98 protein-coding genes (1 of these 98 running past the window's edge) are annotated in these 113,030 nt (G+C 68.8%); 32 read left to right on the forward strand and 66 right to left on the reverse strand.

Translation table 11 applies throughout. The annotated features are described in order from the left end of the window. The first annotated feature begins 162 nt into the window (after positions 1-162). Together CBM2588_RS16465 and CBM2588_RS16470 are read left to right on the forward strand one after the other, a co-directional pair. Positions 163-1,758 carry a 3'-5' exonuclease family protein gene (locus CBM2588_RS16465; protein ID WP_115681514.1) on the forward strand — a complete coding sequence of 532 codons (1,596 nt, stop codon included), beginning with the start codon at positions 163-165 and terminating at the stop codon, positions 1,756-1,758. A 127-nt stretch (positions 1,759-1,885) separates the two neighbouring features. Then, positions 1,886-2,338 carry a hypothetical protein gene (locus CBM2588_RS16470; RefSeq protein ID WP_115681515.1) on the forward strand — a complete coding sequence of 151 codons (453 nt, stop codon included), beginning with the start codon at positions 1,886-1,888 and terminating at the stop codon, positions 2,336-2,338. A 34-nt stretch (positions 2,339-2,372) separates the two neighbouring features. Here CBM2588_RS16470 and CBM2588_RS16475 read toward each other — a convergent pair whose 3' ends face one another. Both CBM2588_RS16475 and CBM2588_RS16480 read right to left on the reverse strand, forming a co-directional pair. After that, complete coding sequence (locus CBM2588_RS16475; RefSeq protein WP_115681516.1) at positions 2,373-3,347, reverse strand: pyridoxamine 5'-phosphate oxidase family protein; 975 nt, start codon at positions 3,345-3,347, stop codon at positions 2,373-2,375. Between the two features lie 50 nt (positions 3,348-3,397). Further along, positions 3,398-4,048 carry a glutathione S-transferase family protein gene (locus tag CBM2588_RS16480; RefSeq protein WP_115681517.1) on the reverse strand — a complete coding sequence of 217 codons (651 nt, stop codon included), beginning with the start codon at positions 4,046-4,048 and terminating at the stop codon, positions 3,398-3,400. 109 nt (positions 4,049-4,157) lie between these two features. On the opposite strand from CBM2588_RS16480, the gene CBM2588_RS16485 reads away from it, so the two are divergent. The 3 genes from CBM2588_RS16485 to CBM2588_RS16495 all read left to right on the forward strand — a co-directional run bounded on the left by CBM2588_RS16485 (position 4,158) and on the right by CBM2588_RS16495 (position 6,759). Next, positions 4,158-5,048: a LysR family transcriptional regulator gene (locus tag CBM2588_RS16485; protein WP_115681518.1), complete on the forward strand. Its 891-nt coding sequence runs from the start codon at positions 4,158-4,160 to the stop codon at positions 5,046-5,048. Positions 5,049-5,250: 202 nt separating this feature from the next. Beyond that, entirely contained in the window at positions 5,251-5,937 is a 687-nt protein-coding gene (locus CBM2588_RS16490) for a TetR/AcrR family transcriptional regulator (RefSeq protein ID WP_115683624.1), read from the forward strand. A 147-nt stretch (positions 5,938-6,084) separates the two neighbouring features. After that, positions 6,085-6,759, forward strand: coding sequence for a histidine phosphatase family protein (locus tag CBM2588_RS16495; RefSeq protein ID WP_115681519.1), 675 nt, complete (start codon positions 6,085-6,087; stop codon positions 6,757-6,759). A gap of 170 nt (positions 6,760-6,929) precedes the next feature. On the opposite strand, the gene CBM2588_RS16500 is transcribed toward CBM2588_RS16495, so the two are convergent. From CBM2588_RS16500 to CBM2588_RS16510, 3 genes are all read right to left on the reverse strand, one after another. Next, a complete protein-coding gene (locus CBM2588_RS16500) occupies positions 6,930-8,105 on the reverse strand; it encodes an acetyl-CoA C-acetyltransferase (RefSeq protein ID WP_115681520.1) in 1,176 nt (391 codons plus the stop codon). Positions 8,106-8,249: 144 nt separating this feature from the next. After that, the gene (locus CBM2588_RS16505) at positions 8,250-8,717 is read right to left on the reverse strand and encodes a PaaI family thioesterase (protein ID WP_115681521.1); all 468 of its coding nucleotides are present in this window, start codon (positions 8,715-8,717) and stop codon (positions 8,250-8,252) included. Positions 8,718-8,721: 4 nt separating this feature from the next. Further along, positions 8,722-9,693, reverse strand: a complete 972-nt coding sequence (locus CBM2588_RS16510) for an NAD(P)H-dependent flavin oxidoreductase (protein WP_115681522.1) — start codon at positions 9,691-9,693, stop codon at positions 8,722-8,724. Positions 9,694-9,926: 233 nt separating this feature from the next. On the opposite strand from CBM2588_RS16510, the gene CBM2588_RS16515 reads away from it, so the two are divergent. Further along, positions 9,927-10,802, forward strand: coding sequence for a crotonase/enoyl-CoA hydratase family protein (locus CBM2588_RS16515; protein ID WP_092311292.1), 876 nt, complete (start codon positions 9,927-9,929; stop codon positions 10,800-10,802). Positions 10,803-10,836: 34 nt separating this feature from the next. Beyond that, positions 10,837-11,508, forward strand: a complete 672-nt coding sequence (locus tag CBM2588_RS16520; RefSeq protein WP_115681523.1) for a nitroreductase — start codon at positions 10,837-10,839, stop codon at positions 11,506-11,508. Between the two features lie 21 nt (positions 11,509-11,529). Here CBM2588_RS16520 and CBM2588_RS16525 read toward each other — a convergent pair whose 3' ends face one another. Beyond that, positions 11,530-14,286, reverse strand: a complete 2,757-nt coding sequence (locus CBM2588_RS16525; RefSeq protein WP_115681524.1) for a LuxR C-terminal-related transcriptional regulator — start codon at positions 14,284-14,286, stop codon at positions 11,530-11,532. Between the two features lie 170 nt (positions 14,287-14,456). Beyond that, positions 14,457-16,004 carry an AMP-binding protein gene (locus CBM2588_RS16530; protein ID WP_115681525.1) on the reverse strand — a complete coding sequence of 516 codons (1,548 nt, stop codon included), beginning with the start codon at positions 16,002-16,004 and terminating at the stop codon, positions 14,457-14,459. A 262-nt stretch (positions 16,005-16,266) separates the two neighbouring features. On the opposite strand from CBM2588_RS16530, the gene CBM2588_RS16535 reads away from it, so the two are divergent. The 4 genes from CBM2588_RS16535 (at position 16,267) to CBM2588_RS16550 (ending at position 21,633) form a co-directional block, all read left to right on the forward strand. Then, the gene (locus CBM2588_RS16535; RefSeq protein WP_115681526.1) at positions 16,267-17,418 is read left to right on the forward strand and encodes an acyl-CoA dehydrogenase family protein; all 1,152 of its coding nucleotides are present in this window, start codon (positions 16,267-16,269) and stop codon (positions 17,416-17,418) included. 41 nt (positions 17,419-17,459) lie between these two features. Next, positions 17,460-18,695 (forward strand): acyl-CoA dehydrogenase family protein, encoded by a 1,236-nt coding sequence (locus tag CBM2588_RS16540; protein WP_115681527.1) that lies wholly within the window; start codon positions 17,460-17,462, stop codon positions 18,693-18,695. An 890-nt stretch (positions 18,696-19,585) separates the two neighbouring features. After that, positions 19,586-20,722, forward strand: coding sequence for an FAD-dependent monooxygenase (locus CBM2588_RS16545; RefSeq protein ID WP_115681528.1), 1,137 nt, complete (start codon positions 19,586-19,588; stop codon positions 20,720-20,722). Between the two features lie 71 nt (positions 20,723-20,793). Next, a complete protein-coding gene (locus CBM2588_RS16550) occupies positions 20,794-21,633 on the forward strand; it encodes an IclR family transcriptional regulator (RefSeq protein WP_115681529.1) in 840 nt (279 codons plus the stop codon). On the opposite strand, the gene CBM2588_RS16555 is transcribed toward CBM2588_RS16550, so the two are convergent. The 7 genes from CBM2588_RS16555 to CBM2588_RS16585 all read right to left on the reverse strand — a co-directional run bounded on the left by CBM2588_RS16555 (position 21,620) and on the right by CBM2588_RS16585 (position 29,056). After that, the gene (locus CBM2588_RS16555) at positions 21,620-22,633 is read right to left on the reverse strand and encodes a tripartite tricarboxylate transporter substrate binding protein (RefSeq protein WP_115681530.1); all 1,014 of its coding nucleotides are present in this window, start codon (positions 22,631-22,633) and stop codon (positions 21,620-21,622) included. The genes CBM2588_RS16550 and CBM2588_RS16555 overlap by 14 nt on opposite strands. 34 nt (positions 22,634-22,667) lie before the next feature. Beyond that, a complete protein-coding gene (locus CBM2588_RS16560; protein WP_115681531.1) occupies positions 22,668-23,519 on the reverse strand; it encodes an IclR family transcriptional regulator in 852 nt (283 codons plus the stop codon). A 102-nt stretch (positions 23,520-23,621) separates the two neighbouring features. Next, positions 23,622-24,371 carry a CoxG family protein gene (locus CBM2588_RS16565; RefSeq protein WP_115681532.1) on the reverse strand — a complete coding sequence of 250 codons (750 nt, stop codon included), beginning with the start codon at positions 24,369-24,371 and terminating at the stop codon, positions 23,622-23,624. Continuing rightward, a complete protein-coding gene (locus CBM2588_RS16570) occupies positions 24,361-24,837 on the reverse strand; it encodes a (2Fe-2S)-binding protein (RefSeq protein ID WP_115681533.1) in 477 nt (158 codons plus the stop codon). Before CBM2588_RS16570 ends, CBM2588_RS16565 begins: the two co-directional genes overlap by 11 nt. Positions 24,838-24,848: 11 nt before the next feature. Continuing rightward, on the reverse strand, positions 24,849-25,715 hold the full coding sequence (locus CBM2588_RS16575; protein ID WP_115681534.1) for an FAD binding domain-containing protein: 867 nt from the start codon (positions 25,713-25,715) through the stop codon (positions 24,849-24,851). Next, positions 25,708-27,999: a xanthine dehydrogenase family protein molybdopterin-binding subunit gene (locus CBM2588_RS16580; protein ID WP_115681535.1), complete on the reverse strand. Its 2,292-nt coding sequence runs from the start codon at positions 27,997-27,999 to the stop codon at positions 25,708-25,710. Before CBM2588_RS16580 ends, CBM2588_RS16575 begins: the two co-directional genes overlap by 8 nt. A 61-nt stretch (positions 28,000-28,060) precedes the next feature. Continuing rightward, positions 28,061-29,056, reverse strand: a complete 996-nt coding sequence (locus tag CBM2588_RS16585; protein ID WP_172583623.1) for a Bug family tripartite tricarboxylate transporter substrate binding protein — start codon at positions 29,054-29,056, stop codon at positions 28,061-28,063. A gap of 322 nt (positions 29,057-29,378) precedes the next feature. Between CBM2588_RS16585 and CBM2588_RS16590 the strand changes: the two genes are divergently transcribed. Both CBM2588_RS16590 and CBM2588_RS16595 read left to right on the forward strand, forming a co-directional pair. Next, positions 29,379-29,906 carry a MarR family winged helix-turn-helix transcriptional regulator gene (locus tag CBM2588_RS16590; protein WP_115681537.1) on the forward strand — a complete coding sequence of 176 codons (528 nt, stop codon included), beginning with the start codon at positions 29,379-29,381 and terminating at the stop codon, positions 29,904-29,906. Positions 29,907-30,128: 222 nt separating this feature from the next. After that, positions 30,129-31,370: an ABC transporter substrate-binding protein gene (locus tag CBM2588_RS16595; protein ID WP_115681538.1), complete on the forward strand. Its 1,242-nt coding sequence runs from the start codon at positions 30,129-30,131 to the stop codon at positions 31,368-31,370. Between the two features lie 73 nt (positions 31,371-31,443). Here CBM2588_RS16595 and CBM2588_RS16600 read toward each other — a convergent pair whose 3' ends face one another. From CBM2588_RS16600 to CBM2588_RS16660, 13 genes are all read right to left on the reverse strand, one after another. Continuing rightward, the gene (locus CBM2588_RS16600) at positions 31,444-32,865 is read right to left on the reverse strand and encodes an MFS transporter (protein WP_231942178.1); all 1,422 of its coding nucleotides are present in this window, start codon (positions 32,863-32,865) and stop codon (positions 31,444-31,446) included. A gap of 277 nt (positions 32,866-33,142) precedes the next feature. Further along, positions 33,143-34,099, reverse strand: coding sequence for a PDR/VanB family oxidoreductase (locus CBM2588_RS16605; RefSeq protein WP_115681539.1), 957 nt, complete (start codon positions 34,097-34,099; stop codon positions 33,143-33,145). Positions 34,100-34,213: 114 nt separating this feature from the next. Continuing rightward, on the reverse strand, positions 34,214-35,188 hold the full coding sequence (locus CBM2588_RS16610) for a VOC family protein (protein ID WP_115681540.1): 975 nt from the start codon (positions 35,186-35,188) through the stop codon (positions 34,214-34,216). 23 nt (positions 35,189-35,211) lie between these two features. Continuing rightward, positions 35,212-36,690, reverse strand: coding sequence for an aldehyde dehydrogenase (locus CBM2588_RS16615; protein WP_115681541.1), 1,479 nt, complete (start codon positions 36,688-36,690; stop codon positions 35,212-35,214). A gap of 40 nt (positions 36,691-36,730) precedes the next feature. Beyond that, positions 36,731-37,531 (reverse strand): aspartate dehydrogenase, encoded by an 801-nt coding sequence (locus CBM2588_RS16620; RefSeq protein WP_115681542.1) that lies wholly within the window; start codon positions 37,529-37,531, stop codon positions 36,731-36,733. 12 nt (positions 37,532-37,543) lie between these two features. Continuing rightward, a complete protein-coding gene (locus tag CBM2588_RS16625) occupies positions 37,544-39,259 on the reverse strand; it encodes a thiamine pyrophosphate-binding protein (RefSeq protein ID WP_115681543.1) in 1,716 nt (571 codons plus the stop codon). Then, the gene (locus CBM2588_RS16630; RefSeq protein WP_115681544.1) at positions 39,252-40,055 is read right to left on the reverse strand and encodes an SDR family oxidoreductase; all 804 of its coding nucleotides are present in this window, start codon (positions 40,053-40,055) and stop codon (positions 39,252-39,254) included. Before CBM2588_RS16630 ends, CBM2588_RS16625 begins: the two co-directional genes overlap by 8 nt. A 5-nt stretch (positions 40,056-40,060) precedes the next feature. Beyond that, a complete protein-coding gene (locus CBM2588_RS16635; RefSeq protein WP_115681545.1) occupies positions 40,061-40,912 on the reverse strand; it encodes an IclR family transcriptional regulator in 852 nt (283 codons plus the stop codon). Positions 40,913-40,943: 31 nt separating this feature from the next. Then, positions 40,944-41,480 (reverse strand): cupin domain-containing protein, encoded by a 537-nt coding sequence (locus CBM2588_RS16640; protein WP_111521839.1) that lies wholly within the window; start codon positions 41,478-41,480, stop codon positions 40,944-40,946. 162 nt (positions 41,481-41,642) lie between these two features. Then, positions 41,643-42,416 (reverse strand): SDR family oxidoreductase, encoded by a 774-nt coding sequence (locus tag CBM2588_RS16645; RefSeq protein WP_115681546.1) that lies wholly within the window; start codon positions 42,414-42,416, stop codon positions 41,643-41,645. Continuing rightward, positions 42,409-43,470 (reverse strand): aromatic ring-hydroxylating dioxygenase subunit alpha, encoded by a 1,062-nt coding sequence (locus tag CBM2588_RS16650; protein WP_115681547.1) that lies wholly within the window; start codon positions 43,468-43,470, stop codon positions 42,409-42,411. The genes CBM2588_RS16645 and CBM2588_RS16650 overlap by 8 nt, the downstream gene beginning before the upstream one ends. Positions 43,471-43,509: 39 nt before the next feature. Further along, positions 43,510-43,815, reverse strand: coding sequence for a recombinase-like helix-turn-helix domain-containing protein (locus CBM2588_RS16655; RefSeq protein ID WP_231942179.1), 306 nt, complete (start codon positions 43,813-43,815; stop codon positions 43,510-43,512). A 251-nt stretch (positions 43,816-44,066) separates the two neighbouring features. After that, positions 44,067-44,945, reverse strand: a complete 879-nt coding sequence (locus tag CBM2588_RS16660; RefSeq protein WP_115681549.1) for an alpha/beta fold hydrolase — start codon at positions 44,943-44,945, stop codon at positions 44,067-44,069. A gap of 323 nt (positions 44,946-45,268) precedes the next feature. Here CBM2588_RS16660 and CBM2588_RS16665 point away from each other — a divergent pair, with 323 nt between their 5' ends. The 3 genes from CBM2588_RS16665 to CBM2588_RS16675 all read left to right on the forward strand — a co-directional run bounded on the left by CBM2588_RS16665 (position 45,269) and on the right by CBM2588_RS16675 (position 48,109). Next, entirely contained in the window at positions 45,269-46,372 is a 1,104-nt protein-coding gene (locus tag CBM2588_RS16665; RefSeq protein WP_115681550.1) for a porin, read from the forward strand. A gap of 101 nt (positions 46,373-46,473) precedes the next feature. After that, positions 46,474-47,472 carry a Bug family tripartite tricarboxylate transporter substrate binding protein gene (locus CBM2588_RS16670; protein WP_115681551.1) on the forward strand — a complete coding sequence of 333 codons (999 nt, stop codon included), beginning with the start codon at positions 46,474-46,476 and terminating at the stop codon, positions 47,470-47,472. A gap of 145 nt (positions 47,473-47,617) precedes the next feature. Continuing rightward, positions 47,618-48,109 carry a DUF421 domain-containing protein gene (locus CBM2588_RS16675; RefSeq protein WP_115681552.1) on the forward strand — a complete coding sequence of 164 codons (492 nt, stop codon included), beginning with the start codon at positions 47,618-47,620 and terminating at the stop codon, positions 48,107-48,109. A 105-nt stretch (positions 48,110-48,214) separates the two neighbouring features. On the opposite strand, the gene CBM2588_RS16680 is transcribed toward CBM2588_RS16675, so the two are convergent. Further along, positions 48,215-49,798, reverse strand: coding sequence for a fatty acid--CoA ligase (locus tag CBM2588_RS16680; protein ID WP_115681553.1), 1,584 nt, complete (start codon positions 49,796-49,798; stop codon positions 48,215-48,217). 78 nt (positions 49,799-49,876) lie between these two features. Continuing rightward, positions 49,877-50,659 (reverse strand): SDR family NAD(P)-dependent oxidoreductase, encoded by a 783-nt coding sequence (locus tag CBM2588_RS16685; RefSeq protein WP_115681554.1) that lies wholly within the window; start codon positions 50,657-50,659, stop codon positions 49,877-49,879. A 281-nt stretch (positions 50,660-50,940) separates the two neighbouring features. Between CBM2588_RS16685 and CBM2588_RS16690 the strand changes: the two genes are divergently transcribed. Both CBM2588_RS16690 and CBM2588_RS16695 read left to right on the forward strand, forming a co-directional pair. Then, positions 50,941-53,235 (forward strand): mechanosensitive ion channel family protein, encoded by a 2,295-nt coding sequence (locus CBM2588_RS16690; RefSeq protein WP_115681555.1) that lies wholly within the window; start codon positions 50,941-50,943, stop codon positions 53,233-53,235. Positions 53,236-53,538: 303 nt separating this feature from the next. Further along, positions 53,539-54,699 carry a helix-turn-helix transcriptional regulator gene (locus CBM2588_RS16695; RefSeq protein ID WP_115681556.1) on the forward strand — a complete coding sequence of 387 codons (1,161 nt, stop codon included), beginning with the start codon at positions 53,539-53,541 and terminating at the stop codon, positions 54,697-54,699. Between the two features lie 17 nt (positions 54,700-54,716). On the opposite strand, the gene CBM2588_RS16700 is transcribed toward CBM2588_RS16695, so the two are convergent. Continuing rightward, on the reverse strand, positions 54,717-55,607 hold the full coding sequence (locus tag CBM2588_RS16700; RefSeq protein WP_115681557.1) for a LysR family transcriptional regulator: 891 nt from the start codon (positions 55,605-55,607) through the stop codon (positions 54,717-54,719). Positions 55,608-55,712: 105 nt separating this feature from the next. Between CBM2588_RS16700 and CBM2588_RS16705 the strand changes: the two genes are divergently transcribed. Genes CBM2588_RS16705 through CBM2588_RS16720 form a run of 4 tightly spaced genes read left to right on the forward strand, consistent with a single transcriptional unit; the run spans position 55,713 to position 59,659 of the window. After that, positions 55,713-56,936 (forward strand): CaiB/BaiF CoA transferase family protein, encoded by a 1,224-nt coding sequence (locus CBM2588_RS16705; RefSeq protein WP_115681558.1) that lies wholly within the window; start codon positions 55,713-55,715, stop codon positions 56,934-56,936. After that, positions 56,933-57,394 carry a MaoC family dehydratase gene (locus CBM2588_RS16710; protein ID WP_115681559.1) on the forward strand — a complete coding sequence of 154 codons (462 nt, stop codon included), beginning with the start codon at positions 56,933-56,935 and terminating at the stop codon, positions 57,392-57,394. The genes CBM2588_RS16705 and CBM2588_RS16710 overlap by 4 nt, the downstream gene beginning before the upstream one ends. Before the next feature lie 55 nt (positions 57,395-57,449). Then, positions 57,450-58,610 carry an acyl-CoA dehydrogenase family protein gene (locus CBM2588_RS16715; RefSeq protein WP_115681560.1) on the forward strand — a complete coding sequence of 387 codons (1,161 nt, stop codon included), beginning with the start codon at positions 57,450-57,452 and terminating at the stop codon, positions 58,608-58,610. Positions 58,611-58,648: 38 nt separating this feature from the next. After that, on the forward strand, positions 58,649-59,659 hold the full coding sequence (locus CBM2588_RS16720; RefSeq protein ID WP_115681561.1) for an acyl-CoA dehydrogenase family protein: 1,011 nt from the start codon (positions 58,649-58,651) through the stop codon (positions 59,657-59,659). A gap of 31 nt (positions 59,660-59,690) precedes the next feature. Here CBM2588_RS16720 and CBM2588_RS16725 read toward each other — a convergent pair whose 3' ends face one another. The 8 genes from CBM2588_RS16725 to CBM2588_RS16760 form a co-directional block, all read right to left on the reverse strand. After that, the gene (locus CBM2588_RS16725) at positions 59,691-61,244 is read right to left on the reverse strand and encodes a SpoVR family protein (RefSeq protein ID WP_115681562.1); all 1,554 of its coding nucleotides are present in this window, start codon (positions 61,242-61,244) and stop codon (positions 59,691-59,693) included. Between the two features lie 130 nt (positions 61,245-61,374). Next, entirely contained in the window at positions 61,375-62,637 is a 1,263-nt protein-coding gene (locus tag CBM2588_RS16730) for a YeaH/YhbH family protein (RefSeq protein ID WP_115681563.1), read from the reverse strand. 37 nt (positions 62,638-62,674) lie between these two features. Next, positions 62,675-64,597, reverse strand: a complete 1,923-nt coding sequence (locus CBM2588_RS16735) for a PrkA family serine protein kinase (protein ID WP_012355394.1) — start codon at positions 64,595-64,597, stop codon at positions 62,675-62,677. 478 nt (positions 64,598-65,075) lie between these two features. Next, positions 65,076-66,263 (reverse strand): acyl-CoA dehydrogenase family protein, encoded by a 1,188-nt coding sequence (locus tag CBM2588_RS16740; RefSeq protein WP_115681564.1) that lies wholly within the window; start codon positions 66,261-66,263, stop codon positions 65,076-65,078. A 139-nt stretch (positions 66,264-66,402) separates the two neighbouring features. Continuing rightward, positions 66,403-67,182 (reverse strand): enoyl-CoA hydratase/isomerase family protein, encoded by a 780-nt coding sequence (locus tag CBM2588_RS16745; protein ID WP_115681565.1) that lies wholly within the window; start codon positions 67,180-67,182, stop codon positions 66,403-66,405. Between the two features lie 23 nt (positions 67,183-67,205). Next, complete coding sequence (locus CBM2588_RS16750) at positions 67,206-68,189, reverse strand: Bug family tripartite tricarboxylate transporter substrate binding protein (protein WP_115683626.1); 984 nt, start codon at positions 68,187-68,189, stop codon at positions 67,206-67,208. A gap of 56 nt (positions 68,190-68,245) precedes the next feature. Further along, positions 68,246-69,970, reverse strand: coding sequence for a long-chain fatty acid--CoA ligase (locus CBM2588_RS16755; protein ID WP_115681566.1), 1,725 nt, complete (start codon positions 69,968-69,970; stop codon positions 68,246-68,248). Between the two features lie 52 nt (positions 69,971-70,022). Then, positions 70,023-71,054 (reverse strand): Bug family tripartite tricarboxylate transporter substrate binding protein, encoded by a 1,032-nt coding sequence (locus tag CBM2588_RS16760; RefSeq protein ID WP_115681567.1) that lies wholly within the window; start codon positions 71,052-71,054, stop codon positions 70,023-70,025. 304 nt (positions 71,055-71,358) lie between these two features. Here CBM2588_RS16760 and CBM2588_RS16765 point away from each other — a divergent pair, with 304 nt between their 5' ends. Continuing rightward, complete coding sequence (locus CBM2588_RS16765; protein WP_115681568.1) at positions 71,359-72,546, forward strand: AraC family transcriptional regulator; 1,188 nt, start codon at positions 71,359-71,361, stop codon at positions 72,544-72,546. 22 nt (positions 72,547-72,568) lie between these two features. Here CBM2588_RS16765 and CBM2588_RS16770 read toward each other — a convergent pair whose 3' ends face one another. From CBM2588_RS16770 to CBM2588_RS16780, 3 genes are all read right to left on the reverse strand, one after another. Continuing rightward, positions 72,569-72,775 carry a DUF6494 family protein gene (locus CBM2588_RS16770; protein ID WP_115681569.1) on the reverse strand — a complete coding sequence of 69 codons (207 nt, stop codon included), beginning with the start codon at positions 72,773-72,775 and terminating at the stop codon, positions 72,569-72,571. A 589-nt stretch (positions 72,776-73,364) separates the two neighbouring features. Next, on the reverse strand, positions 73,365-74,609 hold the full coding sequence (locus CBM2588_RS16775; RefSeq protein WP_115681570.1) for a CaiB/BaiF CoA transferase family protein: 1,245 nt from the start codon (positions 74,607-74,609) through the stop codon (positions 73,365-73,367). Next, positions 74,609-75,523: an SDR family NAD(P)-dependent oxidoreductase gene (locus CBM2588_RS16780; RefSeq protein WP_115681571.1), complete on the reverse strand. Its 915-nt coding sequence runs from the start codon at positions 75,521-75,523 to the stop codon at positions 74,609-74,611. Before CBM2588_RS16780 ends, CBM2588_RS16775 begins: the two co-directional genes overlap by 1 nt. Positions 75,524-75,726: 203 nt before the next feature. Here CBM2588_RS16780 and CBM2588_RS16785 point away from each other — a divergent pair, with 203 nt between their 5' ends. Then, on the forward strand, positions 75,727-76,629 hold the full coding sequence (locus CBM2588_RS16785; RefSeq protein WP_012355383.1) for a LysR substrate-binding domain-containing protein: 903 nt from the start codon (positions 75,727-75,729) through the stop codon (positions 76,627-76,629). Positions 76,630-76,650: 21 nt separating this feature from the next. Here CBM2588_RS16785 and CBM2588_RS16790 read toward each other — a convergent pair whose 3' ends face one another. Then, on the reverse strand, positions 76,651-77,157 hold the full coding sequence (locus CBM2588_RS16790; RefSeq protein ID WP_115683627.1) for a DUF2628 domain-containing protein: 507 nt from the start codon (positions 77,155-77,157) through the stop codon (positions 76,651-76,653). Positions 77,158-77,350: 193 nt separating this feature from the next. Beyond that, the gene (locus CBM2588_RS16795; protein WP_115681572.1) at positions 77,351-77,818 is read right to left on the reverse strand and encodes an MgtC/SapB family protein; all 468 of its coding nucleotides are present in this window, start codon (positions 77,816-77,818) and stop codon (positions 77,351-77,353) included. 495 nt (positions 77,819-78,313) lie between these two features. On the opposite strand from CBM2588_RS16795, the gene CBM2588_RS16800 reads away from it, so the two are divergent. From CBM2588_RS16800 to CBM2588_RS16820, 5 genes are all read left to right on the forward strand, one after another. After that, positions 78,314-79,483, forward strand: coding sequence for an acyl-CoA dehydrogenase family protein (locus CBM2588_RS16800; RefSeq protein ID WP_115681573.1), 1,170 nt, complete (start codon positions 78,314-78,316; stop codon positions 79,481-79,483). A 9-nt stretch (positions 79,484-79,492) separates the two neighbouring features. Further along, on the forward strand, positions 79,493-80,689 hold the full coding sequence (locus CBM2588_RS16805) for a CaiB/BaiF CoA transferase family protein (protein ID WP_115681574.1): 1,197 nt from the start codon (positions 79,493-79,495) through the stop codon (positions 80,687-80,689). 80 nt (positions 80,690-80,769) lie between these two features. Next, positions 80,770-82,152 carry an MmgE/PrpD family protein gene (locus tag CBM2588_RS16810; protein WP_115681575.1) on the forward strand — a complete coding sequence of 461 codons (1,383 nt, stop codon included), beginning with the start codon at positions 80,770-80,772 and terminating at the stop codon, positions 82,150-82,152. An 8-nt stretch (positions 82,153-82,160) separates the two neighbouring features. Then, on the forward strand, positions 82,161-82,985 hold the full coding sequence (locus CBM2588_RS16815; protein ID WP_115681576.1) for an HpcH/HpaI aldolase/citrate lyase family protein: 825 nt from the start codon (positions 82,161-82,163) through the stop codon (positions 82,983-82,985). A gap of 42 nt (positions 82,986-83,027) precedes the next feature. Then, on the forward strand, positions 83,028-83,894 hold the full coding sequence (locus CBM2588_RS16820) for an FAS1-like dehydratase domain-containing protein (RefSeq protein WP_115681577.1): 867 nt from the start codon (positions 83,028-83,030) through the stop codon (positions 83,892-83,894). An 89-nt stretch (positions 83,895-83,983) separates the two neighbouring features. Here the strand turns inward: CBM2588_RS16820 and CBM2588_RS16825 are convergent, their stop codons facing one another. The 4 genes from CBM2588_RS16825 to CBM2588_RS16840 all read right to left on the reverse strand — a co-directional run bounded on the left by CBM2588_RS16825 (position 83,984) and on the right by CBM2588_RS16840 (position 88,386). Beyond that, the gene (locus tag CBM2588_RS16825; protein WP_115681578.1) at positions 83,984-84,319 is read right to left on the reverse strand and encodes a helix-turn-helix domain-containing protein; all 336 of its coding nucleotides are present in this window, start codon (positions 84,317-84,319) and stop codon (positions 83,984-83,986) included. 78 nt (positions 84,320-84,397) lie between these two features. Further along, positions 84,398-84,748, reverse strand: coding sequence for a hypothetical protein (locus tag CBM2588_RS16830; protein ID WP_115681579.1), 351 nt, complete (start codon positions 84,746-84,748; stop codon positions 84,398-84,400). 1,093 nt (positions 84,749-85,841) lie between these two features. After that, a complete protein-coding gene (locus CBM2588_RS16835) occupies positions 85,842-86,813 on the reverse strand; it encodes a Bug family tripartite tricarboxylate transporter substrate binding protein (RefSeq protein ID WP_115681581.1) in 972 nt (323 codons plus the stop codon). A 52-nt stretch (positions 86,814-86,865) separates the two neighbouring features. Further along, a complete protein-coding gene (locus tag CBM2588_RS16840) occupies positions 86,866-88,386 on the reverse strand; it encodes a class I adenylate-forming enzyme family protein (RefSeq protein WP_115681582.1) in 1,521 nt (506 codons plus the stop codon). Positions 88,387-88,746: 360 nt separating this feature from the next. On the opposite strand from CBM2588_RS16840, the gene CBM2588_RS16845 reads away from it, so the two are divergent. The 3 genes from CBM2588_RS16845 (at position 88,747) to CBM2588_RS16855 (ending at position 92,643) form a co-directional block, all read left to right on the forward strand. Continuing rightward, positions 88,747-89,940, forward strand: a complete 1,194-nt coding sequence (locus tag CBM2588_RS16845) for an acyl-CoA dehydrogenase family protein (protein ID WP_115681583.1) — start codon at positions 88,747-88,749, stop codon at positions 89,938-89,940. A gap of 13 nt (positions 89,941-89,953) precedes the next feature. Beyond that, positions 89,954-91,081 (forward strand): acyl-CoA dehydrogenase family protein, encoded by a 1,128-nt coding sequence (locus tag CBM2588_RS16850; protein WP_115681584.1) that lies wholly within the window; start codon positions 89,954-89,956, stop codon positions 91,079-91,081. 182 nt (positions 91,082-91,263) lie between these two features. Further along, a complete protein-coding gene (locus tag CBM2588_RS16855; RefSeq protein ID WP_115681585.1) occupies positions 91,264-92,643 on the forward strand; it encodes a DUF1329 domain-containing protein in 1,380 nt (459 codons plus the stop codon). Positions 92,644-92,995: 352 nt separating this feature from the next. On the opposite strand, the gene CBM2588_RS16860 is transcribed toward CBM2588_RS16855, so the two are convergent. The 19 genes from CBM2588_RS16860 to CBM2588_RS16950 form a co-directional block, all read right to left on the reverse strand. Then, positions 92,996-93,787: an SDR family oxidoreductase gene (locus CBM2588_RS16860; protein ID WP_115681587.1), complete on the reverse strand. Its 792-nt coding sequence runs from the start codon at positions 93,785-93,787 to the stop codon at positions 92,996-92,998. A gap of 2 nt (positions 93,788-93,789) precedes the next feature. Continuing rightward, the gene (locus CBM2588_RS16865) at positions 93,790-94,866 is read right to left on the reverse strand and encodes a Rieske 2Fe-2S domain-containing protein (protein WP_115681588.1); all 1,077 of its coding nucleotides are present in this window, start codon (positions 94,864-94,866) and stop codon (positions 93,790-93,792) included. Positions 94,867-94,941: 75 nt separating this feature from the next. Further along, a complete protein-coding gene (locus CBM2588_RS16870) occupies positions 94,942-96,183 on the reverse strand; it encodes an NADH:flavin oxidoreductase (protein ID WP_115681589.1) in 1,242 nt (413 codons plus the stop codon). A 21-nt stretch (positions 96,184-96,204) separates the two neighbouring features. Continuing rightward, a complete protein-coding gene (locus tag CBM2588_RS16875; RefSeq protein WP_115681590.1) occupies positions 96,205-98,658 on the reverse strand; it encodes an efflux RND transporter permease subunit in 2,454 nt (817 codons plus the stop codon). Positions 98,659-98,686: 28 nt separating this feature from the next. Beyond that, positions 98,687-99,649: a WD40/YVTN/BNR-like repeat-containing protein gene (locus CBM2588_RS16880; protein ID WP_115681591.1), complete on the reverse strand. Its 963-nt coding sequence runs from the start codon at positions 99,647-99,649 to the stop codon at positions 98,687-98,689. 190 nt (positions 99,650-99,839) lie between these two features. Then, positions 99,840-101,045: an acetyl-CoA C-acyltransferase gene (locus CBM2588_RS16885; RefSeq protein WP_115681592.1), complete on the reverse strand. Its 1,206-nt coding sequence runs from the start codon at positions 101,043-101,045 to the stop codon at positions 99,840-99,842. A 13-nt stretch (positions 101,046-101,058) separates the two neighbouring features. Continuing rightward, positions 101,059-101,514, reverse strand: a complete 456-nt coding sequence (locus tag CBM2588_RS16890; RefSeq protein ID WP_115681593.1) for a MaoC family dehydratase — start codon at positions 101,512-101,514, stop codon at positions 101,059-101,061. A 140-nt stretch (positions 101,515-101,654) separates the two neighbouring features. Next, positions 101,655-102,458 (reverse strand): SDR family oxidoreductase, encoded by an 804-nt coding sequence (locus CBM2588_RS16895; RefSeq protein ID WP_115681594.1) that lies wholly within the window; start codon positions 102,456-102,458, stop codon positions 101,655-101,657. After that, entirely contained in the window at positions 102,455-103,666 is a 1,212-nt protein-coding gene (locus tag CBM2588_RS16900) for an acyl-CoA dehydrogenase family protein (RefSeq protein ID WP_115681595.1), read from the reverse strand. The genes CBM2588_RS16895 and CBM2588_RS16900 overlap by 4 nt, the downstream gene beginning before the upstream one ends. Then, positions 103,663-104,823: an acyl-CoA dehydrogenase family protein gene (locus CBM2588_RS16905; protein ID WP_115681596.1), complete on the reverse strand. Its 1,161-nt coding sequence runs from the start codon at positions 104,821-104,823 to the stop codon at positions 103,663-103,665. The genes CBM2588_RS16900 and CBM2588_RS16905 overlap by 4 nt, the downstream gene beginning before the upstream one ends. A gap of 11 nt (positions 104,824-104,834) precedes the next feature. Beyond that, a complete protein-coding gene (locus CBM2588_RS16910) occupies positions 104,835-105,710 on the reverse strand; it encodes an SDR family oxidoreductase (RefSeq protein WP_115681597.1) in 876 nt (291 codons plus the stop codon). A gap of 129 nt (positions 105,711-105,839) precedes the next feature. After that, a complete protein-coding gene (locus tag CBM2588_RS16915) occupies positions 105,840-106,991 on the reverse strand; it encodes an acetyl-CoA C-acetyltransferase (protein WP_115683628.1) in 1,152 nt (383 codons plus the stop codon). A gap of 29 nt (positions 106,992-107,020) precedes the next feature. Further along, positions 107,021-108,088 carry an acyl-CoA dehydrogenase family protein gene (locus CBM2588_RS16920; protein ID WP_115681598.1) on the reverse strand — a complete coding sequence of 356 codons (1,068 nt, stop codon included), beginning with the start codon at positions 108,086-108,088 and terminating at the stop codon, positions 107,021-107,023. A 19-nt stretch (positions 108,089-108,107) separates the two neighbouring features. Then, positions 108,108-109,274, reverse strand: coding sequence for an acyl-CoA dehydrogenase family protein (locus CBM2588_RS16925; RefSeq protein WP_115681599.1), 1,167 nt, complete (start codon positions 109,272-109,274; stop codon positions 108,108-108,110). After that, positions 109,264-110,061, reverse strand: coding sequence for an enoyl-CoA hydratase family protein (locus CBM2588_RS16930; RefSeq protein ID WP_115681600.1), 798 nt, complete (start codon positions 110,059-110,061; stop codon positions 109,264-109,266). Before CBM2588_RS16930 ends, CBM2588_RS16925 begins: the two co-directional genes overlap by 11 nt. A 102-nt stretch (positions 110,062-110,163) precedes the next feature. Continuing rightward, positions 110,164-111,228, reverse strand: coding sequence for an NAD(P)H-dependent flavin oxidoreductase (locus CBM2588_RS16935; RefSeq protein ID WP_115683629.1), 1,065 nt, complete (start codon positions 111,226-111,228; stop codon positions 110,164-110,166). Positions 111,229-111,236: 8 nt separating this feature from the next. After that, the gene (locus CBM2588_RS16940) at positions 111,237-112,127 is read right to left on the reverse strand and encodes an enoyl-CoA hydratase (RefSeq protein WP_115681601.1); all 891 of its coding nucleotides are present in this window, start codon (positions 112,125-112,127) and stop codon (positions 111,237-111,239) included. Positions 112,128-112,136: 9 nt separating this feature from the next. Further along, the gene (locus CBM2588_RS16945; RefSeq protein WP_115681602.1) at positions 112,137-112,937 is read right to left on the reverse strand and encodes a CoA-transferase subunit beta; all 801 of its coding nucleotides are present in this window, start codon (positions 112,935-112,937) and stop codon (positions 112,137-112,139) included. A 15-nt stretch (positions 112,938-112,952) separates the two neighbouring features. Continuing rightward, positions 112,953-113,030 carry the end of a CoA transferase subunit A gene (locus tag CBM2588_RS16950; RefSeq protein ID WP_115681603.1) on the reverse strand. Its footprint extends 813 nt past the window's final position, so the window shows 78 of its 891 coding nt (coding positions 814-891); its start codon lies beyond the right edge, outside the window — the gene reads right to left on this strand; the stop codon is at positions 112,953-112,955.

Raw genomic sequence — 113,030 nt, forward strand, 5'->3', positions numbered from 1 at the left:
CTGCGCCAACCTCCCGGTCGACCCCGCATCCCTTGCTGCGCCTGCCTTGCAGGTGCCGCGTCGTGTTGCGAGGGGGCGAATAGTAAGCGAGCCCGGCGGGGTTGGCAAGGGGTATTTGAAAACTTCTTCGTGCCGCCATCAGGGGCCCCTTAAAATCGGCAAATGCCCGACCTGCCTACCTATCAACCGTCGCGCCTGCCAGCGGACGGTACCCGCCTGCTGGACGCCCAGTCGCTGGCCGCCGCACTGTCGCGTCCTATAGTCTTTGTCGACCTGGAGACCACTGGCGCGGACGCCCAGCGTGACCGCATCACCGAGATCGGCGTGGTCGAAGTTGGCCCGGACGGTATTGTCGAATGGGAAACCCTGCTGGACCCCGGCATGTCGATCCCGCCGTTTATCCAGCGCATGACCGGTATCAGCGACGACATGGTGCGCGGTCAGCCGACCTTTGAGTCACTGGCCGAGTCGCTCGCCGAGCGCCTGCAGGGCCGCCTGTTCGTGGCCCATAACGCACGCTTCGACTACGGCTTCCTGAAGAACGCGTTCCGGCGCGCCGGTGTGACGTTCCGGGCCGACGTGCTGTGCACCGTCAGGCTCTCGCGCTCACTGTATCCGTCGGTCGAGCGCCATGGCCTGGACGCGCTGATCGCCCGCTTCGGCCTGACGCCCAAGGGCCGGCACCGCGCGCTGGCCGATGCCGAGCTGCTGTGGCAGTTCTGGCAGAAGATCCATGCCACATATTCGGTCGACCTGGTGGAAGCGGCGGTTCGCACGCTGGTGCGGCGCGCCAGCCTGCCGGCCGGACTCGAAGAGACCGCGCTCGAAGACGTGCCCGCAACCCCGGGCGTCTATATCTTCTATGGCGACCAGGACGTGCCACTCTATATCGGCAAGAGCGTGCACCTGCGCCAGCGCATCGGCGCGCATTTTTCCGGCGACTACCGCTATGGCAAGGATATGCGGCTGGCGCGGCTGGTGCGCCGGGTCGAATGGCGGGAAACCGGCGGCGAAACCGGCGCGCTGTTACTGGAAGCCCGGCTGGTCAAGGCCATGCAACCGGTGCACAACCAGATGCTGCGCCGGAATACGCGCCTCTACGCCTGGGAGCTGCCGCAGCAGTTGCCGGTGCCGCGCCTGCGCTCGGATCGCGACACGGACTTTTGCCGGCATCGCGACCTGTTCGGCGTCTTCGGCAGCCGTGGCGCGGCCGAGGCACGGTTGCGCGCGCTGGCCGAGGAGCATGGCCTGTGCATGGCCACACTGTCGCTGGAAAAGACCACGCGCCGTGGCAGCCCGTGCTTTGCGCGACAGGTCCACCGCTGCGCCGGCGTCTGCGTCGGCGTGGAGTCGTCGCGCGACCATCGTGCCCGTCTGGCCGCCGCGCTGGGGCCGATCGCCCTGGTGCCATGGCCGTTCGACGGCCCGGTGGCCTGGCGCGAGCAACACGGCGCGCGCGCCTGGTGGCATGTGGTTGACGAGTGGTGCTACCTGGGCTGCGCGGACACGCTGGAGGAAGCCGGCGCACTGGCCGCCGCGCCCGCGCATTTCGACCTCGACACCTACCAGATTTTGGCGCCGCGCCGGGAGCAATGGATGCCGGACGCGGTGCCGCTGTCGGTGCGGCGGGATTTCACGCTGACCGCGCCAGTGACGCTCACTGAAGCCCCGCGTCCCGCACGCGCGGTGCCGACGCATGCTGCACGCAAGTCCTCCGCCACTGCAGGGCAGCAAACCCTGGGCTTGTTTGCCGAGTAAGCCTGCGTGGCCGCGGGCCCCGGTAATCTGTACGCCAAGCCCCAAAAGCCCCTTGCAAACGATGTGACGGCTCCACTAGTCTCCACAGACCGGCCCTTGCCGCCGGCCGCGCCGATGTGGAGACCCCATGCCCGTCGATCCAGCCCGAGTTGCGCATGCCGCCCGAATCGTGGCGCGCAGGCATGCGCGCGTCGCGGTCCTGTGCGCGGCGACCTTGGGGGCCACTTTGGCGGCGGGCTGCGCAGGAATCGGGACGGGAGCGATGCAAGACGTCATCGATTCCTGGAAGAGCATTCCGGTCGATGAAGCAAAGCGGCAGTGGGGCCCGCCGCAGGCCGTGCAGACCCTTCCCGCCGGCACCGCCTATGTCTGGACCGATTCCGTGCCGGCCGCGCGGCCGCCGGGCAGCGGTCCGCGCGATGCCGGCATGGAGCGCACACCCGTGCCGGGGCAGTGCCAGCGCAAGCTGGTAGCGGACCCCCAGGGCATCGTGACCGGCGGCGAGTGGCGCGGCGATGCCTGCTGCCTCACCGCACTGGCCGGGCGCTGCGCAGCGCTCAAGTATCGGGCGCGCGGCTGAACGCAGCCGTCGCCCGGCACCCACCATACCTCGGTCAGCGTTCCGGCCACGCGCCGGTATCGGCCAGCACCGGCGAGAATTCCCGAAATGCGAAGCGCAGCGGCAGCACGCGCTCGCGCCGCACCACGCGCTCCACATGCATCCGCACCAGCCGCTCGGCGCCGGCGTAAGCGGCCAGTTCCTCGCCCTCCCAGATCACTTCGGCGCGCCCATTCACATGCAACAGCGAACCGTCGGCAAAATCCGGCACGACGATGCCCGCTCGCGGGTTGGCCAGCAGGTTTCCGACCGTGTTGAAGAAGTTATTGCCGTTGAAATCCGGAAACGTCAGGGTATGGGCGTCGTCCACGCGGATAAAGCCAGGCTTGCCGCCGCGGTGCGAGACGTCGACACCCCCAGTGTGCTCTCCCTCGTCTTGCGGCGTCACGCTATGGCTGGAGGCAATGAACAACGTATCCGCTCCGCTCAGGCGGGCACTGGCATGCGCGTCGAGCGCGTCGCCGTGCCACACCGCAGGCGCGGCGGCCGGCTCGGCAGCGGCTACGTCGCGCAGCTGGATGTAGCGCGGACAGTTGCCGAAGCTCTGCTCGACCTCGACCGTCAGCCCTGCCGCATCCCGCGCCACGATGATCCCGTTCATGCGGTTGCGCCGGCGCGTGGGCAGCTCGATGCCAAGCAGCCCGATGCGGGCGCCATGCTCCAGCGCCTCGGCCAGTGGATCGCCGGGCAACGGCACGGCGTCGATGCGCAGGTGCGTGGCGTCAGGCGTGTGCGCAAACCCCGGCGGCCCGACCAGCAGCGTCGCCCAGGGCATGCCCCCGCCATCGACCGCGCCGGCCAGCAGGAACGGCAGTTGCGCGAAGAACGTGCGGTGCTGTTCCGGCATCTCGCCGCGGATCACGCGCGGACCCGCCGCGGCCATGCGCTCGCGCTTGCCGGCGCGCTGCTGTGCCGCGAGTTCGCCGGCGTGGAATGGCAGGCCGGCATGCGGCCAGGTGGGCAGGTCCATGGTTTGCTCCTTCGCAAAGGGAATGGCTCGGCGCTCGCCGCAAGCAAGGGTTAGGCGGCCAGGCTGGGCTTCGATACCACCATCGGCACGAAGCCGGGCAATGCCTCGACGCGGCGCAGCCAGGCATTGAGCGCCGGGTACGGCGCCAGCGGCACGTTGCCTTCCTCGGCGCGCGCGATATAGCTGTAGGCGGCCACATCGGCAATGGTGGCGTGATCGGCGGCGAGGAACGCGCCCCCGGCCAGCACGGACTCCATCAGTGTGAACAGCCGCTGCGCGCGGGCGACGGCATCCTCCATCGGCACCGGCCGTCCGAACAGCACGCCCAGGCGCGCGGCAGCCGGGCCGAACGCAATCTCGCCGGCGGCCACGGACAACCAGCGCTGCACGCGCGCGGCGCCGACCGGATCGCGCGGCAGCCAGCGGCCATCGTCGTAGCGCGTGGCCAGGTAGACCAGGATCGCGTTGGAATCGCCCAGCACCACGCCGTCGTCGTCCAGCACCGGCACCTGGCCGAACGGATTCAGGCGCAGGAAGGCCTCGCTGTGCTGCTCGCCGCCGCGCAGGTCGACGTCCACCAGCCGGTAGGGCAGGCCCAGCAGCCCCAGCATCAGTTCGGCGCGATGCGCGTGGCCGGACAGCGGCGAACGGTACAACACCAGCGGCCTGGCGGGCACGGCGGGGGAATTGGTCTGTTGCATGGCACTCTCCTGAGCGGTTGGTATGGACGGATTCTCGGTGCCGGCGACACTGGAATAAATGGGCCCATTGATATTTGACTACTCCAGAAAACGGAGTAATGTTGGCGCCATGGACAAGCTACGTGCGATGCAGACCTTTGTGCGGATCGTCGACGAAGGCAGCCTGACGGCCGCCGCGGCGTCGCTGCATACCTCGTTGCCGGCGGTGGTGCGCACCCTGGCGGCGCTCGAATCCGAACTGCAGGTGCGGCTGCTCAACCGCACCACGCGGCGGCTGTCGCTGACCGCCGAGGGGCGCAGCTACCTGGACGGCTGCCGGCGCATCCTGGCCAATATCGACGAAGTCGAAGCCGGCCTGACCGAGAGCCATGTCGAGCCCAGCGGCCAGCTCACCCTGACCGCCTCGGTCCTGTTCGGGCAGATGTACGTGGCGCCGGCGGTGACGCGCTTCGTGCAGCGCTATCCGCGCGTGCGCTGCCGCATGGAATTCACCGACCGCGTGGTGAACCTGCTCGAGGAAGACCTGGACGTGGGCGTGCGCATCGGCCCGCTGGCCGACTCCACGCTGGTGGCGCAGTCCGTCGGCAGCATCCGCCGCGTGGTGGTCGCCACGCCGGCCTATCTCCGCAAGCACGGCGTGCCGCGCCATCCGGACCAGCTGGCCGGCGCCAACTGCTTGCGCTTCACCGGCAACCATGCGCACTGGTGGTCGTTCCGCGATGGCGAACGCGAGTTCCATGTGCCGGTGTCGGGCAACCTGGAATTCAACCAGACCGCGCCCGCCGTGGCCGCCTGTGCGGCGGGCGCCGGCTTCGGCCATTTCCTGTCGTACCAGGTCGCGCAGCTGGTGGAGGAGCGCAAGCTGCGCATCGTGCTGGAAGACTTCGAGCTGCCGGCGTGGCCGCTGTCGCTGATCTATCCCCACGCGCGGCTGCTGCCGGCGCGTACCCGCGCCTTCATCGACTGGATGCGCGACGAGCTGAGCCCGCGGTTCAGCTGAGGCCCGATCTCAGGCGCCCCGCATTCAGATTGTTCTGATTGATGGCCACCGCAAGGCGCAAGGCACGCGGCTCGCACCGTCGTGCACCGCACGGCATCCGTGCGGAACATTTGCAGGGCCAAACGACAAAACCTCTTGACGCGTTGCCGTGCGCACCGGTATTTTCAAATTCGAATCCGAATTCGAATACGGAAATATGACCATGTCAGCGACGCCTTCCAGCTTCCCCGCCAACGCTTCCTTCCCCCGTATCGACACCCCCTCGATCCTGCAGCCACCCCGCCAGCGCCGTGCGCGCGAGACCGAGCAGGCCTTGCTGGGCGCGGGCCGCGAACTGCTGGCGACGCGCGACTTCGCCGCGGTCTCGGTGGCGCAGATCGCAGCCTCGTGCCAGGTATCGGTGGGTGCCTTCTACGGGCGCTTCCGCGACAAGATGGCCTATTTCGAGGCGCTGCGCGCGCTGGTGATGGAAGAGACCTCGGCATCGATCGACCGCTACCTGGCGCAGGAACGCTGGGAAGATGTCGCCACCCCGGTGCTGCTGGAAAAGACCGCCAGGTTCATGGTGCTCGGCACGCTGGCCAACCGTGGCGTGATGCGCGCGTCGCTGCGCCATGCCTCCACGCGTCCCGAGGAATGGCTGCCCCACCGCCAGAACGGTGAAGCGATCGTCGAGCGCATGGTGCAACTGCTGGTGCCGCGCCTGCCGCTGCCCGCCGACACCGCAGAACTGCGCGTGCGCTTTGCCATGCAGGCCGTATTCAGCGTGCTGGTCAATGCCGTGCTCAATGATTCCGGCCCGCTGCACCTCGACGACGAACGGCTGATCACCGAGCTGAGCCGCCTGATGGCTGGCTACCTCGACGTCAAGCCGGCCGAGACCGCCTGAGCCTGCCTGGGTAATGCAGCCGGGCCATGGCTGCTATGAATTGCGCGGCGCTTGCTTGGCGATGACGCCGGCGCTCCCTAGAATGTGCCCACGCCCGGCCCCGCGCCGAGGCAGCCCTATCCGCCTCACTGCTTACCGGGACCGCTCATGGCCACGCTTTTCCTCGTCCGTCACGGACAAGCCTCGTTTGGCGCCGCCAACTACGACTGCCTGTCGGCCACCGGCCGGCAGCAGGCGCGCTGGCTTGGCGAGTATTTCGCTGAGCGCGGCGTCAGCTTCAGCCGGGTCGTGGCCGGCACGCTGGTGCGCCAGCAGGACACCGCCACGGAAATCCTGGCCGGCATGGGGCAACCACAGGCCGCGGTGATCTCGCATCCCGGCCTGAACGAATACGACGGCGAGGCGCTGTACCGCTGCCACACCGGCGGCGCCGACCACCGCGCCCACCAGAACGCCGACTACAACGACTACTGGCGCACCTTCCGCGCGGCCTACGCGGCCTGGACGCAGGACGGGCTCGCCGCAATGCCCGAGAGCTGGGCCGACTTCGGCGCGCGCATTGCCGGCGCGCTGGCGCAGGCCAGCGAGGGCACCACGCGCGAGGACGCCATCCTGGTGGTCAGCTCGGGCGGCGCCATCGGCCGCGCCACCGCCGACCTGCTGGGCGCGCCGGCGCAGGCCGCGATCGAGATGAACCTGCAGTTCCGCAATACCGCGTTCTGCGAAATCATTGTCGGCCGCGGCGTGCAGCGGCTGCTGAGCTTCAACAACGTGCCCCACCTCGAGCGTGCCGACCGGCGCAGCGCCGTGACCTTCGCCTGACGCGGATGGCGCGCTCCGCGCTATCCGCCCCTCGAATGACAATGGCCGCGATTTCGCGGCCATTCTTTATCTTTCTCCGGCTGCTGGCGCGGGCACTTTGACATGCCCGCGCCGCCGGTCCTTCTCCCTTTACTGCTCTTTGTCGTGCGCTGCGCGGCTGCGCCTCTGCTTTACAGGCGCTCGACGATGGTCACGTTGGCCAGCCCGCCGCCTTCGCACATGGTCTGCAGCCCGTAGCGCTTGCCATGCGTATGCAGCGCATGGATCAGCGTGGTCATCAGCTTGGCGCCGGAGCCGCCGAGCGGATGACCCAGCGCGATTGCGCCGCCATGCACGTTCAGGCGTTCCGGATCGGCGCCGGTGGCCTTGAGCCAGGCCAGCGGCACCGGCGCGAAGGCTTCGTTGACTTCGAACAGGTCGATATCGCCGATGCGCAGGCCGGCGCGCTTGAGCGCCACTTCGGTCGCTGGCAGCGGCGCTTCCAGCATCACCACCGGGTCATGGCCGATCACGGTCATGCTGTGCACGCGCGCCAGCGGCTTCACGCCCAGCTTTTTCAGTCCGGCCTCGTTGACCACCATCAGGCCGGCGGCGCCGTCGCAGATCTGGCTGGCGGTGGCGGCAGTGACGCGGCCGCCTTCGGCAATCAGCTTGACGCTGCCGATGCTTTCCAGCGTGGCGTCGTAGCGGATGCCTTCGTCGGTGGTGTGCATCTCGCCGTTGGCGCCGTCGGCGGTGCGCACCTCCACCGGCAGGATCTCGGCGCTGAAGCGGCCGGCCTTGGTGGCGGCGATGGCGCGCTGGTGGCTTTGCAGCGCGTAGGCGTCGAGCTGTTCGCGCGACAGCTCGTACTTGCGCGCGATCATCTCGGCGCCGGTGAACTGGTTGAACTGCACGCCGGGGTAGCGCGCCTCGACGCCCGGGCTCTTGGGCACGCCGAAGCCGTTCTTGGCCGGCAGCTGCGACGACAGGCCCATCGGCACGCGCGTCATGCTTTCCACGCCGGCGGCGATGACGATATCCATCGCACCCGACATCACCGCCTGCGCGGCAAAGTGCAGTGCCTGCTGGGATGAGCCGCACTGGCGGTCGACCGAGGTGCCCGGCACGCTTTCCGGCAGGCGCGAGGCCAGGATGGCATTGCGCGCGACGTTGCCGGCCTGCTCGCCGACCTGGCTCACGCAGCCCATGATGACGTCTTCGACCAGCGCCGGATCGGCACCGGTGCGCTCCACCAGCGCGTCGAGCACCTGCGCGGCCAGGTCGGCCGGATGCCAGCCCGACAGCTTGCCGCCCTTGCGGCCGCCGGCGGTACGGACCGCCGCGACGATATATGCCTCAGCCATGTGATCTCCTTGGTTCGGTGCAGGCCGCCGGGGCAGCCCGAGTGTTGTGCAACATGCCGGCGGGCGTGCCGGCAGCTTCGACGGCTATTGTTGCGCCGCGGGGAGTGGCCAGCGTCGTCGGAAGCGACGAAGTTGCCGCACCGCTCAGGCGCGCGGCGCCAGCACCGCGAAGATTGCCGTGGCGCGCAGCAGGCAGCGCTCGCCGCTGACTAGCCGGCAGGTGCCGTAGCGCAGCCGCGAGCCCAGCTTGTCGAACTCCACGCGGGCCTCGACCCAGTCGCCGGGGCGCGCCGAATCGAGATAGTCGAGGCTCAGGTTCACCGTCACCGCGCTTTTGGCGCGGCCGGTTTCCAGCGACATCATCATGCCGATGGCGGTATCGGCCAGGGTCGCCAGCATGCCGCCGTGCGGGATGCCCAGGTTGTTCAGGTGGCTCTCGTCGATGCGCACCGCCAGCGTGCGGCGGGCCGCGTGCAGATAGAGCTGGCCGAAGCCGGCCATATAGCCGCTCATCCGGCGCAGCGGGATAAAGCCTTCCGGCACGTCGGTGCCGGCTTCGGCCGGCGCGGCGATGGCGCGGGTCAGCGCCGCCTCGATTTCCGCCTCGGCCATGGCGTCAGGCAAAGTAGCGCGAGGCCACGCTGAGGTGTTCGCGGCAATCGGCCACCATGCGCGCGATCAGTTCTTCGCAGCTGGGCACGTCGTCGATCAGGCCCACGCACTGTCCGGCGCTGATGATGCCGCCGTCGGTCTCGCCCGCCTTGAGCGCGGCCTTGCCGCGCACGCCGGCGACCAGGTGCTTGACGTCCTCGAACTGCGCGCCGCCTGGACGGCGTTCGATGCTCACCACTTCGTCCGACACGGCGTTCTTCAGCACGCGCGCGGTGTTATGCAGGGTGCGGAAAATCAGGTTCGTGTCGCGCTCGCTGGCCTGCACCAGCGCCTGCTTGACGTTGTCGTGGATCGGCGCCTCTCGCGTGGCGCAGAAGCGCGTGCCCATGTTGACGCCCTCGGCACCCAGCACCAGCGCCGCCGCCATGCCGCGCCCGTCGGCGATGCCGCCCGAGGCGATCACCGGGACCGACAGCTTGCGCACCGCCTGCGGGATCAGCACCATGCCGGGCACATCGTCCTCGCCCGGATGGCCGGCGCACTCGAAGCCGTCGATCGAGACCGCGTCCACGCCCAGCCGCTCGGCCGACAGCGCATGGCGCACCGCCACGCACTTGTGGATCACCTTGATGCCCGCGGCCTTGGCCCGCGCGATATGTTCCCTGGGATTGTTGCCGGCGGTCTCCAGCACCTTGACGCCGCTCTCGATAATGACGTCGAGGTAGAGGGCGTACGGCGGCGGGTTGATCGACGGCAGCAGGGTCAGGTTCACGCCAAACGGCTTGTCGGTCATCTCGCGGCAGCGGCGGATCTCGGCGGCCAGGTCCTCGGGCGTCGGCTGCGTCAGCGCCGTCAGGATGCCCAGGCCGCCCGCGTTGGAAACGGCGGATGCCATTTCGGCGTAGCCAACCCATTGCATGCCGCCCTGGATGATGGGGTAGCGGATGCCAAGCAGTTCGGTGATGCGTGTCTTCATGGTGGTCCTTTTGCGGTCTGCGCCGGCAGAAGGCTACGGCGGAATGTCGTGAGGTGCCGGCCCTGCCGCCTGATCGCATCAGTCTACGGCGCCGCGCGCCGTCCCAGCCTCGTCGGAAGCGACGATTGCGGGCGACGCAATCTGCACTAGTGTTGGGCGAGCCCCCGCCCCGCGCTGCCGGCGCTAGCACCGGCACCTCCGGCATCCCTTCCTACCTCCCAGCAGGAGCCCGCATGACGCCAGCCACGCCTTCGTTCGAAACCCTGCGTTACGCCGTTGCCGACGGCGTCGCCACCATCACCCTGCACCGCCCGGACCAGCTCAATGCCTTCACCGCGCAGATGATGCACGAGCTGATCGCCGCGTTCGACGCCACCGATGCCGACGACAACGTGCGCGCGGTGATCGTCACCGGCTCCGGCCGCGCGTTCTGCGCCGGCGCCGACCTGTCCGGCGGCAGCTCCACCTTCGATTTCGAGAAGCGCTATGGCGCCAGCCCGGATACCGCCCATCGCGATGGCGGCGGGCGCGTGTCGCTGCGCATCTTCCGCAGCCTCAAGCCGGTGATCGCCGCGGTCAACGGCGCCGCGGTCGGCGTGGGCGTGACCATGCAGCTGCCGATGGATATCCGGCTGGCCTCGACCGACGCCAAGTTCGGCTTTGTCTTCGCACGCCGCGGCATCACGCCGGAAGCGGCGTCGTCGTGGTTCCTGTCGCGCGTGGTCGGGATCTCGACCGCGCTGGAGTGGTGCTATACCGGCCGCGTATTCTCGGCGCAGGAGGCGCACGAACGCGGCCTGGTGCGCTCGCTGCACGCCCCCGAAGACCTGTTGCCGGCGGCGCAGGCGATTGCGCGCGAGATCGCCGCCAATGCCGCGCCGGTGTCGGTGGCGATCTCGCGCCAGCTGATCTGGCGCATGGCCGGGGCCAGCCACCCGATGGAAGCGCACAAGCTCGACAGCCGCGCGATCCAGTCGCGCGGACGCTCCGCCGACGTGAAGGAAGGCGTCAGCGCGTTCCTGGAAAAGCGCCCCGCCGCGTTCCCGGAAACCGTGTCGCACGACATGCCGGATTTCTTCGACTGGACCAGCGAGCCGCCCTTCGCCTGATGCGCCCGCTTCCATCCCTGTTTCCGGAGTCCCGATGAAAGTCAGCCAAGCCGTCGCCAGCCGCAAGTCCGTCCGCGGCTTCCTGCCCCGGGCGGTTGCACCCGACACCATCCGCCGCGTGCTCGACGCCGCCGCGCGCGCCCCGTCCGGCGGCAACCTGCAGCCGTGGCATATCCATGTGGTCGGCGGCGAGGCGCTGCAGCGGCTGCTCGGCATCATGCGCACGCGCATCGCCGAGGCCCCGACCGGCGAAGCGCGCGAGTACGACATCTATCCGCGCGAGCTGGTCTCGCCCTACCGCGAGCGCCGCTTCCAGGTGGGAGAAGCGCTCTACCACCACCTCGGCATCCCGCGCGAGGACAAGGCCCGGCGGCTGGCGCAGTTCGCCAGCAACTTCACCTTCTTCGGCGCGCCGCTGGCGTTGTTCTGCACCGTGGACCGGCGCATGGGCCCGCCGCAATGGTCGGACCTGGGCATGTACCTGCAGACGGTGATGCTGCTGCTGCGCGAAGAAGGCCTGGACAGCTGCGCGCAGGAGTGCTGGGCGATGTATCCGCAAACCATCGCCGGATTTCTGTCGCTGCCGGCCGAACGGATGCTGTTCAGCGGCATGGCGATCGGCTACGAGGATCCCGAGGCGCCCGCCAACCGGCTGCGCGCCGGGCGCGCGCCGCTGGGGGAATTCACCGAGTTCATCGGTATCTGAATCAATATCTGAGCCGCAGGGTCAGAGCAGGCCGAGCTGGCGTGCGATCGCGACCGCCTGGGTGCGGTTGCTGGCGTGCAGCTTGGCGCTGATATTGCGCAGGTGCGTGCGCACCGTGGTCTCGGACACGAACAGGCGCTCGGCCATGGCGACGTTGGAATAGCCCTCGGCCAGCAGGTGCAGCACCTTCTGCTCCTTGGGCGTCAGCGGCTCGACCAGCGCGGGCGGCGCGGGACGGCCGGCACCGGGCGGCTCGGCGGCGGCCTGGCCGCAAGCCTGCAGCAGCTTTTCGACGTAAGGGGCCGGCAGGCTGGCAGCCTGGCGCGCGCAGGCGTCGGCCACCAGCCGGCGCACATCGTCGCCCTCGTCGGCAAAGATGCGCACGAAGCCTTCGGCCGCGCCGAAGCGCAACGCCTCGCCCATCACCACCAATGCATGCGCGCCGTCGCCGCAGCGCTGCCACGCCTGCGCCAGCAGGATGCGCAGCTTGAGCGCGCGGCGCATCAGCTGGTTGCCGGCGGCCGCCGCGAGTTCGCGTTCGATAGCCTCGCGCACCGGCGTGCCCGGGCGCGCGTACAGATCCAGCCGCAGCCGGCCCAGCGTGATGTCCTCGACATCGCTGGCAAACGAACTGACGCCGGGACGCGTGCGCCACAGCGCCGGATCGGCGGCGCGCTCGATCGCCTCCTGCGCGGCATGCACATTGCCCTGCCGCAGCGCCAGGCGGGCGCGCTCCAGCATCGCCGCCATCACCAGCCGCGTCAGGCCGCGGTGGTGGCCCAGCGCTTCGAGCTGCGCCAGCCACTCGTGGGCCTGGTCAATCTCGCGGCGCTCGAAGGCGATGCGGGCCAGTACCGCGTGGCCGGTGATGATCTGGTCGGGCAAGCCGAGGTCGCGCGAGAGCGGCAGGTAGACGTTGAGCAGGCGACTGGCGCGCTCGGAATCGCCGCTCTCGTACAGGCCCTCGGCCAGCAGGATGCCGGCCATGGCGTTGCCGTTGGTGGGCCCGAAGCGGTTCGGCAGCATGGTGCTGGCGGCGATGCGGAAGCGCGCCAGCGCCTGCTGCAGCCGCCCCTGGCGCAGATCGATCAGCCCTTCGACCGATTCCGAGAAGATCTTGTTGAAGTTGCTGTCGGACCCGCGCACCGCGTGCCGCGCCACCTGCAGCAGCCGGCGCGCCTCGGGGTAGTCCCCCGCCACCGCGGCCAGCCGCGCCATCGAGGTGGCCAGGATCGCGTCGGGGAAGGCATAGCCCATCGGCAACGGCGGCAGCTCGTTGCGGGCGAAGGCGCGCGCGTCGTCGAAGCGGTCCATCATGTTCAGCAGCATGTGGCGCAGCGCGCGGATATGCGCCAGCAGGTCGCCGGCCGCGCCCTCGGTGGGGATCTGCTGCAGCAGCGCGATGGCTTCGGCCGGCCCGCGCGTGAACGACACCGCCCACACTCGGGCGATCTGCAGCTTGGGCAGCCGCGCCAGGTCCTCGGCGGGCACCGCCTCCAGCCAGCGCGTCAGCAGCCGCATGCGGCCCTGCGCCAGCAGGTCGTCGGCGGCGCTGTCGAGCAACTGCAGCGCGTGCGCCAGCGCACCGGCGGCGAAGGCATGCTCGATGGCGGGCACCAGGCGCCCCTGCGATTCATACCAGCGCGACGCCGACAGGTGCAGCTGCGGCACGGACCCGGGCATGGCTTGCGCCAGCTGCGCGCGCAGGAAGCCGGAGAACAGGCTGTGATAGCGATACCACTGCTCGGGCGCGGCGCCGGAGCCGCGTTCGCCATAGCGTTCGCTCTCCAGCGGCAGCAGGAACAGGTTGGCGCGTTCCAGCCAGGCGAGGATCTCTTCGCTGCTGCCGGCGGCGGGCTGGCACACCGCATCGCACAGCGGCCCGCATAGCTGGTCCAGGATCGAGGTGCGCAGCAGGAAGTCGCGCACTGGCTCGGGCAAGTGCAGGAAGACGTCTTCGACCAGGTAATCGGCAATGGCTGCGTTCGAGCCCGAGAAGCCAGCAATGAAGCCCTCCGGCTGGGTACGCCGCTCCAGCGCCACCGACGCCAGCCACAGCGCCGTGGCCCAGCCCTCGGTGCGCCGGTGCAGCACGCTGATGGCGGACTGCTCCAGCTTCAGCCCACGCGCCTGGCGCAGGAAGGATGCGGTCTCGTCGGCCGAGAAGCGCAGCTGCGCGGGCTCGATCTCGAGCAGTTCGCCGCGCGCGCGCAAGCGGGCCAGGCCGGTTTCTGGCACCCAGCGCGTGCCGATCACAACGCGGCAGCCGGGCGGCAGGCTTTCCACCAGCTGCCAGACCAGCCCCGCCACGGCGGCGTTCTGCACCGCCTCGAAATCGTCGAGGAACAGCGTGAAGTCGCCGTGATGGCTGGCGAGGCGGTCGATCAGCGCCAGCGCCTGTTCGCCCGGATCCTGTGCCAGCGGCTGGCGTGTGGACCGGTCCGGCCCGCCGCTGCCCAGGCCATGCGCGATGGCCGCCTCGATCGAGCCGAGGAAGCGCGAAGGGTCATTGTCCGAGCGGTCCAGCGTCAGCCAAGCAGAGCGGCCGCCGGCGGCCTCCAGCCGCGCGCGGCACTGGAGCATGGCGGTGGTCTTGCCGAAGCCGGCGGGTGCGCGCACCAGCACCAGCTTGACGAAGCCCGCCGCGCACACGGCATCGCAGATCGCCGCGCGCTGGACCTGGAACGGGGTCAGCAGCGGCGGGCGCAGCTTGGCGGCCAGCGACGCCGCGCCGGCGGGTGGCGGCGTGCGCCGTCCGGTCTCCTCGATACTTGCCATTGGCTGTCAGTGGTCTCCCGCACATCGCGGCCCTTGCCGGGCGCGCCATGCGCCCCCGGCGCTGCAGGATGCAGGCGGGTGGCCGTGGCTGTGGTGTAGCGAGGCATTATGACGTAAACCGCTGCGCTCGCGAAAACGCAGGCAGCGGCCAGGCACCGCTTGCCGATGCCTCACACCAGTTTGCTGGCGTGACCGGTCCAGTAGCGGTCGCGCAGCAGCCGCTTGAGCAGCTTGCCGGTTGGCAGCCGCGGCAACTCGGGCTCGAAGTCCACCGAGCGCGGGCACTTGATGGCCGAGAGGTTGGCGCGGCAGAAGGCAATCAGCTCGGCCGCCAGTTCGGGCCCCGCCTGGCCCATGTCGGCAGGCTGCACCACGGCCTTGACCTCTTCGCCGAAGTCCTCGTTGGGCACGCCGATCACGGCCACATCCATCACCTTCGGATGCGTCATCAGCAGGTTCTCGGCCTCTTGCGGGTAGATGTTGACGCCGCCGGAGATGATCATGTTGGCCTTGCGGTCGGTCAGGTACAGATAGCCATCCGCGTCCACGTAACCGACATCGCCGATGGTGCTCCAGTCCGGATGTTGCGGATGGCGCGTCTCCGCGGTCTTGGCCTCGTCGTTGTGGTATGTGAACGGGCGGCCCTCGGCAAAGTAGATCGTGCCCGGCTCGCCCGGCGGCAGCAAGGCGCCGTCCGGCCCGCAGATGCGCAGCTTGCCTACCATGGCCCGCCCCACCGTGCCCTTGCGCGCCAGCCATTGCGGCGTGTCGACCACGGTCACGCCGTTGCCCTCGGTGCCGGCGTAGTATTCCCAGATCACCGGTCCCCACCACGCGATCATCGCTTCCTTCACCTGCACCGGGCACGGCGCGGCCGCGTGGATCGCCACGCGCAGCGACGACACGTCATAGCCCTGCCGCTGCGCCTCGGGCAGCTTGAGCATGCGCGAGAACATGGTCGGCACCAGTTGCGTATGCGTGATGCGGTGTTCCTGCACCAGCCGCAGGAACTGCGCGGCGTCGAAATGCTCCATCACCACCGCGGTGCCGCCCAGTGCCTGCACCGACATGGTGTAGCGCAGCGGCGCCGCATGGTACAGCGGCGCGGGCGACAGGTAGCGCGTGTCGGCATCGAAGCCGTAGAGCCGCTGGCACAGCGCGGTCAGCGTCGTCGGCGCGTCGATGTCGGGACTCGACGGGGGCGCGTACACGCCTTTGGGCCGGCCCGTGGTGCCCGATGAATACAGCATGTCGCCGCCGGTCACCTCGTCGTCGATGCGCGTGGCCGGGCAATCGGCCAGTGCGGTCTCATAGGCCTCATAGCCAGGCACCGTGTCGTCCAGCATCAGGCGCGCCTGCAGGGCCGGCGTCTGCCCGATCAGCGCCGTGGCGATCTCCGCCTGCGCGTGCGTGGTGACCAGCATGCGCGCGCCGCTGTCGTTGACGATATAGGCCGCGTCGGCCGCGTTCAGGCGCGTGCTCAGGCAGATATAGACAATGCCGCTGCGCTGGGCACCCCAGCACAGCTCGAACAGCCGCGGATGGTTTTCCACCATGAAAGCCACGCGGTCGCCGCGCTGCAGGCCGAGCTTGCGGAACAGGTGGGCGACCTGGTTCGAGCGCTGGTCCAGCTCGCGGTAGGTGACGACGGCGCCGCTGCCGCCCATGATGACGGCGGGCTTGTCGGGCGTGCGCTGCGCGTGGATGTGCGGATGCATGGCGTGGAGCTCCTCGACGGGGATGGTGGGTGGGCGAATGCCGCTTGCGCATTCTCGGAACCCTGGCCGGTTCGACCATCGTCGGAAGCGACGAAGCGGCACGGCCTGGTTTTGTCGCAGCGCCGCATAAAGACCGCGCCTGCGGCCCGCGCCTCAGCTTCGTCCGATGCGACGATGCGCCGCCGGCCAGCCTCGCCGGAAGATCCCCGCCAGACTACCGCCCCTCACGCCTCACGCCTCACCCTTATCCGAAGGAGCCAAGGTGGATTTCCAGTTCAGCGAAGAACAGTCGATGCTGCGCGACACGCTCGCGCGTTACCTCGCCGACCACTACGATTTCGAAGCCCGCCGCGCCGCGGTGCAGTCCGCGGCGGGTTGGCGCCCGGACTGCTGGCGCGCGTTTGCACGTGACCTGGGCATCCTGGGCGCCGCGTTTCCCGAGCGCCTGGGCGGCCTGGGCGGCGGCGCCGTCGAGCATATGGTGGTGATGGAACAGCTGGGCCGGCACCTGGTGCTGGAGCCGTATCTGGGCACCGTGGTGATGGGGGGCGGCGCGTTGCTGCATGGCAGCCCCGAGCTGGCCGCGCAGTGGATTCCGGCCATTATCGGCGGCGAGGCCACCGTGGCGTGGGCCCATGCCGAGCCCGCCAGCCGCTACTGCCGGCACGACGTGCAGGCCAGCGCCACGCGCCAGGGCGACGGCTACCGGCTCAGCGGCCACAAGCACGCCGTGGCGGGCGCGCCGTTCGCCTCGCACCTGCTGGTCAGCGCGCGCAGCGGCGGCGCGCGCCGGGACCAGGGCGGCATCAGCCTGTTCTGGATCGCGCGCGACACGCCGGGCGTAACGCTGCGCGAATATCCCACCTTCGACGGCCACCGCGCCGCCGAGGTGCTGCTCGACGACGTGCAGGTACCGGCCAGCCAGCGCATCGGCGACGAAGGCCAAGCGCTGCCGCTGATCGAACAGCTGTGCGACCACGCCATGATCGCGCTGGCCGCCGAAGCCAATGGCGCGATGGCGCGCATGCTGGCAGACACCATCGACTACGCGCGCCAGCGCAAGCAGTTCGGCGTGCCAATCGGCACCTTCCAGGTGCTGCAGCACCGCATGGCCGACATGTACATGCAGCTGGAGCAATCCGTGGCCCTGACTCAGGTGGCCGCCATGCAGGCCGCCGCCGCGCCGGAGACGCGCGCGCAGGCCGCGTGCGCGGCGAAGATCCAGGCCGGCCAGGCGGGCGCCTTCGTCGGCCAGGGCGCGGTGCAGATCCACGGCGGCATGGGCGTGACCGAGGAGCTGGCCGTGGGCCACTACTTCAAGCGCGTCACGGCGATCGACCTGCAGTTCGGCTCGGCCGAGCACCACCTGCGCCGCTATGCCGACCTGCTCTATCCCGCCAGCGCCGCGGCCTGAAGCCGCCCCTATCCACGATCGAATACCAGAGAGGCCCGCCGATGCATCTCGATTTCTCTCCCCAAGACCAGCAGTTTCGCGAAGAAGTGCGCGCCTGGATTGCGCAGGCCTATGACGCCGACCTGCGCGCAATGATGGCGCAGTCCAAGAACGGTTACCTCGACAAGGCCGGACAGGTGCGCTGGCAGAAGGCGCTGCACGCGCGCGGCTGGGCCGCGCCGAACTGGCCGAAGGAATACGGCGGCCCGGGCTGGGGCGCAACCGAGCGCTTTATCTTCCAGTCCGAACTGGCCGCCGCGGGATGCCCGCCGGTATCGCCGATGGGCCTGAAGATGGTCGCGCCGGTGATCATGAAATACGGCACGCCCGAGCAGAAGCAGCGCTTCCTGCCGCCGATCCTGAGCTCCGACGTGTGGTGGTGCCAGGGCTATTCCGAGCCCAACTCCGGCTCCGACCTGGCGTCGCTGCAGCTGCGCGCCGACCACTGCACCGACAGCGACGGCGAGCACTACGTCCTGAACGGCTCCAAGATCTGGACCACGCATGCGCAATGGGCCGACTGGATGTTCTGCCTGGTGCGCACCAGCCGCGAATCGAAGCGCCAGGAAGGGATCTCGTTCCTGCTGCTCGACATGCACACGCCGGGCATCACGGTGTCGGCGCTACCGACGCTGGATGGCCCCATGCCCGGCCAGCAGGAGGTGAACCAGGTCTTCTTCGAGAACGTGCGGGTGCCGGTGGCCAACCGCATCGGCGAGGAAGGCAAGGGCTGGACCTACGCCAAGTACCTGCTGGAATTCGAGCGCGGCGGCACGTATAGCCCGATGCTGCGCAAGCAGCTTTCCAAGATTGCGGAGATCGCCGCGGAGCAGCCCGGCGATGACGGTGGCCCGCTGCTGGACGACCCGCTGTTCCGGCACAAGCTGGCCGCGCTGCACCTGCGTGCGGCGGCGCTGGAAGCGGTTGAGTTGCGGGTGTTTTCCGGGGTGGAATCGGGCACCTCGATCGGCGCGGCTTCCAGCATGCTCAAGCTCACGGGCACCGAGACGCTGCAGGCGGCGAGCGAACTTGCGGTGGAGGCGGCGGGGCCTGCGGCGCTGCCGTTCGTGCAGGACACCTGGGCGGAACTGCAGGGGCGCGATGCGCCGGCGCGGGTCGGGGCTGACTATGCTGCGGTGCTGGCGCCGCGCTATTTCAACTATCGGAAGGCGTCGATCTATGGGGGGTCTAATGAGATCCAGCGGAACATTATTGCGAAGCTTGTTTTGGGGCTTTGAGGGGGGTGGGGTTTCGAAAGATCTCGTCTTTTGGGGTGGGCGCTGTTGGTGACATGCTGTCGGCTCTTGAACCGCGTGGTTCCGCCCTGCTGGGCGGGTCACTTTTTGGCCGAGCGCCAAAACGTAACCAAAAAGCGCGTTTACTGCCCTGCGGGCGGCATGTCTTATCGTAGTGGGCCTGGGGGTTTTCGTACGGGGCTTTGCTTCCTCGCATAGCGGGACTGCCTGCCGCAGGGGTGCGCCACGGTGGTAGGGGGGTTGAAGTGTTGGTTGAACGAGCCCAGAGCGCGGAGTGGCCCCTGCTGCCGGCCTTACCGTAGGAACGCCTACGGCTGCGCTGCATCGCCGGCCCTATCGCGCGGCGTGTGCCCTGGCACGGGACGCATCGCTGCGCTCGCTTGGCGCTGCCGGTGCGACTCGGCCGGCGGATCGCACAACGCATTTGGCTGCATTCGCGCAAACACCCAATGCCGGCCAGCGCAATCGAGCCTGCGCAGCAGCCGCAGGCGTCCCCGCGATACGGCCGGCAGCAGGCTGCCTACACCCTCATTGGGATCGTCCAATAGTGGGTGATCGAAGGCACCGCCCCTGACTCACATAGCGTAGCAGGGCCGAACGGGCACCCACGCCCAAACGGAAAGCACCACCGCGCGACCCACCAGCGCCGTGAAATTGATTGCCAGCCGCACAGGCGACGCGCTTTTTGGTTACTTTTGGGCCAAAAAGTGACTCGCCGGCCACGCCGGCGAAACAGCCGCGCCCGCCAAGAACGATAACGGCGGCAATTCCCCCTAGGGTTCCCCCTTAATTGACGCTCACCCCACTCCCCCATATATTTTTATGAACATTCAGTTCATTTTTGAACACATCCCAACGGTCAGCTGGAAAAAATGTCTCTCAAAATCGGAATCAACGGCGCCGGCATCGGCGGCCTCGCCGCGGCCATCGCGCTGCGCAAGCTCGGCATGGAAGCCGTGGTCTACGAACAAGCTCCCCGCTTTGCCCGCGTCGGCGCCGACATCAACCTGACCCCCAACGCCGTGCGCGCCCTGGACGGGCTGGGCGTGGGCGAGGCCCTGCGTGAAACCGCGGCGCGTCCCAGCCACCGCATCAGCCGCATGTGGGATTCCGGCGCCGAAACCTCGCGCCTGCCGATGCAGGACGAAGCCGAGCGGCGCTATGGCGCGCCGCAGTTGACCATGCACCGCGCCGACCTGATGACGGCGCTGGAAGCCGCCGTGCCAGGCGCGTGCGTGCGGCTGGATCACAAGGCCGTGGCGATCGAGACCCGCGCCGATGGCGCGACGCTGCGCTTTGCCAACGGCGCGCAGGACGATGTCGACGTGCTGGTCGGCGCCGACGGCATCCACTCCACCGTGCGCACCGCGCTGTTCGGCCAGGAAAGCCCGATCTTCACCGGCGTGGTCGCGTATCGCGCCGTGGTGCCGGCCGCGCGCCTGGCCGGCGTGCCCAACCTGGGCGCCTTCACCAAATGGTGGGGTCCGGACGCTGCCACGCAGATCGTCACCTTTCCGCTCAACCGCGGCCGCGACATCTTTATCTTCGCCACGGTCGCGCAGGAAGCCTGGCGCCATGAGTCATGGACCACGCCGGGCCGCGTGGAAGACCTGCGCAGCGCCTATGCCGGCTTCCACCCCGAGGCACGCGCGCTGCTCGACGCCTGCGACGACGTGTTGATCTCCGCGCTGTACGTGCGCGATCCGCTGCCGGCGTGGTCGGCTGGGCCGGTCACGCTGATGGGCGACGCCTGCCATCCGATGATGCCGTTCATGGCGCAGGGCGCGGGCATGGCGATCGAGGACGGCGTGGTGCTGGCGCGCTGCCTGGCCGATGCCGCGGGCGACGGTGCCGCCGGCGTGCCGGCCGCGCTGGCGCGCTACCAGGCCGCGCGCCACGCGCGCACCAGCCGCATCCAGATCGGCTCGCGCAGCAATGCCTGGCTCAAGGAAGGCGGCAATGCCGACTGGGTGTACGATTACGACGCCTGGAACGTCGCCCTCGGCTGAAGCCGCGGCCCAGCGTTCCATGCCAGCACGGCCGCCAGCGCGGCCGTTTTCCATGGATAGTCAACGCCAACATGCCCAAATCCCGCCTGCCGACCGAACCCGACGACGACGCAGCATCGGAAGACGCCCGCGAGGCGCAACTGGTGTCGCCGGTCATCCGCGGCCTGCGCCTGCTGCGCTTTATCGCCGAAGGCGGCGCCACCGCCAACCTGAGCGAGGTCGGCCGCCGCATCGACGTGAACCGGGTCACCGTGATGCGCCTGCTCGATACGCTCGAGCATGAAGGCATGGTCGAGCGGCTGCCCCAGGGCGGCCACCAGGTCGGCTTCAATTTCCTGAAGCTGGCCTCGCGCGTACTGGCCTCCAACGACCTGACCAGCTTTGCCGGGCGCGTGCTGGCGCGGCTCAGTGCGTCGCTGCAGCTGTCGGCCTACCTGGCGGTGCGCGATGGCGGCGATGCACTCTACCTGCTGCGGCAGATGCCGGCCGCCGCGCTGGTCAGCAATATCCAGGTGGGCAGCCGCGTTGCCGCGCACCTGACCACGCCGGGCCGGATGCTGATTGCCGAGCTGCCGCCCGAGACGCTGCGCGAATTGCTGGGGCCCGATCCGCTGCCGGCGGCCACCGGGCAGAGCCCGGCAACCCATGCGCGCCTGGCCGAGATCCTGGCCGCGGACCGCGAACGCGGCTGCGCCTGGAGTTTCTCGGCATACGAGCCGGGCATCGACGCCTGCGCGGCGCCGGTGCGCGGCGCCGACGGCGCGGTGATCGCCGCCATCAGCGTGGCCGGGCCGCAGCAGCGTTTCGAGGCCGACGGCACGCTGCGCGAGCGCGTGGCGAAGGAAGTCCGGCAAGCCGCGCGCGACCTGTCGGGCCTGATGGGTTACCGGGGCGGCGCTACTCCGCGGTGATGCCGTACTGGCGGATCACCTTTGCCCACGTTGCGGTTTCCTCGCGGATGCGCTGAGCCAGCGCCTGCGGCGTGCTGCCCACCGGCTCCATGCCCTGGCGCTGCAGTTCGGCGCGCACCGCCGGCCTGGCCAGCAGCGCCCGCACGTCGGCGCCAAGCGCATCGGCCGCGGGCTGCGGCGTGGCTTTCGGCGCCAGCAGCGCGTACCAGGAACTGACGTCGATGCCGGGCACGCCCTGCTCCGCCAGCGACGGCACATTGGGCGCGGCCGGCGACCGTTGCGGCTGCGTCACCGCCAGCGCGCGCAGCGCGCCGGATTGGATGAACGGCGCCAGCGTCGGCCAGGTGCCGAACAGCATCGGCACCTGCCCGCCCACCACGTCGTTGAGCGCCTGCGTGGTGCCCTTGTACGGCACGTGCAGCAGCGTGATGCCGGCGTGGTGGCGGAACAGTTCGCCAGCCAGGTGCAGGCCGCTGCCGACGCCCGGGCTGGCGTAGCCCAGCGGCTTGCCCGACTTGTCGGCCTGCCTGGCCAGGCTGACCAGCTCCTGTACCGAATGCGCCTGCACCGACGGGTGCACCGCCAGCACGTTAGGCGAGCCCGCCAGCAGCGACACCGGCCGGAAATCGCGCTCGACGTTGTAGGCCAGCGCCGGCATCAGGGTCGGGTTGATGGTCAGGTTGCCGGCGGGTGCCACCAGCAGGGTGCAGCCATCGCCCGGCGCGCGCCGCACCACGTCGATGCCGATATTGCCGTTGGCACCCGGCTTGTTGTCGACCACGAAGGGTGTGCCGCGCTGCTGCTGCAGCCCGTGGGCCAGCGTGCGCGCAAGCTGGTCCGCCGGCCCGCCCGCCGGGAACGGCACCACGATGCGCACATTGGCGCAAGCGGCCTGTGCTGCCGGCCCGGGCAGGCATGCCGCCAGCGCCACGGCCAGCGCCGTGCCGGCCAGCCATCGGCGCCGCCGTGGCGCCCGCTTTCCTTGCATGCGTTGCTGCATCTTGTCTTTCCTGTAGCGGGGCGGCACCTTGCCGTCAGGCGAACGGCCTGGGCACCTCTGGCCGGTAATCGAGCAACCGCGACAACTCGGCGGCGGCCCGCCGCACCTGTTCCACCATGTTGTCGAGCTGGTCCGGGTCGATGCGTGCGGCCGGGATAGTGGCGCCCAGCGCGGCCGTCACCTTGCCGCTGCGGTCACGCACCGGCGCCGCGATAGTGGAGATGCTGGCCTCGAAGAACCCTTCGTGCAGCACATAGCCGCGCTGGCGGTCGCGCTGGACCATCTCGTACAGCTCTTCGACCGTGCGCGGCGTGCTTTCGGAATAGACCTCCAGCCGCTCTTCCGGATAGAGCGCGCGCAGTTCGGCCAGCGACAGGTCTTCCAGCAGCACGCGTCCCAGCACCGTGGCATGCGCGGGCAGCCGGGTGCCGACATTGACCGTGCTGGCGAACGGACGCGATGCCACCGACTTCGCCACATAAACGATGGAGCGCCCGTCGCGCACCACCAGGTTGCACGGGTAATGGATCTCGTCGCGCAGCCGGTCGAGCAGCGGACGGCCCAGCTCGGTCAGCTCCAGCGAGGCCAGGTAGTCGAAACCGAGGCGCAGCACCGCCATGCCCAGCCGGAACTCGCGCCCGCCGTCGGTGCGCTCGACGAAGCCCATCATTTCCAGCGTCGCCAGCAGGCGGAACACCGTCGAGCGCGGCACCTTGAGGCGGCGCGCCAGCTCGGCGGCCGACAGCGTGCGCTCGCGGCTGCTGAACTCGCCCAGCAGGCGCAGGCCCCGCTCCAGCCCCGGCACGATGTACCTGTCCTGCGCGCTGTCGGGCGCACCCTCCTGGCCGCCTTCCTGCGTATCGTCCTGCGGCGAATCGGTCGTCATGGTCTGTCTCTGCAATATTCGGTCTTGGCGCAACGTTCTCATATATCACGCCCGCACCCGATAGGGTACCCGTATTGCGGACAATCCCTGCCGGCCAGGCCGCTATGCGCCGGGGCGCAGGTAGTCGCGCAGCCATGCCGCGCACTGCTCGCCGTGCGCCGCGGGCCAGCGCACCACGATGGTTTCGTCATGGCGGCGCAGTTCGATGCAGATGTCGGCAAGCGATCCGCGCCCGGCGTCCCGGCGCCCCAGCAGCCGCGCGAGCAGTCCGGCCGGTGCTGGCGGCGCGGGCTCCGGCGGCGCCCCCCGCACCGGGTGGCCGTTGGCGGCCGGGCGCGGCGCGACGGCAGCCGCCTGCGCCGCCGTGGCCGCTTGCCGGGCCGGCCCGGGTGCGGGCTGCGCGGCCTGCGGCGACAGCCGCGCCAGCAGGTTGGCACCAAACTCGTCCCACATGCGGTCGGCCTTGGTCTTCATCACGCTCAGGCCGAAGGTGCCCAGCCGGCCCAGCACATCGACCTGCACCCGGATGCGCAGCTGTGTGCCGCCATGGTCCAGCGGCGTCAGGAACAGCTCGCTCGACTGCCGCAGCGAGCTGGCAACCGAAGCGTCCTCGCCGGTGCCCTCGGTACGCAGGTAATGGGGCGCGCGGGTCTCGACGATCTTCGTATGCAGCCGGAAGCGCGCGTTGATGAAGGCGATCTTTACCGCCATGTGCGCGACGTACTCGACCTCGCTGAGCACTTCGATCGATTCCATGCCGGGCACGCACGCGCCCATCACGTTGGGGTCGAGCAGCAGCTCCCACACGCGCGCCGGCGGCGCCGCGGTGACCAGGGTCTTTTCAATTTCCACGCATTGCCTCCGCGGCGGACAGGACCGATTCGACGATGCCGACATAGCCGGTGCAACGACACAGGTTGCCGTTCAGGCCATGGCGGACCTCCTCTTCAGTCGGGTTGGGGTTGTTGGCGAGCAGTGCGCACGCCGCCATCAGGAAGCCCGGCGTGCAATAGCCGCACTGCAGTCCGCCGTGCTCCATGAAGCTTTGCTGCAGCGGATGCAGCTGGCCGTCGGCGGCCAGGCCCTCCACGGTCATCACATGGCGGCCGCGCGCCTGCACCGCGAGCATCAGGCAGGACTTGACCACCTCGCCGTCGACCAGCACGGAGCAGGCGCCGCAGATGCCGGTCTCGCAGCCGCGCTTGGTGCCGGTCAGGTTCAGGTCGTCGCGCAGCAGGTCGGCAAGCAGGCGCCGCGCCGGCACCTGCACCCGGTGTTCTTCACCGTTGACGGTGACTTCGATGGTGACTGGGTTCATGGGTAGGCTCCTTAGTCCGATGCCACGCCGAACAATGCGGCAATGGTGCGGCGCGCGACCACGCGCACCATCTCGCGGCGGTAGGCTTCGGCCCCGCGCGCGTCCGATACCGCGTTGATGTCCTCGGCGACGATGGCCGCGGCCTGCGCGGCAAGTTCCGCCGTTACCGCCTTGCCCGCCAGCAGCGCCTCGGCGCGCCGCAGCCGGCATGGCACCGGCGTGGAGGCGCCCACCGCCAGGCGGGCCTCGATGCAGAACGCGCCCTCGCGCCGCACCGACAGCGCCACGCTGGCCAGCGGGCGATGCTCGGCGGCCGTGCGCAGGAAGCGCGCATAGCGGCCATCGGCGCCGGCACCCGGCGCGGGCACGCGGATCTGCGTGACGATCTCGTCCGGCGCCAGCGCCGTGACGTAGTAGTCGACCAGGAAGTCTTCGATGTCGATCACGCGCTCGCCGCCGCGGCCGCTGACCACCACCTGCGCGCCCAGCGCCATCAGGCAACCGGGAGGATCGGTGGCCGGGTCGGCATAGCACAGGTTGCCGCCCAGCGTGCCCTGGTTGCGCACCTGCGGATTGGCCACGCGAGCGGCCATGCTGGCCAGCATCGGATAGTGCGCCTGCACCAGCGGCGAGCGCGCGAGCTCGGCATGCAAGGTCAGCGCGCCGATGCGCAGGCCTTCGCGCGCGTCGAAGCTGATGCCGCGAAGCCCATCGAGCCGGCCCAGCGACACCAGGTGGCTAGGCGCCAGCATGCGCTGGCGCATGCCCAGCATCAGCGCCGTGCCGCCGGCAAAGAGGCGGCAGCTGTCGCCCAGGTCGGCCAGCATGGCGCTGGCTTCGGCCACGGTGGCCGGCTCCAGGAAGGCAAAGTCACGCATGGGCGGCCTCCGTTTCGCGCAGCGCACGCAGGCCCGCCAGCACCTTTTCCGGCGTGATCGGCAGCGACTGGATGCGCACGCCGACCGCGTCGAACACGGCATTGGCGATTGCTGCCGCGCCCGGCAGGATCGCGGTCTCGCTGGCGCCCTTGGCGCCGTAGGGGCCGTTGGGGTCGTTCGATTCCACCACGTCGGTGCGCAGCATCGGCACCGCGTCGGCGGTGGGCATGGTGTAGTCGGCAAAGTTGCCGTTCATCAGGCGGCCGTCCTCGTATTGCAGGTGCTCGTACAGGGTCCAGCCGATCGCCTGCACGGTGGCGCCATGGGTCTGGCCGTGCACCGCGAGCGGGTTGATGGCCTTGCCGCAGTCGTCGGCGACAAAGCTGTCGATCACGGTGACCTGGCCGGTGCGGATGTCGACCTCTACTTCCACCGCCTGCGCCGCGAACGAATGCGCGGGGGCGACGTTGCCGTAATAGTCGGCGTCGTGCATCACCGTGGGCGCGTCGTAGCTGGCGCGCACGTGGATGCCCTCGCCGCCATGGCGGAAGATATGCAGCCGCGCGATCTCGGCCAGCGTGGCGGACTTGTCAGGCTGGTCGGGCACCGCGATGCGGCCATCGGCGATCACCAGTTGCCGCGCATCGACGCCGAGCTTTTCCGCCGCCAGCGCCAGCAGCTTCTGCCGCGCCTCGCGCGCCGCGCGCAGCACCGCGTTGCCCGAGATGATGGTCACGCGCGACGCCAGCGAGCCCAGGCAGAACGGCGCGGTATCGGTATCCGGCGCCATCACGGTGACGTGCGACAGCGGAATGCCCAGCTCCTGCGCGCAGATCTGGCTGAGCATGGTGTTGGCGCCCTGCCCCATGTCGCACTCACTGGTCTGCAGCATCACGCGCCCGTCCTCGTTCATCTTGAGCAGGATGGTCGAGCCGTCCCAGTTGCCCAGCGTGCGGTTGCCGCTGACATGCATCGCCGCGGCAATCCCCACGCCGCGCCGGCGCGTGCCGGCGCCGCGCGGGACGGCGCGCTTTTCGTCCCAGCCAATGGCGCGGCGGGTCATGTCCAGGCATTCGGCCATGCCGGTGCTGCTGATCTTCCAGCCATGCACGCTGGTCTCGCCGGCGCCGATGGCATTGCGCTTGTGCAATTCGATCGGGTCGATGCCGAGCATGCCAGCCAGCACCGTCAGGTGGCAGTTCAGCGGAAACTGCATCTGCTGCCCGCCAAAGCCGCGGAAAGCGCCGCGCGGGGGGTTGTTGGTATAGGCCAGCACCGCGTGCGAGCGCACGTTGTGCAGGCGGTGCATGTTGTCGCTGCGCATGGCGGTGACGTGCATCACATCGCCGGCAAGGCCGGAATAGGCGCCGCACTCGGCCGTGATGCGCACGTCCTTGGCCAGGATCACGCCGTCGGCGTCAACGCCCAGGCGCAGCCAGACCTGCATCGGCACGCTGGCGCGCGCGCCCTGGAAGTCTTCGAGCCGATTGTTGACCAGCCGCACCGGGCGCTCCAGCCGGCTGGCCAGGAAGGCGCAGATCAGGCTGTTGTTCTCTTCGACGATCTTGGCGCCGAAGCCGCCGCCGGTGGTGGCCTGCACCACGCGGATGGTCGAGACCGGCCGGTCCAGCGCCTCGGCCAGCCGCGCGCGCGCCAGGAACACCGACTGCGTCGACGCCCACACCGTAAGCCGCCCGTTGCCGTCCTGCGCCGCGACCGAGGCCATCGGCTCGAGGTAGCCGGGGTACTGCGAGTGCATGTCGTAGGTCGCCTCGTATACCGCGGCGCACGCCGCGAAGGCGGCCTCGACGTCGCCGCGCTCGATGCGCATTTCATGGCCGATATTGCCCGTACCGGCGTGGATCTCCGGCGCGCCCGCGGCCAGCGCCGCGGCCGGCGTCAGCAGCGCGGGCAGCGTCTCGTACTCGACCCGGACCAGGTCCAGCGCATCGCGCGCGATCTCCTCGCTGACCGCCACCACCGCCGCCACTTCCTCGCCGACGTGTCGCACCACGCCGCAGGCCAGGATGCGCTGCTCCTTGCGGTGCGGCCCCCAGTGGCGGGCGGGCACGTCGTACCCCGTTACCACCAGCTTCACCCCGGGCAGCGCCCTGGCGGCGGCGGTGTCGATGCGCACGATGCGCGCGTGCGGGTGCGGGCTGCGCAGCACCTTGGCGTGCAGCATGCCGGGCAGCTTGAGGTCGCCGGCATACTGCGCGCGTCCCATGACCTTTTCCCGCGCGGTCACCTGCGGCGTGGACGTTCCCACGATGGCCCTGCTCATGCCGGCCTCCTGTCTGTCGTTATCCATGGCGTGGCGCTGGACGGCGATGCGCTGGCGCCGCTCATTCCGCGGCAATCGCCAGCTCGCGGACCACCTTGCCCAGGCGCTCGTAGTCGGCCGCGTTGACCTTCTCCAGCGCGGCCGGCGCGCCGCCGACGGGGATGGCGCCGAAGGTGGCCATCTTGTCGGCCACCTCGGGCAGGCGCAGCACCTCGTTGAGTTGCTGGTTCAGTGTCCTGACCACCTCGGGTGGCGTGCCTTTGGGCGCCATGACACCGTGCCACGCGCCGACCACCACGTCCTTGTAGCCCAGCTCGGCCAGCGTCGGCACGTTGGGCAGCAGCGGCGAGCGGCGGGCATCGGTGATCGCCAGCGGGATCAGCCGGCCGGTGTTGATGTATTGCGCCACCGGGCCCAGCGTGACGTAGGCAAACGGCACGTGCCCCGCCACCACATCGTTGACCGCGGGGGCCACGCCCTTGTAGGGGACGTGCTGGATCTTCACGGCGGCGGCGCGGTTCAGCATCTCGCCGGCGATATGCATCGGCGAACCCGCGCCCGGGCTGCCATAGGTCAGCGCCTTGCCGCCCCGGGCCGCGGCCACCATCTCGCCCACGGTCTTTACGCCCGCCTGCGGGTTGGCCACCAGCAGCACCGCCTGCACGGCGGTCTGGATCACCGGCGTAAAGCCGTGCAGCGGGTCATAGCTGGCCGACGGCGCCAGCTTCAGCACCATCGGCGCCAGCGTGAACGGATTCGGCGTGTACAGCAGCGTGTAGCCGTCCGCCGGCGCACGGCTGACAAACGCGGCACCTACCACGCCGCCGGCGCCGGGACGGTTTTCGACGATGACCGGCTGCTTCAGGCGGGCCGACAGCTTGTCGGCGTAGAGCCGGGCCATGGCGTCGGTATCGCCGCCTGGCGGGTAGGCCACCACCATGGTCACGGCCTTGGCCGGATACGTGGTGGCGGCCAGCGCGCTGCCCGTGCTCAGGCCGAGCACGGCCATGGCGGCAATTGCGACGGCAGCGGCGCGTCGGGGACGTTGTTGTCTCATCTACAGCTCCTGTGGGGGCGCATTCGCGACGACGAAGTCAGCGGTTGTGCTCATCGCGAAAACAGGGGTGGCTTGGGAACAACTCTCTTCGGTTGTTTTATTAATGAAACGCAAGTTCAATAAAGGAACACAACCATCCTAGGCACTGCAAGTTGACAACTCAACTTACGTTAACCACTAATTGACGGATTGTGCTTTTTGCGGATTTATTTGCGCTCATCCGGATCGCCACACGGTGGCGGCAATGGCAAGCGCCTGTGAGACAATCTGCCCCGCCCACCGGCCACGCATCCTGGCCGGCAGACCAGACCAAGAGGAACGCATGCCCCGTGATGCCGCGCCCGCCCATGGCACGCCCGCGCCCACCCCTGCCCCCGCCGCCAACGCCAGCCCGTGGACGGACCTCGACGAGGCCGGCAGCGGCCTGACCGTCGACAACTTCCTGACCACGATGCTGAGCCAGCTGGTCACCGCGCTGCGCAGCACGGTCACCAAGCCCTATGCGGAACAGTTCGGCCTGACCGTGCCCGAATGGCGCATCCTGGCGTTGCTGGCCCATGCGCGCACGCTGCCGTTTGCCGAGCTGGTGACGCAGTCGACCTCGGACAAGGCGCTGGTCAGCCGCACCCTGCGGCTGCTGGAAGACCGCGGGCTGGTGCAGCTGACCTCCGCCGGCAATACCCCACGCAAGAAGCTGCTGTGCGCCATCACCGAGGCCGGCATCGCGCTGCACGACCAGGTGATGCCGCTGGCGCGGCGCGGCCAGGCCGAGGTGATCCGGCAGCTGTCGCCGCAGGAGCGCGAGGCGGTGTACCAGGGACTGCGCAAGTTGTTGCGCGCCCAGGCATAAAACGAAAGGGCCGCGGCGAGCGCGGCCTGTTTTCCTTGCGCAAGACTTCTCCACGCCGGGCATGACGGCACCAGCCAGATCGCCTATAACGTCTGCTACCGGTTTCCTGTAAGGAACACCGGATCCAGGCGACGAACAGCGCGACCAACCCGCGCGGCGACGCCGATCGCCACGGCCTGGCCTGGCCAGTAGGAGAAATCACTACACACGGGAGGAGACACCATGACGCTTTGCCACTCGATCCGACGCCGGTCCGCCGGCGTGCTCGCGGTTGCCGCGGCGCTGGCCTGCGGCGCCGCACAGGCCCAGCCCAGGGCGTCGATTTCCGACGACGTGGTCAAGCTCGGCATGCTGCTCGACATGAGCGGCCTGTACGCCGACGTCACCGGCCGCGGCAGCGCCACCGCGGCGCAGATGGCGATCGACGATTTCGGCGGCAAGGTGCTCGGCAAGAAGATCGAGCTGGTGGTGGTCGATCACCAGAACAAGGCCGATATCGCCGCCAACAAGGCACGCGAGTGGTACGACGCCGGCAATGTCGACGCCATCCTCGACGTGGCCGCCTCGGCGCCCGCGCTGGCAGTGCTGGAAGTGGCGAAGCAGAAGAACCGCATCGTGGTGTTCTCGGGGCCGGGCACCGAGCGCATCACCAACGACCTGTGCACGCCGGTGTCAGTGCACTACGCCTACGACACCTACGCGCTTGCCAACACCACCGCGCGCGCCACCGTGCAGCGCGGCGGCAAGAGCTGGTTCTTCCTGACCGCCGACTACGCCTTCGGGCACACGCTGCAAGACTCCGCCACCGCGGTCATCAACGAGACCGGCGGCAAGGTGGTGGGGGCCGCGCGCCACCCGATCGGCGCCAGCGACTTCGCCTCGTACCTGCTGCAGGCGCAGGCCAGCAAGGCGCAGATCGTCGGTCTGGCCAACGCCGGCGGCGACGCCATCAACGCGATCAAGGCGGCATCGGAATTCGGCCTCACGCGCAACCACGCCCAGCGCATGGCGGGGCTGCTGCTGTACGTCAACGACATCCACGCCCTCGGGCTGAAGACCACGGCCGGCCTGCTGCTGACCGAAGGCTTCTACTGGGACATGAACGACGCCACCCGCGCCTGGTCGCGACGCTATTTCGAGAAGCTGAAGAAGATGCCCAACATGAGCCAGGCCGGCGCCTATTCGTCGGTGACGCACTACCTGAAGGCGGTGCAGGCGGCGGGCACCGACGAGACCGCGGCGGTAATGAAGCAGATGAAGTCGATGCCGATCAACGACTTCTTCGCGAAGAACGGCCGCATCCGCGACGACGGCCGCATGATCCACGACATGTACCTGTTCGAGGTAAAGACGCCGGCCGAATCGAAATACCCGTGGGACTACTACAAGGTGGTGGCGACGGTGCCGGGCGAGCAGGCCTTCATGCCGGCATCGAAGTCGAAATGCCCGCTGCTGCGGCACTGAGAGCGTTGATCCAGGTACCACAAGCCGCACTGCCCATGCGCTCCTGACGGAAGCAGCACGGGCACGTGCCCGCTCAGACCTCCAGCTCCTCCAGCACCCGTCCCTTGGTCTCGATGCCCAGGCAATGTACGGTGACGGCCGCCAGCGCCGGCACCACCGACAGCGCAAAGAAGGCGAAGCTCAGGTCGCCGCTGCCGATGGTGCTGGCGATCAGCCCCGGCGCGAAGATCGCCGCCAGCTTCAGCCAGGCCCCGCCGAGGCCGCAGCCCATGGCCCGCACGCTGGTCGGGTACAGCTCCGGCGTATAGACGTAGGCGGTGATGAAGCCGCTGGCGAGGAAGCCCATCGCCAGCGCGCAGAAGGTCGCGACCACGTACACGCTGGCGGCGTGGAACACGCCCGCCAGCACCAGCGACAGCGCGCACAGCAGGAACGACACATTGATCACCGGCTTGCGCCCGACCTTGTCGACAATCATGGCGCAGACCAGCGACCCCACCACGCCCAGCACCGATGCCGCGGCGGCCAGGTTCAGCGCCAGCTGCAGCGGCGCATGGTAGACGGTCTTGTAGACCGTGGGCAGCCAGGTCGACAGCCCGTACTGGATGAAGCCGCAGGTGGCCCACAGCATCCACACCGCCATGGTGCGCCCTACGTAGGCCTTGCTGACCAGGTCCCGCACGCGGCGGCGCGGGTGCTGGGTCATGCGGTCGTAGGCGCTGGCATTCTGCGGCGGCGGCAGCGGTCCTTTGGCGCGCGCCTCGAACGCGCGCAGCGCGGCGTCGGCTTCTTCCAGGCGGCCCTTCTCGGCCAGCCAGCGTGGCGATTCGGGGATCACGCGCTTCAGGAGGAAGAACAGCACCAGCGGCACGCCGCCGATGAAGTACATGACCTCCCAGCCATAGTGCGGCACCAGCCAGGCACCAACGCCGTTGGATACCATCAGGCCGATCGGGAACACCACCTCGTACAACAGCACGAAGCGCCCGCGGCCGTGCGCGCGCGTGACTTCGTTGATATAGGTGGCGGCCACCGGCAGTTCGCCGCCAAGGCCCAGGCCCTGCACGATGCGCAGCAGCAGGAAGATCTCGAACGACGGCGCGAAGCCACAGGCAATGCTCATCAGGCCGATGATGCCCGCGCTCCAGCCGATCGAGCGCAAGCGGCCGAAGCGCTCGGCCAGCCCGGGGAACAGCAGCGCACCGACCAGCTGGCCGACCGAGGGCGCCGCGATCAGGACGCCGATCTGCGCCGGCGTCAGCGACCATTGCGCGATCAGCAGCGGCAGCGTGGCGGCGATGGCGATGACGTCGAAGCCATCGAAGAAGGTGGCCAGGCCGATCAGCAGCCGGGCGCGGACATGCATGGCGTTGCCCGGCATGCGCTCGATGCGGGCGACGATATTGCCGCGCGTGACCGGGCCGCTGCGGGCGGTGGCCGCGGCGCCCTGGCCGGCACTGTCGGCCGTGGTCACGATACCTGCGGTGGCGGCCACCGGTGCGCCGGGGGACGCTGCGTCTTGTCTCTGGGTTAGCACGGGTATTTTTTGGGTTGGGTCTTTCGAATGGCTCCCCTCTCCCGCTTGCGGGAGAGGGGTTGGGGGAGAGGGCAGGCGCTTGCAGGCGGCAGATGCCTGGCTTGCACGGCGGCCTTGGTGAGGAAGTCGGGACTTGGCAGCGTGCTGGCTGCGGCCAGCGCTGGCCCTCTCCCCCGCCCCTCTCCCGCTTGCGGGAGAGGGGAGAAAACACTCGCGGAACGAGCAGACCGCAGGATTACAAATCCAGCACCAGCTTGCTGCCCTTGCAACCGGACACGCACACCATCATGGTCTTGTTGCTGGCGCGCTCGCTGTTGCTCAGCACGCTGTCGCGGTGGTCCGGGCAGCCTTCCAGCACCGCGGTCTCGCACGAGCCGCACACGCCTTCGCGGCAGCTGTACTCGACCTCCACGCCGGAGTCGAGCAGCGCATCGAGCAGCGACTTGCCAGACGGCACCTTGACCAGCGAGCCGGTGCGCGACAGTTGCACCACGTATTCGCCTTCCTGCACCGCCTCGGTCGACGGATCGGCGGCAAAGCGCTCGATATGGACGTTGGGGTAGGCATGCGCCTCGCACGCGGCTTCGAACGCATTCAGCATCGGGCCCGGGCCGCAGCAATAGAAGTGCGTCTGCGCATCCTGTCCGCCAAGCATTGCCTTCAGGTCCGGCGGCGCGCCCGCTTCGTCGTCGAAGTGGAAGCGCACCGCGTCGCCATAGGCCGACAGCGGTTCGACGAATGCCGCCTCGGCGCGCGAACGCGCGCAGTAGATCAGCGTGAACGACTTGCCCAGCTCGGCCAGCCGGCGCGCCATGCAGACGATCGGCGTGACGCCGATGCCGCCGGCGACCAGCACCGTATGCGCTGCGCTCTCGTCCAGCTCGAAGTTGTTGCGCGGCGCGCCCACCGTCAGCGTGGTGCCCACGCGCAGCTGCTCATGCACGTAGCGCGAGCCGCCGCGGCTGCCGCGGTCCAGCAGCACGCCCACGGTGTAGCGGTTGCGCGCTTCCGGCGCGCCGCACAGCGAGTAGCTGCGCACCAGGCCGTTACCCAGGTGCAGGTCGATATGGGCGCCCGGGCTGTACTCGGGCAGGGGCTTCCCTTCGGGGTCTTGCAGTTCGATGCTGACCACGCCGCGCGCTTCAAAACGCATGGCCTGGACGCGCAGGGTCAGGGACTGGTGGGCACTCATTGCTGCTTCCTTCGTTCGTCGTTCCCGCGCAGGCGGGAACCCAGTGACTTTGCTTTTCGCCAGCGTTTCAAAGACGCTGGGCTCCCGCCTTCGCGGGAGCGACGGTGGTTATGCTTACCGCTTCTCGGTCAGGAACTTGCCTGCCGGGCCGCCGGCGTTCTTCTGGCGGCGGGTGTTGCCGTCGATGCCGCCCTCGATCGCCCATTCGGCGAACATGGTCGGCCCCGGCTCGAAGGCGCGCGCCTCCCAGTGTTCGTCGAGCTGGTCTTCATCGGCGTAGTACTCGATCAGGCCGCCGGCCGGGTTCTTGAAGTACCAGAAGTAGGCCGAGGAAATCGGGTGCCGGCCCGGGCCGAGCTGCGTGTCCCAGCCCTTGCGCGAGACGTGCATGCCGCCGCCGAACACCTCATGGATATCGCGCACGGTGAAGGCGACGTGGTTCAGGCCGCTCTTCGGTTCCGGCAGCTGCAGCAGGAACAGGTCGTGGTGGCCGCCGTCCGTGGTGCAGCGCAGGAACGCGCCGCGGTCCGGGTAGCGGTCGGACGGCACGAAGCCGAACTTCTCCACATAGAACTGCTCGGTGGCCTTGACGTCCTTCACGAAGAACACCACGTGGCCCACTTCGATCGGCGTGGCGTGGTCGTAGATCGGGCTGCGCTGGTTCATGCGCGGCTTGTCGTTCCACGTATTCATCAGCGCGCATTCGACCTGCACGTCATGCTTGCGCGTGACCTGGAAACGCACCGCCAGGCCATTCGGGTCGGTGCAGCCGATGCGCAGCGCGGCGCCTTCGCCTTGCTTCACAAAGCCCGGCGCATCGGCGATCGCGTCAGCCAGATGGTCGAGCGATGCCTGCGACTCGACCCCCCACACCACTTCGCGCAGCGTCGGGCCGGCCTCGATCGCGGGCGGCAGCGACGGATCATCGATGCGGCGCACCAGCACGCGGCAGCCGTTCAGCGTTTCGAAGTCCAGGCCCTGCGCGTCATCGCGCTTGATGGCCAGGCCCCAGTCGGTGAAAAAGCCACGGCAGGCGTCAAAGTCATCCGCGCCGTAGACGATCTCGTCGATTCCCAATACCTTGATCATTGCTTCTCTCCTGCGTGCCGGGTTCAGTGGCTGGCCCACGGCAGCGGTTGTTCGTTCAGGCCCCAGTACACGCTTTTCTGCTCCATGTACTGCAGGATGCCCAGCCGTCCCTTCTCGCGGCCCAGGCCGCTGTCGCGCCAGCCGCCGAAGGGCGTCGAGATCGAGAACTGCTTGTAGGTGTTGATCCACACGTTGCCCGCCTGCACCGCACGGGCCACGCGCCAGGCGCGCTTGTAGTCGCGCGTCCAGATGCCGGCGGCCAGCGCGTAGACGCTGTCGTTGGCCTGTTCGATCAGGTCGTCCTCGTCGTCGAACGGGATCGCCACCAGCACCGGCCCGAAGATCTCTTCCTGGCAGATGCGGGCGTTGTTATCCAGGCCTTCGATGATGGTGGGCGTGTAGAAGTAGCCGTTGGGCAGGCCGGCCACGTCGGGACGCACGCCGCCGGTGCGCAGCTGGCCGCCTTCGTGCACGCCGGTCGCGACGTAGGACTCGATGCTGTCGCGATGGCGGTCGGTGATCAGCGGGCCCATCTGGGTACGTTCGTCGGCGGGATCGCCCACGCGCAGGTGCGCGGCACCGGCGGCCAGGCGGTCGATAAAGGCCTCGTACTGCGAACGGGCGACGAACAGGCGCGAGCCGGCGATGCACGACTCGCCCGACGAGCTGAAGATGCCGTACAGCACGCCGTTGACCGCATGGTCGAGGTCGGCATCGTCGAACACCATGGTCGGCGACTTGCCGCCCAGTTCCAGCGACACCGGCATCATCTTGTCGGCGGCGATATGGGCGATGTGCTTGCCGGTGGTGGTGCCGCCGGTGAACGACACGCGGCGCACCAGCGGATGCTTGGTGATGGCGTCGCCGATCACCGAGCCCTTGCCCGGCAGCACGCTGATCAGTCCCTTGGGCACGCCGGCTTCTTCGCAGATGCGCGCCAGTTCCAGTGCCATCAGCGGCGTGACTTCGGCGGGCTTGACCACCACGGCATTGCCGGCGGCCAGCGCGGGCGCCATCTTCTGCGCCTCGCTGGCGATCGGCGAATTCCAAGGCGTGATCGCCGCGACCACGCCCATCGGCTCGTAGACGCTCATGGTCAGGCAGTCGCCGCGCTGCGGCGTGATGGTTTCCTCCAGCGTTTCGCAGGCGGCGGCAAAGAACTGGAAGGTGCCGGCGGCACTGGCGACCAGCGCGCGCGTTTCGCTGATGGGCTTGCCGTTATCCAGGCGCTGGCGCTGTGCCAGCGGCTCGGCTTGTGCGCGGATCAGTTCGGCCACGCGGTACAGCACGGCGGCGCGCTCGTGCGGCTTGCGCTGGGCCCAGCCGCTGGTGAGGAAGGCATGGTGGGCGCCCTGCACGGCCTCTTCCACGTCAGCCAGGCTGGCGGCGTTGAGTTCGGCCACCACTTCGCCGGTGGCCGGGTAGCGGGTGCCGTAGCGGTCGCCGGTCCCCAGGCGCCATTCGCCCGCGATGCAGATGGGGAGTACTTCTTGCGTCTTCATTGTCGTTGCCTGCTAAGTCTGTGGGGCCTGGCTGCCGGGGCTAGATCGATACCGCGTGCGCGCGGTTGCCCAGTGCGCGCACCACGCTGAACACCGTCAGCGCGGAAGTCTTGGGATTTGCCGCGAGCGGCTTGCCGCGCATGGTCAGCTCGAAGCCGCCGAAGGCGCCGCGCGCTTCCACGTGATGCACGTTCTCCACCGCATGCGGGTCGGCCAGCAGCTTGACCGAGGTGCGGTCCAGCCCCAGGCCTGCCAGCGACACCGTGGCGGCCACGTTGGCGTTCTTGGGATACAGGCGCGCCGCATCGCGCGCCGTGCCTTCGAAGATCACCGTGGCTTCGGTCAGCGCATCCAGATCGAAGAGCTGCTCGGCCGGGGTGCCAGTCCAGGCGCGCGCCGGCTTGCGGCCGGTGTAGATCACTTCATCCAGCCCGCCGACGCGCGCCGCTGCCAGCGCGTCGATGGCGCCGATCGCGCCGGACAGCAGCTGCACCTGCGTGCCGCCGCGGCGCGCCGCCGCTTCCAGCCGCTCGGCCATGCCGGGTTCGGACAGCGCGCCCACCGACACCACCATGCACGGGATGCCGCGCTCCAGCGCCGGCACGATGTGCTCTTCCAGCGCATGGTGGCCGGCGCACTCGACCAGCAGGTCGGGCCGCTGGTCGTCCAGGTGGGTGGCGACGCGGGCACGCGGCGCCAGCGCGGAGACCGCGCCACGGGCCTCATCCATCGTGTGCTCCGGCACAATCACCACGTCAAACACCACGTCCGGATCGCTCTTGAGCAATTCCAGCACGCCGCGGCCGATCGCGCCGCAGCCAACCATGGACACATGCAGCATTGCGGCTCTCCCTCAGGCGGTGACAGTGGTTTGTTCGCGGGCCGGCTCTTCGTTGTCCTTGTTCACCGGGGGGCCGGCGAAGATGGTCTTGAAGGAACCGATCGACAGCATGTCGATTTCCAGCAGGAACGGGCCGGATTCGGCCTTGGCCGCCTCGAGCGCGGCACCGACCTCGGCCAGGTTGCTGACGCGCGCGTGGCGCAGCGACAGCGACTTCGCCAGCGTGGCGTAGTCCGGCGTATGCAGGTCCACATAGTGGCGGCGGCCGCCGTATTGCGCGTCCTGGATGTTCTTGATGACGCCGTAGCCCTTGTCGTTCATCAGCACGATGACCATGTCGGCGCGCTCCTGCACCGCCGTGGCCAGCTCGCCCAGGTTCAGGATGAAGCCACCGTCGCCGGCCAGCGTGAAGGTCTTCTTGCCCGAAGCCGTGGCCGCGGCGCCGATCGCGGCGCCGATGCCCATCGCCAGGCCCTGGCCGATGCCGCCGCCCAGCGCATGCACGCCGGCGCGGGAGTCGAAGATGCGCAGCTGGCGGTTGCCCCAGGTGCTGTTCGACACGGTCACGTCGCGCACCCAGTTGAAGTTGCGGCCGACCGCGCCCTGCAGCGCCTGCACCAGCGCCGAGTACGGGCCCAGGCCATCAACCAGGCTGTTGACCGCGGTGTCGTGCGCGCGGCGCAGGTCGGCGGCGAAGGCCGGGTCGATCTGCATGCGCTGTTCGAGCCGATCCGCCAGCGCATCCAGCGCCAGCGCGGCGTCGCCGCTGACAAAGTAGTCGCTCATATAGCAGCGGCCTTCGGCGGCGGGATCGGCGTCGATGCGCAGCAGCGGGCGCGGCAGCTTCAGTTCGTATTTCAGGGTTTCATTGCCGCGCAGGCGCGAGCCCACCACCAGCATCGCGTCGCAGGTCTGGTAGAAGGCCTCGACCGGCTTGTGCAGGTTGAACGCGCCCAGCGAGCGCGGATCGTCCTCCGGCACGATGCCGCGGCCTTGGGTGCTGGTGACCACGCCGAAGCCCAGGTCCAGCAGGCGCTGCACCTGCTTGCTGGCATGGCGCGCGCCGCCGCCCAGCCACAGCAGCGGGCGCTTCGCCTTCACCAGGCGCTCGGCCAGCGCGTCCAGCGCGTGCGCGGACGGCACGTGCTGCGGCACCGGCAGCGGCTGCAGGTCGGCCGGCAGGTCGATCAGCGCGGCCTGGATGTCGATGGGGATCTCCACGCTGACCGGGCCGGTCGGCGCGGTCAGCGCGGTCTGCACCGCCAGCTTGATGGTGCTGATGGCGGTGTCGGCGCTGCGGATGCGGAAGGCGGCCTTGGACACGGCTTTCAGCATGGTGAGCTGGTCCGGCGCTTCGTGGATGTAGGCGAGGCTCTGGTCCAGGTAAGGCGTTTCGATCTGGCCGGTGATGTGCAGCATCGGCGTGCCGGCGGTCAGCGCTTCGACCATGGCGCCGGCGGCGTTGCCGGCGGCGGTGCCGGTGCTGGTCAGGCACACGCCCAGGCCGCCGGTGGTGCGGGCGTAGGCGTCGGCCATATTGGTGCCGCCCGCTTCGCCGCGCGCCGGCACGAAGCGGATCTTGCCGCGCTCGCCCATGGCGTCGAGGATCGGCATGTTGTGGATCGAGATCACGCCGAAGGCGGCCTTGACGCCGCACTGCTCGAGAAACGCCGTGATGGCGCAGCCGACGGTGACCTGCTGTTGTTCGTACTGGTGTTGATTAGGCATGACGGGAGTGTCCTCCGGAGATATCGATATGGCTGCCCGTGGTGTACGAAGACAACGGCGAGGCAAGGAACAGGATGGCGCGGGCTGCCTCGACGGGCAGGCCCAGGCGGCCAAGGGGAATATGTTTCTGCCGGGCCAGGCGCGCGGTCCACGCGGCCCAGTCCAGGTGGCGGTCTTCCTCGGGGCGCGCGTCGAAGCGGCGACGCCACTGGCCCGATTCGACCAGCCCGATCAGGATGCCGTTGACGCGGACACCTTTGGGCGCGAACTCGGTGGCCATCGAGCGCACCAGGTTCAGCACGCCGGCGCGCGCGGCGGAAGTCGCCACCATGTGCGGCTCCGGCTGCTGCGCCAGCAGCGAGTTGACGCAGACGATGGCGCCCTGGCCCGACTTCTCCAGTTGCGGCAGGAACGCGCGCGTCGGGTGGATCACCGAGAAGAACTTGAGCTGCAGTTCGTCCATCCAGGCCGCGTCTTCGGTATTGGCGAAGGTGGACACGCGGCCCTGGCCGGCGTTGTTGACCAGCATGTCGACGTTGCCGAGCTTCTGCTGCACGTCGGCCGCGAAGGCGGCAACCTGTTCCGGCTTGAGCACGTCGCAGCTGGCGGCATAAAGCCGGCAGCCGGCGAATTTCTCGCGCAGCTGCGCTTCGGCGCTGCGCAGGCGGGCTTCGTCGCGGCCGCACATGGCGACGGCGGCGCCCGCTTCGAGCAGCAGCTCGACGGTCGCCAGCCCGATGCCGGAGGACCCGCCGGTGACGACGGCAACCTTGCCGCCGAGTTCAATCATGGACATTGTCCTCACTCCCGATACAGATTCACGACCTTGCCGGCGCTGTGCAGCGACGGCCGGTAGTCGAGCAGGCGCGACAGCTCGCCCGCGGTGCTTCTCACCTTCTCCACCATCGCGTCCAGCTGTTCCGGATCGATATGCGCGGCGGGGATGGTGGCGCCCAGCGCCGCCACCACCTTGCCGGTGCGGTCGCGCACCGGCGCCGCGATGGTCGAGATGCTCGATTCGAAAAAGCCTTCCTGCAGCACGTAGCCGCGCTCGCGGTCGCGCTGGACGATGGCGAAGAGCGCATCGGCGGTGCGCGGCGTGCTGTCGGAGAACACTTCGAGCTGCGCCTCCGGATACAGCGCGCGCAGCTCCGCCAGCGACAGGTCTTCCAGCAGCACGCGCCCCAGCACGGTGGCATGCGCGGGCAGCCGCGTGCCGACGTTGACCGAACTGGCGAAGGGCCGCGGCGACATCGCCTTGGCCACGTAGACGATCGAGCGCCCGTCGCGCACCACCAGGTTGGTCGGGTAGCCGATCTCGTCGCGCAGCCGCTCCAGCAGCGGGCGGCCCAGTTCGGTCAACTCCAGCGACGCCAGGTACTCGAACCCGAGCCGCAGCACCGCCATGCCCAGCCGGAAATCCCGCCCGCCATCGGCGCGCTCGACAAAGCCCAGCATTTCCAGCGTGGTCAGCAGGCGGAACACGGTGGAGCGCGGCACCTTGAGGCGGCGCGCCAGTTCCGCGGCCGACATGGTGCGGTCCTTGCTGCTGAACTCGCCGAGCAGGCGCAGTCCGCGCTCGAGGCCCGGGACGATGTACTTGTCCGGGGTCTCGTTGGCGGCGGGCGTCGTCGGGATGGCGTTGGTGCTCATGGTCAGTGCGTGTGGACGGGCCGATGGCGCATCAGCGCTTGATCTTCGTCAGCGGATGCTCGGGCGGGTAGGTCGGCGTGATCGGCTTCTTGGCGCCGAGCATCACGCACATCAGCGCGTCTTCCTCGCCGATATTGATTTCCTCGCGGTACACGCCCGGCGGCACCGAGACCAGGTCGCGGTCGGTCAGGATGGTCTCGAAGCGCTCGCCATCCTTTTCAAGAATCAGCTTGATCTTGCCGCGCAGGATGAAGAACACCTCTTCCACGTCGGTGTGCAGGTGCGACGGGCCTTCATGGCCGGCCGGGATGATCATGGTGGAGAAGGTGAAGTGCTCCGACGGCACGGTGTTGGTGTCCGCGGCCACGCCGGTGCCGCCGGTGCCCAGGTAGCGCATCTGCGCGCGGCGGTACTTGGGGTCGTAGTCGGCCTGGAACTTCAGCGCGTCCCAGTCGTACTTGCGCGTGGAGAAGCGCGCCACCCGGCTTTCCATCCACTGGTCGAACGAGGCGCCGTCCGGCTGGTCCCAGGAACGCTTGATGTTTTGCTGTTGGGAAAGATCGCTCATTTGGATTCCTTCGATTGAATGTTTTCGGAATTCACGACGCCGCCCGCACGTCGTCGTCCCCGCGCACGCGGGGACCCAGTGTCGTTAAAGACGCTGGATTCCCGCCTGCGCGGGAATGACGGTGGTGTGCGAGTGTGGTCATGAAATAAGAAACGCCCTGAATCAATGCATGACGAAGCCGCCGTTGACCGCCAGCGTCTGCCCGGTCACGAACCGGGCGAGGTCAGACAGCGCGAACAGCACCGCGCCGCAGACGTCCTCAGGCAGTTGCTCGCGCGAGATCGCGCGTTGCTCGCGGTACAGGTCGTGCCGGTGCTGGGGCACGTACTCGGTGGCTTCGACCAGCGTCAGGCCCGGCGCCACGGCGTTGACCGTGATCTGGTCGCGGCCCAGCTCGCGTGCCAGCGAACGGGTCATGCCGATGATGGCGCTCTTGCTGGCCACGTAGGCGAGCAGGTTGGGCGCGCCCCACAGCGGCGTGTCAGAGGCCAGGTTGACCACCGCGCCACGGCCGCTGGCGCGCAGCGCCGGCAGGCAGGCGGCAGTCATCAGCCAGGTGCCCCGCACGTTGACGTTCATCACGCGGTCCCAGGTGGCAATGTCGATGGCGCTGGCGTCGCGGCCGCCGGAGTCGGTCACGGCAGCGTTGTTGACCAGGCCGTCGAGGCCGCCCAGTGCCTTCACCGCGGCGTCGGCGCAAGCCTGCACCGAGGCGGGATCCGACAGGTCCAGCGTGACCGGCACCACCTTCAGGCCGCGGGCGCGCAGTGCGTCGGCCTCCTGCTGCAGGCGTTCGGCCAGGATATCGGCCATGGCCACGCTGGCGCCGGCTTCGGCCAGCGACCGGGCGAAGGCCAGGCCCAGGCCGCGCGCGGCGCCGGTGACCAGCACCTTGCGGCCCGCCAGCAGCGGGTTGTGCTTGATGGCTTCAGGCATGGCTGGCGGCTCCGGCGGGCTTCAGCATGGCAACCGGCTCGTCGGCGACTTCCTGCTCGGCGCGGCGCTTGAGCAGGCGGCGCACGCGGGTGATGCCGGCGTCGTGCTGGTACAGCATCTCGTGGTCGCGGGCGTTCGGGGCCATCATTTCCAGCACCACGCGGTCCTGCTCCAGCACGTCCCAGTGCAGCTGCTCCAGGCGGTTGCGATACAGGAAGCGCCACACGTCGCGTTCCCAGCCCTGCACCTGGCGGGTACGCCAGAAGAACACCATGCAGTGGTCTTCATCCACCGGCGTGGCCATGCCGACGATGCCGAACGGGCCGCCGGGGCCGACCTTGGCGCGGTACGGGATCGCCAGGCGCAGCCACAGCGTGCCGGTCTCGCCGAATTCCACCCAGTCGAAGTTGACGCCGCGCTGGCCGGTCTTCTCGAACACCAGGCCATGCTCGGTCTCGCGGATCTGCATCACGGCGGACTTCTCGCCGGAGGCCATCGAGTGCGACACCGCGTGCAGGTAGGCGCCGTGCATCGGGTCCATCACGTTGTCGATGGCATAGCGGTAGTTGCAGTCCCAGTGCGCCACGCACAGGAAGTTGCTGTGTTCCTCGCTGACCAGTTCTTCCGGCAGGCGCAGTTCGTCGGGACTGCCCTCGCCTTGCGGGGCCTGGTCGCCGAACCACAGGAAGATCGCGCCGGCCCTTTCCTGCACCGGATAGCTGCGCACGCAGGTGCGGCCTTCCAGCGGGCAGCTTTCCACCGCCGGCACGCTCTTGACCCGGCCGTCGCCGCCGACTTCCACGCCGTGGTACCAGCAGGCGACGCGGTCGCCCAGATTCCAGCCCATCGACAGGCGCGCGCCGCGGTGCGGGCAGCGGTCTTCGAGCGCGTGGACCTGGCCGGCGCCATCGCGCCACAGCACGATGTTCTGGCTCAGGCGGGTGATGCCGATCGGGGCATGGGACACGGCCCACGAGGCGGCGACGGGGTACCAGTAGTTGCGCAGGCCGGTGTTGAGGCGGGCTTCGGCGCGGGCTTGCTTGTTCGATTCCATGTGGTTCTCGCTTAGACGCTGTGCTGGGGCGGCGGGGGCTCAGGCGCCCAGGCGGCGCATTTCCGACAGGAAGCGCTCTTCGGTCCAGGGCTGGCTGTCGACGGTCAGGAAGCCGGCGGCGTTGCACGCGCGCACGATGTCCTGCGGGTTCTGCGCGCCGCCCTCGAAGGCAGCTTCGAGCGCGTCGCCCAGCGCGTTCTCATAAGCGCTCGGGGCGCTGGCGCGGGTCTGCCAGACGATGTTGGCGACCTTGCCGGGTCGCTCGATATGGCCCTTGCCCGCCACGTTGTTCGGCGCCGGACGCTCCCAGGGCACCAGGTTCGGGTTGTACGAGAGGCTTTCCATTGCGCTTGGCTCCATGTCTTGCAGCTGGGGGACCGTGTTCCGCGTGCGTGGTCGGCCGGTCTGCTGGCTGCCGCGCTACGTTTTACTAATGAAACACTGGTTTAGATATTGAACACAGGTACGACTATAGACAACGACGGCCTAAAAATTGACTGGGGTTAACCCGCGACCGGGCAGATTGCCCGGCGGCGCGGCGCAAGCGAGGCGCCGCCAAGGCGGGACGCGGCGACAGGACGCCGCAGGGCGAGGAGTTACTGGCCGGCCGGCAGGGCCGAACGGATCAGCCGCGCCGTGGCGGCGGCCTGGTCGATATAGCAGGCGTGCCCGGCATCCGGGATCAGCGAGAACGGCAGGTCGAAGCGTTCTGCCAGCGCCGCGCAGGCGGGCGGCGTGGTGACGATATCGCGGCCGCCGCAGGCGATCTGCGTCGGCAGCCGGTCGGGGCGCCGCGCCAGGTAGGCATCGATGTCGTCGCCGCACAGCATCGCCACCGCCTGGCGATAGCCGTCCGGGTTCAGCCGCCGCATGTTCCAGCGCACCCAGGCCTGCGCGCCCGCATCGGCCGCTTCGCTGAGCAGCCGGGCCGGGCCCCGCTGCGCCAGCCCGTCGACGCCCAGCGACGCCAGCGCCTCCAGGCGCTGGCTTGCCACCGCGCTGGCCTGCGCCTCCTTGCCAGGCGCGCCGTAGCCTTGCGCCACGCTCAGCAGCAGCAGGCGATCTGGTAGCGCGCGCGCGGTGGCGGCATAGGCGGCCGCCATCAGCGCACCCAGCGAATGCCCGACTACCAGCGCCGGCTGCACGCCGAGCGCCGCCAGCAGGCCCTCGAGCCGCCGCGCATAGTCCGCGGCCAGCGGCCGGGCCTGCGCCAGCGGCGAGGAATCGCCGTAGCCCGGCGCGTCCCATGCGATCACGCGCGCATGCGCGGCGAGCAGGCTGGCGCAGGGCAGCCACGACGCCGCCCCGGAGCTGATGCCATGCAGCAGCACCACCACCGGACCGGAGCCGCCGCCGCAGCGGTAGGCCACGCGCGCGCCATCCACCTGCGCCACGCGCTGGGCAAAGCCGCTGTCCAGGGCGTCCAGCACGCCACGGTCCGGTTCGGCATGCGTCTGACGCTGATTTTGTTCCATATATAAAACTGTAGTTGGCAAATAAAACCCTCTAAGCATAGGCGCTGCGCAAGCGCTACCGGGATCAGGGTTAACGATAGGCCTGCCTCCAAACGGCGTCGGCACGCCAACCGGCGCCGTCCGGGCCCGCCGCTTTAGGGATAACCCTCCTCACATGTTCCGGAAAGTCACGGCTATATTTTGCCAAACGTTTCTTATGTTGTTTGACGTTCCATATATAAAACACAAAAGAGGCGAAGACGACATCCGGTGCCGCCATCCGCACGGGTACCGGAGCACAAGAGCAAAACACCACAAGACGGAAAACGGAAGGAAACTGGTAGATGAAACTTGCACGAACCGCCGCGGCGCTGCTTGCGGCCTCCCCCCTGCTGGCCTCGGCGCAATCGGCGCAATCGTCGGTGACGCTGTACGGCGTGATCGACAGCGGCGTCGAGTACGTGAGCAATGTCGGCGCCAACGGCGACGGCCTGGTGCGCATGCCCAACAACACCGCCACGGTGCCGTCGCGCTGGGGTATCCGTGGCACGGAAGACCTCGGCGGCGGGCTGAAGGGCCTGTTCGTGCTGGAATCGGGCTTCTCGCCGGACAGCGGCAGCGCCAACCAGGGCGGCCGCCTGTTCGGGCGCCAGGCGCTGGTGGGCCTGAGCAACCCCTACGGCCAACTGTCGTTCGGCCGCCAGTACACCATGCTGTTCTGGGCCATCCTGGACAGCGATATCCTGGGACCCAACGTCTACGGCTCCGGCTCGCTGGACAGCTACCTGCCCAATACGCGCGCCGACAACGCGGTCGCGTACAAGGCTAACTTCAACGGTTTCGTCGTCGGCGCCACCTACAGCTTCGGGCGCGACGCGGTCAACGCCGGGCCCAGTCCAGCCGGCACCAACTGCGCGGGCGAGAACCCCGCCGACAAGAAGGCGTGCCGCGAATGGTCGGCCATGGTCGGCTACGACAACAAGACCTGGGGCGTGATCGCGGCGTACGACTCGCAGCGCGGTGGCCCCGGCGCCTTCGGCGGCCTGACCAGCAGCAACCTGACCGATGACCGCCTGTCGCTGGGCGGCTACATGCTGCTGAAGAACACCAAGCTCGGCGCCGGCTGGATCCGCCGCGACAACGAGGGCAGCCCGACGCCGGTCAGCGACCTGTACTACGCCGGCGTCTCGCACGACATCACGCCCGCAGTCAATCTGGCCGGGCAGGTGTACTTCCTGAATTACCACGGCAGCGACAACCAGGCCATGCTGTACGCGCTGCGCGCGACCTACAGTTTCAGCAAGCGCACCTCGGTCTATGCCACCGCGGGCTTTATCAACAACGGCGGCCAGCTTGCCATGTCGGTCAGCGGCGGCTCGCCCGGTTCCGCCCCGCGTCCGGGCGAGAACCAGTGGGGCTCGATGCTCGGCATCAAGCACATTTTCTGAGTCCGTCGATTCATCGTCGCCACCGGCGCCGCGCGCCGGATTCCACTCCACGCGGCACCGCCCCCCGGGCCGGTGCCCGGTTTTACCGAGGTCTGAAGATCATGAAGTCCGCACGACGCCACCTCCTGGCCACGCTGGCCGCCGCCACGCTCGCTCCCGCCGCCTTGCTGGGCGCCGGCAGCGCGCTGGCCCAGGGTTCATACCCGAGCAAGCCCGTCACCATCGTCGTCGCTTACCCCGCCGGCGGCGACGTCGACGTGCTGGCGCGCATGCTGGCCGAAAAGCTCGCCCCGCGCCTGAAGCAATCCGTGGTGGTGGAAAACCGCACCGGCGCCGCCGGCACCATCGGCAGCGCCTACGTGGCGCGCGCCAACCCGGACGGCCACACGCTGCTGCTCGCGCCCAACACCGTCGCCATCGCGCCGCTGGTGCTGCGCGCCGGCACCGGCGCCAGCTACGACGTGCAGCAGGACTTCACGCCGATCAGCCAGATCGGCACGCAGTCGCTGTTCGTGGTGGTCAACAAGGGCACCGGCATCACCAAGGTCAGCGACCTGGTCGCGCGCGCCAAGGCCGGCAAGGTCGAGACCTATGCCACCCCGGGCAACGGCTCGCCGATGCACATCATGGGCGAGCTGTTCAACAAGTCCGCCGGCATCAAGATCAGCCAGGTGCCATACCGCGGCCTGGCGCCCGCCATCGTCGACGTGATCGGCGGCCAGGTGCCGGTCACCTACATCACCTACGGCGCGATTTCGCAATACGTCGGCAACGGCAGCCTGGTGCCGCTGGCGGTGGCCGACCAGAAACGCTCGCCGTTCGCGCCCAACGTGCCGACGCTGGCCGAACTCGGCTACAAGGATGTCGAGATCGGCGCCTGGCAGGCGCTGCTGGGGCCGAAGAACATGCCGCCCGAGGTGGTGCGCACGCTCAACGCGCACGTCAACGAGATCCTGAAGATGCCCGACGTGGTGGCGCGCATGGCCACCATCGCCGTCACGCCATCCGGCGGCGAGCCGGCCGTTCTGTCCAGGCTGATCGCCAGCGATACCTCGCGCTACACCAAGGTCGTGAAGGAGTTCGGCATCCAGGCCGACTGACCGCGGTTTGCAGGCACGGCTAGCGAGGCCGGTGCGTGCCTGTAAGAACTACCATTCGATACCTGCGATATAGCGGCGCCGGCGCCACGGCGCGGCCGCTCCAGGCTGTCCGCCGGCTGGCAAGGAAGTTGCAGCCAATGCCGGCATGGACTTTTCTATCGACTGGCGTGAAGCGCTCTTCTTCACCGTCTCGCCGCTCGAAACCATCGTGCGCGGCACGGTCATGTACTGGTCGCTGTTCCTGCTGTTCCGCTTCGTGGTGCGGCGCGACATCGGCTCGATGGGCATCGCCGACCTGCTGCTGATTGTCATCGTCGCCGACGCGGCGCAGAACGGCATGGCGGGCAAGGGCGAAGGCGTGGCCGACGCCGTGCTGCTGGTGATCACGCTGATCGCCTGGAACCGGCTGATCGACTTCCTCGCCTACAAATACCCGGGCTTCCAGCGCTTTGCCGAAGCCAGGAAGGTGCTGCTGGTGCGCGACGGCGTCAAACTGCACGAGAACATGCGGCGCGAGAACATCACCGACGAGGAACTCGAGGCCAAGTACCGCCAGCATGGCGTCGATTCCATCGAAGGCGTCAAGGCGCTCTACCTGGAAGCCGATGGCAAGGTCAGCGTGATCAAGAAGGAGTAGGCGATCGTCGTTCCCGCGCAGGCGGGAACCCAGTGACTTTGAAGGACGCTGGATTCCCGCCTGCGCGGGAATGGCCGTGATGTTTTGGTGGCTCGAGTGAACGGCTCAGTTCACCTGCCGGTTCATGCCTTCCCAGAACGGCTCGCGCAGCTTGCGGCGCAGCAGCTTGCCCGACGGGTTGCGCGGCAGCGCCTCGACGAACTCGATGCTCTTCGGCACCTTGAAGCCCGCCACCCGCTGGCGCGTCCAGGCGAGGATGGCATCGCGGTCGGCCGCCTGCCCCGGCTTGAGCACGACGATGGCCTTGACCGCCTCGCCCCACTTCTCGTCCGGCACGCCGATCACGGCCACGTCGGCCACCTGCGGATGGCCGTAGATGGCGCTTTCCACCTCGGCCGGATAGACGTTCTCGCCGCCGCTGATGATCATGTCCTTGACGCGGTCGTGGATGTACAGGTAGCCCTCGGCATCCATGTAGCCGGCGTCGCCGGTGCGCAGCCAGCCGTCGGCGTCGATGGTGCGCGCGGTCTCCTCGGGCTGCTTCCAGTAGCCGGCCATGTTGTGCTGCGAGCGCACCACCACTTCGCCGACCTCGCCCGGTGCCAGCTGGCGCCCTTCGTAATCCACCACCTTCAGCTCGACCCCCGGCAGCGCCTTGCCCGCGGCGCGCATGCGCGGCACCTCGTCGGTGGTGTGGTCCTCGGGCGGCAGCGCGACGATGGTGCCGGTGGTCTCGGTCATGCCGTACTGCTGCACGAAGCCGCAGCCGAACACTTCGATGCCTTCGCGCAGCAGCGCCGCAGGAATCGGCGCGGCGCCGTACAGCAGGTACTTCAGGCGCGAATAGTCGACCTGGCGCGCGCGCGGGTCGCGCAGCACGATCTGCATCGCGGCCGGCACCAGGAACAGCTTGCTGACGCGCTCGTGCTCGATAAAGTCGAGCACCGCGCGCGGATCGAACTCGCGCGCGACCACGCCCTTGGCGCCCGACAGCAGGTTGCGCAGGCCCCAGCCGGAGCCGCCGATATGCGCCACCGGCATCGCCACCAGCGAAATATCGTCGGCCACCCAATGTGACCACGCCAGGTGTTCGCGCTCGCTGACCTCGGTGCCGATGGTCAGGTTGCGGTGCGTCAGCATCGCCCCCTTGGGCCGGCCGGTGGTGCCCGATGTGTAGAGCTGCAGCACCACGTCGTGCGCGGCCGGCTCATGGTCGGGCGGCGTGGCCGGATGCGCGTCGCGCCAGTCGGTGTAGCACGGCGAGTCGCCCTGCCCGGCGCACGGCTCCATCACCACCACCTTGCGCACCAGCGGCAGCGCCGGCAGCAGGTTGCGCACCATCGCCGCCGACTCGGCGCCGACAAACAGCACCACGGCATCGCAATGCGCGAGGATGAACTCGACCTCGGGCGGCGCCAGGCGCCAGCTGGCCGGCGCCATCACCGCGCCGGTCTTGCCCGCGCCCAGCAGCAGCTCGAAATAGTGGTCGCTGTTCTTGCCGACATAGGCGATGCGATCGCCCGCGCGCACGCCTTCGGCCAGCAGGGCCTGCGCCACGCGGTCCGTGTTGCGCTCGAATTCGGCGTAGGTGGTCTGCCGGCCTTCGAACGAATACGCCACCGCCTCCGGCCGCAGGCGCGCGAAATGGCGCACCGCGTGAGGCAGCGTCGTCAGATAGCTGAAATCCATCCGCGTCTCCCAGAGATTTCATGCCATGGGCGGACTCGCGCGACGCGGGTCGCCCATGGCGACAGGCCAGTCGGGGGTTTAGCGCGGCGCCATGCGGATGGCGCCATCCAGGCGCACCGACTCGCCGTTGAAATAGCCGTTGCGGCACATCTCGACGGCCAGCGAGGCAAACTCTTCCGGCTGCCCCAGGCGCTTGGGGAACGGCACCGAGGCGGCCAGCGCGGCCTTGACGTTCTCGGCCGCGCCCTGCAGCAGCGGCGTATTGAAGATGCCCGGCAGGATGGTGTTGACGCGGATGCCCTCGCCCGCCAGGTCGCGCGCGATCGGCAGCGTCATGCCTACCACGGCCGCCTTCGACGCCGAGTACGCCGCCTGCCCCATCTGGCCGTCCTGCGCCGCCACCGACGCGGTGTTGATGATCACGCCGCGCTCGCCGCCCGCGGTGTCCAGCGTCAGCATGCCGGCGGCCGAACGCGCGATGCAGCGGAAGGTGCCGATCAGGTTGATCTGGATGATGCGCTCGAAGGCATCGGACGGGAAATGCTTGATCTGGTCCGGCGCCTCCTTGGAGCGCGAGGCGGTCTTGATCGCATTGCCGGTGCCGGCGCAGTTGACCAGGATGCGCTCCTGGCCGATGGCGGCGCGTGCCTTGGCAAAGCCGGCCTCGACCTCGGCCTCGGAGGTCACGTTGACCTGGCAGAACACGCCGCCGAGTTCACGCGCCAGCGCCTCGCCCTTCTCGGCGTTCAGGTCGAACAGTGCCACGCGCACGCCCTGTGCCGCCAGCGCCCGCGCGGTCGCCGCGCCCAGTCCCGAAGCGCCGCCCGTCACTACTGCCGATACCGATGCATTGAGTTCCATGCCGTCTTTCCTTTGTCTCTTGTTGCCGTGCGGCCGGCGCTGCCCGACCGCTTTCTGGTTGATGGGGTTGAAGCCGGCAGGCGCGAGAAGCGCCTGTACCGGAGTGAGTTCGAGATTCGGGGATCGGGGCCGCCGATGCATCGTCTGAAGCGACGAATGCGACGAATGCGGCCGATGCGCGCGCCAGAACGCCGCCCGGCACACCGCGCGACCGATGCGTTACAGTGGCGCGATCGATGGCCATTCCGGCGCCGGTGCAAGCCGGCAGACGATCACCCGCCATGCGCAAACCCCAACCTCACGCCCTTGTCCGGCGCCGCCGGCATGCCGCCCTGGCCTGGCTGGCCGGCCTGCTGGCGCTGCTGTGCGCCATGCCCGCGGCCCCGGCCGGCCCGCTCTCGGCCTTGCTGGCGCCGGCGGAAAAACCCGCAGCCGCCGCCAGCGCCCCCGCCGCCAGCATGCCGCTGGCGCAGTCGCTGGACCAGGTCATCGCCACGCTGCAGGACGACGGCGAGCGGCGCGCGCTGGTAGGCCAGCTGCAAACCCTGCGGCAGGGCCTGGCGGCGTCAGCCGCAATGGCGCCGCCGGCCGCGGCCTCGGCCCCCGGGCTGATCGGTGCCATGGCGCAGGTGCTGGACGAAGTCGACTCGCACCTGCGCGAAGACCGCGGCCCTTGGCAATACTGGGGCTGGCGCACACGCTTCGCGGCCGAGGAATGGCGCGCCGCGCTGACGCAGGGCGGCACGCGCACCGGCCTGGACTCGCTGCGCGAATTCGCGCTGGTGCTGGCGGCATGGGCGGTGTGCGGCTGGCTGCTGTACGAGGCCGGCCACCGGCTGCGGCGGCGGCGCACCGCGGGCACCGCGCGCGCGCCGCGCGGCAAGCTGCCGGAACTGCCCTCGTGGGTCGACGTCGGCCTCTACATGCTGCGCCATATCGGGCCCTGGGTGGTGGCATTCGGGCTGACGCTGTTGCTGGCCCGGCACCTGTTCGCGCAATCGCCGGCCAGCGTCGCCGCGGTGCTGGTGGCCTACGCGATCGTGGCCGGCGCGATCGCCGCGGCGGTGTGCCAGGTCATCTTCGCGCTGTTCCGCAGCGCACACCGGCAACTGGCGGTGCGGCAACTGCTGGCGCGTTCGCCGTGGCTGCTGTTCTGCACCGGCGCGCTGGCGGCACTGGGCAACGGCGCGGCCGACGGCCGCATGGTCGCGTTGCTGGGCAGCAACCTGTCGGCGCTGGTCTCCACCCTGGCCAATATCGCCGCGGCGCTCGGCATCGGTGCGTTCGCGCTGTGTTTCCGGCGCCAGATCGGCCAGCTGATCAGCCAGCGGCCGCTGCCCTTCCGCCAGGCCCATCCCGCCCTGACCGACCTGCTGCGCCTGGCCGGCCACGCCTGGCACCTGCCGGTGCTGGCCGTGGTGGTGGCGTCAGTGATCGGCACGGTGCTGGCCACGGGGCATGCCGACGTGTTCCTGCGCCGCACGGTGGCATCGGTGGCACTGTTTGTCGCCGCGCTGCTGATGACGATGGTGCTGGGGCGCTCGCCCAAGGCCGACGCGCGCGCGCCGCGCATCCGCGACCGGCGCCGCTCGGCCTACCTGCAGCGCTTCGGGCGCTTTGCGCTGGCGCTGGCGCGTGTGGTGGTGTGGGCAGGGTTCGTGGAAATGGTCATGCGCGTGTGGGGCTCTTCGCTGGTGCGGCTGGCCGAGTCGTCGGCCGCCGCACGCCACCTGACCGAGGCCGCGTTGCGCGTCACCAGTACGGTGCTGCTGGCCTGGCTGGTGTGGCTGCTGATCGATACCGCCATCACGCAGTCCTTGTCGCCCGCGCACGCGCGCGCCGCACAGCCCAGCCTGCGCGCCAGGACCATCCTGCCGCTGGTGCGCAATGCCTCGTTCATCGGCCTGCTGGTGCTCACCGTGATCGTGGTGCTCGCCAACCTGGGGGTCAACGTGACGCCGCTGCTGGCCGGCGCGGGAGTGGTCGGCCTGGCCATCGGCTTCGGCGCGCAAAGCCTGGTGCAGGACCTGATCACCGGCCTGTTTATCGTGGTCGAGGATTCCATCGCCATCGGCGACTCGATCGAGCTGCCCGACCACGCCGGCGTGGTCGAGGCCATGACCATCCGCACCGTCAAGCTGCGCGATGGCCGCGGCGCGCTGCATACGCTGCCATACAGCCAGATCAAGGCCGTCAAGAACCTGTCGCGCGGCTACGGCTATGCCGTGCTCAGTATCGGCATCAGCTACCAGAGCGACCTGGACCGGGCGCTGGAACTGATCCGCGCCACCGGCGCCGAGCTGGCACGCGACCTCCGCTTCGGCCACAAGCTGATGTCCGGGCTCGAGATCCTCGGCCTGGACCGCTTCGACCCGAGCGGCCCGGTGGTGCTGGCCCAGATCAAGACCCGGCCGCTGATGCAGGCGGAAATCACGCGTGCCTTCAACGCCAGGCTCAAGCGCAACTTCGACGCCAGCGGCATCCGCATGGCATCACCGAACCTGACCATCCAGGTGGACGGCGGGACGGCGGAGCTGCCCGTCGGGGAACTGGCGCCGAAAGGCGCGCCGCCGTGACCGCTGGCCCATGCCGGCGGCTCATCAGTACCGGGGGCTATACGCCCGGGAACCCCGACCGGGTGGGGACTTAATAGAAATCTTGCGCCGCACAATCGGGGTTTCCCCCCCCAAGCACGGGGTATAAAACATACAACATTGTTTGGCATGATTGCGGCACGGCAAGCGCGACCTACTTTGCGCTGCCGGCAGCAGCCGTATCGGCGCACTACAGAACGCCAGAACGGAACCGATAGTACGTAGGGATGTGGCCACTTGCCGTGGCGCAGAGCAAGAGGCGTTTGCCACCGGGGGGATCTGAACATGGGCGAACACCCGACAACAGACGAGGACTTCCATCGTCTGGTCGACTCCATCTATGAGTCCGCGCTGGATGTCGCGGCCATGCCCGCCGCCCTCGATCTCTTTTCACGATACACCTGCACCGTCAGCCCCCGCTACCTGATCTGGGACAAGCTGGCCGGCCATGCCCGGCTGGGCGTGACCCCGCACGGCTGCTTCACCACAGGGGCCACCCTGCCGGACTGCCTGCCCGGACCGCTCGACTGGTCTGGCCACGGCGCCGGCCACGCCCCGCTGGACGCCGCCCCGCTGTGCTGCGCCGGCGCCGCGGCCGCGGCGCCGGCGCTGGCCTGCAGCGAGCTGGAACAGGGCATCCGGCTGGTCGAGAACGCCGAAGTCTGCGTGCTGATGAGCGGCACCAACGCAGGCAGCATCAGCGCGGGCCAGCGCGAGCGGCGCCTGTCCCACGTCATGCCGCACTGGGTGCGCGCCGCGCGCATGCAGCAGCGCAACTTTGAACTGAGCGGGCTGGCCAGCCTGGGCCTGGCCGGGCTCGACACCCTGGACTTCGGCGTGATGGTGCTGCAGGCCGACCTGCGCGTGCGCTATGCCAACAGCTGGGCCGAAGCGCTGGTGCAGGCCGACAGCTACCTGTCGCTGCAGGACGGCGTGCTGCGCGCCCACAGCGACACGCTGCAGGCGGTGCTGCGCAAGCTGCTCGACGGCGCCATGCGCGGCCGCGGCGCCGACGCCGCGTCCGGCTCGTGGATGCATATCACCTCGGGCGGGCAGCCAGTGCCGATCATCGTCACGCCGCTGGTGTCGCGCCAGCCGGTGGAGGGCCCCTGGCAGCTGCCGGCGGCGATGCTGCTGCTGGGCAATTCCGAATCGCGGTCCGTGCTGGATGCCGGCGTGCTGACCTCGCTGTTCGGGCTGTCGCGCAAGGAAAGCATCATTGCCATCCGGCTGGCCGCCGGCGAAACCCTCAACGAGATTGCCGAGCGCGAGTTCCTCTCGCCCCATACCGTGCGCGTGCATATCCGCGACACGCTGCGCAAGACCGGCACGCATCGCCAGTCCGAACTGGTGCGGCTGCTGCACCTGTTGCCCGGCGTGAACCTGGAGCGCGCCGGCGTGACTTCCGCGGTGCGGCCGCGCGCCCCGCGCCCACGCGCCGCCTGAGGCGGCGCCCCGCTGCACTACCTCACCGCGGCCTGCGCCGCCGCGAGGAAGCGTTGCACCTGGCGGTCGCCGTCATCGGGCCGCGCCGCCAGCGCAATGCCGATGCGGCCCGCCGGACGCGGGCTCGACAACGGCAGGAAGCGCACGCGCTGGTTGGCGTAGCGCGCCGCCACGCTGGGCACCAGCGCCACGCCCAACCCGCTTTCCACCAGGCTGACCTGGGTCTGAACCTGCACCGCCTCCTGCGTGACGCGCGGCACGAAGCCCGCCTGCTGGCACAGCATCATCGCCACCGCATGCAGGTTCGGCACCTGCGCCGCCGGGTACATGATGAAGGGCTGGTCGGCCAGCGCGCGCAGCGCGATCGCGTCGGCGCGCGCCAGCGGGCTGTCAGCCGGCACGGCGGCGACGAAGACATCGTTCTCCAGCGGCGTGAGCACATAGCCGCCGCTGCTCAGGATCGGAAAGCGCACCAGCCCGGCATCGATCTGGTGCTTTTCCAGCCGGTCGAGGATCGCGGCGGTGGTGGATTCGTGCAGGATCAGCTCGATGCCGGGATGCGCGGCGCGGAATGCCGGGATCAGCTTGGGCAGCAGCGCATAGGTGGCCGAGCCGATAAAGCCGATGCGCAATGCGCCGCGCTCACCCTGCCCCGCCGCCATTGCCGCGGCGCGCGCCTGCTGCGCGTGGAACAGCGCCCGGCGCGCGTCATGCAGCGCGGCCTCGCCCGCCTGCGTCAGCCGCACCCCGCGCGAGGTGCGCACGAACAGCGCCGTGCCGAGCTGTTCCTCGAGCTTGCGGATCGAAATCGAAAGGGGCGGCTGCGCCATGTGCAGCCGCTCGGCGGCGCGGTGGAAATTGCCGGTCTCGGCCAGGGCGACGAACTGCTGCAGTTGGCGCAGGTCCATGGTCTGCAATATCCAGAAGATATCGATTGCTAAAAAACTAATATTAGACCAGCCGGTCCGCGCTGATCTACCCTGTGGCCCACAGTAAAAAAGACCGGAGACACTATGCTGCCGCTTGCAGGCATCCGCGTGGTCGACCTGTCCACGGTGGTGATGGGGCCGTATGCCAGCCAGTGGCTGGCCGACCTGGGCGCCGACGTGCTCAAGGTCGAGCCGCCCGAGGGCGATTCCACGCGCCGCACCGGGCCCGCCGCCGAACCCGGCATGGCGGCGATCTTCCTGGGGGTCAATCGGGGCAAGCGCAGCGTGGTGCTGGACCTGAAGCAGCCGGCGGCACAGGCGGCGCTGGCGCGCGTGCTGGACCGCGCCGACGTGCTGATGCACAGCATGCGCCCGCAGAAGCTGGCGGCGCTCGGGCTGGATCCCGACACGGTGCGGGCGCGGCATCCGGACCTGGTCTTCGTCAGCCTGCTCGGCTTTGCCGAGGACGGCCCCTATGGCGGCCGGCCGGCCTACGACGACATCATCCAGGGCCTGTCCGGCAATGCCGCGCTGATGGCGGCGCAGACCGGCGACAGCCGCTACTTCCCGACCATTGCCGCGGACAAGACCAGCGGGCTGGTGGTGGCGCTGTCGGTGTGCGCGGCGCTGGCCGGCCGCGCCCGGCGCCAGGCCGGCGGCGGCAGCGGGCATGGCACGCTGGTCGAGGTGCCGATGTTCGAATCGATGGTGGCGTTCAACCTGGTCGAGCACTTCTACGGCCGGCATTTCGACCCGCCGCGCGGCCCGAGCGGTTATCCGCGCGTGCTGGCGCCGTTGCGCCGCCCGTACCGCAGCGCCGACGGCCATGTCTGCATGATGCCGTACACCGATGCGCACTGGCGCGACTTCTTCCACGCCGCCGGCCGTCCGGAGCTGGCCGCCGATGCGCGCTTTGCCGACATCGCCGCCCGCACCGAGCATATCGAGACCCTGTACGAACTGACCGGCGAGATCGTGCAGGCGCACAGCACCGCGCACTGGGTGGGCTTGTGCGAACGCCTGCAGATCCCGGTGGCGCGCATCAATACGCTCGACGACCTGCCCCAGGATCCGCACCTGGCCGCCACCGGCTTTTTCGAGACCGCCGACGATCCGGCCATGGGCAAGCTCCGCTTTCCCGGCGCGCCGGTGCGTTTCGACGGCCAGCGCGCACCGCTGGCGGTGCCGCCGCGGCTGGGCGAACACACCCACGCGGTGCTGGCCGAGGCCGGGCTCGGCACCGAGCAGATCGCGCAACTGCAACAGAGCGGCGCGGCGCGCTGCGCCCCCGCCACGGAGACACCATGACGCATGCAGAACTGCCCCGCCTGGGCCAGGGCTTCTACTGGCAAGACCTGCACGAGGGCCAGGCCTTCCGCACCTTCTCCCGCACCGTGACCGAGACCGACCTGGTCAACTTCATCTCGGTCACCGGCATGGTCGAGGCCATCTTTATCGAAGTCGGCTACGACGGCGGCGCGATCCAGGGCCGGCCGGTGCCGGCAGCGCTGACCTATACGCTGATCGAAGGCTTCATCCTGCAGACCATGATCCAGGGCACCGGGCTGGCGATGCTGGAGCTGACGCAGCAGATCCACGGCCCGGTGCTGGTCGGCGACACCATCCACGCCACCGTGACCGTGACCGGCATCCGCCCGACCTCGCGCAGCGGCCGCGCCGTAGTGGATTCGCGCATCGAGGTGTTCAACCAGCGCGGCGAACTGGTGATGACCTATACCGCGCGCCGGCTGCTGGCAGGTCGGTGACGCTGCGCGGAATCCAAAGCACGCCCTCTGCCATATCAAGCGACAGGACTCAAACGTGACCGCATTGCTCTCCACCTTCAGCCTTACCACCTTGCCACCCCACGCCGCGGCATTCCGCGCCGAGGTGCGGGCCTTCCTGGACCAGCACCTGCCGGCACTGCCGCCGGAAACGCGGGCGCGCTCGTGGATGGGCTTCGATGCCGGCTTCAGCCGGGCGCTGGCCGCGCGCGGCTGGGTCGGCATCACGCTGCCGGCGCAGTACGGCGGCGCGGGGCTGGACCCGTTCTCGCGCTTCGTGCTGGTGGAGGAACTGCTGGCCTGCGGCGCGCCGGTGTCGGCGCACTGGATCGCCGACCGCCAGAGCGGCCCGCTGATCCTGCGCTACGGCGACGACGCGCAGAAGGCCCGCTACCTGCCGGCGATCAGCCGCGGCGAGGCCTTTTTCTGCATCGGCATGAGCGAGCCCAATTCCGGCTCGGACCTGGCCAGCGTGGCCACGCGCGCGGTGCGCCAGCCTGATGGCGGCTGGCGCCTGAACGGGCGCAAGATCTGGACCACCAACGCCGACCGCTGCCACTTCATGATCGCGCTGGTGCGCACCTCGGGCACGCCGCAGGACCGGCAGGCCGGGCTGTCGCAGTTCATCGTCGACCTGCACGCGCCGGGCGTCACGGTGCGGCCGATCCGCGACCTGACCGGCGATGCGCACTTCTCGGAAGTGAGCTTCGACGACGTGGCGCTGGCGCCGGATGCGCTGGTCGGCAACGAGGGCAGCGGCTGGGAGCAGGTTAACGCCGAGCTGGCGTTCGAGCGCAGCGGGCCGGAGCGGCTGTACTCCAGCGTGGTGCTGCTCGACACCTGGCTCGACGCCCTGCGCCGGCTGCCGCCCGCGCGGCGCGACACCGTCACCGCGGGCCGCCTTGCCGGCCACCTGGCGGTGCTGCGCGCAATGTCGCTGGCGGTCACGGCGCGGCTGGCCGCGGGCGAAAGCCCGGTGGTGGAGGCGGCGCTGGTGAAGGACCTGGGCACCACCTTCGAGCAGTCGGTGCCGGCCCTGGTCGAAGCCGCGCTTGGCGACGAACCGGCACTCGCTGCCGATGGAGCGCTGTACCGCACCCTGGCCTATGTGACGCAGATCGCGCCGTCGTATTCGCTGCGCGGCGGCACCCGCGAAATCCTGCGCGGCATGATCGCGCGCGGGCTGGGCCTGCGCTGATCCAGCCGCGCCGACCGCCATCCTGAACGAGATTGCCCATGCATAACGCCTACTCCGATGCCCTCGACGCGCTGCTGCGCGACTGCTGCGCTCCCGCCACGGTGCGCGCGCTGGAACAGCAGGCCATTCCGCAGCCGCTATGGCAGCCGCTATGGCAAGCGCTGCAAGGCAGCGGCTTCGCCGACTGCCTGTTGCCCGAATCCGCCGGCGGCGCCGCGCTGGCGCTGCGCGAACTTGCGCCGGTGCTGTTCGTCACCGGCCGCCACGCCCTGCCGCTGCCGCTGGCGCAGACCATCTTTGCGCGCGCGCTGCTGCATGCCAACGGCGTCGCGCTGCCACACGGCCCGATCGCGCTGGCAAGCTTCGACGACGGCGCCGCCGCCACGCTGGTGGCGGACGCCCGCCATGCGCAGTGGTTGCTGCTTCAGGACGGCGAGCGCTGCCTGCTGCTGCCGGCCGCGGCGGCGCGCGCCGAGGCCACCGGCGCCCACGGCGACCTGACGGTGCGCGTGCCGCGCCCCGACACCGCCGCGCCCGCGGCATTCCAGTTGCCGGCCGGCACCGTGCGCACGCTGGGCGCCTGCCTGCATGCGGCGCAGCTGGCCGGCGCGCTGTCGCAAGTGCTCGACCTGACGCTGCAGTACGCCAACGACCGCCAGCAGTTCGGCCGCGCCATCGGCAAGTTCCAGGCGATCCAGCATCAGGTCAGCGAGATGGCCGAGCATGTCGCCGCGGCGCGAGTGGCGGCGCAACTGGCCTGCGACAGCGACGGCGCCACGCCCGCCCCGCTGCGCGCGGCAATCGGCAAGCTGCGCGCCAGCGACGCGGTCACGCCGGTGGCCGCGATCGCGCACGCCGTGCATGGCGCGATCGGCATTACCGAGGAATATGACCTGCAGCTCTATACGCGCCGGTTGCATGCGTGGCGCGTGGCGGACGGGTCGGAACGCTGGTGGAGCCGCGTGCTGGGCGAAGTAGCCTGTGCCAGCGACGGCCGCAAGGCGGTGGAACTGGTGCGCGACTGGTGCGAGCCGGCGCCCGCCGCCTGAAGCGGCGGGGCCCCGGGGCGCCGCCTGCCGCTCAGGCGGCCAGGCTTAGCCCGCTGCCATGCGGGCGACGGTGGCGGCGCTCAGGCTTGCATTCGTACTTCAGCTCGGTGCGGCCGTCTTCATAGGCCACCTCCAGCCGCACGGTAAAGCCCCACAGCCGGGTCACGTGCCGCACCACTTCATCGAAGTTGTGCGCCAGCGGACGCCGGTCGTTCTGCAGGTGGCGCAATGTCAGCGAGCGGTCGCCGCCGACATCGACGTTGGTGACCTGGATATTGGGTTCCATGCTGGACAGGTCGTACTGCGCCGCCATCAGCTGGCGGATCGCGCGGTAGCCCTCGTCGTCGTGGATCGCGGTCACGCGCAGCTTGCCCTCGCGGTCATCGTCCAGCACGGAGAACAGCTTCAGCTCGCGGATCACGCGCGGCGACAGGAACTGCAGCAGGAAGCTCTCGTCCTTGAAGTTGCGCATGGCGAAGTCCAGCGTCTTGCGCCAGTCGGTGCCGGCGATCTCTGGCGCCCAGCGGTAGTCCTCGTCGGTCGGGCTCTCGCACATGCGGCGCAAATCCTGGAACATCAGGAAGCCCACCGTGTAGGGGTTCATGCCGCTGTAGTACGGGCTGTGGTACGGCGGCTGGTAGATGACGTTGGTGTGCGCCTGCAGCAGCTCCATCATGAAGGCGTCGTTGACCAGCTTTTCCTCGTACAGCTGGTTGATGATGGTGTAATGCCAGAACGTGGCCCAGCCTTCGTTCATCACCTTGGTCTGGCGCTGCGGATAGAAATACTGCGCGATCTTGCGCACGATGCGCACGATCTCGCGCTGCCACGGCGCCAGCTTGGGGGCATTCTTTTCGATGAAATACAGCAGGTTCTCCTGCGGCTCGGGCGGGAACGGCACATCCGGCTCGGTCGTGTCGTCCTCGGACGCCAGCGCGTGCGGCCGGTGCTTGGGCAGCGTGCGCCACAGGTCGTTGACCTGCATCTGCAGGTAGTTCTCGCGGTCGGCCTGGCGCGCCTTTTCCTCGGTGATCGACAGCTTCTTGGGCCGCTTGTAGCGGTCCACGCCATAGTTCTGCAGCGCGTGGCAGGAGTCCAGCAGCAGTTCCACCTCCTGCTCGCCGTAGCGCTGCTCGCACTCGGCCACGTAGTTCTTGGCGAACAGCAGGTAGTCGACGATGGCGTCGGCGTTGGTCCAGGTGCGGAACAGGTAGTTGCCCTTGAAGAAGGAGTTGTGGCCGTAGCAGGCATGCGCGATCGTCAGCGCCTGCATCGGCATGGTGTTCTCCTCCATCAGGTAGGCGATGCAGGGATTGGAATTGATGACGATCTCGTACGCCAGCCCCATGTGGCCGCGCTGGTAGCTGCGCTCCGACGCCAGGAAGTGCTTGCCGTAGGACCAGTGGCTGTAGCCCACCGGCAGCCCCGCCGACGCATAGGCGTCGAGCATCTGCTCGGCGGTGATGATCTCGATCTGGTTGGGATAGGTATCCAGGCCGAATTCGCCGGCGATGCGGGAAATCTCGCGGTCATACCGGTTGATCAGCTCGAAGGTCCATTCCGAACCCGTGGACAGATAAGCCATCGTCGCCCCTTTCGTCCGCGCAAGACAGGCAGGCCGGTGCTTGCGGCACGCGCGCGCCGCCAGGTCCCCTGTCTTGCCAATATTGCCCTTCTTCACCGCGGCTTGCCGGCAACCCGCCGGCCAGCACTGATTATGCCGCGCGTTTCTGGAACAGGTCGTGCAGCACCGGGTAGATTTCGTCCGCGCCGATGATGCGCTGCATCGCAAAGTGATCGAACTGGCTCTTCACCGTCAGATACTCTTCCCAGAGGTTCTGCGGCTCTTCCGACGCTACCTCCACATACGCGTAATACTGCACCAGCGGCAGGATCGACTCGCGCAGCAGCCGCCCGCACAGCTCGGAATCGCCGGCCCAGTTATCCCCGTCCGAGGCCTGCGCGCAATAGATGTTCCACTGGCTGGGCGGATAGCGGTCGTGGATGACCTCCACCATCAGCTTCAGCGCGCTCGACACGACGGTTCCGCCGGACTCGCGCGAGTGGAAGAAATCTTCCTCTTCGACTTCCTTCGCCACGGTGTGATGGCGGATAAACACCACGTCGATGCGCTCGTAGTTGCGCTTCAGGAACAGGTACAGCAGCATGAAGAAGCGCTTGGCCAGGTCCTTGCGGCTCTCGTCCATCGAGCCGGACACGTCCATCAGGCAGAACATCACCGCCTGGGCCTGCGGGCGCTTCTTCAGCACGCGGTTGTTGTAGCGCAGGTCGAGCTTCTCGATAAAGGGAACGCGATCGATGCAGGCGCGCAGGTGCCGCATCTTCTCCATCAGCTCGAGCGTGCCTTCGGCATACGGTCCGTCCTGCTCCAGTGCCTCGGCATAGGCCAGCTCAAGCTGGCGCAGGCGCTTCTGGTAAGGGCTGGACAAGGCGATACGCCGCCCCAGCGAACTGCGCATGGTGCGCAGGATCGACAGGTTGGACGGGGTGCCGTCGATGGAATAGCCGGCGCGCACCTTGCGCACCTCGGCAATCTTGGCGAGGTGGCGCTTGGCCAGGTCCGGCAGCGCCATGTCCTCGAAGAAGAAATTGAGGAAGTCCTCGCGCGACAGCGTGAAGACGAAATCGTCCTCGCCCTCGCCGCTGTCGCTGGCCCGCGAACCGGTCCCGCCGCCGCCCTGCTGCTGGCGGTCGAAGGAATCGCCCTTGACGAACTTCTTGTTGCCAGGGTGAATCCACTCGCGCCGCCCGCCCGGGCCGTGGTGGAAGATCGGTTCGCTGATGTCCTTGACCGGAATGGACACCTGCCCGCTCTGCTCGATGTCCATGATCTTCCGGCCGGACACCGCCTTTGCCACCGCTTGCCGGATCTGCTCGCGGTAGCGCTTGATGAAGCGTTGCTGGTTGACGGCACTCTTGTTGCCGCCGTTTTCGCGCCGATCGATGACCGTAGCCATATGTTGCCCTCGTTGAGAGACCTGTTCCGCGGCGCCGTTACGATGACTTTCTTACGCGCAGATACCACTCCACCAACAGTCTCACTTGCTTGGGCGTATACCCCTTCTCGACCATGCGGTTGACGAAGTTCTCGTGCTTGTCCTGGTCTTCGCGCGAAGACTTGGCGTTGAACGAGATCACCGGAAGCAGGTCCTCCGTGGTGGAGAACATGCGCTTCTCGATCACCATCCGCAGCTTTTCATAGCTGGTCCAGACCGGGTTCTTGCCACCGTTGTTGGCCCGCGCCCGCAGCACGAAGTTGACGATCTCGTTGCGGAAGTCCTTCGGGTTGGAGATCCCCGCGGGCTTTTCCACTTTCTCGAGCTCGTCGTTCAGCGCGTTGCGGTCGAGGATTTCGCCGGTGTTGGGATCGCGGTACTCCTGGTCCTGGATCCACAGGTCGGCGAACACCACATAGCGGTCGAAGATGTTCTGCCCGTACTCAGAATACGATTCAAGGTAGGCGGTCTGGATCTCCTTGCCGATGAACTCCACGAACGGGGTGGTCAGGTACTCCTTGATATACGACAGCAGCTTGGCTTCCTGCTCCGGCGGAAACTGCTCGCGCTCGATCTGCTGCTCGAGCACGTACAGCAGGTGCACCGGGTTGGCCGCCACTTCGGTGTTGTCGAAGTTGAAGACCTTGGACAGGACCTTGAACGCGAAGCGCGTCGACAGCCCGTTCATGCCTTCGTCGATGCCGGCGTAGTCGCGATATTCCTGGTACGACTTTGCCTTCGGGTCCACGTCCTTCAGGCTCTCGCCGTCGTAGACGCGCATCTTGGAAAAGATGTTGGAGTTCTCGGGCTCCTTGATGCGCGTGAGCACCGCGAACTGCGCCATCATCTTCAGGGTATTGGGCGCGCACGGGGCGGCCGACAGCGAACTGCTGCGCAACAGCTTGTCGTAGATCTTGACCTCGTCGGACACGCGCAGGCAGTACGGCACCTTGACGATATAGATCCGGTCGAGGAAAGCCTCGTTGTTCTTGTCCGCCTTGAAGGTCTGCCACTCGGCCTCGTTCGAGTGCGCCAGGATGACGCCGTCGAACGGGATCGCGCCGAAGCCTTCCGTGCCCTTGTAGTTGCCTTCCTGGGTCGCGGTCAGCAGCGGGTGCAGCACCTTGATCGGCGCCTTGAACATTTCGACGAACTCGAGCAGTCCGCGGTTGGCCAGGCACAGGCCGCCGGAATACGAGTACGCGTCCGGATCGTCCTGCGGGAAGTCCTCGAGCTTGCGGATGTCGACCTTGCCCACCAGCGACGAGATGTCCTGGTTGTTCTCGTCGCCCGGCTCGGTCTTCGAGATCGCGATCTGCGACAGCACCGACGGGCGCAGCTTCACCACCTTGAACTTGGTGATGTCGCCGTTGAACTCGTGCAGGCGCTTCACTGCCCATGGCGAGGCAATGGTATTGAGATAGCGCAGCGGGATGCCGTAGTCCTCTTCCAGGATCTTGCCGTCTTCTTCCGGCGAGAACAGACCCAGGGGCGACTCGTGGATGGGCGACCCCTTCAGCGCGTAGATGGGGATCTGTTCCATCAACGCCTTCAGCTTCTCCGCGAGCGAGGACTTGCCGCCGCCGGGAGGCCCGAGCAGATACAGGATCTGCTTGCGCTCTTCCAGGCCCTGCGCCGCGTGCTTGAAGAACGAGACGATCTGCTCGATCGTGTCCTCCATGCCGTAGAAGTCGCGGAAGGCCGGATAGATGCGAATGACCTTGTTGAAGAACAGGCGGGACAGCCTGGGATCGTGGTGGGTATCCACCAGCTCAGGCTGACCGATCGCGGCGAGCATGCGTTCGGCAGCGGTCGCGTAGGCAGTCGGATCCTTCTTGCAGATCTCCAGGTATTCCTGGATGCTGTATTCCTCTTCCTTGCGAGCTTCGAACCGCGTAGCGTAATGGCCAAAAATGTCCATACCTTACTCCCGTCAGAGTTCACGTCCGAGGCGTAGGTAGTGCTACCCCCAAGGCTTCGCGCAACGTTCGCGGTACACCACCCCGGCCTGGCGACCTGTCATGTTGCGAAGTCTTTACTTCATCATAGTCAAATAACGGCGATGGTGGAGTCCGAGTTGACGAATCTTGCATCGATGCAACGGGTGTTTCGCTGCTGCATTCCCCGCTGCATTCCTGCCGGATTTCGCTGTCAGCTTTTGGCTGATTCCACTCGGCTTCGCCCCCGCGCGCGACGGGCCATTGACCATGCTTGTGACACACCTTACACCTTTCCCGCCATCCGTGCACATCCGGTTTTGTAACCATAAGCACGAAAGCCGGCACAGGTGCCGGCTTTCATTTTTACGCATGTCGTCAGGCGTTTTGCGACGTCTCGCATTGCCTGCGCGCACTAGCACACAGACAGTGCTGATAGCGCAGCGCCCGCGCTGACGGCGCTCAGAGCGTGCGCGCGACCAGCTCCTTCATGATCTCGTTGGAGCCGCCGAAGATCTTGCTGACGCGTGCGTTCGCGTACATGCGCGCGATCGGGTATTCCAGCATGTAGCCATAGCCGCCGTGCAACTGCAGGCACTCGTCGATGACCTGGCAGTTCTGTTGGGTGCACCACCATTTGGCCATCGCCGCGGTCGCCGCGTCGAGCTGGCCGTCCATCAGGCGCTGCATGCAGTCGTCGACGAAGGTCGCGGCAATGGTGGCCACGGTCTTGCATTCGGCCAGCTTGAAACGGGTGTTCTGCAGGTCGCCGAGCGGCTGGCCGAACACCTTGCGCTGGCGCACGTATTCGGTGGTCAGTTCGATCGCGCGCTGCATGGTGGCCACCGCGCCCAGCGCAATGATCATGCGCTCCTGCGGCAGCTGCTGCATCAGCTGGTAGAAGCCCTGCCCTTCCTGCGTGCCGAGCAGGTTGTCGCACGGCACCAGCACGTCGTCGAAGAACAGCTCGGCGGTGTCCTGGCCCTTCTGCCCGATCTTTTCCAGGATGCGGCCGCGACGGAAGCCCGGCAGGTCGCGGGTTTCCACCATGACCAGCGACACCCCGCGCGAACCGGCTTCCGGATCGGTCTTGGCCACCACGCAGATCAGGTCGGCGTGGTAGCCGTTGGTGATGAAGGTCTTGGCGCCGTTGAGGCGATAGCAGTCTCCGTCGGGGGTCTGTTCCCGCAGCGCGCGGGTGCGTATCGCTTTGAGGTCGGAACCCGCGCCGGGTTCCGACATCGCGATGGCGGCCACCAGTTCGCCGCTGGCCATCTGCGGCAGCCATTTCTGCTTCTGCGCTTCGGTGCCGTAGCGCAGCAGGTAGTGCGCCACGATGCCGCTGTGCACGTTGTTGCCCAGGCTGGTGCAGACCGCGCGCGACATCTCCTGGGTGATGATGGCCTCGTGGGCGAAGGTGCCGCCGCCGCCGCCGTATTCCTCGGGGATGCTGGCGCACAGCAGCCCGATCTGGCCGGCGCGGCGCCACATGTCGCGGTCGATGTGGCCCTGCTCGGCCCAGCGGGCCTCGTTGGGGGCGAGTTCGCGCTCGACGAAGCGGCGCACGGTGTCCTGGAACATTTCCAGCTCTTCGTTCATCCAGGGGGTCTGGCGTGCGGCGGGCGCCGCGTTCTGGTCTTGGGATCCCATAAGTGGTACCGGTATCAGGGTAAACGTGAATAATGAAGCGGCAGGCCCCGGTCGGCGCCGGATTACCTGCCTATATAAATAGGGGCGCGAGCAAGGGGGCAACCGATGCTGCGGGACGGCAAGCCCCGCCGGTCTGCCTTCAGTCCGGCCAGCGGTAGCGCAGCGGCTGCTTGGCCATGAAGCGGTCGGCGGCCTCGCGGCGGTAGCCGGTGGAGAAGGCGATGCCCTGGGCGTCCGCCTCCATCGCCAGCATGGTGCCCAGGTCCTGGCCCAGCGATGCATTGAGCGCCTGCTTGGTCAGGCTGACCGCCACCGGCGAGGCCTCGGTGAATGCCTGCGCCAGCGCCCGGGCGCGCGCCTGCAGGCCGTCGGCCGGCACGATTTCCATGACGATGCCAAGGTCTTGCGCGGCCTGGGCGCTGAGCTCGCGCATCGAGAACATCAGCGCCTTGGCCCGCTGCAGGCCGATCATCCGCGGCAGCGTGTAGAACACGCCACAGTCCGGCACCAGCCCCATGCGCAGGAACGGCAGCCCGAAGCGCGCGCGCGGCGTGGCCAGGATGATGTCGGCAGTCAGCGCCAGGCTGAAGCCCGCGCCATAGGCGGCGCCGTCGACCGCGGCAATGACCGGCACGTCGAGCTGGATCAGGTCTTCCAGCCAGCCGTGGAGCTTGCGCAGGCGCCTGCGGCCCTGCTCGGCGCTGATTTCGACCTGCATCGAGCTGATATCGCCGCCCGACGAGAAATCGGTGCCGGCCGCGGTCAGGATCAGGGCGCGCACGCTGTCGTCGTCCCGTATCCGGCGAATCACTTCGCCGATTTCCTCGCGCATCTGAAGCGACAGCGCATTCTTGCGCGCCGGCGCATCCAGCGTCAGCGTGGCGACGCCGTCCTCGACGGCAAAACGGATGGTTTCCATGGCTTGGCCTCCGGTACGGTGTGTCAGTCCAGCTGGATGTTGGCGTCGCGCACGATCCTGGCCCACTTTGGCGTGTCGCCGGCGACCACGGCGGCGAGTTCCTGCGGCGTGGAGCCGACCGGCTGCAAACCCATGCCGGCCAGCTTCTGCGTCACTTCGGGCAGCCGCACGATGCGTGCGGTCTCGGCGGCCAGCCTTGCCGTCACGTCCTTGGGCGCGTTGCCGGGCAGGAACAGCCCGAACCAGCCATTGGGCTCGAACCCCGCCAGGCCCAGCTCGGAGAAGGTCGGCACATTGGGCAGCGCCTTGTAGCGCTGGGTCCCGGTGATGCCCAGGATCTTGAACTTGCCGCTGGTGAGGTAAGGGTTGGCCGAGGTCACGTCGACGAAGGCGCTGTCCACCTGGCCGCCGAGCAGGTCGCTCATCAGCGGCGCCGCGCCCTTGTACGGGATATGCGCGATCTCGATGCCGGCCTGCTGGCGCAGCAGCTCGCCGTGCAGGTGCGACGAGGTGCCGTTGCCGTACGAGCCATAGCTGAGCTTGCCGGACTTGGCCAGCGCCAGGAACTCGCGCATGGTGCTGGCCGGCACCCGGTTGGGCACCACGAACAGGTCGGACGACTTGGCGATCAGCGAGACCGGGGTGAAGTCTTTGGCGACGTCATACGGGGTGCGTTTGTACAGCGCCGGCGACTGGATCAGCGCGGTGATCGCCAGCAGCAGGGTGTAGCCGTCGGCCGGCGCCTTGGCGACGGTATCGTTGCCCAGCATGCCGCTGGCGCCAGGCTTGTTTTCCACCACCACCGGCTGGCCCAGGCCTTCGGCCAGGCGCTGGCCGATCAGCCGGCCCACGGTATCGGTGCCGCCGCCCGCCGGGTACGGCACGATCAGCCGGATCGGCTTGGCGGGGTACGGCTGTTGGGCGAAAGCCTGGCCCGCGTGGCCAAGGATGGCCGCGCCGGCCAGGGTGCCGGCCTGCGCCAGCCAGTTGCGTCTGCTCTGCTGCATGTTGTCTCTCTCTTTGCTGCTCGGGTTGCTGCGCTGGGTGGGCATCACCGCCACCATCAGTTGCCGGGATGGTCCGCCTGCATCTCGCGTTCCTGCAGCGCGCGCCACAGGATCTTGCCGGTGGCCGACTTGGGCAGCGCGTCGACCACGTCGACGATGCGCGGCACCTTGTACGCGGCCATGTGCTCGCGGCACCAGGCCATGATGCGTTCGGGTTCGGCTTCCGCCGTGCCGCGCGCGTCGGGGCGCAGCGCCACCACCGCCTTGACGGTTTCGCCGCGGCGCTCGTCGCGCGCCGCGATCACGCAGGCTTCGTGGATGGCCGGGTGGCCGTACAGCATGTTCTCCACCTCGGCCGGCCAGACCTTGTAGCCCGACGCGTTGATCATGCGCTTGAGGCGGTCGCGCATGAAGAAGTAGCCTTCCTCGTCCATGAAACCCAGGTCGCCGGTGCGCAGGAAGCGCTTGCCGTCGAGCTCGATGAAGGTGGCGGCGTTGGCGTCTTCGTTGTGCCAGTAGCCCTGCATCACCTGGCCGCCGTGGACCACGATCTCGCCGGTCTCGCCGTGGGGCAGTTCGCGCAGCGTCTCGGGGTCGACCACGCGCGCGTCCACGCCGAAGGTGGCGATGCCCAGGCATTCGCGCTTGGGCTGGTTGCGCGGGTTCGACAGGATGAAGGCCGCGGTCTCGGTCATGCCGTAGGCCTCGACATAGGGCAGCCCGAAGCGCTGCTGCAGCATGTTGGCCACGGCCTCCGGCATGGCCGCGCCGCCACCGCCGACGTAGGCCAGGCTGGACAGGTCGCGCGCGTCGATGCCGGGCTGCGAGAAGAAGTCCACCATCATCGCCGGCGGCGCGCCCCACACCGAGACGCGGTAGCGCTCGATCAGGTCCGCGGCCAGCGCGCGGTCCCAGCGCGGCATCAGCACCACCGTCGCGCCCAGGTAGAGCGGCGAGTTCATGCAGTTCTGCATGCCCAGCAGGTGGAACATCGGCGCCACCGCCAGCACCACCGATTCGGCCGAGCCGCCACGCCAGATCACCGAACCGGCGGCCGCGGTCATCAGCGTGCCGTGGGTATGCATGCAGCCCTTGGGGTTGCCGGTGGTGCCGGAGGTATAGGCCAGCATGCACAGTGTGTCGTGCCCGGCCTGGTGCGGCAGCGGCCGGTGCCCGGCGCCACTGGCGGTGTCCCAGGCCACCGGCATCGCGCCCGACGGCGCGGCCTGCGGCGCGGGCGGCGGCTCGCGCAGCCAGGCCGGCACCGGCAGGCCGCCGTCGTCGCGCAGCATGCCCGCATAGTCGTGCAGGATCACGTGGCGCAGCGCGGGACCGTGCAGCGGCGCCATGCGCGCATACAGCTCGCTGCCGGCGAAGGCGGCGACCGCGCCGCTGTCCTGCACCACGTGGGCGAGCTCGGCTTCCAGCCACATCGGGTTGGCGGGCACGACCACGCCTTCGGCACGCAGGATGGCGTAGTAGGCGACGATGAACTGCGGGCAGTTCTGGCTGAACAGCACCACCCGGTCGCCGGGCTGGATGCCGCAGGCTTGCTGCAGGTAGCCGGCCATCCGTTCAATCTCTTCGCGCAGCTCGCCATACGAGATCGCGGTGCCGAAGTACTGGATCGCGGTCTTGTCCGGATAGCGCTGCGCCGCGACCTCGACGTTGTAGAACAGGCTGGTGCGCGGCGTATGCAGCGTCGCCGGCAGGCCGGGCGGCCAGGCGGGGGAACGGAACGGCTGGGCAGTGCGTGGGGCAGGGCTTGTAGCAGGCTTCATTGCAGCAATAGACAAGTCAGATGCGGATCGGATACGGGTCAAGCGGGACAGCTCAGTCCAGGCGGATATTGCGCGTGCGGATCACCTTGCCCCAGCGCACGAAGTCGGCCTGGACGGTCTGGGCGAACGCGTCGGGCGTGCTGCCGGTCAGGATCACGCCAAGCTCGCTCATGCGCTTGCGCACGTCGGGCTGGGCCAGCACGCGGTTGACGTCGGCGGAAAACTTCTCGACGATCGAGCGCGGCGTGGCGGCCGGCAGCAGCAGGCCGAACCAGCCCATCGCGTCCATGCCCTCGATGCCGGCCTCGCGGAAGGTGGGCACGTCCGGCAGTTGCGGCGCGCGCGCGGGTCCGGTTACCGCCAGCGCGCGCAGCCGGCCGGTGGCGACATGGGGCTTGGCACCCATCACCGAGATCACCGCGGCCGGCACCTGGCCGCCGAGCAGGTCGTTCAGCTCCGGCGCCTCGCCCTTGTACGAGACATGGAGCATGTCGATCTTGGCGGCGTCGTTGAAGACTTCGCCATACAGGTGGCCGCTGGAGCCCGCGCCGAACGAGCCATAGGAGAACTGCCTGGGCTTGGTGCGCACCAGCGCGATAAAGTCCTTCAGGTTGGTGGCCGGCACGGCGCTGGTATTGACCGCGAACACCAGGTTGGTGGTGCCGAGTTCGGACACCGCGGCAAAATCCTTCACCGGGTCATACGGCGCGCGCGCATACAGGCTCGGCGCCTGCACCAGCGGCGTGATCGTCAGCAGCGCGGTATGGCCGTCGGACTCGGCACGGGCGACCACTTCGGCGCCCAGCATGCCGCTGGCGCCCGGGCGGTTCTCCACCACCACCGGCCGCTTCCACTGCTTGCCCAGGCCCTCGGCCAGCGCGCGCGCCAGCACGTCGGTGGCGCCGCCGGCCGGGAACGGCACCACCATGCGCACAGTGCGTGCCGGAAAGTCAGCCTGGGCGTGGGCCACGCCCGTGCCCAGCATGCCGGCTGCGAGTCCGCTCCACGCCAGCAATCCGGCGCCGAGGCGGCCCAGGGTACGGCGACGCGGACTACGCTCCCCACTACGACGATCTGCCTGCATGTGCTGTCTCCTTTGGTTTTTTTCCGTGGGCGGGCACGGGCGCTTTGCCGCGTTGCAGGATCCGCCCGGGCCGGTGGGCCGGCCTTGTAGAGGTACTTGCCGGAGAGTGCGCGATGCTGCGGTGCGTGGACAATGACCAGACGCGCCAAAATGATTGGCCGAATCGCTCAGGCGGAAGGCAGGCTTTGGCAAATCCCGATTGTGCGGCGCCGCGCGGGCTTGCTAAGGTGGCGCCATGATGTGGCCAGAGGGCTGAAAGGCCTGGAGAGGCCGGCACCGGCGCGTCGCCGTGACGAGGAGACCCATGCAAACAGCCGTTCTGCCATCGCTGCGCCCGCCGATGCCGGGCAAGCCGCACATTGCCGGCCACGCGCTGCCGGGGGCGCGCCTGCGCGACGACATCGGCCGGGGCGCGCCGGGCACGTCGGGCGTGTCGGTTGAATCCGCCGCGCCCGCGCCGGCTCGCCACACCATCGCCATCCAGCATGTGACGCATATCCTGCAGGGCGCGCGGCGGCTCGGCTATGACATCGATGCGCTGCTGCGCCGCGCGGATATCTCGCCGGCGCTGTTGTGCTCGCCCAGCGCGCGCGTGACGCAGGGCCAGTATGCGGCGCTGATCCGCACGCTGCGCCGAGTCACGCGCGATGAGCTGTGGGGCCTGCTGGACCGGCCCGTGACCCCCGGCGTGTTCGCGCAGGTGTGCCGCAGCCTGGTCCATTGCGCCACGCTCGAGGACGCCATCCGCACCGGGCTGCGCCTGTACCGCCAGCATATCGACGCCTTCGCGCCGCGCCTGCACGTGGGCCCCGACGGCAAGACCGCGGCGGTGGTGCTGCATCCGCGCGCGCCCGCATCGGCGTGCCGCAGCTTTGCCGAATCGACCTTTGTGTTCCATGCCTATGCGCTGGTCAGCTGGCTGGTGGCCGGGCAGATCCCGCTGACGCGGGTCGACCTGAGCGCCGCCGCGTCGCAGGGGCGCACCGATACCGAGCGCGTGTTCAAGGCCGCGGTCAGCTACGGCCAGCCCGTCACCGCGCTGCACTTCGACGCCGCCTCGCTGCGCCTGCCGGTGATGCAGGACGCCGCCAGCCTGCGCGACTTCCTGCGCGAGACCCCGCGCAACCTGCTGATCCGCTACCGCGACAACAGCTGCCTGGCGGAACGCATCCGCCAGCACCTGCGCTCGCACCTGGACGACGAACTGCCGTCGCTGGAGCAGATGGCGCAGCTGCTGCGGCTCACGCCGCAGACCCTGCGCCGCCGCCTGCGCGACGAAGGGCGCGGCTACCAGAGCATCAAGGACAGCCTGCGGCGCGACGTGGCCATCGGCATGATGGAGCGTCCCGGCATGACGCTGCAGGACGTGGCGCTGCGGCTCGGTTTTTCCGAGCCCAGCACGTTCCACCGCGCCTTCAAGAAATGGACCGGCGTGGCGCCGGGGGAATACCGGATGCGCGGCATGCGCAAGGAAGGCGTGCCGGCGGCCTAGCCGGCGCGGCGCAGCCGGCGGCTTACTCGAGCCGGATCTCGCCGTCGAAGCGCGCCTGCAGCTTTATCGCCCCCAGCTCCAGCGTGACCGACACCGGCAGGTGCTCGTTGCCGGCCAGCGTGCCGTCGGCCACGGCGCGGGCGACGGCCTGCTCGATCTCGCGCTGGGAATTCACGCCAACCACCTTCAGGAACTTGCGGATGCTGAGGTTGAAGGTCTCTTCGTCCATGGCTGTCTCCGGGAAGGACGCGGCATGACGCCGCTATCCGGACAGCCTACGCCAGTGACGGCATCTGTCCAAGATTGAATCAGGTTCATGGCGGAAGTCCGGGAATGATGTGGGCGCAGGGATTGATGGGGTTGACTTCGTGGAGGCGCCGGCCCTCTCCCCCGCCCCTCTCCCGCTAGCGGGAGAGGGGAGCACACATGCGGGGAGAGAAAGCATTCAGGCTCGTCCACGACAGCGCGTGCGAGCGCAGCGACGCACTCCGTGCCCGAGCAGCAGACCTGAGATAGAGCGCGCGCGCAGCGCAGCCGAAGGCGTCCCACCGACAACACAGTTAGTAGGCGGCCACCGACCTAAAGTCGGGTTCGTCCATCCGCCCTCGAACGCCAGGCACCTCCAGGAGCGTCAGCAGGGTCGAACCACCAATCGCTTCACCGCAAGTCACCACCGTTCGAACCACCAACACCGCCTTAGCCAGCCGCTTAGGCGACGCGCTTCTTGCCTACTTCTTGGCGCTCGGCCAAGAAGTAGGTCGCCGGCTACGCCGGCGAAACAGCCACGCCCGCCAAGCACGACAGTCCAATCAATCGCCTCAAATTACGCCCTGCTCGCGCATACGAGCGATGCGTTCCCCCGACAAACCCAACACCCTCTCCAACACTTGCTCCGTATGCTGGCCCAGGCGCGGCGGCGGCGCATCGTATTGCACCGGGGTGGCCGACAGCCGCAGCGGGCTCTTGACGGTCGGGCACAGGCTGCCGTCGTCGCGCACCAGGTCGACCTGCAGCTCGCGATGCCGTACCTGCGGATCTTCCAGCACCTGGCCATAGTCGTTGATCGGCCCGCACGGGATGCCCTGCGCTTCCAGCGCCTGCACCCAGTGCGCCGTCGGCCGCGTGCGCATATGCGCCTCGAGCAGGGGCACCAGCGTGTCGCGGTGGATGATGCGGCCGGGGCCGGTGGCAAAGCGCTCGTCGGCGGCCAGGTCGGGACGCTCGACACCGCGGCAATACGCCTGCCACTGCCCGTCGTTGCCGGCCGCGACGATCATGTAGCCGTCGGCGGTGGCGAACACATGGTAGGGCACCATGTTGGCGTGCGCGTTGCCGTAGCGCGGCATGGCCTGGCCGGTCACGCGCTGCGCGATGATGGGGGTGGCGCCGACCGCCACCACCGCGTCGAGCAGCGCCATGTCGATATGCTGGCCCTCGCCGGTGCGTTCGGCATGGCGCAGCGCGGCCAGCACGGCCACGGTGGCGTACATGCCGGTCAGCATGTCGACCACCGCCACGCCCACCTTCTGCGGCCCGCCACCGGGCAGGTCGTCGCGCTCGCCGGTGACGCTCATCAGGCCGCCCAGGCCCTGGAAGATGAAGTCGTAGCCGGGCTTGTGCGCGCTCGGCCCGGTCTGGCCATAGCCCGTGATCGAACAGTAGACCAGCGCCGGGTTGACCGCCTTCAGGCTGTCGTAGTCCAGCCCGTAGCGCTTGAGGTCGCCGACCTTGTAGTTCTCCAGCACGATCTGCGACTTCGCGGCCAGCTCGCGCACGATCTGCTGCCCCTGCGGGCTGGCGATATCGAGCGTGAGCGACTGCTTGCCGCGGTTGGCGCCGGCAAAGTAGGTGGCGTCGCGCGACGGCTGCCCGTCCGCGCCGGGCAGCCACGGCGGCCCCCACGAACGGGTATCGTCGCCGGCGCCGGGGCGCTCGACCTTGATTACCTCGGCGCCCAGGTCCGCCAGGTTCTGCGCGCACCACGGGCCGGCCAGGATGCGCGACAGGTCCAGCACGCGCACGCCGGCAAGCGCGCCGCGCACCGGGGCTTGGCCGGCCGTCATCAGATCGGGTCCCAGCTGATCACGTCGGGCGAGCGCTCCAGCTTGAAGAAGCTGCTGCGCATCGCCGGCATGGCGACCTCGCCCACCGACTCCGGCGTCCAGCCCTCGCTCATATGGACCGAGCGCACCGGACGCGGCTGGCTCATCAGGATGATCTCGTTGGCGCGCACCGCGAAGATCTGGCCGTTGACCTCGCTCGCCGCCGGGCTGGCCAGGTAGACCGCGACCGGGCCGATCTTGCCGGCTTCCATCTTCTGCAGCTTGGCCACGCGCGCCTTTTCCTCCGGCGTTTCGGCGGGGATCGAGCTGGTCATGCGGCTCCATGCGAACGGCGCGATGCAGTTCGAGCGCACGTTGAAGCGCTGCATGTCCAGCGCGATCGACTTCGACAGCGCGGCGATGCCCAGCTTGGCCGCCGAATAGTTGGCCTGGCCCAGGTTGCCGATCAGGCCCGAGGTGGAGGTCATGTGCACGTAGGCGCCGCTCTCCTGGTCCTTGAAGTAGTTGGCCGCGGCGCGGCTGACGAAGAAGGTGCCGTTCAGGTGCACGTCGATCACCGAGCGCCATTCTTCCTCGTTCATCTTGAAGAACATGCGGTCGCGCAGGTTGCCGGCGTTGTTGACCACGGCGTCGATGCGGCCGAAGTTGTCGAGCGCGCATTGCACGATGGCGTTGGCGCCGGCCCAGGTCGACACGCTGTCGGTGCTGGCCACGGCTTCGCCGCCGGCGGCACGGATTTCCTCGACCACGCGCTGCGCGGGGCCGGCGTCGCCGCCCTCGCCGGTCATCGACACGCCCAGGTCATTGACCACCACCCTGGCACCGGCGGCCGCCATGGCCAGCGCGATGCCGCGCCCGATCCCACCCCCGGCGCCCGTCACCAGCGCAACCTTGCCTGCCATCAAACCGCTCATTGCATGTCTCCTCTGAACTCGACCTCTGAATACTTTTTGTGCGGTCACCGACCGCAAACCCGGTGAAACAGCCTCCGCGCAGCGGGCCACGCCCGCCGCTGCGGTCAATCCGGATGTCCACGCCGCAGCGGATACGATAAATTGACGCCCGAGCCTTTGGAATTCACGAATCACAAAACTGGCCTTTGGCCTGACAGAAGCCCATGCATTACGACCTGACCGACCTCCGCCTCTTCCTGAATGTCGGCGAGACGGAGAACCTGACCCGTGCCGCCGAGCGCAGCTTTCTGTCGCTGCCCGCCGCCAGCACGCGGATCAAGCAGCTGGAAGAGGCTTTCCAGACACAATTGCTGATCCGCCAGGTCAAGGGCGTGCGGCTTACGCCGGCGGGCGACGCGCTGCTGCGCCACGCGCGCGAGGTCTTCCGCGAACTCGAATGCCTGCACGCGGACCTGCGGCCGTATGCCAAGGGCGTAAAGGGGCGCGTGCGGCTGCTGGCCAACACCACCGCGACCAACTCGTTCCTGGCCACCGGCGTGTCGCGCTTCCTCAGCGAGAACCCGGACGTGGACATCGAGCTGGAGGAGCACCTGTCGCAGGAGATCGTGTCGGCCATCAGCGCCGGCGCGGCGGACCTGGGCATCGTCGCCGGCGAAGTCGCCACCCAGGACCTGGATGCGATGCACCTGTGCAGCGACGCGCTGATCGTGATCGCGCCGGTCAACCATCCGCTGCCGACTTTCAAGCGGCTGCATTTCGCCGACCTGCTCGATACCTGCCGCTTTGTCGGCCTGAATCAGTTCAGCGCGATCCAGTCCTTCCTCGACCGCATCGCCGCCGGCATGGGCAAGCGCATCAGCCTGCGGATCCAGGTGGGCAGCTTCGATGCGGTATGCCGCATGGTCGAGGCCGGCGCCGGCATCGCCATCGTGCCCAACAGCTGCGCGCGCCGCTATGCCAGCCGCAAGGTGCTGCGCTTTATCCCGCTGGAAGACGAATGGGCGCGGCGCGAGCTGCGCCTGGTGCGCCGGCCGGGGCGCGAACTGCCGCAGTTCGCCGAAACCCTGATCCAGTACCTGGTCGACGCCGCGCGCGAGCCGGTGTAGCGCGGCGCGGCTTTCAGTGTTTCAGCCGGCGCCCGGCGCGCCGCCCTGCACCATCAGCGCCGCCAGCGGACGCAGCGACACCACCATCACCAGCAACAGCAGGCCCATGGCGAACACGCCCGGCCAGCTGGTGCGGCCGCGGCGTTCCAGCGAGTCGTTCACCAGTTCGGGCGAGTAGTGGTACTCGCGTACATGGCGGATGGTGGCCTCGGCGTGCCAGCGGTACAGCTCGTTGCCGTACAGCCCCAGCAGCAGCGCCATCGCGTACAGCAGCGGCCGGCCCGCCATCGGCAGCTGCAGGCCGAACAATGCATGCAGCAGCGGCTCGGCGCCGACGATCAGCGCATAGACGCCCACCTGCCAGTACATGCGCCGGTAAGCCATCCAGAACGGACCCAGCAGGCACGCCGCCCAGTTCCACGAGATGCCGCCGTGGGTTTCTGCTACCGACCAGCGCTCGCCATAGTACGGAAAGCGCGGCCCCACGAATGCGGCCAGCGCCGCGTCGTCACGGATCGAAGCATGCATGCCAACCTCCCTCTGCTGCGTCGGCAGCGCCCTGGCTTCGCGGCGCGGCCTGAGCCACAGCATAGGGCGCGCGAGGCCCCCGCTGTGTGCGCCGGCGCGCATTCGGCGCGCGTTGACCGCGCGAACACCGGGAAAAAGCGTGGATTGGCGCGCAAGGGCACAGACCGGCGCACCGGTCCGTGGTGCGGCGACGTTACTTCCAGCGCTGCAGGATCTGCAGGATGACCAGAGTGAAGACCGTGGCAATCACCGCCGTGGTGTCGCGCCCGAGCCCGGCCGCCACGCCGATCGCTGCCACCATCCAGATGCTGGCCGCGGTGGTCAGGCCCTTGATATGAGCCTCGTCGTTCTGCTTTAGGATGGCGCCCGCGCCGAGGAAGCCGATGCCGGCGATCAGCCCCTGCAGCACGCGGCTCATGTCGGCCAGCGGCACGCCCGCCTGCAGCGGCACCAGCACGAACAGCGCCGAGCCCAACGCCACCAGCATATGGGTGCGCAGCCCCGCCGCCTTGCCCGAGGACTCGCGCTCGTAGCCGATCAGGCCGCCGAGCAGCACCGCCATGAACAGCCGCACCAGGATGCGGGTGGCCTCGACCGCGTCCGGCACATCGGCAAATTCCGCGCGAAGGGTACGGAAGATATCGGTCCAGACAGACTCCATCGCCAACCTCCAGGACTAGGGTGCAGGCCTGAGCGTAGCACGTCACACCTGGCACGCGGCAAGACTTGTGCGGCACATCCGTGGTCCTACCGGCGTGTGCGGCGGCGTCCTACACGGCAAGCGGAAGCTCCCCGACAGTCCCGCCGAAGCGGCATTCCTATATTGGAATCACCAACAACATTCCTCCAATGGAGTTGCACCATGCCCTATATCCTCGCCTGGCTACTTGGTGTTCCGGCCTTTGTCCTGATCCTGATCTGGCTCTTCGTCCACTGATCGGCAGGCAGTGCCACGGCACCGGCCCACCCTCCACCGGCGCCCCGCGCGCCACACCCTGCACGCCCGGTTCGCCGGGCGTCTTGCATTGTGGTGCGGCCCTCTGCGACGCTTGCTGCCCACCTAAGCCGGCCCTAAGCCGCTCTTTCGCAAATCCGAATTTCAGCGTGCAGGGGGCTCGGGAATAATGGCCTCCAGTTCCCATCGACCCCGGCCACCATGCACGCAGACCAGGATCCCGACCAGCTGTACCCCGAAATCCGCGAGGCGGTGCGCAGCCTGTGCGCGGGCTTCGATTCGGCGTACTGGCAAAGGGTGGAAGAGCAGGAAGCCTTTCCCGAGAGCTTCGTCCAGGCGCTGACGCAGGCCGGCTGGCTGTCGGCGCTGATCCCGGAAGCCTATGGCGGCTCCGGCCTGTCCCTGACCGCGGCCTCGGTCATCATGGAGGAAATCAACCGCAGCGGCGGCAATTCCGGCGCCTGCCACGGGCAGATGTACGTGATGGGCTGCCTGCTGCGCCACGGCTCCGACGCGCAGAAGCAGCGCTGGCTGCCGGCCATCGCCTCGGGCGAGCTGCGCATGCAGTCGATGGCCGTGACCGAGCCCAGCACCGGCACCGACACCACCAAGCTGAAGACCACCGCGGTGCGCCACGGCGACAAGTACATCGTCAATGGGCAGAAGGTCTGGATCTCGCGCGTGCAGCACTCGGACCTGATGCTGCTGCTGGCGCGCACCACGCCGCTGGACCAGGTCAAACGCAAGTCGGACGGCCTGTCGGTCTTCGTGGTCGACCTGCGCGATGCCATCGGCAAGGGCCTGACCGTCAAGCCGATCCGCAACATGGTCAACCACGAGACCAACGAGCTGTTCTTCGACAACCTGGAAGTCCCCGCCGACAACCTGATCGGCGAGGAAGGCAAGGGCCTGAAATACATCCTCGACGGCCTCAACGCCGAGCGCATCCTGATCGCCGCCGAGTGCATCGGCGACGGCTACTGGTTCGTCGAGCGCGCCAGCAACTACGCGCGCGACCGCATCGTGTTCGACCGCCCGATCGGCCAGAACCAGGCCGTGCAGTTCCCGATCGCGCGCGCCTACGTCAACGTCGAGGCGGCCAGCCTGATGCGCTACAAGGCGGCGCGGCTGTTCGACGCCGGCAGGCCCTGCGGCAAGGAAGCCAATATCGCCAAGCTGCTCGCCGCCGATGCCTCGTGGGAAGCCGCCAACGTCTGCCTGCAGACGCATGGCGGCTTCGGCTTCGCCGCCGAATACGACATCGAGCGCAAGTTCCGCGAAACCCGCCTGTACCAGGTGGCGCCGATCTCCACCAACCTGATCCTGTCCTACGTGGCCGAGCACGTGCTCGAGTTGCCGCGTTCGTTCTGAGAACCCTACATGTCCCACTCCTCCCAAGGCATCCGCCCGCTCGACGGCATCCGCGTGGTCTCGCTCGAGCACGCCGTGGCCGCGCCTTTCGCCACGCGCCAGCTGGCCGACCTGGGCGCGCGCGTGATCAAGGTCGAGCGTCCCGGCGTGGGCGACTTCGCGCGTGGCTATGACCAGTCGGTGCACGGCCAGGCCTCTTACTTCGTCTGGCTCAACCGGGGCAAGGAAAGCCTGGCCCTGGACCTGAAAGACAATGAAGCGCAGGCCATCCTGCACCGCCTGCTGGCCGATGCCGACGTGCTGGTGCAGAACCTCGCCCCTGGCGCCGCCGCCCGCATGGGCCTGGATTTCGACACCCTGCACGGCAAGTACGAAAAGCTGATCGTCTGCGACATCTCCGGCTACGGCGACTCGGGCCCCTATCGCGACAAGAAGGCCTATGACCTGCTGATCCAGGCCGCCGCCGGCCTGGTGGGCCTGACCGGCGGCCCCAACGAGCCGTCGCGCGCCGGGGTGTCGATCGCCGACATCGCGGCCGGCATGTACGCGTACAGCGGCATCCTCTCGGCGCTGCTGCAGCGCGGCCGCACTGGCCAGGGCCTGCGCGTGCAGGTGACCATGTTCGAGGCGATGGCCGAGTGGATGAACCAGGTGCTGTACTTCGGCCACTACGGCGGCACGCCGCCGGCGCGCTTCGGCGCCTCGCATCCGACCATCGCCCCGTATGGCGTGCATCGCACCAGCAATGGCAGCGTGATCTTCAGCGTGCAGAACGAACGCGAGTTCGCCAACTTCTGCGAGATCGTGCTCGGCGACCGCGCGCTGGCGCAGGACGAGCGCTATTCCAGCAATACCGCGCGCGTGCGCAACCGCCCCGAACTGACCGCGCTGATCGAGACTCGCTTTGCCTCACTGACGGTGGCGCAGGCCGAGGCGCTGCTGGACCAGGCGCAGATCGCCAATGCGCCGATGAACGACATCGAGGCGGTGTGGAACCATCCGCAGCTGCAGGCGCGCCAGCGCTGGCGCGAAGTCTCCACCCCGAACGGCCCGATCGGCGCGCTGCTGCCGCCCGCCAACCTGTCGGGCGTCGAACCGGTCATGGGCGACGTGCCGGCGCTGGGCGCGCACAGCCGCAGCATCCTGGCCGAGCTGGGCTACGGCGAGACCGACATCGACGCCCTGGCTGACAAGCGCACCATCTGAGCCAACACCGGCGCCCGCAGCAAACCAGCAAGCGGGCGCCCTTCTTTTTCCGCAAGCACTGTTCAATCTCCGGAGCCGGCATGAGCCAAGCCGCAGACACCACTTACCCGACCCGCCAGCTTTGCGAATTCCTGGCCAACCTCAAGCTGGCCGACGTGCCCGCGCCCGTGATCGAGCGCACCAAGGACCTGTTCCTGGACTGGATTGCCTCGGCCATCGCCGGCAAGGACGCCCCGGCCGTGCGCAAGCTGCAGGAATTCGCCGCGGCCATGGGTCCGTCCGACGGCGCCGCCGAAGTGCTGGTCGACCGCCGCCGTACCTCGCCCTACTTCGCCGCGCTGATCAATGGCGCGTCCTCGCACGTGGTCGAGCAGGACGACGTGCACAACGGCTCGGTGCTGCATCCGGCCGCGGTGGTGTTCCCGGCCGTGGTCGCCGCCGCGCAGGCCGAGGGCAAGACCGGCGCCGAGGTGCTGCTGGCGTCGATCGCCGGCTATGAAGCCGGCATCCGCATCGGCGAGTTCATGGGCCGCTCGCACTACCGCGTGTTCCACACCACCGGCACCGTCGGCACGCTGGCCGCCGCCGCGGCGGTGGCCAAGCTGTTCGGCCTCGATGCCGAAGGCATCAACCAGGCGCTGGGCTCGGCCGGCACCCAGGCCGCCGGCCTGTGGGAATTCCTGCGCGACGCCGCCGATTCCAAGCAGCTGCACACCGCCAAGGCCGCGGCCGACGGCCTGCAGTCGGCGTGGCTGGCGCGCGCCGGCTTTACCGGCGCGAAGCAGATCCTCGAAGGCGCGCAGGGCATGGCCGCCGGCATGTCGAGCGATGCCAACCCCGCCTGCCTGACCGATGGCCTGGGCACGCGCTGGGCCACCGCGGAGACCTCGTTCAAGTTCTTCGCCTCGTGCCGCCACACCCACCCTGCCGCCGATGCGCTGAAGGCGCTGATGCAGCGCGAAGGCGTTGCCGCCGACCAGATCGCCAGCGTCACCACGCATGTGCACCAGGGTGCCATCGACGTGCTCGGCCCGGTGGTCAATCCCGCCACCATCCACCAGGCCAAGTTCTCGATGGGCACGGTGCTGGGGCTGGTGGCCGTGCATGGCCACGCCGGCCTGGGCGAGTTCGAGCAGCATGCGCTGCAGGACCCCGCGGTGGCCGCGTTCCGCGGCAAGGTCGACATGGAGCTGGATGCCGAGATCAACGCCGCCTATCCGCGCCAGTGGATCGGCCGCGTGACGGCAAAGACCACTGACGGCCGCACCCTCGCCGCGCGCGTCGACGTGCCCAAGGGCGATCCCGACAACACGCTGTCGCGCCCGGAACTGGAAGCCAAGGCGCTGCAGCTGGGCGCGTTCCGCCAGGGCGCCAGCGAGGCCGAAATGCGCGCCATCATCCAGCGCGTGTGGGCGCTGGAGCAGGCCCCGAACGTCAACGACTGGCTGCCCGCCGCGCGCTGAGGATCGCCATGTCCACCGCCGTCACCTACCTGTTTGTGCCGGGCGACCGGCCCGAGCGCTTCGACAAGGCCGCCGCCGCCGGCCCCGATGTGATGATCCTCGACCTCGAGGACGCGGTCCATCCGGACGCCAAGCCCGCCGCGCGCGAAGCCATCGCCGCATGGCTGGCCGGCCGGCCCGGCGCCAACGCCTTCGTGCGCATCAACGACAGCGCCTCGGCCGCCTTTGCCGCCGACCTGGCCTGGCTGCGCGCGCTGCCCCCGGGCACCGCGCTGGCCGGGCTGCTGGTGCCGAAGGCCGAGGATGCCGCCGCGCTGAACATGATCGCCCAGGCCCTGCAAGCGATCAACCCGCAGGGCGAACTGGTCGCCATCATCGAGACCGCGCTGGGCCTGCACCAGGTCGATGCCGTGGCAGCGGCCAGCGGCGTGGCGCGCCTGGCCTTCGGCTCGCTCGACTATGCGGTCGACCTGGGCTGCAGCCACACCCGCGACGCCCTCGCCTTCGCCCGCGCGCGCATCGTACTGGCCTCGCGCGTGGCCGGCCTGCCGCCGCCGGTCGACGGCGTCACCACCGCGCTCAAGGACGAAGCCGTGCTCGCCTGCGATGTCGCCTACGCACGCGAACTCGGCTTTGCCGGCAAGCTATGCATCCACCCGGCGCAGCTGGGTGCGGTCCGCGCCGGCTTCCTGCCCAGCCCCGAGCAGCTCGACTGGGCCCGGCGCGTGCTCGACGCCACCGCCAGCGGCAGCCACGCGGTGCAGGTCGACGGCAAGATGGTCGACCGGCCCGTGATCGAGCAGGCCCGCCGGCTGCTCGCGCTGGCGCAATAGCGCACCCTCCGACTCCCCTCATTCATCTGAAGGCCACCTGCCATGACTGACGCCACTTCTGAACTCGAACGCCTGCGCGGCTGGATCGGCCGCAGTGAAACGCGCACCGAAACGCTGTCGCCGGAACCGGTCGCCGGCCTGGCCGCCACCTTCGACCTCGATCCCGAAGCCGTCGCCGCCGGCCCGCTGCCGCCGCTGTGGCACTGGCTCTACTTCCTGCCGCGCGCGCCACAGCGCGAACTCGGCCGCGACGGCCACCCCACCCTGGGCGGCTTCATGCCCCCGGTGCCGCTGCCGCGCCGCATGTGGGCCGGCAGCGAAGTCAGCTTCAACCATCCGCTGCATATCGGCGACACCGTCACGCGCACCTCCACCATCCGCGACGTCCAGTACAAGACCGGCCGCACCGGCGAGCTCTGGTTCGTCGCCGTCGACCACGAACTGACCGTCAACGGCAACACCGCCGTCAACGAGCGCCACGACATCGTCTACCGCGCCATGCCGGACCCCACCAAGCCGCAGCCGCCACGCCCGCGGCTGGAGCAGACCGCGCAATGGCAGCGCACGCTGCAGGCCGACCCGGTCATGCTGTTCCGCTATTCGGCGCTGACCTTCAACGGCCACCGCATCCACTACGACCGCCAGTACACGCGCGAGGTCGAAGGCTATCCCGGCCTGGTGGTGCACGGCCCGATGCAGGCCATGCTGATGCTGGACCTGGTGGCGCGCGAGCAGCCCAAGGCGCGCGTGCGCCGCTTCGGGTTCCGAGGGCTGGCGCCGCTGTTCGACCAGGACACCATCACGGTCGGTGGCGCGGCCGATCCGGCGCAGCCGGGGCGGCTGGTGCTGTGGACGGGGGATGATGCTGGCGGGCAAGCGATGCAGGGGTGGGCGGAGGTGGAGGGGTAAAAATAAGCGCGGCCGGGGATGCTGCAGTCGGACTTATCCGTCCGCTTGCCAGCGTTGCGCCGTCTCGCCGATGCGCGCCCCGGCTTGTGTTATCGGCCGATTGCCAGGCGAACGGGCTTGCCAATTCGGCTCAACATCTCGACCAGTGTGTCGATGGTGAACTTGGACGTCTTTCGGTTCACGACGTCGGACACGCGCGGACGAGACACCATCAGGATTTCTGCAGCGTCCGCCTGCTTCAGGTGATGCTGCTCGATCCATGCCGCCAGCTCGTCCATGAGTTGTTCCTTCAACTGCAAAGTGTCGTTGATCTGCTTTTTCGACGCGGCCTGCAGCCGCTTGGCTTCCGCCGGCGGAAAACCCAGTTCCAGGAACAGGTTGGCGCCCGGCTTGGTGACGTGGCGAATCTGGGTGTCGATCTTCATGATTTGCCATTCCTCGCGTTGACGAATCCGCGGCGCGCTTCGTGCCGGTCGGCACGAAGCCTCGTGGGCCGCGATTGATTAACCGACCATCGCCTCCTCAATTCCCTCCGCGACGTCTTCTACCTTGTCGGCCAGCAATCCAAGGGAGGCTTGACACAGCCCTCGCAAGGCATCCAACGTAGCTGCCTGCAAGGCTACGCTCCCCTCTTCCTGTGCATCGCATTCGCTGTGAGTCACCAACGTCAGCACGCATGCGGTGCCTCGCGCAACCGCATCGGCCTGGTCCAGCAGATTCAATAACAAGAGTTGCCGAGGAACAGGCAGCGCGTCCTTACGCGCTGCACGGCGGGTTTCGGGACTGAACCGGGAGAGGGAATCATCAAGTCGAGGCGGGATAAAGGCGTCGGATTCGATGTTGGGCTGATGCATTGCTGACCTCCATATCGTGGATGTGGCGGCCCGCCGCTCATTCTCACCTGAGGTGGCGGGCCAGACGACGGGGGTGAGAAAACCGGACGATATGGAAACCGGCCCAGCCGAAGCTGGCCCCGCCCGGCCCGCCGTAAAGTGAAGGCGCACACAAGCGCAACGGACTCGAAAATTGCCGCTTGCGCGACCGTCCGCTGTATCGTGAACCGGGTTCTCACACCCGACTCCTGTTGATCAGGAGCCAAGCCAGTCTAGAGAACCTTGCCGTTCACAATCAAGGCGCAGATTGTGAAGGATAGATACGTCGCGTCAATCGTAGAAGTTGGCAAACTTCACGTAGCACTCAGAGAAATCCGTGTTCCAAGCCTGCCAGACAAGGCCAAGTGCATACCTCGAGCGCCGTGGGTCGATTGTCCAAAACCTGTTGGACAATCGCGGAGTCGGGCCACATCTTCGGAGGCGCTAAGCGCGGGTCCTGGCTGGTGGGCTTGGCGCCGCGTCGCGTCAATCGCTTAAGAAATTTCTGGCGCAGGACGGGGCTGTGCGAACCGGATGGCTTTACTTCGTTGTAGCGCCGGCCCTCACCCCCGCCCCTCTCCCGCAAGCGGGAGAGGGGAGCAAACAAGCGGGAGGAAACACGCTGTTGGGATCGCACGCGACAGCGCGGTGCGAGCGCAGCGACGCACTCCGTGCCCGAGCCGTAGACCGAAGATAGGGAGCGCGCGCAGCGCAGCCGAAGGCGTCCCACCGATAGCGCCAGCAGCAGGCTGCCTACACCCTGTTGGGATCGTTCAAAAGTGGGTAATCGCAGGCACCGCCCCTGACTCACATAGCGTTAGCAGGCTCGAACGGCCACCCACGCCAAACGGAAATCACCACCGCCCGACCCACCAACGCCGTCAAATTGATTGCCAGCCGCACAGGCGACGCGTTTCTTGCCTACTTCTTGGCGCTCGGCCAAGAAGTAGGTCGCCGGCTACGCCGGCGAAACAGCCACGCCAGTCAAGAGCGTTCATCCCAAAATACACCCGCGCCCCCCCAACGACAAGGCCGGCTTCCCGCCGACCCCATCGCGCCAATCCAAGAATCCCTTTCAATCCGCCTGGATATTCGCCTTCTTCACCACCCCACCCCACAACGCCAGTTCCCGCTGGATCCGGTCCCCCAGCGCCTTGGGTGTACTGATATTGACGTCATACCCACCAGCAGTCATCCGCTGCCGGAAGGCGGCATCCTCGCCCACCGCCTTCTGCGCCTTGACCAGCTTGTCCACCACATCGGCCGGCAGCTTCTGCGGTCCCACCAGCGCGTACCAGCCGGTCAGGTCATAGTCCTTCTGGCCGGACTCGATCATGGTCGGCACGTTGGGCAGCGCCGGGTTGCGGGTCTTGGACGTGACCGCCAGCGCGCGCACCTTGCCGCCGTTGATATGGCCGATGGCGGTGCCGGTGATGTCGAACATGAACGTGACCTTGCCGCTCATCACGTCGGCCATCGCCGGCGCGTTGCCCTTGTATGGAACGTGCAGCATCTTCACGTTGTTCATCTGCGCCAGCAGTTCCGCCGACAGGTGGTTGGACGCCCCCACGCCGGCGGAGCCGAAGGAGACGCCCTCAGGGTTCTTGCGGGCGTAGGCGACCAGCTCGCCGACGTTTTTGGCGGGGAAGTCCTTGTTCACCAGCAGCACGTTGGTGTAGTCGGTGATCAGGCCGATGTAGGTGAAGTCCTTGACCGGATTGAAGTTGACCGAGTGCTGGATCAGCGGCGTCATGGTCATGGTGGGGCTGGCGACGAAATACAGCGTGTAGCCGTCCGGCGCCGCCTTGGCGGTCAGGTCGGCGGCGATCGCGCCGCTGGCGCCGGCGCGGTTGTCGACCACCACCGGTTGCTTGAGCACGCGGCCGAGCTGCTCGGCGTAGATGCGCGCGGCGGTATCGACCGGGCCGCCGGGCGCGTAGCCCACCAGCAGCTTGACCGGGCGCGACGGGTAGGCGTCCGCGGCCCATGCCGCGCCCTGCAGCAGCAGCGTGGCAGTCAGTGCCGCCAGCGTCTTCCATGTTTTCATTTGTGTTCTCCTCCAGGATGGCTTATTGCCCGGGGCCGCGTGCCCCGGGGGCTTAGTCGAGCAGGGCGCGCAGCGGCTGCTTGAGCAGCTTGCCGCTCGCCGTGGTCGGAATCACGTCGACGGTGCGGACTTCGGCGGGCCGCTTGTACGGTGCGAGGCTGTCGCGCAGGTAGGTGTCCAGCGCCTTGCGGTCGAGCTCGGCGCCTTCCTGCAGTTCGATGAAGGCCACCACCTCTTCGTTGCCGTCGGCCGTGGTACGCCCCACCACCGCGGACTGGCGCACGCCGGCAAAGGCGTTGATCACCGACTCCACTTCGATCGGGTACACGTTGAAGCCGGAACGGATGATCAGGTCCTTGGAGCGGCCGGAAATGAACAGCGCGCCGCCGGCGTCGAGATAGCCAAGGTCGCCGGTATTGAGCCAGCCGCCCGGCAGCAGCGCCTCGGCGGTCTGTTCGGGATTGCGGTAGTAGCCGACCATCACGCCCGGGCCGCGCACGCGGATCTGGCCGCGTTCGCCGGCTGGCAGCGGCTTGCCTTCGGCGTCGGTGATGGCGATCTCCACGCCTTCGACGATATAGCCGGCCGAGCAATCGGCGCGCGGCGCGTCCATGCGCGTGATGAAGAGCGAGCCGGCGTATTCGGTGATGCCGTAGCCGTGGTGCAGCGGCTGGCCGAACAGCGTCTCGACGTCGCGCTTGAGGGTGGGATCGAGCGGCGCGCCGCCGGTATAGATGTAGCGCAGGCGCCGATAGGCGCCCGGCTTCGCGCCCAGCGCGGGCGCCACCGCCATGATGCGCGTGAACATGGTCGGCACGCCCTGCAGGATGGTGACGCCCGGCGCAGCCAGGGCCTCGAACACTTCATTGGCGTCGAAGCGCGGGCGCAGGAACAGGCTGGCGCCGGCGTACAGCGTGGCCATCAGCACCGTGGCGATGCCGAAGATATGCGACATCGGCAGCGCGCCGTAGGCCACGTCGGCGGGGCCCATGTCGCGCGAGGTGGCGGAGATGCGCGCAAACTGCGTCAGCCCCGCGTGCGGCACCATCACGCCCTTGGGCGCGCCGGTGGTGCCGGAGGTATAGATCAGCGTGGCGACGCGGCGGGCCAGCTCGGCAGGTTCGCGCTTGGGTGCACGGTCTGCGCGCGTCACGCGCATGCCATCGTCATAGACTGCGCAGCCAGTGGCCTGCGCACCCAGCCGCTCGCCGTGCGCCGCGGCCACGTCGGAAACATGGCCGGTGAACAGCACCAGCGCTGGTTGCGCGTGGTCGCGGATATTGTCGATCTCGCGCGCGGACAGGCGCGCGTTGACGTTGATTGGCCACGCGTGCAGCAGGCTGCAGGCGAACAGCGTGACCACCATCTCGTTGCAGTTCTCACCCACGACCATCACGCGGTCGCCCTCGCCTGCGCCCTGCGCCGCCAGCCAGTCACGCGCGGCTTCGATGCGCCGCCACAGCTCGCCATAGCTGACGACGGTACCGTTCTCGTACAGGCATGGGGCCTGCGGGGTCTGCGCGGCCCAGTGGGCGGGGATCTCGTGGATGAATTGGGGGCGGAAGGAAGACATGGTGCTGGGGATCTCTCGAATGCGGGCGAGTCGGATATGCGGCGGAATGCACCCGGCCACATCAAAACCGGCCGCATCAGTTTGCGGCAACCCTCGCGCCGCAGCCATTTGGAATTCACTAAGGTCGCGTTCGTCCAGGCGAGGGTCCTTACGCTGGCGCCCACGGCAAGCGTTGCCGGGTGTGGCTGGTTCCACCTGCGCGAAGGACGCCTTCCGGATTGATAAAGCAACGAATCCCGGCCCGCCAATACAATCGGCCGGCACAGCAAGGGCTTGCGCCGTGACGCGCCGCACAACCCGGCAACACTGCCGGTACGCGCGCCGGTCCGGCGCGGCCCGCGTACCACAGGGGACATTCAGATGGATTTGCGTTTCACCGCCGAGGAACAGGCCTTCCGCGAGGAAGTCCGCGCTTTCGTGCAGGCAAAATTGCCGGAAGACATCCGCAACAAGGTGCTCAACCACCAGCGCGTGGAGAAGGACGACTATGTCCGCTGGCACCGCATCCTGCAGGCGCAGGGCTGGGGCGCGCCCACCTGGCCGAAGCAATGGGGCGGCACCGGCTGGACCGCGCTGCAGCGCCTGATCTTCGAGATCGAGACCTTGCGCGCCGGCGCGCCGCGCCTGCTGCCGTTCGGCCTGACCATGATCGGCCCGGTGCTGATGAAGTACGCCAGCCCGGAGATGCAGCAGCGCTTCCTGCCGCGCATCCCGGGCGTGGAAGACTTCTGGTGCCAGGGCTACTCCGAGCCGGGCTCGGGTTCCGACCTGGCCTCGCTGAAGACCCGCGCGGTGCGCAAGGGCGACAAGTACATCGTCAACGGCCAGAAGACCTGGACCACGATGGCGCACTTCGCCGACTGGATCTTCTGCCTGGTGCGCACCGATCCCGAAGCCAAGGCGCAGGAAGGCATCTCAATGCTGCTGATCGACATGAAGTCGCCCGGCGTGACGGTGCGCCCGATCACCACGCTCGACGGCGGCCACGATGTCAACGAGACCTGGTTCGAGGACGTGGAAGTGCCGGTCGAGAACCTGGTCGGCGAAGAGAACCGCGCCTGGACGTACGCCAAGTACCTGCTCGGCCATGAGCGCACCGGCATCGCCGGCATCGGCCATTGTCACCGCGAGCTGCGCCAGCTCAAGCACTACGCCGCGCAAGCCACCGACGGCGCCGGCCGTCCGCTGATCGAGGACGTGCGCATGCGCGACAAGATCGCGCGCGTCGAGATGGACATCATGGCGCTGGAGATGCTGCTGCTGCGCGTGGCCACGCAGGCCGCCGGCACGCCGGGACCCGAAGCATCGATCGTCAAGATCCGCGGGTCCGAGGTGCAGCAGGACCTGGCCATGCTGATGATGGAAGTGGCCGGCCCCAATGCCTGGCCGTACTCGCCCGACTGGCTCGAGCCCGGCGCCACGCAGCCGGTGTCCGGTCCGGAGTGGGCCGCGCCGGCGGCCTCCACCTACTACGACATGCGCAAGACCTCGATCTACGGCGGCGCGACCGAAGTGCAGAAGAACATCATCTCCAAGATGATCCTGGGTTTCTGAAGGGATAGCTGACATGGACTTTACCTACAGCGAAGAGCAGCAGATGCTGGCGGACAGCCTGCGCCGCTTCATCGATACCGAATACACCTTCGAGGCCCGCCGCAAGAGCGCGCGCCAGGGCGAAAGCCTGGATCGCGGCGTGTGGAACAAGCTGGCCGAGATGGGCGTGCTGGGCCTGACCGTGCCGGCGGACTTCGGCGGCTTCGGCGAAGGCCCGGCCAGCCAGCTGGTGGTGCAGCGCGAGCTGGGCCGCGGCCTGGTGCTGGAGCCGGTCACGCCCAGCGGCGTGATGGCCGCCGCCATCCTGTCCGCCCACGGCAGCGATGCGCAGAAGCAGGAATGGCTGCCCGCGATCGCGTCGGGCGAGCGCATCGTCACGCTGGCCTACCTGGAGCCGACCACGCGCTACCGCCCGGAATCGGCCCGCGCCAGCGCCGAGCGCAGCGGCGACGGCTATGTGATCAGCGGCAGCAAGAGCGTGGTCTGGCACGGCGCCGCCGCCGACGCCTACCTGCTGACCGCGCGCGTCTCGGGCAGCAACGAGATTGCGCTGTTCCTGGTGCCGCGCGACAGCAAGGGCCTAGCGGTGACTGCCTACCCGACCATCGACGGCCAGCGCGCCGCCGACCTGTCGCTGCAGAACGTTGCCGTGCCGGCCAGCGCGCTGGTGGGCCAGCCCGCCGACGGCCTGGCGGCACTGGGTGTCGGCCTGGAGCACGGCATCGCCGCGCTGTGCGCAGAGGGCGCGGGCGCGATGGAAAAGCTGATCCAGATCACCGGCGAATACCTGGGCACGCGCCAGCAGTTCGGCAAGCCGCTGGCCAGCTTCCAGGCGCTGCAGCACCGCATGGCCGACATGCTGGTGCAGAAGGAGTTGGCGCTGTCGATGGCCTACGTCGCCGCGCAGGCGCTGGACGAGACCGATCCTGCCGCGCGCCGCCGCATGCTGTCGGCGGCCAAGGTGACGGTGGCCCGCGCCGGCCGCTTTGTCGGCCAGCAGGCGGTGCAGCTGCACGGCGGCATGGGCATGACCGACGAGCTGTCGGTGGGTGACTACTTCAAGCGCCTGACCATGCTGGACCAGCTGCTGGGCGACAGCGATTACCACCTGCAGCGTTTTGGGGAAGTGATGGAGGCTTGATTCAGGCCCTTGCGACCTGTCAGGACTACGGAGGCCGGGCACTTGCCCGGCCTTTTTGTTGCCTGGCCTCAACCTAGGGGAAATCCACTAGTCCGTTCCAACGATTCCCGGCCGCGGCGCGGTCACTACCCTGTGACCACAGGCACGGACGTCGCCGGCCATTCCCAAGGAGCGAGACTGCAATGACATCCACTACACATCGACTGCTGCGCGGCGGCCTGCTGGTGACCAGCATGGCACTGGCCGCCGCATCGTGGGCGAAGGTCACCCCGGAAGACCTCAAGCAGCTTGACGGCAACCTCACGCCGATGGGCGCCGAGCGCGCCGCCAGCAAGGACGGCGATGTGCCGGCCTGGAGCGGCAAATGGCTGGGCACGCCGCCGCAGGTCAAATACCAACGTGGCGAGCGCTACCCGGACCCGTACGGCGACGAGAAGCCGCTGTTCGTCATCACCGCGCAGAACATGGCGCAGTATGCCGAGCGGCTGACCGAAGGCCAGAAGGCGATGTTCAAGAAGTACCCCGACACCTTCAAGATGCCGGTGTATCCCAGCCATCGCGATTTCCGCTACGAAGACGCGGCCTACAAGGACATCCGCACCTACGCCACCACCGTCAGCATGACCCCCGACGCCAACGGCCTGAAGGATGCTGGACCGCAGGTGCCCTACCCGATCCCGAAGACGGCGATGGAGCTGCTGTGGAACCAGCGCTTCTCGTCGGCCATCGGCGCCGAGAAGGCGCAGTATGACCAGGCCGTGGTCTATCCGAACGGCTCGATCGCCTGGGGCCGGGTCTCGTACAACATCTTCTCGCCGCGCAATCACGGCAAGTTCGACCCTGAAAACAAGCTCAACGACCGCTCCTTCTTCCGCACCGCCACCGACCTGCCGCTGCGCGACCGCGGCCAGGTGATCGTCGGCTATGCGGTGTGGGACCAGGAGGGCTCGGACACCAACCGCACCTGGATCTACAACCCGGGCACGCGGCGCGTGCGCCAGGCGCCGGAATTCGGCTTCGACCAGCCGCAAGGTCCCGGCGGCTTCCGCACCGTGGATGACGACCGCCTCTTCAACGGCTCCGGCGAGCGCTACAACTGGAAGATCGTCGGCAAGAAGGAAATCTACGTCCCGTACCACAACTACAAGCTGCTGAGCGCCTCCGTCAAGTACAAGGACCTGCTCACCAACGGGCACGCCAATCCCGACGTGATGCGCTACGAGCTGCACCGTGTATGGATCCTGGAGGCCACGCTCAAGTCCGGCTTCCGCCACCAGTATGCCAAGCGCGTGCTGTTCCTTGACGAAGATACCTGGCAGGCCCTGGCCGCCGACAACTACGACGGCCGCGGCCAGCTGTGGCGCACCAATCTGCAGGCTTCGGTGTATGCCTACGATGCGCGCCGGTACTACCCGACCACCACGTTCTACCATGACCTGATCTCGGGCGCGTACCTGGCCGACCGCCTGACCAACGAAGGGCCGATGCCGAAGCTGAACAACAGCCCGGAGTTCAGCGAGGCCTTCTTCTCGCCGGACGCGGCGCGCGGATCGGGGACCTGATTGCGGCATTAGTGCCGGCCGGGCGCACGGATTGCGCCTGGCAACGCTGCAAAGGGCCTGCGGGCCCTTTATTGCTTTTCGGCGCAGCGACGGGGGCTAGATGAAGGGCTCGTGCGGGTAGCTGGCGAAGGCGGTGTTGGTGGTTCGGGCGGTGGTGACTGACGGTGAGGCGGTGGGTGGTTCGACCCTGCAGACGCTAGCTGGATGTGCCTGGCGTCCAAGGTCGGATGGACGAAGCCGACCAAGAAAATCGCCGGCCGCATTGTTCCGCGCCGGCCGGCGAAGTGCTACTGGCGTCCACCTGGAGCCATGCGGCGCGGCCCGCGCGCATCGTCCACGCGCGCGAACGGCCTCAGAACCTCAGCGGCCGCTGCGCGGCATCCAGCCCGCCGTCGATGAACAGCACGCTGCCGTGCAGGTAAGCCGCCTGCGGGCCGCACAGGAAGGCGATCAGCTCAGCCACTTCCTCCGGCCGGGCGCGGCGGCCCAGCGGCGCCACGAAATCACGGATGGCATCGCCGTAGCGCGGATCCGCCAGGCCCGCCTGCAGCAGCGGCGTTTCCACCGCGCCCGGCGCCACCACATTGAGGCGCACCCCGGCCCGCCCCCACGCCAGCGCGCGTTGCCGCGCGGCGGCCGTCACCGCATGCTTGGAGCTGGCGTAGGCGATGTACCCGGCCTGGTCGCGCGTGGCTTGGGCCTGCGCGGCAGCGGCCAGCATGGCCAGCACGCCGGCCTCGTCATTGGCGAGGTAGGCGTCGCGCAGCGGGCTGCCGTCCCATGACTGCAGCGTCGCCGAGTTGGATGACACCACCACGGCGCACGGCTGCGTGCCCTCGCGCAGCGTATCGAACAAGCCATCCAGCAACGCCACCACGCCGAAGTAGTTGACCGATGCCACCAGCGTGGCCGGGTCGACATGCGGGCCCAGGCCGGCGCAGCAGACCAGCTGGTCGATGCGGCCGCCCGACTGCGACAGCACGGCATCGATCGCCGCGGCGCGGCCTGCTTCGGTGGAAAGATCGGCCAGGATGTCGGCCTCGCGCAGGTCGACCCCGATCACGCGGCAGCCGTCGGCCAGCATGCGCCGGCGCACCGCCGCGCCCATGCCGGACGCGGCGCCGGTCACGATCACGGTTTTCATGGTCAGTCCTCGAACACGTGGCGCAGCGCCGGCGGCTCGATATTGCCCGGGTTCATCTCGACCACGCGCCGTGCCACGCTGGACGGCCGCACCTGCTCGACGTCGGTATAGAACTGCTGGTACCAGTCGCGCATCTGGTACATCGGCCCGTCGCCTTCGCACAGCAGCGGGTTGTCGATGCGGATCTTGTTGTCCCAGATCGCCACGTCCTCGTAGAACGCGGCGCGGGCCTGGTCGACATAGGCTTGCGCCATGGCACGGTTCTGTTCGTCGGACAGCCCGGGCACCTTCTTCACCAGCACGCCGTAGCGCAGCACGAAGCTGTTCAGGTCGATCGGCACATGGCAGTTGAGCAGCACCGAATGGATCTCCTGGTCGCCCATGCGGCCGCTCATGTCGGTGATGTGGTAGGCCGGCCCGAAGTACGTGGACAGCGCCGTCAGCTGCGCGTCGCCGGAGAGCCGGGCGCTGCGCCCGATCATCAGCTGGGTGGCCTTGTGGCCCTCGAACAGGTTGGCGAAGTAGTCCACCGGCGCACCGTGGACCACGCCGAAATGCGCCATGTCGGAGATGTTGTCGACCAGCTCGCGGCAGTTGGTGCGGATCACCATCTCGTCCATGGCCCAGTCGGACCACTCGTCCGAGAAGCAGGCGTCGATACGCGGGATGGCGACTTCCGGCGGTGCCGGCCGGCCCTCGGGATCGTGCCAGACAAACAGCAGGCGGTTCTGCTCGCAGATCTCCCAGGCGCCGATGCGCGCCTTGGGCGGCACCCGCTTGCAATAGGGGATGGACTTGCAGGCGCCGTCGCCGCCCCATTGCCAGCCGTGGAACGGGCATACCAGGTTGTCGCCCTGCACGGTGCCGGTGCTGAGGTCGGCGCCCATGTGCGGACAGTGGCCGTCGATCACGCGGATGGCGCCGGTCGAGTCGGCAAATGCCGCCAGGCGCCTGCCGAAGATGTCCAGCGTGTGCGGCTTGCCGTCGCGGTAGCTGTCGGCCAGGCCCAGGCAATGCCAGCCGCGCGCGTAGCGGGCCTCGGGCGGGCGCGATTCGATCTTGTAGCCTTGAACGCTCATGGCGTCTGTCTCCTTGAAATCCCGTGGGACCTTCAAGATAGGGGCGTCCGGCCCGGCCCTCATCGTCCCATCGGACTACTGCAGCGCAACCATGCGGGTCAGCGCCGGGTCGTTGCCGGGGCCATGCACGCAGCTGACGCCGGCGGGATCGTAGATGCGCGCGACGCAGCCATTGCAGCTGTCGCAGGCCGAATGCCGCAGCGTGCCGGCGCGCCAGCCGGCGACCAGCGCGGGGTCGTGGATCAGCGCGCGCGCCAGGGCGACGGCGTCGAAGCCTTCCCCCATCAGCTGCGCCACGTTGTCGAGCGACTTGACCCCGCCGATATAGGCCAGCGGCATCCGCACCGCCTGCCGCACCACGCGCGAGGCTTCGAGGAAATACAGTTCGCGGAAGGCCAGGTCGCGCGGCGTGCGCCTTTCCAGCATGGTGATGCCCAGGCGCGCCAGCGCCGTCGGCGCCGCGGCCTTCATCTGCGCGGTCGGCATCGGGCTGCCGAACAGCGCCCACGGGCTTTCCACGTTGCGCCCGCCGCTGAGCGTCAGCAGGTCCGCGCCCTCGGCTTCCAGCAGGCGCGCGGTCAGGGCCGAGTCGTCGGGCCGGTTGCCGCCCGGCACGCCGTCGCTGACGCTGAGCTTGCAGCACACCGCAAGGTTGGCGCCGACAGCATCCTTCACCCGGCGCAGCACCGCGGCCGGAAAGCGGGTCCGTTTTTCCACGCTGCCGCCGAAGGCATCGCGCCGCCGGTTGCTCAGCGGCGACAGGAACTGGTTGAGCAGGTAGCCGTGCCCCATGTGGATTTCGACCGCGTCGAAGCCGGCTTCGCGCGCCAGCCGCGCCGCCGCGGCAAACTGGCCGGCCACGCGCTCCATGTCCGGTGCGCGCATGGCGCGCTGGAAATACACGCCATGCATCATGCCGAAGGCATTGAGGCCCGACGAGGCACTGCCCGGCGCGCGGCTGCCGCCATGGCGCATGGTGGTGAACGAGCCCGCGTGCGTGATCTGCAGGCAGGCCGCCGCGCCTTCGCGATGGACCGCGTCGGTCAGCACGCGCAGGTGCGGCACCTGCTCCGCGCGCATGCTGAGCTGGTGCGCGAAGGTCAGCCCGTCGTCGGCGACCGCCGCGTAGGCCACCGTGGTCATGCCTACGCCGCCCGCGGCCAGGGCGCGATGGTGCTCGACCAGCGCCCGGGTCGGCAGGCCATGCGGCGTCATGCCTTCATTCGCGCCGGCCTTGATAAAGCGGTTGCGCAGCGTCAGCGGGCCGATGCGAAGCGCCGTGAAAGCCGGCGCGGCGGAGGTATGGATCTCGGGCATGCAGTCTCTCCGTTGCGATGCTCAGGCCGCGTCGGACTTCAGACCATGCGTCACCGGCCCCGACTCGGCGCCACCGGCAGCCGCGGCCGGCCTGGCGGCCGCGCCGCGGGCGCGGGCGCGCTCTTCCTGCTCCACGCCCAGCCAGGCCGCCAGCGCCGGCAGCAGCGACACCGCGCCGAACAGGTTTACCAGGAACATGAACGCCAGCAGGATGCCCATGTCGGCCTGGAACTTGAGCGCGGCGAAGGCCCACGTGCCCACGCCGATGCACATCGTCAGCGCCGTGAACAGCGCCGCCGAGCCGCGCTGGCGCATGGCCTCGGCAAAGGCCTGTGGCAGCGCCTGCCCTTCCTCGCGGATCTGGTGCTGGATGCGCTCGTACAGGTAGATGCCGTAGTCCACGCCGACACCCACGCCCAGCGTGATCACCGGCAGCGTCGACACCTTCAGCCCGATGCCCAGCCGCGCCATCAGCGCATTGCACAGCACCGACACCAGCGTCAGCGGCACGATGATGCACAGCACCGCGCGCCACGAGCGGAAGGTCAGCAGGCACAGCAGCGTGATCGCGCCGAAGATCGCCAGCAGCATCGCCACCTCGGCCTCTTCCACCGCCTCGTTGGTCGCCGCCATCACGCCGATATTGCCGCCCGCCAGGCGGAAGGCCACGTTCGGGGTCTTGTCGCTGGCCTCGAAGCGGCGGATCTCGCGGATGATATGGGCGATGGTCGCGCCTTCGTGGTTGGCGGTGTAGATCAGCACCTGGATCGCCTGGCAGTTCGGCGTATTCATGCCGTTGTCCGGGTCGAAGGCCTTGGCGCCCTGGCTCAGGCCGGCGCTGTTGCGCGGCAGCGCCTCCCAGCGCGGATTGCCCTCGTTGTAGGCGCCGATCACCACCTTGGCCAGCGACGATACGCTGACGACCGACTGCACCCCGGACACGCCGCGCATATGCATCTCGAAGCGCTCCACCGCGCTCATCACCGGGTAGTGCAGGCAACCGTCGTCGAAGCCGGTGGGCTCGACCACCACGGTGAGCGCATCCGAGCCGATGTTGTACTGGCTGACGATGCTGGCGCTGTCGCGGTTGTAGCGCGAATCCGCGCGCAGCTCGGGCGCGCCGGTGCCGACATCGCCGATCTTCAGGTCGCGCGACTCGATCGCGCCGTAGGCCAGCAGCGCCAGCGCCGCGACGAACACGCCCAATGCTGGCGCCGGCCGCGCCAGCGCGCCGAACTTGTGCCACAGGCTGCCCAGTCCCTTTGCGTGCGCTGCGCGCGTGGCCCGCGCCAGCGCCGACGGCTCCAGCCGCGTGTACGACAGCAGGATCGGCAGGAACACCTTGTTGGTCACGATCATCAGCAGCACGCCCAGGCAGGCGGTGATGCCAAGCTCGCGCACGATATCGATCTCGATGCGCATGATCACCATGAAGCCCAGCGCATTGGTCAGCAGCGCCACGGTGCCCGGGATGAAGAGCTTGCGGAAGGCCGCACTGGCGCTGTCGAGCGGACCATGTCCCTGGGCCACCTCCTGCTTCCACGCATTGGTCATCTGCACCGCGTGCGAGACCCCGATCGAGAAGATCAGGAACGGCACCAGGATCGACATCGGGTCGATGCCGTAGCCCAGCAGCGGCAGCAGCCCCAGCAGCCAGCCCACCGGCAGCAGCGCCACCACCAGCGCCAGCGCGGTGATGCGCAGCGAACGCGTGTACAGCCACAGCAGCAGCGCCGTGACGGCGAAGGCCAGCGCGAAGAAGCCCATCACGCCGGCGATGCCGGCCTCGACATCGCCCACCAGCTTGGCGAAGCCGACGATATTGACTTCGACATCGGTGCCGCCGAACTGCGCACGGATTTTCTCGAGCTGGCGCGCCACCGAGCCGTAGTCGATGGTCTTGCCGGTGGCCGGGTCGGTCTCGCGCAGTTCCGCGCGGATCAGCGCGGACTTCAGGTCATTGCTGACCAGCCGGCCGATCTGGCCGGAGCGGGCCACGTTGCGGCGCACCTTGTCGAGCTCGTCCGGCGCGCCGGAAAAGCGGCCCGGCACCACCACGTCGCCGCGAAAGCCGGCTTCGGTGACCTCGGTGTAGCGCACGTTGGGCGTGAACAGCGAGAACACGCGCGAGCGGTCCACGCCGGGGATGAAGAAGACTTCATCGGTGGCGTGGCGCAGCTTGTCCATGAAGGCGGCGTTGTAGATGTCGCCGTCGCCCTTCCAGCGCAGGCTTACCAGCACGGTATTGGCACCGGAGAAGGTGCTGGCGTACCTGGTGAACACCTGCATGTACGGGTGCTGCAGCGGGATCATCTTGTTGAAGCCTGGATCGAGCCGCAGGCGCGTGGCGGAGAAGCCCAGCGCCATGGTCACGGCCAGGCACAGCAACAGCAGCAGGCGGCGCCGGCGCATCAGCACGCCGGCGCAGGCATCGACGAAACGGCCCAGGCGGCCGGTGGATTGGGGGCGGGTCATGATGGTTCTCGCGTCCGGTCGTTCGGGTTCAGGGATTGGCGGCGAGCGTGGCGCCGGCCAGGCCACCGTTGCCGCCGAGCGCCAGCGTGTCCTTGCCGGTGGCGGCCAGCGCCGCCAGGGTCTGCGGGCTGCCCGCCGGCAGCACCGTGAAGCGGCGCCCGCCGTCGGCGGACATCACCAGCACGCCGCCCTGCCCGGCCAGCACGATGCGGCCATCGGCAAGCTCGGTGCCGCCGAAGAACGAGGTCCTGAGCCCGGTCTCCGCCGCGCGCCAGGTGGTGCCGAAGTCTTCGCTGCGCAGGGCGTTGCCGCGCATGCCGTAGGCCAGCCAGGCGCCGTCGCGCAGCGGCAGCACGCCGTAGAGCGAGCCTTCGTAAGGGGTCTTGACCGGCTCCCACTGACTGCCGCCGTCGGTCGAGCGCAGCACCAGCCCGGCCTCGCCGACCAGCATCAGCCGCCCCTGCCCGTCGCCGGCGATGGCGTTGAGGTGGCGGTCCTGCATGGCCTTGCCGCCGGCCTCTTCCCAGTGCCGGCCCTGGTCGCGGGAAACCAGGAAACGGCCGAAGCTGCCCACCGCGAACCACGGCCCGCTGGCCTGCGCCAGCGCGCCCAGCAGCGGATCCGACGATTCCGGATCGAACGCGACCTGCTGCCAGTGCGCGCCGCCGTCTTCGGTGCGCAGGATCTGGCCGCTGTGGCCGACCGCGATGCCGCGGCGGCTGTCGGCAAAGGCGACCTGCGTCAGCGTGGCGCCTTGCGGCTTGTCCACCGTTGCCGGGCGCCAGCTGCGCCCCAGGTCGTCGCTGAACAGGATCTTGCCGCGCTCGCCGACGGCGACCAGGCGCTCGCCGGCGCGGGCGATGCCGTTGACCTGCAGGCCGTCCGGGCGCAGCGCGGTGGCAGGGAACGGCGGCAGCGGACGCGGCGCGAAGGCCCATACCGCGGTGGCCAGCACGGCCAGCGACATGGCGATGCCGAGCAGTCGTTTCATGATGTCTCCTCCGTTTTTTTTGGAGTGGTTCTGGTGCTTGGCTCCCCTCTCCCGCTTGCGGGAGAGGGGCTGGGGGAGAGGGCAGGCGCATGGCAAGCATCGCAACGCCTCACTTCATGGAGACTCCCTGCCCTCTCCCCCGCCCCTCTCCCATAAATGGGAGAGGGGAGAAAACCAGCGGCATGGCTACCTACGGCAAGACGTCGAACAGCGCCGCCGCCCCCATGCCGCCGCCAATGCACATCGTCACCACCGCCTGCTGCACGCCGCGGCGCCGGCCTTCGATCAGCGCGTGCGCGGTCATGCGCGCGCCCGACATGCCGAACGGATGGCCGATCGAAATGGCGCCGCCGTTGACGTTCAGCCGCGCATCGGGAATGCCAAGCTTCTGCTGGCAGTACAGCACCTGGCAGGCAAAGGCTTCGTTCAGCTCCCACAGGCCCACGTCGGCCACCGTCATGCCGTGGCGCGCCAGCAGCCTGGGCACGGCGAACACGGGGCCGATGCCCATCTCGTCCGGCGCGCAGCCCGTCACCGCCATGCCGCGGTAGCGCCCCAGCGGGCGCAGGGCGCGGCGGCGCGCCTCGTCGGCGCTCATCAGCAGCACCGCGGCGGCGCCGTCCGACAGCTGCGAGGCATTGCCGGCGGTGATATGTTCGCCGGCGGCCACGGCCTGGCCGCCGCTCCAGACCGGCTTGAGCGCCTCCAGGCTGGCGGCCGTGGTGTCGGGCCGGTTGCATTCGTCCTGCGCCAGCCGCACGGTCTCGTGACCGGTCAGCGCGCCCGTCTTGTCGAACAGCGCGCGGCGCGTTTCCAGCGGCACGATCTCGTCATCGAAGGCGCCGCGCCGTTGCGCCTCGGCGGTGCGCTGCTGGCTGCGCCAGGCGTAGGCGTCCTGCTCGGCGCGGCTGATGCCGTAGCGACGCGCCACCACCTCGGCGGTCTCGATCATCGCCATGTAGGCCGCCGGCTGGCGCGCCAGCACCGCTTCGGACTGGGCCCGATAGCTGTTCTTGTGCTTGTTCTGCGTCAGCGAGATCGACTCCGCGCCGCCGGCGACGATGATGTCGGCCTCGCCGCACTGAATCGCGCGCGCACCGGCCGCGATCGTCATCAGGCCCGAGCCGCACATGCGGTCCATGGTCATGCCCGGCACGCTGTCGGGCAGGCCCGCCGCCACCGCGCTCAGGCGGCCCAGGTTGTAGCCCTGGGTGCCCTGCTGCGCGGCCGCGCCGATCAGCACATCGTCGACCTCGGCCGGGTCCACGCCGGCGCGCTCCACCACCGCGCGCACCACGTGGCCGCCCAGCACCGGGGCTTCGGTATCGTTGAAGGCGCCGCGGAAGGCCTTGCCGATCGGGGTGCGCGCGACGGCGACGATGACTGCGTCTTTCATGCTCGGTTCCTGTTCAGAAGTAATAGCGGCTGATGGTTTCAGCCACGCAGGCGGGCTTGGGCTCGCCTTCGATTTCCACGGTCATGCGCACCACCGATTGCACGCCGCCATCCAGGGTCTCGGCGCGCACCAGCTCGCCCACGCCGCGCACGCGTGCGCCCACGCGCACCGGCGCCGGAAAACGCACCTTGTCGCAGCCGTAATTGACGCCCCACTTCATGCCCTCGACGGTGACCAGCTCGGGCAGGAACTGGTTGACCAGCGCCAGCGTCAGGTAGCCGTGCGCGATGCAGGCGCCGTAGGGGCCTTGCGCGGCGCGCTCCGGGTCGACGTGCAGCCACTGGTGGTCGCCGGTGGCATGGGCGAACTGGTCGACCTGTTGCTGGGTGATGCGGGTCCAGGCGCTGGCGCCGAGGTGGTGGCCGACGGCGGCGTGGATGTCTTCGGCGCAGCGGAAGATTGTTGGCATTGCTGTTTCCTTCGATTCCTCATCGGTGCAAGCTTCACCGGTGAGTCCTGCATCCCGCTTGTTTGCTCCCCTCTCCCGCTTGCGGGAGAGGGGAGCTTTTGCCAGCGGCGGTGGCAAGCACAGGCTCGGTCTGACGCCCCTCAAGCCCGCTGACTACTCACCGGCAACACTTCCCCCGTCATGTACGACGCATAGTCACTAGCCAAAAACACCATCACATTGGCCACCTCCCACACCTCCGCCGCGCGCCCGAAGGCCTCGCGCTCGCTCAGCTGCCGCAGCAGGTCCGCCGGCGCCGACTTCTTCAGGAAGTCGTGCAGCGCGATGCTCGGCGCCACCGCGTTGATGCGCACGCCAAACTCGGCGGCCTCCATCGCGCTGCAGCGCGTCAGCGCCATCACCCCGGCCTTGGCCGCGGCGTAGTGCGACTGCTCCTTCTGCGCCCGCCAGCCCAGCACCGAGGCGTTGTTGACGATGGCGCCGCGGCGGCGGGCCTGCATGTGCGGCAGCATCGCGCGCGTCATGCGGAAGGTGCCGGTGAGGGAAATATCGATCACGCGCGACCACTCGGCATCGTCCATATCAACTAGGCGGCGCGAGCCGCCCAGGCCGGCGTTGTTGATCAGCACGTCGGTGCCGCCGAGTGCCTCTTCCGCCGCGGCCACCAGTGCGCGCACCTGCGTTTCGTCGGACACATCGCACAGCTGGCCATGGATGGCCTGCAGCCCGGTTTCGGCGCGCAGGCGCTCGACCGCCTCGTCCAGCCGCTTGGGATGGATGTCGGAGATCATCAGCGCGCGGCAGCCCTCTTCCGCGCAGCGGCGCGCGGCGGCGAAGCCGATGCCGGCGCCCGCGGCAGCGGTGATCAGCACGCTCCTGCCAGCGAGCAGTTGGTGACCCGGCACATAGGCCGGGGCGGTGGGGGTTTCTGCGTGAAGGGTCATGGCTGTCCTCGGGCCTCGCGCGGCATGCCAAGGCCGCGTTCGGCAATGATGTTGAGCTGGATTTCGTTGGTGCCGGCGTAGATGGTGTCGGCGCGCGAGAACAGCGCCATCTGCTGCAGGCGGGTGCGGCGTGCGTCGTTGGTGTCGAGCACGTTGGCCAGCGGTCCCAGCACGTCGAGCGCAAGCTGGCCCAGGTCGCGGTGCCAGTTGGACCAGTAGTACTTATAGATCAGCGCCTCGCGCTGCAAGGCCACGTCGACATCCTCGCCGTCCTGGCCCGCCTGCGCGGCGCCGGCCAGCATGCGCAGCGCATTGGCGCGCATCACGCGCAGCCCGGCCCAGGCGCGCGCGATGCGCTGGCGCACCAGCGCGTCGCGGCTGCTGCCGTTGTCGCGCGCGGCCTGCGCCACCCATTCCAGTTCATGCGTGAACTGCATCTGCTGGCCCAGCGTGGAAATGCCGCGCTCGAAGCCGAGCAGCGCCATGGCGATGCGCCAGCCGTCGCCGGGCTCGCCCAGCGCGTCGGCGGCCGCGGCGCGCGCGCCGTCGAAAAAGACCTCATTGAACTCCGCACCCCCGCCCATCTGACGGATCGGGCGGATCTCGATGCCGGGCTGGTCCAGCGGCAGCATCAGGAATATCAGGCCCTTGCTGCCGCGCGAGCCGGGCTCGCAGCGCGCCAGCACGAAGATCCAGTCGGATTCATGCGCGAGCGAGGTCCAGACCTTCTGCCCGCTGACCAGCCAGTCGCCGCTGGCGGCATCGCGCACCGCGCGCGTGCGCACATTGGCCAGGTCCGAGCCCGCGCCGGGCTCCGAATAGCCCTGGCACCAGAACGTGGTGCCGTTGCGGATGCCGGGCAGCAGCCGCGCCTTCTGGTCCTCGTTGCCGAAGGCGATCAGCGTCGGGCCGATCAGCCCCTCGCCGATATGCCCCATGCGGCCCGGGCCGCCGGCGCGTGCGTATTCCTCGTGGAAGATCACCTGCTGCATCACCGGCAGCTCGCGCCCGCCATGCGCGCGGGGCCAGCCCAGGCCGGTCCAGCCGCCCTCGGCCAGGCGCCGTTCCCATGCCTTGCGCAGCTCGGGATAGGCTTCTTCGTCGCCGGGGCCGCCGCGGTGTTTCAGGCATTCGAACTCGCCGGCCAGGTTTTCGGCCAGCCACCGCGCCACCTCGGCGCGGAATGCCGACTCTTCATGCGTTTTCATGCTGTCCTCCATGCCTGCGGGCCGTTGGCGGCAATGTAGGCAAGCGCGGCGCCGGCACCGCCCAGCCACTGGCTGGCGGCCTGCGCGCGCTTGAAATAGAGCTGGGGGTCGTACTCCCAGGTAAAACCAACCCCGCCATGCAGCTGGATGGCTTCCTGCGCACAGAAGCGCAACGCGTCGTCGGCGGCGACAGCGGCGGCGCAGATCTCGAGCCGCGCGTCGGCGACATCCGCCGTCTGCCACGCCTGCGCCGCGCCATACACCGCCGAGCGCGCGGCCTCGACCAGCACCATCATCTGCGCGCAGCGGTGCTTGACCGCCTGGAACGAGCCGATGGCGCGGCCGAACTGGATGCGCTCCGCTGCATAGGCGACGGTCAGGTCCAGGCATTGCTGCGCGGCGCCCAGCTGCTCGGCGGCCAGCATCAGCTTGCCGTGCCACCACGCCTGGGCCAGGCCCTGGACGGCGGCGTCGCAGCGCGCCAGGCAGGCGCTTGCGGCAACGGCCAGGCCGTCAAACCGCAGCGACGCCAGCGGCCGCGTGCGGTCGAGCGTGTCCAGCGGCGAGATAGCGAAGCGCGCATCCTGCGCCTGCGCGGCGGGCTCCAGCACGAACAATGCGGGCTCGCCATCGTCGAGCCGCGCCGGCACCAGCAGCCAGTCGGCCCCGGCGGCATCGGCCACCTGGGCGGCGCTGCCGCGCAGCACGAAGCCGTCCGCGCCGGCCTGCGCGGTGATCGGAACACCGTCGTAGTGCCAGCCGCCATCGTCCGGCAGCACCGCCGCGGCGCGGCACTCGCCCGTGGCCAGCCGCTCCAGCCACGGCCCACTGTGGCCGACGCTGCCCTGCAGCCACGGCGCCGCCACGCACGCGGTCGACCAGAACGGCACGCAGGCCAGGCGCTGGCCCAGCTGCTCCTGCAGCAGCACCAGGCCGGGCGCGCCCAGGCCGGCGCCGCCCACGGTTTCAGGCAGCGCGATGCCGCACCAGCCAAGCTCGCCCGCGAGCGCGCGCCACAGGGCGTCGTCGTGAGCCGGCCCGGCCTCGGTCACGCGCCGCACCGCCGCCGAATCGCTGTGCGCGGCGAGGTAGTCGCGCGCGCTGTCGCGGACCATCTGGTGTTCGACCCCGAACTCGACGGAACTGGAGAAATCCATGGCCGTCGCGCTCAGCTGCCGTACACCGCCTGGGGCGGCTGCGCCTGTGCCAGCAGCCCCGCCACGGCCGCACCCACTTCCGCCGGTTGCCAGCGCGCGCCCTTGTCGGCCTTCGGGCCGGTGCGCCAGCCGTCTGCCACCGACACCATGCCGCCGGCCGCCTCGAACATGCGGCCATTGACCTGCGCGGACGCCGCGCTGCCCAGCCACACCACCAGCGGCGCGACGTTGGCCGGATCGTAGTAGTCGAAGCCGCCTTCCGGCGCCTTCATCATGTCGGCGAACACGTCTTCGGTCATGCCGGTGCGAGCAGCCGGCGCCAGCGCATTGGCGGTGATGCCGTAGCGCCCCAGCTCCGCGGCCTGCACCAGCGTCAGCGCGGCGATGCCAGCCTTGGCGGCGGCGTAGTTCGACTGCCCGACCGAGCCTTGCAGGCCCGCGCCGGAACTGGTGTTGATGATGCGTGCGTCGACCGCGCGGCCGGCCTTGGCGGCATCGCGCCAGCGCCGCGCCAGCAGGTTGGCCAGGCAGAAGTGGCCGCGCAGGTGCACGCGCATGACCTCGTCCCAGTCCGCCTCGGTCAGGCTGACGAACATGCGGTCGCGGCAGATGCCGGCGTTGTTGACCAGCACGTGGACCTCGCCATAGGCCGCGACCGCGGCATCGACGATGCGCTGCGCGGTGGCCAGCTGCGTGATGTCGTCATCGCTGGCGAGCGCACTGCCGCCGGCGGCGCGGATCTCGGCGCAGACCGCCTCGGCCGCGTCGCGCCGGATGTCGTTGACGACCACGTTGGCACCCTCGGCGCCGAAGGCCAGCGCATAGGCGCGGCCCAGCCCGCCGCCGGCACCGGTGATGATGACGGTGCGTCCGTCGCAGATACCCATATCCCTACTCCTTGCGATTACGCAAAAATGGCGACCGTCATTCCCGCGCAGGCGGGAAACCAGCGTCTTTCAGGCCATCTGATAGCCGCTAAAAGTCGCTGGGTCCCCGCCTGCGCGGGGACGACAAACTTACAACCGTTCAATAATCGTGACGTTGGCCAGCCCGCCGCCCTCGCACATGGTCTGCAGGCCATAGCGGCCGCCGGTGCGTTCCAGTTCGTGCAGCAGCGTGGTCATCAGGCGCGCGCCGGTGGCACCCAGCGGGTGGCCCAGTGCGATGGCGCCGCCGTTGGGGTTGGTGCGCTCCGGCGCGTAGCCGGTCTCGGCCAGCCACGCCATCGCCACCGAAGCAAACGCTTCGTTGATCTCGACCACGTCGATATCGGCCAGGCGCAGGCCGCTGCGCTCCAGCGCGCGCTTCGTCGCCGGAATCGGGGCGGTCAGCATCCACAGCGGGTCGTCGCCCAGCACGCTCATATGGGCGATGCGCGCGCGCGGCGTCAGGCCGTAGCGCTTGAGCGCGTCCTCCGAAACGATCAGCAGCGCGGCGGCGGCATCGGCGGTCTGGCTGGACACGGCCGCGGTCAGCGAGCTGCCCGGCATCAGTGGCTCCAGCGAAGCCATCTTGGCCAATGTGGTATCCGGGCGCGGGGTCTCGTCATGCTGCACGCCTTCGCAAGCGACGATCTCGCGCGCGAAGCGCCCGTCCTCTCTTGCGGCCGCCGCACGCTGGTGGCTCTCCAGCGCATAGGCCTCCATGGCCTCGCGCGACAGCTTCCAGTGCTCGGCAATGCGCTGCGCGGCGTGGAACTGCGACACCGGCGCAGCGCCGAAGCGCGCCTGCCAGCCCTTGCTGCCCGAGAACGGGTCGGCAAAGCCCAGCGCCTGCCCGGCCAGCATCGCCGACGAGATTGGGATCTGCGTCATGGTCTGCACGCCGCCGGCAATCACCACGTCCTGCGTGCCACTCATCACCGCCTGCGCGGCGAAATGCACGGCCTGCTGCGACGAGCCGCACTGGCGGTCCACCGTCACGCCCGGCACCGTTAGCGGCAGCCCGGCCGCCAGCCAGGCGCTGCGCGCGATATTGCCGGCCAGCGGGCCGATGGTGTCGACGCAGCCAAACACCACGTCGTCATAGTCCTCGGCCGGGATGCCGTTGCGGCGCACCAGCTCGGCCAGCACGAAGCCGCCCAGGTCGGCCCCGTGGACGTGCGACAGTCCGCCCTTGCGGCGCCCGGTGGGTGTGCGCAGGGCATCAACGATATAGGCGTGTTTCATGGTCATTGGTCTCCTTGGGATCGGGTCCTTCAGGCAAAGGTGGCGCCGGCGCCGATCGCGTGCTCGCCGTCCAGGATGTGCGCGCCCAGGCGCGCCTTGTGGAAGGCGCGGTCGCCCCAGCTTCCGGCCAGGGCCCAGGCGCGCTTGGTGAAGATCTGCAGGTCCAGCTCCCAGGTGTAGCCCATCGCGCCATGCACCTGGATCGCCTGCCGCGCCGCGCTCCACGCGCAGCGCGCGGCGGCGACGCGGGCATGCGAGACGTGCAGCCCCGCATGCGGCAGGCCATGCGCCAGCGCGGCGGCGGCACGCAGCAGCACCGGCTTGGCAAACTCCAGCTGGATCGCCACGTCGGCCAGCAGGTGCTTGACCGCCTGGTAGGCGCCGATGGCCTTGCCGAACTGCTTGCGCTGCGCGCTGTAGTCGATCGCCAGGTCCAGCATGCGTTGCGTCAGGCCCAGCTGCTGCGCGGCCACGCCGAGCGCGCTGCGGTTCATCGCCATGTCCCACAAGCCAGTGCCGGCAGCGATCAACTCGGTGTGCGCCGCGGGCGTCCACGCCAGCTCGAACAGCCGGCGCGACGGATCCAGGCCGGTGCGCGCGGTCAGCGTGGCCTGCTCCGGCCGCAGCAGGTGCACGGCGCCTTGATGCGCGCACAGGATGGCGTCGGCGACATGGGCGTCGGCAACGAGCCGCTGCTGCGGATGCGCCACCGCCACGCGGGCATCGCCGGCGGCGATGCGTTCGAGCAGCGTGGCGCAGCGCTCGCGGGTTGCCGCGTCGGGCGCGGCGGCAAGGACATCGCGCAGCAGCCCGGCGGCCACCAGCGCGGTGTCGAGCAGCGGCTCGGGCAACGCGAAATAGCCGCATGCCTGCGCCAGCGGGGCCCATTCAAGCTCGCCCAGCCCCAGCCCGCCCTGCTCCGCCGGCACCATCACGGCGGTCATGCCCTGGTCGGCCAGTTGCCGCCACAGCGCGTCGGAGCGGCCGGTCTCGGTCGCCCACAGCTCGCGCGTCAGTTCCGGCGTCATCTCGGTCATCAGGAAGCGCCGGATCGCCTCGGCAAACTGTTCCTGCTCTTCGGTCAATGCGAAATCCATGTCTATTCCCCGGGTGCCGTCATGCGCGCGGCATGCCGAGCAGGCGCTCGGCGACGATGTTGCGCTGGATCTCGTTGGTGCCGGCATAGATCGGCCCGGCCTGCGCGAACAGGAAGCCATCCAGCCAGTGGCCGAGGGAACCCGGCGGCTGGTCCGCGGGCGCAACCTCGGCGGCCTGCCCAAGGATGGCCAGCGCGGTGTCGTGCATATGGATGTCCAGCTCGGACCAGAACACCTTGTTGGTGCTGGACTCCGCGCCGATGTGGCCGCCCTTTACCAGCCGGCTCGCGGTGGCGTAGGTCGACAGCGTGTAGGCCTCGGCATCCATCCATGCGCGCAGCACCGCTTCGCGCAGCGACGGATCGCGGTCCGCGGCCTCGCGGTTGGCCTGATACAGCCGCACCAGCGCGCGCGCGGTTTCCTGGAACCGGGCGGGCGAACGCAGCATCAGGCCGCGCTCGAAGCCGGCGGTGGCCATCGCCACCTGCCAGCCGGCGCCCTCGGCCGCCAGCCGGTTCTCCACCGGCACGCGCACGTCGTCGAAGAAGATCTCGGCAAAGCCGGTCTGGCCGTTGAGCTGGCGGATCGGCCGCACGGTGATGCCCGGCGTATCGAGCGGCACCAGCACGAAGGTCAGCCCGTGATGGCGCGTCGACGCCGGATCGGTGCGGAACAGGCCGAACAGCCAGTCCGCCCACACCGCGCGCGTCGACCAGATCTTCTGGCCGTTGATCACATAGTCATCGCCGTCGCGGATCGCGCTGCAGCGGATCGCGGCCATGTCGGAGCCGGCGTTGGGCTCGGACCAGCCCTGCGCCCAGATATGATCGCCGGCGGCCATGCGCGGCAGGAAGCGCGCCTTCTGCGCCTCGGTGCCGAATTCCATCAGCGTGGGGCCCAGCAGGAAGATGCCATTCTGGTTGACGCGCATCGGCGCGCCGGCACGCCAGTACTCTTCCTCGAAGATCAGCCACTCGATCAGGTCGCAGCCGCGCCCGCCCAGTGCGGCCGGCCACGTGACCATGCTCCAGCGGCCCTGGTTGAGCGTGGCTTCCCAGGCGCGGTGCTGGGCAAAGCCGGCTTCGGTGTCGAAGCTTCCCAGCGGCGTGCGCGGCACGTGCGCGGCCATCCAGTCGCGCACCTCGGCGCGGAAGGCGTGCTGGGCGTCGGTGTATTCAAGCTGCATCGCCCGCTCCCGCTGCGAAAGAAGCCTCGCGGCCTTCGACAAAGGCGGCGCGCGCCTCGCCGGAATCGGCGCTCATGTACGCCTGCAGCGTGAAGCCCTGCTCCCAGCGGTACTTGTCTTCCAGGTTGCCGTCTTCCACGCCGTTGAGCGCTTCCTTGGCCAGCTGCAGCATGGCCGGGCTCTTGGCCGCGATCTGGCGCGCCAGCGCCATGGCGGCGTCGCGCAGTTCAGCGCGCGGCACCACGCGCTCGACCGCGCCCAGGCGATAGGCTTCGGCGGCGTCGATCATCTCGCCCGTGAAATACATGGCCCGGACCTTCTGCACGCCGAACATGCGCTGCAGGTGCGCGCCGCCGCCCATGGCGCCGCGGTCGATCTCGGGCACGCCAAAGCGCGCGCATTCCGAGGCGACGATGATGTCGGCCGCGCCGCAGATGCCGATGCCGCCGCCCAGCACGAAGCCGTGCACCGTGACGATGACCGGCTTGGGATTGCGGTGCACGGCGCGGAAGGTGGCGTAGTTGCCGGCATTGACGCCGACGATGCGCTCCGGGTGCGCGGCCAGTTCCTTGATGTCGACGCCGGCGCAGAAGCCGCGGCCTTCGCCGCGCAGCACGATCACGCGCACGGCGGGATCGGTGCCGAGGCGGTCGATGGCCGCGGCCAGCGCGTGCCAGCCGGCGTTGTCGAGCGCGTTGACGGGCGGGTGGTCGATCACCAGTTCGGCGATGCCGTCGGCGGTGTCGATGCGGAAGGGAGCCGCGCTTTCTACATGGTCTGCACTCATGGCCTTTGTCTCTATGTACCTACGGTTGTCGTTCCCGCGCAGGCGGGAACCCAGTGACTTCAAAAGACGCTGGATTCCCCGCCAGCGCGGGAATGACGGTGGTTATTGATGTGCCAGCGTCGCAAGCCGCGCCTGTGCCTGCCCGACCATCCCCGCCACGATCTGCTCGCACGACTCGATCGCGCCGATCGCCGCGGCCGCCTGCCCGCTGGGCAGCACGCCCTCATCCGGGCACCCCTCCACCATCGCGCGCTGGATCAGCACCGGCGCGTTGGCGGCCATCAGCGTTTGCGCGGCGCTGTAGTCCTGCTCCCGCATCGCGCGCCAGGCGGTCGCCAGCAGCTGCGTGCTGCGCATGCCGGTGCGGGCCTGCCATTTGCGCGCGGCGGCCAGCGCCAGCCAGGTACGGCGCAGCGGGCCGGCCTTTTCCAGCCCGACCAGCAGGTCGTTGTCGATCATCCGCTGCGGCAGCCCGTCGATCGCCAGCGAGACGCGGATCTGGCCCGGGTCGCGTACCTTGACGTAGCGCTCCAGCGTCTGCGCCGGCACCGGTGACTCGGCCGACATCAGGAAGCGCGTGCCCATGGCCACGCCGGCGGCGCCATAGGCCAGCGCCGCGGCCAGCCCGCGGCCGTCGAAGAAGCCGCCCGCCGCCACCACCGGCACGCTGACGCTGTCCAGCACTTGCGGCAGCAGCAGCGTGGTCGGCGTGCCGCCGGTATGGCCGCCGCCCTCGCCGCCCTGCACCGTGACCACGTCGGCCCCCATCTCCACGGCCTTGGCCGCGTGCCTGGCGGCGCCCACCGTAGGCATGCAGACGATGCCTGCCGCCTTGAGCCGGCCGACCATCTTCGCGTCCGGGCCGCGCCCGTAGCTGACCGCGCGCAGCCGGTGGCGGATCGCCATCTCGATGACCTCGTGCGCGTTGGGCTGGAACATATGGAAGTTGATGCCGAAGGGCCGGTCGCTGAGCGCCTTGACGCGCAGGATTTCGCGCTCGACCTCGCCCGGCGGGATCGTGGCGCCGGCCAGGAAGCCGAAGGCACCCGCGTTGCCGCTGGCGGCGACGAGCTTCGCGTCGGCCACCCATCCCATTGCCGTCTGCACGATCGGATAGCGGCAGCCGAGCAGGTCGCACAGCACGGTGTGCAGGCTGGCGACGTTCATGCCGGGGTTCATGCCTTCTCCTCCCCGCCGGTGCGCTGCGACGCCGCCATCGCGCGCGCGTCGTAGCCGCCCAGCTTGTCGCCGCTGACCAGTTCGTTGTGGGCGTGGGCAAAGTGGTGCCAGGCAAAGACCGCATCCATCGCGCTGCGCTTGCCCTGCAGGTCTTCGACGTGGTTGACCGCCTGCTTGGTCAGCGTCAGGCCCAGGCGCGGCATCTGCGCGACCTTGACGGCCATGCCGTAGACCGTGTCCTCGAGCGCGTCGCGCGGCACCACGCGGTTGACCATGCCCATGCGCTCGGCGCGCTCCGCGCCCATGCGCTCGCCAAGAAACAGGAATTCCTTGGCGATGCGCGGGTGCAGCTCGTACGCATGCGCGAAGTACTCCACGCCCGGGATGCCCATGCGCACCACCGGATCGGCAAAGAAGGCATCGTCGGACGCCACGATCAGGTCGCACACCCAGGCCAGCATCAGCCCGCCGGCGATGCAGGCGCCGTGCACCATGGCGATGGTGGGCTTGGGCAGCTCGCGCCAGCGCCGGCACATGCCCAGGTAGACCTCCTGCTCGCGCGCATAGAGGAACTCGCCGCCGGGCTTGTTGACGTGGTCATACCAGAGCGAGGCGCGCTCGAACGACTCGTTGATGTCGCGCCCCGGCGTGCCGATGTCGTGCCCGGCCGAGAAATGCTTGCCCGCGCCGCGCAGCACGATCACCTTGACCGCGTCGTCGGCGGCGGCGCGCCGGTAGGCCTCGTCCAGCGCATACGTCATCTTCGAGTTCTGCGCGTTGTGGAACTGCGGCCGGTTCATCGTCACCGTGGCGATGCCGTCGGCGACCTGGTAGAGCACCTCGGCGTTCGGGCCGAGGCTGATGGGTTCGATGGCGGTCGATGTCATGGCAGTCTCTCAGGCGCGTCCGGAAGGATTGCCGCGCACGATCGCGGCGCGCAGGTTGTGCGGGTCGAGCTGCGCGATCAGCCGCAGTTCTTCCGGCGTCGGTGCCGCCGTCTCCGGCAGCGCTTCGCCGGGCGGGTTGGCCAGCGCAAAGCCGGTGGCGGCCTGCACCTGCTCCAGGCTGACGCCCGGGTGCAGCGAGCGCACGCGGATGGCATGGTCAGCTCCGCCGAAATCCATCACGCACAGGTCGGTGACGATCACGCGCAGGTCGACGAAGCTGCGCATGCCTTCGATCTGGCGCGCCGGGTTGTAGCCGACGCTGCAGACCATGTCGACTTCGCCGGCCACAAAGGCGCGCGGGCTATGCCCCGGCACGAAGAAGGAATTGGCGTGGTGGATGCTGTTGCCCGGGAAGCCGCGCGCGCCGAGCAGCTGGGTTTTCGGCTGCGCATGCGTGCCGCCCAGGCAGGAGATATTGGCCTGGCCGAAGCGGTCGATCTGCGTCGGCATCACCAGCGCATGGCGGCGCCCGCCCCACAGGCAGTCGAACACGCGCGCATAACCCATCCAGCCGCTTGCGCGCACCTGGTAATCCGGTTCGCGCGGGCCCAGCGGCACCGGCGTTTCCACCAGATAGGCCTCGCCGTCGGTCAGCAGCAGGCCGGGGTTGTGCGCGAGCCGCGCGAGGCCCGCTGCGATGCGCGGGCCGGTGCCGATGCCAGTGGCCAGCACCTCGCCGTCGTCGCGCCAGGCGCGGGCGGCGACGGCGATCATCAGCTCGGCGCGGGTAAATTCATAAGTGGCGCTCACGGTCGCTCCTTGGGATCAAAGTACGGGCAGCGGCAGGTCGTGTACGTGGCCAGGGCCGCCGATGCACGCCAGGTAATGCGCCTCGCTGTCGCC

Source organism: Cupriavidus taiwanensis (genome assembly GCF_900250075.1).
Lineage (GTDB): Bacteria > Pseudomonadota > Gammaproteobacteria > Burkholderiales > Burkholderiaceae > Cupriavidus > Cupriavidus taiwanensis_C.

Coding starts and splice junctions, on each gene's coding strand:
- CBM2588_RS16465 (WP_115681514.1), top strand. CDS start 163: ATGCCCGACCTGCCTACCTATCAACCGTCGCGCCTGCCAGCGGACGGT.
- CBM2588_RS16470 (WP_115681515.1), top strand. CDS start 1,886: ATGCCCGTCGATCCAGCCCGAGTTGCGCATGCCGCCCGAATCGTGGCG.
- CBM2588_RS16475 (WP_115681516.1), bottom strand. CDS start 3,347: ATGGACCTGCCCACCTGGCCGCATGCCGGCCTGCCATTCCACGCCGGC.
- CBM2588_RS16480 (WP_115681517.1), bottom strand. CDS start 4,048: ATGCAACAGACCAATTCCCCCGCCGTGCCCGCCAGGCCGCTGGTGTTG.
- CBM2588_RS16485 (WP_115681518.1), top strand. CDS start 4,158: ATGGACAAGCTACGTGCGATGCAGACCTTTGTGCGGATCGTCGACGAA.
- CBM2588_RS16490 (WP_115683624.1), top strand. CDS start 5,251: ATGTCAGCGACGCCTTCCAGCTTCCCCGCCAACGCTTCCTTCCCCCGT.
- CBM2588_RS16495 (WP_115681519.1), top strand. CDS start 6,085: ATGGCCACGCTTTTCCTCGTCCGTCACGGACAAGCCTCGTTTGGCGCC.
- CBM2588_RS16500 (WP_115681520.1), bottom strand. CDS start 8,105: ATGGCTGAGGCATATATCGTCGCGGCGGTCCGTACCGCCGGCGGCCGC.
- CBM2588_RS16505 (WP_115681521.1), bottom strand. CDS start 8,717: ATGGCCGAGGCGGAAATCGAGGCGGCGCTGACCCGCGCCATCGCCGCG.
- CBM2588_RS16510 (WP_115681522.1), bottom strand. CDS start 9,693: ATGAAGACACGCATCACCGAACTGCTTGGCATCCGCTACCCCATCATC.
- CBM2588_RS16515 (WP_092311292.1), top strand. CDS start 9,927: ATGACGCCAGCCACGCCTTCGTTCGAAACCCTGCGTTACGCCGTTGCC.
- CBM2588_RS16520 (WP_115681523.1), top strand. CDS start 10,837: ATGAAAGTCAGCCAAGCCGTCGCCAGCCGCAAGTCCGTCCGCGGCTTC.
- CBM2588_RS16525 (WP_115681524.1), bottom strand. CDS start 14,286: ATGGCAAGTATCGAGGAGACCGGACGGCGCACGCCGCCACCCGCCGGC.
- CBM2588_RS16530 (WP_115681525.1), bottom strand. CDS start 16,004: ATGCATCCGCACATCCACGCGCAGCGCACGCCCGACAAGCCCGCCGTC.
- CBM2588_RS16540 (WP_115681527.1), top strand. CDS start 17,460: ATGCATCTCGATTTCTCTCCCCAAGACCAGCAGTTTCGCGAAGAAGTG.
- CBM2588_RS16545 (WP_115681528.1), top strand. CDS start 19,586: ATGTCTCTCAAAATCGGAATCAACGGCGCCGGCATCGGCGGCCTCGCC.
- CBM2588_RS16550 (WP_115681529.1), top strand. CDS start 20,794: ATGCCCAAATCCCGCCTGCCGACCGAACCCGACGACGACGCAGCATCG.
- CBM2588_RS16555 (WP_115681530.1), bottom strand. CDS start 22,633: ATGCAGCAACGCATGCAAGGAAAGCGGGCGCCACGGCGGCGCCGATGG.
- CBM2588_RS16560 (WP_115681531.1), bottom strand. CDS start 23,519: ATGACGACCGATTCGCCGCAGGACGATACGCAGGAAGGCGGCCAGGAG.
- CBM2588_RS16570 (WP_115681533.1), bottom strand. CDS start 24,837: ATGAACCCAGTCACCATCGAAGTCACCGTCAACGGTGAAGAACACCGG.
- CBM2588_RS16575 (WP_115681534.1), bottom strand. CDS start 25,715: ATGCGTGACTTTGCCTTCCTGGAGCCGGCCACCGTGGCCGAAGCCAGC.
- CBM2588_RS16580 (WP_115681535.1), bottom strand. CDS start 27,999: ATGAGCAGGGCCATCGTGGGAACGTCCACGCCGCAGGTGACCGCGCGG.
- CBM2588_RS16585 (WP_172583623.1), bottom strand. CDS start 29,056: ATGAGACAACAACGTCCCCGACGCGCCGCTGCCGTCGCAATTGCCGCC.
- CBM2588_RS16590 (WP_115681537.1), top strand. CDS start 29,379: ATGCCCCGTGATGCCGCGCCCGCCCATGGCACGCCCGCGCCCACCCCT.
- CBM2588_RS16595 (WP_115681538.1), top strand. CDS start 30,129: ATGACGCTTTGCCACTCGATCCGACGCCGGTCCGCCGGCGTGCTCGCG.
- CBM2588_RS16605 (WP_115681539.1), bottom strand. CDS start 34,099: ATGAGTGCCCACCAGTCCCTGACCCTGCGCGTCCAGGCCATGCGTTTT.
- CBM2588_RS16610 (WP_115681540.1), bottom strand. CDS start 35,188: ATGATCAAGGTATTGGGAATCGACGAGATCGTCTACGGCGCGGATGAC.
- CBM2588_RS16615 (WP_115681541.1), bottom strand. CDS start 36,690: ATGAAGACGCAAGAAGTACTCCCCATCTGCATCGCGGGCGAATGGCGC.
- CBM2588_RS16620 (WP_115681542.1), bottom strand. CDS start 37,531: ATGCTGCATGTGTCCATGGTTGGCTGCGGCGCGATCGGCCGCGGCGTG.
- CBM2588_RS16625 (WP_115681543.1), bottom strand. CDS start 39,259: ATGCCTAATCAACACCAGTACGAACAACAGCAGGTCACCGTCGGCTGC.
- CBM2588_RS16630 (WP_115681544.1), bottom strand. CDS start 40,055: ATGTCCATGATTGAACTCGGCGGCAAGGTTGCCGTCGTCACCGGCGGG.
- CBM2588_RS16635 (WP_115681545.1), bottom strand. CDS start 40,912: ATGAGCACCAACGCCATCCCGACGACGCCCGCCGCCAACGAGACCCCG.
- CBM2588_RS16640 (WP_111521839.1), bottom strand. CDS start 41,480: ATGAGCGATCTTTCCCAACAGCAAAACATCAAGCGTTCCTGGGACCAG.
- CBM2588_RS16645 (WP_115681546.1), bottom strand. CDS start 42,416: ATGCCTGAAGCCATCAAGCACAACCCGCTGCTGGCGGGCCGCAAGGTG.
- CBM2588_RS16650 (WP_115681547.1), bottom strand. CDS start 43,470: ATGGAATCGAACAAGCAAGCCCGCGCCGAAGCCCGCCTCAACACCGGC.
- CBM2588_RS16655 (WP_231942179.1), bottom strand. CDS start 43,815: ATGGAAAGCCTCTCGTACAACCCGAACCTGGTGCCCTGGGAGCGTCCG.
- CBM2588_RS16660 (WP_115681549.1), bottom strand. CDS start 44,945: ATGGAACAAAATCAGCGTCAGACGCATGCCGAACCGGACCGTGGCGTG.
- CBM2588_RS16665 (WP_115681550.1), top strand. CDS start 45,269: ATGAAACTTGCACGAACCGCCGCGGCGCTGCTTGCGGCCTCCCCCCTG.
- CBM2588_RS16670 (WP_115681551.1), top strand. CDS start 46,474: ATGAAGTCCGCACGACGCCACCTCCTGGCCACGCTGGCCGCCGCCACG.
- CBM2588_RS16675 (WP_115681552.1), top strand. CDS start 47,618: ATGGACTTTTCTATCGACTGGCGTGAAGCGCTCTTCTTCACCGTCTCG.
- CBM2588_RS16680 (WP_115681553.1), bottom strand. CDS start 49,798: ATGGATTTCAGCTATCTGACGACGCTGCCTCACGCGGTGCGCCATTTC.
- CBM2588_RS16685 (WP_115681554.1), bottom strand. CDS start 50,659: ATGGAACTCAATGCATCGGTATCGGCAGTAGTGACGGGCGGCGCTTCG.
- CBM2588_RS16690 (WP_115681555.1), top strand. CDS start 50,941: ATGCGCAAACCCCAACCTCACGCCCTTGTCCGGCGCCGCCGGCATGCC.
- CBM2588_RS16695 (WP_115681556.1), top strand. CDS start 53,539: ATGGGCGAACACCCGACAACAGACGAGGACTTCCATCGTCTGGTCGAC.
- CBM2588_RS16700 (WP_115681557.1), bottom strand. CDS start 55,607: ATGGACCTGCGCCAACTGCAGCAGTTCGTCGCCCTGGCCGAGACCGGC.
- CBM2588_RS16705 (WP_115681558.1), top strand. CDS start 55,713: ATGCTGCCGCTTGCAGGCATCCGCGTGGTCGACCTGTCCACGGTGGTG.
- CBM2588_RS16710 (WP_115681559.1), top strand. CDS start 56,933: ATGACGCATGCAGAACTGCCCCGCCTGGGCCAGGGCTTCTACTGGCAA.
- CBM2588_RS16720 (WP_115681561.1), top strand. CDS start 58,649: ATGCATAACGCCTACTCCGATGCCCTCGACGCGCTGCTGCGCGACTGC.
- CBM2588_RS16725 (WP_115681562.1), bottom strand. CDS start 61,244: ATGGCTTATCTGTCCACGGGTTCGGAATGGACCTTCGAGCTGATCAAC.
- CBM2588_RS16730 (WP_115681563.1), bottom strand. CDS start 62,637: ATGGCTACGGTCATCGATCGGCGCGAAAACGGCGGCAACAAGAGTGCC.
- CBM2588_RS16735 (WP_012355394.1), bottom strand. CDS start 64,597: ATGGACATTTTTGGCCATTACGCTACGCGGTTCGAAGCTCGCAAGGAA.
- CBM2588_RS16740 (WP_115681564.1), bottom strand. CDS start 66,263: ATGGGATCCCAAGACCAGAACGCGGCGCCCGCCGCACGCCAGACCCCC.
- CBM2588_RS16745 (WP_115681565.1), bottom strand. CDS start 67,182: ATGGAAACCATCCGTTTTGCCGTCGAGGACGGCGTCGCCACGCTGACG.
- CBM2588_RS16750 (WP_115683626.1), bottom strand. CDS start 68,189: ATGCAGCAGAGCAGACGCAACTGGCTGGCGCAGGCCGGCACCCTGGCC.
- CBM2588_RS16755 (WP_115681566.1), bottom strand. CDS start 69,970: ATGAAGCCTGCTACAAGCCCTGCCCCACGCACTGCCCAGCCGTTCCGT.
- CBM2588_RS16760 (WP_115681567.1), bottom strand. CDS start 71,054: ATGCAGGCAGATCGTCGTAGTGGGGAGCGTAGTCCGCGTCGCCGTACC.
- CBM2588_RS16765 (WP_115681568.1), top strand. CDS start 71,359: ATGCAAACAGCCGTTCTGCCATCGCTGCGCCCGCCGATGCCGGGCAAG.
- CBM2588_RS16770 (WP_115681569.1), bottom strand. CDS start 72,775: ATGGACGAAGAGACCTTCAACCTCAGCATCCGCAAGTTCCTGAAGGTG.
- CBM2588_RS16775 (WP_115681570.1), bottom strand. CDS start 74,609: ATGACGGCCGGCCAAGCCCCGGTGCGCGGCGCGCTTGCCGGCGTGCGC.
- CBM2588_RS16780 (WP_115681571.1), bottom strand. CDS start 75,523: ATGAGCGGTTTGATGGCAGGCAAGGTTGCGCTGGTGACGGGCGCCGGG.
- CBM2588_RS16785 (WP_012355383.1), top strand. CDS start 75,727: ATGCATTACGACCTGACCGACCTCCGCCTCTTCCTGAATGTCGGCGAG.
- CBM2588_RS16790 (WP_115683627.1), bottom strand. CDS start 77,157: ATGCATGCTTCGATCCGTGACGACGCGGCGCTGGCCGCATTCGTGGGG.
- CBM2588_RS16795 (WP_115681572.1), bottom strand. CDS start 77,818: ATGGAGTCTGTCTGGACCGATATCTTCCGTACCCTTCGCGCGGAATTT.
- CBM2588_RS16800 (WP_115681573.1), top strand. CDS start 78,314: ATGCACGCAGACCAGGATCCCGACCAGCTGTACCCCGAAATCCGCGAG.
- CBM2588_RS16805 (WP_115681574.1), top strand. CDS start 79,493: ATGTCCCACTCCTCCCAAGGCATCCGCCCGCTCGACGGCATCCGCGTG.
- CBM2588_RS16810 (WP_115681575.1), top strand. CDS start 80,770: ATGAGCCAAGCCGCAGACACCACTTACCCGACCCGCCAGCTTTGCGAA.
- CBM2588_RS16815 (WP_115681576.1), top strand. CDS start 82,161: ATGTCCACCGCCGTCACCTACCTGTTTGTGCCGGGCGACCGGCCCGAG.
- CBM2588_RS16820 (WP_115681577.1), top strand. CDS start 83,028: ATGACTGACGCCACTTCTGAACTCGAACGCCTGCGCGGCTGGATCGGC.
- CBM2588_RS16825 (WP_115681578.1), bottom strand. CDS start 84,319: ATGAAGATCGACACCCAGATTCGCCACGTCACCAAGCCGGGCGCCAAC.
- CBM2588_RS16830 (WP_115681579.1), bottom strand. CDS start 84,748: ATGCATCAGCCCAACATCGAATCCGACGCCTTTATCCCGCCTCGACTT.
- CBM2588_RS16835 (WP_115681581.1), bottom strand. CDS start 86,813: ATGAAAACATGGAAGACGCTGGCGGCACTGACTGCCACGCTGCTGCTG.
- CBM2588_RS16840 (WP_115681582.1), bottom strand. CDS start 88,386: ATGTCTTCCTTCCGCCCCCAATTCATCCACGAGATCCCCGCCCACTGG.
- CBM2588_RS16845 (WP_115681583.1), top strand. CDS start 88,747: ATGGATTTGCGTTTCACCGCCGAGGAACAGGCCTTCCGCGAGGAAGTC.
- CBM2588_RS16850 (WP_115681584.1), top strand. CDS start 89,954: ATGGACTTTACCTACAGCGAAGAGCAGCAGATGCTGGCGGACAGCCTG.
- CBM2588_RS16855 (WP_115681585.1), top strand. CDS start 91,264: ATGACATCCACTACACATCGACTGCTGCGCGGCGGCCTGCTGGTGACC.
- CBM2588_RS16860 (WP_115681587.1), bottom strand. CDS start 93,787: ATGAAAACCGTGATCGTGACCGGCGCCGCGTCCGGCATGGGCGCGGCG.
- CBM2588_RS16865 (WP_115681588.1), bottom strand. CDS start 94,866: ATGAGCGTTCAAGGCTACAAGATCGAATCGCGCCCGCCCGAGGCCCGC.
- CBM2588_RS16870 (WP_115681589.1), bottom strand. CDS start 96,183: ATGCCCGAGATCCATACCTCCGCCGCGCCGGCTTTCACGGCGCTTCGC.
- CBM2588_RS16875 (WP_115681590.1), bottom strand. CDS start 98,658: ATGACCCGCCCCCAATCCACCGGCCGCCTGGGCCGTTTCGTCGATGCC.
- CBM2588_RS16880 (WP_115681591.1), bottom strand. CDS start 99,649: ATGAAACGACTGCTCGGCATCGCCATGTCGCTGGCCGTGCTGGCCACC.
- CBM2588_RS16885 (WP_115681592.1), bottom strand. CDS start 101,045: ATGAAAGACGCAGTCATCGTCGCCGTCGCGCGCACCCCGATCGGCAAG.
- CBM2588_RS16890 (WP_115681593.1), bottom strand. CDS start 101,514: ATGCCAACAATCTTCCGCTGCGCCGAAGACATCCACGCCGCCGTCGGC.
- CBM2588_RS16895 (WP_115681594.1), bottom strand. CDS start 102,458: ATGACCCTTCACGCAGAAACCCCCACCGCCCCGGCCTATGTGCCGGGT.
- CBM2588_RS16900 (WP_115681595.1), bottom strand. CDS start 103,666: ATGAAAACGCATGAAGAGTCGGCATTCCGCGCCGAGGTGGCGCGGTGG.
- CBM2588_RS16905 (WP_115681596.1), bottom strand. CDS start 104,823: ATGGATTTCTCCAGTTCCGTCGAGTTCGGGGTCGAACACCAGATGGTC.
- CBM2588_RS16910 (WP_115681597.1), bottom strand. CDS start 105,710: ATGGGTATCTGCGACGGACGCACCGTCATCATCACCGGTGCCGGCGGC.
- CBM2588_RS16915 (WP_115683628.1), bottom strand. CDS start 106,991: ATGAAACACGCCTATATCGTTGATGCCCTGCGCACACCCACCGGGCGC.
- CBM2588_RS16920 (WP_115681598.1), bottom strand. CDS start 108,088: ATGGATTTCGCATTGACCGAAGAGCAGGAACAGTTTGCCGAGGCGATC.
- CBM2588_RS16925 (WP_115681599.1), bottom strand. CDS start 109,274: ATGCAGCTTGAATACACCGACGCCCAGCACGCCTTCCGCGCCGAGGTG.
- CBM2588_RS16930 (WP_115681600.1), bottom strand. CDS start 110,061: ATGAGTGCAGACCATGTAGAAAGCGCGGCTCCCTTCCGCATCGACACC.
- CBM2588_RS16935 (WP_115683629.1), bottom strand. CDS start 111,228: ATGAACGTCGCCAGCCTGCACACCGTGCTGTGCGACCTGCTCGGCTGC.
- CBM2588_RS16940 (WP_115681601.1), bottom strand. CDS start 112,127: ATGACATCGACCGCCATCGAACCCATCAGCCTCGGCCCGAACGCCGAG.